Source organism: Vibrio sp. 2130-1, from assembly GCF_033339515.1.
Genome location: NZ_JAWOUT010000001.1, coordinates 302803 through 418145, shown reverse-complemented (window position 1 = coordinate 418145; position 115343 = coordinate 302803). Strand labels below are relative to the sequence as shown.

At 44.7% G+C, this 115343-nt stretch carries 96 protein-coding genes, 4 tRNA genes and 1 other annotated feature (1 of these 101 running past the window's edge); of the genes, 44 read left to right on the top strand and 56 right to left on the bottom strand.

The window, feature by feature from the left end:
- Window positions 1-1188, top strand: the 3' portion of a protein-coding gene (asnS, locus tag R7Q09_RS01955) for an asparagine--tRNA ligase (RefSeq protein ID WP_017636101.1). Its footprint begins 213 nt before the window's first position; the window shows 1188 of its 1401 coding nt (coding positions 214-1401); its start codon lies beyond the left edge, outside the window; its stop codon occupies window positions 1186-1188.
- Between the two features lie 91 nt (window positions 1189-1279).
- On the opposite strand, the gene R7Q09_RS01950 is transcribed toward asnS, so the two are convergent.
- Together R7Q09_RS01950 and R7Q09_RS01945 are read right to left on the bottom strand one after the other, a co-directional pair.
- On the bottom strand, window positions 1280-1504 hold the full coding sequence (locus R7Q09_RS01950) for a hypothetical protein (RefSeq protein WP_017636102.1): 225 nt from the start codon (window positions 1502-1504) through the stop codon (window positions 1280-1282).
- 98 nt (window positions 1505-1602) lie between these two features.
- Window positions 1603-2994 carry a PLP-dependent aminotransferase family protein gene (locus R7Q09_RS01945; RefSeq protein ID WP_318071038.1) on the bottom strand — a complete coding sequence of 464 codons (1392 nt, stop codon included), beginning with the start codon at window positions 2992-2994 and terminating at the stop codon, window positions 1603-1605.
- Between the two features lie 258 nt (window positions 2995-3252).
- On the opposite strand from R7Q09_RS01945, the gene R7Q09_RS01940 reads away from it, so the two are divergent.
- The 3 genes from R7Q09_RS01940 to R7Q09_RS01930 all read left to right on the top strand — a co-directional run bounded on the left by R7Q09_RS01940 (window position 3253) and on the right by R7Q09_RS01930 (window position 5551).
- A complete protein-coding gene (locus R7Q09_RS01940; protein ID WP_318071039.1) occupies window positions 3253-3480 on the top strand; it encodes a hypothetical protein in 228 nt (75 codons plus the stop codon).
- Between the two features lie 248 nt (window positions 3481-3728).
- Window positions 3729-4028, top strand: a complete 300-nt coding sequence (locus tag R7Q09_RS01935) for a hypothetical protein (protein WP_005376885.1) — start codon at window positions 3729-3731, stop codon at window positions 4026-4028.
- 332 nt (window positions 4029-4360) lie between these two features.
- On the top strand, window positions 4361-5551 hold the full coding sequence (locus R7Q09_RS01930; protein WP_042522780.1) for an amino acid aminotransferase: 1191 nt from the start codon (window positions 4361-4363) through the stop codon (window positions 5549-5551).
- Window positions 5552-5640: 89 nt separating this feature from the next.
- Here the strand turns inward: R7Q09_RS01930 and R7Q09_RS01925 are convergent, their stop codons facing one another.
- Complete coding sequence (locus tag R7Q09_RS01925) at window positions 5641-6282, bottom strand: outer membrane beta-barrel protein (protein ID WP_253657375.1); 642 nt, start codon at window positions 6280-6282, stop codon at window positions 5641-5643.
- Window positions 6283-6596: 314 nt separating this feature from the next.
- Between R7Q09_RS01925 and R7Q09_RS01920 the strand changes: the two genes are divergently transcribed.
- Entirely contained in the window at window positions 6597-8486 is a 1890-nt protein-coding gene (locus R7Q09_RS01920; RefSeq protein WP_033905640.1) for a DUF294 nucleotidyltransferase-like domain-containing protein, read from the top strand.
- An 8-nt stretch (window positions 8487-8494) separates the two neighbouring features.
- Entirely contained in the window at window positions 8495-9214 is a 720-nt protein-coding gene (locus R7Q09_RS01915) for a 3'-5' exonuclease (protein ID WP_318071040.1), read from the top strand.
- Window positions 9215-9283: 69 nt separating this feature from the next.
- Here the strand turns inward: R7Q09_RS01915 and R7Q09_RS01910 are convergent, their stop codons facing one another.
- Both R7Q09_RS01910 and R7Q09_RS01905 read right to left on the bottom strand, forming a co-directional pair.
- Window positions 9284-11167 carry a methyl-accepting chemotaxis protein gene (locus tag R7Q09_RS01910; protein WP_005376880.1) on the bottom strand — a complete coding sequence of 628 codons (1884 nt, stop codon included), beginning with the start codon at window positions 11165-11167 and terminating at the stop codon, window positions 9284-9286.
- Window positions 11168-11398: 231 nt separating this feature from the next.
- Window positions 11399-12970: a BCCT family transporter gene (locus R7Q09_RS01905; RefSeq protein WP_005394723.1), complete on the bottom strand. Its 1572-nt coding sequence runs from the start codon at window positions 12968-12970 to the stop codon at window positions 11399-11401.
- Between the two features lie 387 nt (window positions 12971-13357).
- Between R7Q09_RS01905 and R7Q09_RS01900 the strand changes: the two genes are divergently transcribed.
- Window positions 13358-13834 carry a MarR family winged helix-turn-helix transcriptional regulator gene (locus R7Q09_RS01900; protein WP_005376877.1) on the top strand — a complete coding sequence of 159 codons (477 nt, stop codon included), beginning with the start codon at window positions 13358-13360 and terminating at the stop codon, window positions 13832-13834.
- Between the two features lie 40 nt (window positions 13835-13874).
- On the opposite strand, the gene R7Q09_RS01895 is transcribed toward R7Q09_RS01900, so the two are convergent.
- The 6 genes from R7Q09_RS01895 to R7Q09_RS01870 form a co-directional block, all read right to left on the bottom strand.
- Window positions 13875-14513: a response regulator gene (locus tag R7Q09_RS01895; protein ID WP_005376875.1), complete on the bottom strand. Its 639-nt coding sequence runs from the start codon at window positions 14511-14513 to the stop codon at window positions 13875-13877.
- The gene (locus R7Q09_RS01890) at window positions 14506-15861 is read right to left on the bottom strand and encodes a cache domain-containing protein (RefSeq protein WP_005376873.1); all 1356 of its coding nucleotides are present in this window, start codon (window positions 15859-15861) and stop codon (window positions 14506-14508) included. Before R7Q09_RS01890 ends, R7Q09_RS01895 begins: the two co-directional genes overlap by 8 nt.
- 151 nt (window positions 15862-16012) lie before the next feature.
- Window positions 16013-17299, bottom strand: a complete 1287-nt coding sequence (locus tag R7Q09_RS01885) for a TRAP transporter large permease subunit (protein ID WP_005376871.1) — start codon at window positions 17297-17299, stop codon at window positions 16013-16015.
- A gap of 12 nt (window positions 17300-17311) precedes the next feature.
- Window positions 17312-17851, bottom strand: coding sequence for a TRAP transporter small permease subunit (locus tag R7Q09_RS01880; protein ID WP_053306570.1), 540 nt, complete (start codon window positions 17849-17851; stop codon window positions 17312-17314).
- 115 nt (window positions 17852-17966) lie between these two features.
- Window positions 17967-19058 carry a TRAP transporter substrate-binding protein gene (locus R7Q09_RS01875; RefSeq protein ID WP_017636112.1) on the bottom strand — a complete coding sequence of 364 codons (1092 nt, stop codon included), beginning with the start codon at window positions 19056-19058 and terminating at the stop codon, window positions 17967-17969.
- A 414-nt stretch (window positions 19059-19472) separates the two neighbouring features.
- Window positions 19473-19877: a hypothetical protein gene (locus R7Q09_RS01870; RefSeq protein WP_005376863.1), complete on the bottom strand. Its 405-nt coding sequence runs from the start codon at window positions 19875-19877 to the stop codon at window positions 19473-19475.
- 273 nt (window positions 19878-20150) lie between these two features.
- Between R7Q09_RS01870 and R7Q09_RS01865 the strand changes: the two genes are divergently transcribed.
- Entirely contained in the window at window positions 20151-20816 is a 666-nt protein-coding gene (locus R7Q09_RS01865) for a DUF2982 domain-containing protein (RefSeq protein ID WP_005376857.1), read from the top strand.
- A gap of 18 nt (window positions 20817-20834) precedes the next feature.
- Here the strand turns inward: R7Q09_RS01865 and R7Q09_RS01860 are convergent, their stop codons facing one another.
- The 15 genes from R7Q09_RS01860 to nrfB all read right to left on the bottom strand — a co-directional run bounded on the left by R7Q09_RS01860 (window position 20835) and on the right by nrfB (window position 35327).
- Window positions 20835-21491: an MBL fold metallo-hydrolase gene (locus tag R7Q09_RS01860; protein ID WP_167415309.1), complete on the bottom strand. Its 657-nt coding sequence runs from the start codon at window positions 21489-21491 to the stop codon at window positions 20835-20837.
- Window positions 21492-21620: 129 nt separating this feature from the next.
- A complete protein-coding gene (locus tag R7Q09_RS01855; RefSeq protein WP_031778936.1) occupies window positions 21621-22169 on the bottom strand; it encodes a DUF882 domain-containing protein in 549 nt (182 codons plus the stop codon).
- A 166-nt stretch (window positions 22170-22335) separates the two neighbouring features.
- Window positions 22336-23877 carry a murein L,D-transpeptidase gene (locus tag R7Q09_RS01850; RefSeq protein WP_005376852.1) on the bottom strand — a complete coding sequence of 514 codons (1542 nt, stop codon included), beginning with the start codon at window positions 23875-23877 and terminating at the stop codon, window positions 22336-22338.
- Between the two features lie 153 nt (window positions 23878-24030).
- Window positions 24031-25113 carry a DUF1513 domain-containing protein gene (locus R7Q09_RS01845; protein ID WP_318071042.1) on the bottom strand — a complete coding sequence of 361 codons (1083 nt, stop codon included), beginning with the start codon at window positions 25111-25113 and terminating at the stop codon, window positions 24031-24033.
- Entirely contained in the window at window positions 25094-26131 is a 1038-nt protein-coding gene (locus R7Q09_RS01840; protein ID WP_318071043.1) for an imelysin family protein, read from the bottom strand. Before R7Q09_RS01840 ends, R7Q09_RS01845 begins: the two co-directional genes overlap by 20 nt.
- A 10-nt stretch (window positions 26132-26141) precedes the next feature.
- The gene (locus R7Q09_RS01835; RefSeq protein ID WP_213911109.1) at window positions 26142-27524 is read right to left on the bottom strand and encodes a di-heme oxidoredictase family protein; all 1383 of its coding nucleotides are present in this window, start codon (window positions 27522-27524) and stop codon (window positions 26142-26144) included.
- Window positions 27525-27616: 92 nt separating this feature from the next.
- The gene (locus tag R7Q09_RS01830) at window positions 27617-28879 is read right to left on the bottom strand and encodes an imelysin family protein (protein ID WP_318071044.1); all 1263 of its coding nucleotides are present in this window, start codon (window positions 28877-28879) and stop codon (window positions 27617-27619) included.
- A gap of 174 nt (window positions 28880-29053) precedes the next feature.
- Window positions 29054-29650, bottom strand: a complete 597-nt coding sequence (locus R7Q09_RS01825; RefSeq protein ID WP_025767283.1) for a GTP cyclohydrolase II — start codon at window positions 29648-29650, stop codon at window positions 29054-29056.
- Between the two features lie 271 nt (window positions 29651-29921).
- Window positions 29922-30098, bottom strand: a complete 177-nt coding sequence (locus R7Q09_RS01820) for a hypothetical protein (protein ID WP_020480909.1) — start codon at window positions 30096-30098, stop codon at window positions 29922-29924.
- A 145-nt stretch (window positions 30099-30243) separates the two neighbouring features.
- Complete coding sequence (locus R7Q09_RS01815) at window positions 30244-30654, bottom strand: cytochrome c-type biogenesis protein CcmH (RefSeq protein ID WP_318071045.1); 411 nt, start codon at window positions 30652-30654, stop codon at window positions 30244-30246.
- A complete protein-coding gene (locus tag R7Q09_RS01810; RefSeq protein WP_318071046.1) occupies window positions 30641-31174 on the bottom strand; it encodes a DsbE family thiol:disulfide interchange protein in 534 nt (177 codons plus the stop codon). The genes R7Q09_RS01815 and R7Q09_RS01810 overlap by 14 nt, the downstream gene beginning before the upstream one ends.
- Complete coding sequence (locus R7Q09_RS01805; RefSeq protein ID WP_318071047.1) at window positions 31152-33059, bottom strand: heme lyase NrfEFG subunit NrfE; 1908 nt, start codon at window positions 33057-33059, stop codon at window positions 31152-31154. The genes R7Q09_RS01810 and R7Q09_RS01805 overlap by 23 nt, the downstream gene beginning before the upstream one ends.
- A 9-nt stretch (window positions 33060-33068) precedes the next feature.
- Window positions 33069-34040 (bottom strand): cytochrome c nitrite reductase subunit NrfD, encoded by a 972-nt coding sequence (gene nrfD, locus R7Q09_RS01800; RefSeq protein ID WP_005443386.1) that lies wholly within the window; start codon window positions 34038-34040, stop codon window positions 33069-33071.
- A complete protein-coding gene (gene nrfC, locus R7Q09_RS01795) occupies window positions 34037-34723 on the bottom strand; it encodes a cytochrome c nitrite reductase Fe-S protein (RefSeq protein WP_318071048.1) in 687 nt (228 codons plus the stop codon). Before nrfC ends, nrfD begins: the two co-directional genes overlap by 4 nt.
- Window position 34724: 1 nt before the next feature.
- Window positions 34725-35327 carry a cytochrome c nitrite reductase pentaheme subunit gene (nrfB, locus tag R7Q09_RS01790; protein WP_009706898.1) on the bottom strand — a complete coding sequence of 201 codons (603 nt, stop codon included), beginning with the start codon at window positions 35325-35327 and terminating at the stop codon, window positions 34725-34727.
- A 450-nt stretch (window positions 35328-35777) separates the two neighbouring features.
- Between nrfB and nrfA the strand changes: the two genes are divergently transcribed.
- A complete protein-coding gene (nrfA, locus tag R7Q09_RS01785; RefSeq protein WP_213874770.1) occupies window positions 35778-37205 on the top strand; it encodes an ammonia-forming nitrite reductase cytochrome c552 subunit in 1428 nt (475 codons plus the stop codon).
- Window positions 37206-37323: 118 nt separating this feature from the next.
- Here nrfA and R7Q09_RS01780 read toward each other — a convergent pair whose 3' ends face one another.
- The 3 genes from R7Q09_RS01780 to gyrA all read right to left on the bottom strand — a co-directional run bounded on the left by R7Q09_RS01780 (window position 37324) and on the right by gyrA (window position 41388).
- On the bottom strand, window positions 37324-37878 hold the full coding sequence (locus tag R7Q09_RS01780) for a hypothetical protein (protein WP_005376825.1): 555 nt from the start codon (window positions 37876-37878) through the stop codon (window positions 37324-37326).
- A gap of 42 nt (window positions 37879-37920) precedes the next feature.
- Window positions 37921-38544 carry a tetratricopeptide repeat protein gene (locus R7Q09_RS01775; RefSeq protein ID WP_213872837.1) on the bottom strand — a complete coding sequence of 208 codons (624 nt, stop codon included), beginning with the start codon at window positions 38542-38544 and terminating at the stop codon, window positions 37921-37923.
- Window positions 38545-38667: 123 nt separating this feature from the next.
- Complete coding sequence (gene gyrA, locus R7Q09_RS01770; protein WP_213868126.1) at window positions 38668-41388, bottom strand: DNA topoisomerase (ATP-hydrolyzing) subunit A; 2721 nt, start codon at window positions 41386-41388, stop codon at window positions 38668-38670.
- A gap of 475 nt (window positions 41389-41863) precedes the next feature.
- Between gyrA and ubiG the strand changes: the two genes are divergently transcribed.
- The 4 genes from ubiG (at window position 41864) to yfaE (ending at window position 46853) form a co-directional block, all read left to right on the top strand.
- Window positions 41864-42571 (top strand): bifunctional 2-polyprenyl-6-hydroxyphenol methylase/3-demethylubiquinol 3-O-methyltransferase UbiG, encoded by a 708-nt coding sequence (gene ubiG, locus R7Q09_RS01765; RefSeq protein ID WP_005376820.1) that lies wholly within the window; start codon window positions 41864-41866, stop codon window positions 42569-42571.
- A 501-nt stretch (window positions 42572-43072) separates the two neighbouring features.
- Window positions 43073-45355: a class 1a ribonucleoside-diphosphate reductase subunit alpha gene (gene nrdA, locus R7Q09_RS01760; RefSeq protein ID WP_005376819.1), complete on the top strand. Its 2283-nt coding sequence runs from the start codon at window positions 43073-43075 to the stop codon at window positions 45353-45355.
- An 83-nt stretch (window positions 45356-45438) separates the two neighbouring features.
- Entirely contained in the window at window positions 45439-46572 is a 1134-nt protein-coding gene (gene nrdB, locus R7Q09_RS01755) for a class Ia ribonucleoside-diphosphate reductase subunit beta (RefSeq protein ID WP_005376818.1), read from the top strand.
- Entirely contained in the window at window positions 46572-46853 is a 282-nt protein-coding gene (gene yfaE / locus R7Q09_RS01750) for a class I ribonucleotide reductase maintenance protein YfaE (RefSeq protein WP_005376817.1), read from the top strand. The genes nrdB and yfaE overlap by 1 nt, the downstream gene beginning before the upstream one ends.
- Before the next feature lie 96 nt (window positions 46854-46949).
- Here yfaE and R7Q09_RS01745 read toward each other — a convergent pair whose 3' ends face one another.
- On the bottom strand, window positions 46950-48182 hold the full coding sequence (locus R7Q09_RS01745) for a CinA family nicotinamide mononucleotide deamidase-related protein (RefSeq protein ID WP_318071049.1): 1233 nt from the start codon (window positions 48180-48182) through the stop codon (window positions 46950-46952).
- Between the two features lie 191 nt (window positions 48183-48373).
- Here R7Q09_RS01745 and R7Q09_RS01740 point away from each other — a divergent pair, with 191 nt between their 5' ends.
- Entirely contained in the window at window positions 48374-49279 is a 906-nt protein-coding gene (locus R7Q09_RS01740; protein WP_213880397.1) for a DUF3943 domain-containing protein, read from the top strand.
- 221 nt (window positions 49280-49500) lie between these two features.
- Window positions 49501-50013 carry a glycine cleavage system protein R gene (locus R7Q09_RS01735; RefSeq protein WP_005376814.1) on the top strand — a complete coding sequence of 171 codons (513 nt, stop codon included), beginning with the start codon at window positions 49501-49503 and terminating at the stop codon, window positions 50011-50013.
- Between the two features lie 77 nt (window positions 50014-50090).
- On the opposite strand, the gene nspC is transcribed toward R7Q09_RS01735, so the two are convergent.
- The 10 genes from nspC to uvrY form a co-directional block, all read right to left on the bottom strand.
- Complete coding sequence (gene nspC, locus R7Q09_RS01730; protein WP_213871696.1) at window positions 50091-51224, bottom strand: carboxynorspermidine decarboxylase; 1134 nt, start codon at window positions 51222-51224, stop codon at window positions 50091-50093.
- A gap of 103 nt (window positions 51225-51327) precedes the next feature.
- Entirely contained in the window at window positions 51328-52572 is a 1245-nt protein-coding gene (locus tag R7Q09_RS01725; protein WP_012841628.1) for a carboxynorspermidine synthase, read from the bottom strand.
- A gap of 18 nt (window positions 52573-52590) precedes the next feature.
- A complete protein-coding gene (locus R7Q09_RS01720; protein WP_213897773.1) occupies window positions 52591-55467 on the bottom strand; it encodes a pyridoxal phosphate-dependent class III aminotransferase in 2877 nt (958 codons plus the stop codon).
- A gap of 897 nt (window positions 55468-56364) precedes the next feature.
- A tRNA-Gly gene (locus tag R7Q09_RS01715) sits at window positions 56365-56440 on the bottom strand.
- Between the two features lie 13 nt (window positions 56441-56453).
- Window positions 56454-56540: transfer RNA gene (locus R7Q09_RS01710), tRNA-Leu, on the bottom strand.
- Window positions 56541-56617: 77 nt separating this feature from the next.
- Window positions 56618-56693: transfer RNA gene (locus tag R7Q09_RS01705), tRNA-Gly, on the bottom strand.
- Between the two features lie 36 nt (window positions 56694-56729).
- Window positions 56730-56803: transfer RNA gene (locus R7Q09_RS01700), tRNA-Cys, on the bottom strand.
- Window positions 56804-57266: 463 nt separating this feature from the next.
- Window positions 57267-57824, bottom strand: a complete 558-nt coding sequence (gene pgsA, locus R7Q09_RS01695) for a CDP-diacylglycerol--glycerol-3-phosphate 3-phosphatidyltransferase (RefSeq protein WP_005394805.1) — start codon at window positions 57822-57824, stop codon at window positions 57267-57269.
- 46 nt (window positions 57825-57870) lie between these two features.
- Complete coding sequence (gene uvrC, locus R7Q09_RS01690; RefSeq protein ID WP_213897772.1) at window positions 57871-59703, bottom strand: excinuclease ABC subunit UvrC; 1833 nt, start codon at window positions 59701-59703, stop codon at window positions 57871-57873.
- A gap of 1 nt (window position 59704) precedes the next feature.
- Window positions 59705-60349, bottom strand: coding sequence for a UvrY/SirA/GacA family response regulator transcription factor (uvrY, locus tag R7Q09_RS01685; RefSeq protein ID WP_005386783.1), 645 nt, complete (start codon window positions 60347-60349; stop codon window positions 59705-59707).
- Window positions 60350-60776: 427 nt separating this feature from the next.
- On the opposite strand from uvrY, the gene R7Q09_RS01680 reads away from it, so the two are divergent.
- Complete coding sequence (locus R7Q09_RS01680; protein WP_318070836.1) at window positions 60777-63140, top strand: DNA polymerase II; 2364 nt, start codon at window positions 60777-60779, stop codon at window positions 63138-63140.
- On the opposite strand, the gene R7Q09_RS01675 is transcribed toward R7Q09_RS01680, so the two are convergent.
- The gene (locus tag R7Q09_RS01675; protein ID WP_318070835.1) at window positions 63137-63904 is read right to left on the bottom strand and encodes a nucleotidyltransferase domain-containing protein; all 768 of its coding nucleotides are present in this window, start codon (window positions 63902-63904) and stop codon (window positions 63137-63139) included. The two genes, R7Q09_RS01680 and R7Q09_RS01675, sit on opposite strands and share 4 nt — an antisense overlap.
- A 194-nt stretch (window positions 63905-64098) precedes the next feature.
- Here R7Q09_RS01675 and yeiP point away from each other — a divergent pair, with 194 nt between their 5' ends.
- Window positions 64099-64665 carry an elongation factor P-like protein YeiP gene (gene yeiP / locus R7Q09_RS01670; protein WP_005376801.1) on the top strand — a complete coding sequence of 189 codons (567 nt, stop codon included), beginning with the start codon at window positions 64099-64101 and terminating at the stop codon, window positions 64663-64665.
- Between the two features lie 2 nt (window positions 64666-64667).
- The gene (locus tag R7Q09_RS01665; RefSeq protein WP_005376800.1) at window positions 64668-64988 is read left to right on the top strand and encodes an HI1450 family dsDNA-mimic protein; all 321 of its coding nucleotides are present in this window, start codon (window positions 64668-64670) and stop codon (window positions 64986-64988) included.
- 187 nt (window positions 64989-65175) lie between these two features.
- On the opposite strand, the gene rluB is transcribed toward R7Q09_RS01665, so the two are convergent.
- Window positions 65176-66114 (bottom strand): 23S rRNA pseudouridine(2605) synthase RluB, encoded by a 939-nt coding sequence (gene rluB / locus R7Q09_RS01660; RefSeq protein ID WP_054701249.1) that lies wholly within the window; start codon window positions 66112-66114, stop codon window positions 65176-65178.
- Between the two features lie 565 nt (window positions 66115-66679).
- On the opposite strand from rluB, the gene R7Q09_RS01655 reads away from it, so the two are divergent.
- Window positions 66680-67390 carry a calcium-binding protein gene (locus R7Q09_RS01655; protein WP_005376796.1) on the top strand — a complete coding sequence of 237 codons (711 nt, stop codon included), beginning with the start codon at window positions 66680-66682 and terminating at the stop codon, window positions 67388-67390.
- Between the two features lie 93 nt (window positions 67391-67483).
- On the opposite strand, the gene R7Q09_RS01650 is transcribed toward R7Q09_RS01655, so the two are convergent.
- Together R7Q09_RS01650 and rnm are read right to left on the bottom strand one after the other, a co-directional pair.
- Window positions 67484-68104, bottom strand: coding sequence for an L-threonylcarbamoyladenylate synthase (locus R7Q09_RS01650; protein WP_005376791.1), 621 nt, complete (start codon window positions 68102-68104; stop codon window positions 67484-67486).
- A gap of 59 nt (window positions 68105-68163) precedes the next feature.
- Entirely contained in the window at window positions 68164-69021 is an 858-nt protein-coding gene (rnm, locus tag R7Q09_RS01645; RefSeq protein WP_005386777.1) for an RNase RNM, read from the bottom strand.
- A 95-nt stretch (window positions 69022-69116) separates the two neighbouring features.
- On the opposite strand from rnm, the gene R7Q09_RS01640 reads away from it, so the two are divergent.
- From R7Q09_RS01640 to R7Q09_RS01605, 8 genes are all read left to right on the top strand, one after another.
- Entirely contained in the window at window positions 69117-69242 is a 126-nt protein-coding gene (locus tag R7Q09_RS01640; protein WP_005376787.1) for a trp operon leader peptide, read from the top strand.
- Window positions 69189-69292, top strand: a sequence feature (Trp leader region). It overlaps the preceding gene by 54 nt.
- 126 nt (window positions 69293-69418) lie before the next feature.
- Window positions 69419-70984, top strand: coding sequence for an anthranilate synthase component 1 (locus R7Q09_RS01635; protein WP_025767265.1), 1566 nt, complete (start codon window positions 69419-69421; stop codon window positions 70982-70984).
- A 16-nt stretch (window positions 70985-71000) separates the two neighbouring features.
- A complete protein-coding gene (locus R7Q09_RS01630; RefSeq protein WP_054577683.1) occupies window positions 71001-71609 on the top strand; it encodes an aminodeoxychorismate/anthranilate synthase component II in 609 nt (202 codons plus the stop codon).
- A gap of 37 nt (window positions 71610-71646) precedes the next feature.
- Complete coding sequence (gene trpD, locus R7Q09_RS01625; RefSeq protein ID WP_005376784.1) at window positions 71647-72657, top strand: anthranilate phosphoribosyltransferase; 1011 nt, start codon at window positions 71647-71649, stop codon at window positions 72655-72657.
- A gap of 13 nt (window positions 72658-72670) precedes the next feature.
- A complete protein-coding gene (gene trpCF / locus R7Q09_RS01620) occupies window positions 72671-74110 on the top strand; it encodes a bifunctional indole-3-glycerol-phosphate synthase TrpC/phosphoribosylanthranilate isomerase TrpF (protein WP_318070834.1) in 1440 nt (479 codons plus the stop codon).
- 64 nt (window positions 74111-74174) lie between these two features.
- Window positions 74175-75365, top strand: coding sequence for a tryptophan synthase subunit beta (gene trpB / locus R7Q09_RS01615; RefSeq protein WP_005376781.1), 1191 nt, complete (start codon window positions 74175-74177; stop codon window positions 75363-75365).
- Window positions 75365-76171 (top strand): tryptophan synthase subunit alpha, encoded by an 807-nt coding sequence (gene trpA / locus R7Q09_RS01610; RefSeq protein WP_258480346.1) that lies wholly within the window; start codon window positions 75365-75367, stop codon window positions 76169-76171. The genes trpB and trpA overlap by 1 nt, the downstream gene beginning before the upstream one ends.
- Before the next feature lie 196 nt (window positions 76172-76367).
- Entirely contained in the window at window positions 76368-77063 is a 696-nt protein-coding gene (locus tag R7Q09_RS01605) for a Crp/Fnr family transcriptional regulator (RefSeq protein WP_005376777.1), read from the top strand.
- 126 nt (window positions 77064-77189) lie between these two features.
- Here the strand turns inward: R7Q09_RS01605 and R7Q09_RS01600 are convergent, their stop codons facing one another.
- The gene (locus R7Q09_RS01600) at window positions 77190-78731 is read right to left on the bottom strand and encodes a long-chain-fatty-acid--CoA ligase (protein WP_262643584.1); all 1542 of its coding nucleotides are present in this window, start codon (window positions 78729-78731) and stop codon (window positions 77190-77192) included.
- 543 nt (window positions 78732-79274) lie between these two features.
- Here R7Q09_RS01600 and R7Q09_RS01595 point away from each other — a divergent pair.
- The 8 genes from R7Q09_RS01595 to R7Q09_RS01560 all read left to right on the top strand — a co-directional run bounded on the left by R7Q09_RS01595 (window position 79275) and on the right by R7Q09_RS01560 (window position 86952).
- Window positions 79275-80534, top strand: a complete 1260-nt coding sequence (locus tag R7Q09_RS01595) for a dicarboxylate/amino acid:cation symporter (protein WP_285335030.1) — start codon at window positions 79275-79277, stop codon at window positions 80532-80534.
- Between the two features lie 155 nt (window positions 80535-80689).
- Window positions 80690-81874 (top strand): acyl-homoserine-lactone synthase, encoded by a 1185-nt coding sequence (locus R7Q09_RS01590; RefSeq protein ID WP_318070833.1) that lies wholly within the window; start codon window positions 80690-80692, stop codon window positions 81872-81874.
- Complete coding sequence (locus R7Q09_RS01585) at window positions 81867-84407, top strand: hybrid sensor histidine kinase/response regulator (RefSeq protein ID WP_167415321.1); 2541 nt, start codon at window positions 81867-81869, stop codon at window positions 84405-84407. Before R7Q09_RS01590 ends, R7Q09_RS01585 begins: the two co-directional genes overlap by 8 nt.
- A gap of 111 nt (window positions 84408-84518) precedes the next feature.
- Window positions 84519-84761, top strand: a complete 243-nt coding sequence (locus R7Q09_RS01580) for a hypothetical protein (protein WP_017634694.1) — start codon at window positions 84519-84521, stop codon at window positions 84759-84761.
- 198 nt (window positions 84762-84959) lie between these two features.
- Window positions 84960-85523, top strand: a complete 564-nt coding sequence (locus R7Q09_RS01575) for a septation protein A (protein ID WP_005376769.1) — start codon at window positions 84960-84962, stop codon at window positions 85521-85523.
- Window positions 85524-85748: 225 nt separating this feature from the next.
- The gene (yciA, locus tag R7Q09_RS01570) at window positions 85749-86144 is read left to right on the top strand and encodes an acyl-CoA thioester hydrolase YciA (RefSeq protein ID WP_005376768.1); all 396 of its coding nucleotides are present in this window, start codon (window positions 85749-85751) and stop codon (window positions 86142-86144) included.
- Window positions 86145-86259: 115 nt separating this feature from the next.
- Window positions 86260-86556 (top strand): YciI family protein, encoded by a 297-nt coding sequence (locus tag R7Q09_RS01565; protein WP_005386727.1) that lies wholly within the window; start codon window positions 86260-86262, stop codon window positions 86554-86556.
- A gap of 3 nt (window positions 86557-86559) precedes the next feature.
- Entirely contained in the window at window positions 86560-86952 is a 393-nt protein-coding gene (locus R7Q09_RS01560; protein WP_005386726.1) for a GspS/AspS pilotin family protein, read from the top strand.
- 133 nt (window positions 86953-87085) lie between these two features.
- Here R7Q09_RS01560 and metE read toward each other — a convergent pair whose 3' ends face one another.
- Window positions 87086-89368 (bottom strand): 5-methyltetrahydropteroyltriglutamate--homocysteine S-methyltransferase, encoded by a 2283-nt coding sequence (gene metE, locus R7Q09_RS01555; RefSeq protein ID WP_318070832.1) that lies wholly within the window; start codon window positions 89366-89368, stop codon window positions 87086-87088.
- Window positions 89369-89649: 281 nt separating this feature from the next.
- Here metE and metR point away from each other — a divergent pair, with 281 nt between their 5' ends.
- On the top strand, window positions 89650-90561 hold the full coding sequence (metR, locus tag R7Q09_RS01550; protein WP_054730490.1) for an HTH-type transcriptional regulator MetR: 912 nt from the start codon (window positions 89650-89652) through the stop codon (window positions 90559-90561).
- A gap of 21 nt (window positions 90562-90582) precedes the next feature.
- On the opposite strand, the gene R7Q09_RS01545 is transcribed toward metR, so the two are convergent.
- The 3 genes from R7Q09_RS01545 to R7Q09_RS01535 all read right to left on the bottom strand — a co-directional run bounded on the left by R7Q09_RS01545 (window position 90583) and on the right by R7Q09_RS01535 (window position 94189).
- Window positions 90583-90783 (bottom strand): DUF4250 domain-containing protein, encoded by a 201-nt coding sequence (locus tag R7Q09_RS01545; protein ID WP_005376762.1) that lies wholly within the window; start codon window positions 90781-90783, stop codon window positions 90583-90585.
- A gap of 152 nt (window positions 90784-90935) precedes the next feature.
- Window positions 90936-91646 carry a hypothetical protein gene (locus tag R7Q09_RS01540; RefSeq protein WP_195723078.1) on the bottom strand — a complete coding sequence of 237 codons (711 nt, stop codon included), beginning with the start codon at window positions 91644-91646 and terminating at the stop codon, window positions 90936-90938.
- An 86-nt stretch (window positions 91647-91732) separates the two neighbouring features.
- Complete coding sequence (locus R7Q09_RS01535; RefSeq protein WP_318070831.1) at window positions 91733-94189, bottom strand: EAL domain-containing protein; 2457 nt, start codon at window positions 94187-94189, stop codon at window positions 91733-91735.
- Between the two features lie 424 nt (window positions 94190-94613).
- Between R7Q09_RS01535 and R7Q09_RS01530 the strand changes: the two genes are divergently transcribed.
- From R7Q09_RS01530 to R7Q09_RS01520, 3 genes are all read left to right on the top strand, one after another.
- A complete protein-coding gene (locus R7Q09_RS01530) occupies window positions 94614-96947 on the top strand; it encodes a YgiQ family radical SAM protein (protein ID WP_318070830.1) in 2334 nt (777 codons plus the stop codon).
- Between the two features lie 262 nt (window positions 96948-97209).
- On the top strand, window positions 97210-100719 hold the full coding sequence (locus R7Q09_RS01525; protein ID WP_318070829.1) for a T6SS effector BTH_I2691 family protein: 3510 nt from the start codon (window positions 97210-97212) through the stop codon (window positions 100717-100719).
- Between the two features lie 3 nt (window positions 100720-100722).
- On the top strand, window positions 100723-101667 hold the full coding sequence (locus R7Q09_RS01520) for a hypothetical protein (RefSeq protein ID WP_318070828.1): 945 nt from the start codon (window positions 100723-100725) through the stop codon (window positions 101665-101667).
- A 135-nt stretch (window positions 101668-101802) separates the two neighbouring features.
- Here the strand turns inward: R7Q09_RS01520 and R7Q09_RS01515 are convergent, their stop codons facing one another.
- From R7Q09_RS01515 to R7Q09_RS01505, 3 genes are read right to left on the bottom strand one after another with little or no spacing between them, the layout of a single operon-like run.
- Window positions 101803-102219, bottom strand: a complete 417-nt coding sequence (locus R7Q09_RS01515) for a GtrA family protein (RefSeq protein WP_318070826.1) — start codon at window positions 102217-102219, stop codon at window positions 101803-101805.
- 4 nt (window positions 102220-102223) lie between these two features.
- Window positions 102224-103630: a glycosyltransferase family 39 protein gene (locus R7Q09_RS01510; RefSeq protein WP_318070825.1), complete on the bottom strand. Its 1407-nt coding sequence runs from the start codon at window positions 103628-103630 to the stop codon at window positions 102224-102226.
- A gap of 2 nt (window positions 103631-103632) precedes the next feature.
- Window positions 103633-104673 (bottom strand): glycosyltransferase family 2 protein, encoded by a 1041-nt coding sequence (locus tag R7Q09_RS01505; RefSeq protein ID WP_017820495.1) that lies wholly within the window; start codon window positions 104671-104673, stop codon window positions 103633-103635.
- Window positions 104674-104825: 152 nt separating this feature from the next.
- On the opposite strand from R7Q09_RS01505, the gene R7Q09_RS01500 reads away from it, so the two are divergent.
- From R7Q09_RS01500 to R7Q09_RS01490, 3 genes are all read left to right on the top strand, one after another.
- Window positions 104826-105503 carry a response regulator transcription factor gene (locus tag R7Q09_RS01500; protein ID WP_005389368.1) on the top strand — a complete coding sequence of 226 codons (678 nt, stop codon included), beginning with the start codon at window positions 104826-104828 and terminating at the stop codon, window positions 105501-105503.
- Window positions 105500-106786, top strand: coding sequence for a HAMP domain-containing sensor histidine kinase (locus R7Q09_RS01495; protein WP_318070823.1), 1287 nt, complete (start codon window positions 105500-105502; stop codon window positions 106784-106786). Before R7Q09_RS01500 ends, R7Q09_RS01495 begins: the two co-directional genes overlap by 4 nt.
- Before the next feature lie 107 nt (window positions 106787-106893).
- Entirely contained in the window at window positions 106894-107790 is an 897-nt protein-coding gene (locus R7Q09_RS01490; protein WP_213973243.1) for a 1-aminocyclopropane-1-carboxylate deaminase/D-cysteine desulfhydrase, read from the top strand.
- Window positions 107791-107829: 39 nt separating this feature from the next.
- Here R7Q09_RS01490 and R7Q09_RS01485 read toward each other — a convergent pair whose 3' ends face one another.
- Window positions 107830-108372: an isochorismatase family protein gene (locus tag R7Q09_RS01485; protein ID WP_064354153.1), complete on the bottom strand. Its 543-nt coding sequence runs from the start codon at window positions 108370-108372 to the stop codon at window positions 107830-107832.
- Between the two features lie 150 nt (window positions 108373-108522).
- Window positions 108523-109383 (bottom strand): LysR family transcriptional regulator, encoded by an 861-nt coding sequence (locus tag R7Q09_RS01480; protein ID WP_017634710.1) that lies wholly within the window; start codon window positions 109381-109383, stop codon window positions 108523-108525.
- A gap of 99 nt (window positions 109384-109482) precedes the next feature.
- On the opposite strand from R7Q09_RS01480, the gene R7Q09_RS01475 reads away from it, so the two are divergent.
- Both R7Q09_RS01475 and R7Q09_RS01470 read left to right on the top strand, forming a co-directional pair.
- Window positions 109483-110547, top strand: coding sequence for an HlyD family secretion protein (locus R7Q09_RS01475; RefSeq protein ID WP_025625303.1), 1065 nt, complete (start codon window positions 109483-109485; stop codon window positions 110545-110547).
- A gap of 9 nt (window positions 110548-110556) precedes the next feature.
- On the top strand, window positions 110557-111576 hold the full coding sequence (locus R7Q09_RS01470) for a DUF2955 domain-containing protein (RefSeq protein ID WP_318070821.1): 1020 nt from the start codon (window positions 110557-110559) through the stop codon (window positions 111574-111576).
- 1007 nt (window positions 111577-112583) lie between these two features.
- Here the strand turns inward: R7Q09_RS01470 and R7Q09_RS01465 are convergent.
- Both R7Q09_RS01465 and R7Q09_RS01460 read right to left on the bottom strand, forming a co-directional pair.
- Entirely contained in the window at window positions 112584-113612 is a 1029-nt protein-coding gene (locus R7Q09_RS01465; protein ID WP_031780992.1) for a methionine synthase, read from the bottom strand.
- A gap of 30 nt (window positions 113613-113642) precedes the next feature.
- The gene (locus tag R7Q09_RS01460) at window positions 113643-114617 is read right to left on the bottom strand and encodes a DUF1852 domain-containing protein (RefSeq protein WP_017636059.1); all 975 of its coding nucleotides are present in this window, start codon (window positions 114615-114617) and stop codon (window positions 113643-113645) included.
- Between the last annotated feature and the right edge of the window lie 726 nt (window positions 114618-115343).

Sequence of the window (115343 nt, the reverse complement as noted above, 5' to 3'; positions counted from 1 at the left end):
TGCTCTGTTGAAGTAACTGGTAAGATTGTTGAATCTCCTGCAAAGGGTCAAGACTTCGAACTTGCTGCCACTGACGTTAAAGTGGTTGGTTGGGTTGAAGATGCTGAAACTTACCCAATGGCAAAAACTCGTCACTCAATCGAGTACCTACGTGAAGTTGCGCACCTACGTCCGCGCACAAACGTAATCGGTGCAGTAGCACGTGTACGTAACTGCCTATCTCAAGCAATCCACCGCTTCTACCACGAGCAAGGTTACTTCTGGGTATCTGCGCCGTTGATCACGGCTTCAGATGCTGAAGGCGCTGGTGAAATGTTCCGCGTATCTACGCTAGACATGGAAAACCTTCCTCGCACTGACGCTGGTAAAGTGGACTACAACGAAGACTTCTTCGGTAAAGAGACGTTCCTAACCGTATCTGGTCAGCTAAACGCAGAAGCTTACGCTTGTGCGCTAAGCAAAGTTTACACTTTCGGCCCTACTTTCCGTGCTGAAAACTCAAACACAAGCCGCCACCTAGCAGAATTCTGGATGGTTGAGCCTGAAGTTGCGTTCGCAGAACTGGATGATGTAGCGAAACTGGCTGAAGACATGCTCAAGTACGTGTTTAAAGCAGTGCTTGCAGAGTGTCGCGATGACCTTGAGTTCTTCGCTCAACGCATCGACAAAGAAGCAATCACTCGTCTAGAGCAGTTCGTTTCTTCTGACTTCGCGCAAGTTGACTACACTGACGCAATCCAGATCCTTCTTGATTCAGGTCGTGAGTTCGAATTCCCAGTTGAATGGGGTATCGATATGTCTTCTGAGCACGAGCGTTTCCTTGCTGAAGAACACTTCAAAGCACCTGTAATCGTTAAGAACTACCCGAAAGACATTAAAGCATTCTACATGCGTGCTAACGATGACGGTAAAACAGTTGCAGCGATGGACGTTCTAGCACCGGGCATCGGCGAAATCATCGGTGGTTCTCAGCGTGAAGAGCGCCTAGACATTCTAGATGCACGTATGCGTGAAGTGGGTATCGATCCTGAACATATGAGCTGGTACCGCGACCTACGTAAATACGGTACAGTGCCACACGCAGGCTTCGGTCTAGGCTTTGAGCGCCTAGTATCTTACGTCACTGGTATGGGCAACGTTCGTGACGTGATCCCATTCCCACGTACTCCTCGCTCTGCGAACTTCTAATCACTTTTTAGTGATATCGAATTAAAAAGACCTCCCATGTGGAGGTCTTTTATTTTGTACGAATGATTTTCTAGCAACCGATGTATGCACTCTAGTTGTTATTTTCGTCGTCATCCTCATCTGCTCGCGCTGCGTATTTTACTCCAACCACACACAAGCCAAACATCACAAATGGGATAACGGCAGCAGTGTATTCCGTCCAAACCATATGAGAAAAAGATTTCGCCAATATCAAGTGTGCAAACACCAACAAAAATGCGCTAAAAATAGCAACACCCATCAACCTAAGTTCATGCTTTACCAACTGCTTTTTCATTACGGCTCCTAACCTAAATGGTTGTCTGCCCATGATTGAAACACAGCTTCGGTATCGTCCACTGATACAGTTTGAGCAAAAAACAGGTAAACAGTTGGCTAATGAAGTAATTCTCCGACCGTCTTCACGGCTTGTCCTAATTCATCATTTACAGGTAACGATGTATTAAGCCTCAGGTAGTTCTCATAATTTGGAGCGACAGAAAACAACTGACCAAATGCTACAGTGATGTTCGCTTCCAATAACTTTTGATAAATCGCTTTTCCGCACTTTGTTTTCGGCAGTTCTATCCAAAGAAAATAGCCGCCTTCCGGTTGCGTGTAACGAATCGATTGGGGAAAGTACTTATCAACCAGTTCAATAAACGCCAATTGCCGCTGCTCAAGATTCTTTCGCAGTTTTCTAAGATGGCTATCATAACTATCGTTTTGCAAGTAATGCGCGATACCCTGCTGGATTGGTGCACTGCCTGACAACGTCGAGATAAGTTGCAGCTTTTGAAGTTGCTCATTGAAGCGTTTGTTTACCACCCAGCCCAGCCTATAGCCAGGGCAAAGGCTTTTTGAAAATGATCCACAATGCAACACGCGCTCTTGTGTATCAAAAGCTTTAAGTGAGCTTGGCTTTTTTTCAGAAAAATAAAGCTCTGAATACACATCATCTTCGATCAAGTACACATCGTATTTATCAGCCAGTTCGACGATACGTTGCTTCTGCCCGTCACTTAATAAGGTTCCTGTTGGATTGTGAAAGTTAGTCATTAACCAACATGCGCGAACATCATTGTCGGCAAAAGTCGCTTCAATTTGATCCACTGAATGTCCAGTTAACGGATCCACCGTTATTTCTATCGCCTTTAGACCTAAACGTTCAATCGCTTGAAGTGCGCCATAAAACGTCGGTGATTCAACTACAACAGTATCTCCAGGCTGGGTCACGGCCTGAAGGCTTAAATTCAACGCTTCTAATGCGCCAGAAGTAACGACAATATCATCATGGGTAAACACCATACCTTGTTGGATGTACCGTTGAGCAATCAAACGGCGTAGAGACTCACAGCCCGGCGGCAAGTTATCCAATAACGTCTCTGCCCCCATCTTCCTGCCTGAGCTGGCTAGGTTGCGGTTTAGCGCTTCTAATGGGAACAATGCTGGGTCTGGAAACGCGGAGCCAAACTTCACCGCATTCGATGAGGCCTGATTTTTGAGGTAGTCGTAAAGTTCATCGTTGATGCTGGAGCGATAAACGGAAGTGGCTGGAGAACTCGGTTCGAAGCGGTCCAACTCCGCAGTCACAAAGTATCCAGACTGAGGTTTCGCTGCGACCCAACCTTGTGCTTCGAGCAGCTGATAAGCTTGTAATACCGTACCTGCGCTGACAGAATGGTTTCGGCTTGTTACACGCACTGATGGCAGCTTTTCCCCTGCTCTCCAAGTATTTTGCTGAATCTGCGTTTTGAACAGCTCAGCCAGTTGACGGTATCGGTTCATGTTTCCCTCATTTCACTTACAGCCGCACCATAGCATACTTCGCGCCAGCATTCTGATATGGGAGTATTCAATTTAGCAACGTAATTTATCAAGCTTATAATAGATATTTCAGCCACGAAGTGAGCGTTTATATCCCATACTTTGACCGTTACACACATATTGCCTCACATCTTTGCAATACCTAAAAGCCAAGGTTTTACGTTGGACTGAGTGCGTTAAACTCACTTCGAACTACGGTCTTTAAATCAGGAGGAAGCAATGAAAGTTTTTACAATGGACGATCTCTCGTATCGCGGAAAACATAAAGGTGTACATAGTTGGGACCATCCTGACAGTACCACCCCTTATTATTGGCATCCTGATTGGCTGCATATCGCTGAAGATGCTTTGGGTGAGCACAAAAAGGCTGACCTTGAAGTCCCTGATGGAGAAACAGCTACAGAAGAGCATGCAAAAGCGGCGATTCTCAAACACTTGAATGACTAGTAGTTTAGGCTCTATCACCGTTCAAGAATAGCATTAGGTAGGCGAATCCATCGTCGTATGCTTTAAACACAAATAAAGCTAAAACCTGCCAAATAGTAAACTCTTCTGAATGAGAAGTACGCATCTTCTATCGCGTTCAAAGGGCAAAATAAGTCGATTGTTATCACATTAATTTTCATTACATCTGTTACATTTAAATAGTAATGGTGATGCACACCTCAACTCATGGATTATGAGAGAAAACAATAATGGCGAAATACAACGAAGAAGATATTAAATACAAAGGTGAATCCAACGGCGTACATTCTTGGAGCTCTCCTTCCGGCCAACCTTATTACTGGCATCCAGATTGGTTACACGTTGCAGAAGATGCGACGGGTACGCATCCGAAGCAAAAACTTGAAGTTGAAAAGACAGAAGTACCAACCGAAAAGCACGCATTAAAAGCGATCTTAAAGCATATGAACGACTGGGCGACTGAAAAACTTTCTTCTAACCCTGACATCGAAACCAATGCGGTTGAGTCGGAAATCAATCTGAAGAAATAACTCCAACCGATATCCATACTTCTAACAGTAAACGCTCCACCTTTGGTGGGGCGTTTTTGTCTCAACAAATCCTCACTAGACAATTATAAACGCGTTAACGCAAAGCACTGAATTGAAACGATTGGGATGTGTGCAAAACTTCTCCAACCATGGCATAAATGCCCTTCAAACTCTGTGCCTACCAAACGTTTTCATGGCAAAAACTTTAGTTATGTTAGAATTCTGTTTCAAATCGCAACTTTTTTAGGTTTTCTTTTCAGTAACGGTTGTAACCAATATTGCTGAAAGGTATAAATGTTAGCACACCCCTTCGATTAACATGGATGAAGATTATGTTTGAAAAAGTAGTTGCCGCTCCGGCTGACCCTATTCTTGGCCTTACTGAAGAGTTTAAAAAAGATGCTCGCGCAGACAAAATTAACCTTGGCGTAGGTATTTACAAAAACGAGCAAGGCGAAACTCCCGTTCTTGCGACAGTAAAGAAAGCTGAAGCAGCACTTGTTGAAACTGAAAAAACCAAATCTTACCTAACCATCGAAGGCACTGCAGAGTACGGCATTGCAGTGCAAAAACTGCTTTTCGGCTCTGATGCAGAAATTGTAAACGAAAAACGCGCTAAAACAGCGCAAGCTCCGGGTGGTACTGGTGCACTACGTGTTGCCGGCGAGTTCATTAAACGTCAACTAGGCGATGTAAAGATCTGGATCAGCAACCCAACATGGGCGAACCACAACGGCGTATTTACTGCTGCTGGTATCGAAACGGCACAATACAGCTACTACAATGCTGAAACAAAAGACAAAGACTTTGATGCGATGCTAAATGATCTGCAATCTGCATCTGAAGGCGACATCGTGCTTCTACACGGCTGCTGTCACAACCCTACAGGGATCGATCCTACGGCTGAAGAGTGGGAAACATTGGCGAAACTTATCGCAGAGAAGAAATTGCTTCCTCTGTTCGACTTCGCCTACCAAGGCTTTGCTAAAGGTGTGGAAGAAGATGCTGCAGGTCTTCGTACTTTTGCTAAATACAACAAAGAAATCCTAGTCGCGAGCTCTTTCTCGAAAAACTTTGGCCTATACAATGAACGCGTAGGTGCCTTCACGTTAGTAGCTGAGTCAGAAGAAGTCGCAACAACCGCATTTTCTCAAGTTAAAGCCATTATTCGCTCTATCTACTCTAACCCACCTGCACACGGCAGCGCTGTCGTGACTCACATTCTTGGCAACGCCGAAATGCGTGCGGAATGGGAAGCTGAAGTAGCAGAAATGCGTGACCGTATTCAAGAAATGCGTGAACTGTTTGTAGCGACACTAAAAGCAGAGGGTGTGGACGCAGACTTTAGTTTCATCGAACGTCAAAATGGTATGTTCTCTTTCTCTGGTCTTTCTAAAGAGCAAGTTAACCGCCTTAAAGAAGAGTTCGGTATTTACATTGTCGGTTCTGGCCGAATCAGTGTTGCTGGTATGACGAAGTCAAATATGGGCCCTCTATGTAAAGGCATTGCAGCGGTTTTATAATCGACTGTCGCATACTTTATTAAAAGGAAAGGTCAGCATAAGCTGACCTTTTTTGTTTTAACTTAACGCCAAAAACGAACCCGTCCGATCTAGTAGACAAACTTCAAACTCAGCCCTACTTCATTGACGTAATCTGAGCTTTCACCGCTGTAATCAGTATCTCTAAACTGATAAAAAAGACCAGTGCCGATGACTTTATGCCATTGGTAGTTAAAACCGATCTTAAAATTGTTCTCATCAACGATATCACTACGGTTCAACTCCACTTCAGCTGTCGCAATAAGCTTTTCACTGAGCAAGTAATTCACCCCAACAGTTACAGCTTGAATCAATTCGCTATCGGAAGACAACGTATTATCCGTTTTGTCGTCCGTCGCTTTCGCTTTGATTGCGCCTATTCCATATAGCCCGTAGATATCGAATTGCTCTGTAACTCCATAACGGTAACCACCACCAAACAAAAGGCGGTCAATGCGAAGAGTAAAATCATCCGGATGGAAAAACTGCGCTGAGTAATCAACATTAAACAACCAGTTCTCAGTAAACAAATAGTTACCACCGAGTCCAACTGTGGTCGCATTAGAGTTATCTAACCATTCTTCGTTTGTCGTTCCGGCACCAACATCCAAATGAATGTGTTCGTACCCAAATTTTTCTGCTTGGTCCATGACCGCTGCGCTTGATATCGCCGGCAAAGCAGCTAAAGAAACAAGCAATAAATTTCTCACCATTCGACTTCCTTTCATGAGAATTATCTAAACACTGTATTCCATCGCCTGAGCTACTTGGCTCAAGAAGAATAGCTTAATCTAAAGACGTGATAACGATCTGAAACAGCCAAAGATCTAATCAGTCATCACGAAGAAAACATATCGACGACGTCTTTTTCAATTGAGGTGACCATATAGTAGTAAAAATGAAGCTCCCTTATCGTGCGATATGTCAGAATCTTATGACTGAGCACGAAAATCGCGGTTCAGATAAGACTCTGTTTTAAAACTAAGTTAAGATTACTTTATTATTTGCGAACTAAAAGGCGCCTTCGATGGATGCAGAACTTCTCGAGATTTACAACTTTCTCGCCAAGTATCCCCCGTTCAATGAACTCCCTGAAGAAACACTAAACAAGGTGACAGAGAGTGTCGAAATCTCGTACTACCGAGAAGATACCCCCATCATCCATTTTGGAGACTATATCCAAGATTTATACGTGGTGCGAAGCGGTGTTGTTGAAGTTTATCGACGCAAAGGTGAGCTGTATAATCGCCTTGACGAAGGTGACCTATTTGGCCAGATGGGCATGCTCACCAATAACAAAGTCCGCTTTCCGGTAAAAGCCATTGAGGATACCCTGCTCTACTGTATTCCTGGTGACATTTTCCAAGAAATTTACGATAACTTTGATTCCTTTGCGGATTTTGTTGAAGTTGAAAATAGCGCTCGTTTACGCCAAGCCATTTCAGAAAACAAAGACGCCAATGACCTGACGACGTCGAAAGTGAAAACCTTGCTGACTGGCGATGCTCATACGATTGATCGTGGTCAGACAATCCAGCAAGCCGCGCAGCAAATGGCGAATGACAACGTATCGGCTTTACTTATCGTCGACCCAGATTTCGTTCGTGACGAAGACGATCCACAGTCCCCAGTACTTGGTATCATTACTGACCGTGACTTGTGTACCCGTGTGTTAGCTGAAGGTTTGTCCCCACAGGACGATGTGTCCAGTGTGATGACCACGGAGGTCATGTCTCTTGACCACAACGCTTACATCTATGAAGCAATGTTAACGATGCTGCGTTACAACGTACATCACCTACCAGTGGTAAAAAACCAATTACCAATCGGTATTATCGAAACAACCGACATTGTTCGTTATGAATCTCAGAATTCGTTGTTGTTGGTGAGTAGTATTTTCCAACAACAGACTATCGAAGATTTAGCCGTTGTTGCCGAAGAAGTGAAAAGCAGCTTCGTGCGTCTGGTCAATGAAGATGCCAACTCTCACATGGTGGGTAGCGCGATGTCGGTCATTGGCCGAAGCTTCAAACAGCGTCTGCTAGAAATGGCAGAAGAAGAGCTTGGTCCACCGCCAATTCCTTATTGTTTCCTTGCACTTGGCTCAATGGGGCGAGATGAGCAACTGTTGGTGACTGACCAAGATAACGCCATCATTCTAGATGAGACTTATCAAGAAGAGAAACATGGTAAATACTTCGAAGCCCTAGCAAAATACGTCAGCGATGGGTTAGATGCCTGTGGCTACAAATATTGCACAGGTGATATTATGGCAACCAACCCACTATGGCGCATGACTCGTTCAGAGTGGGAAGAGTGTTTTGCTGACTGGATTGATAACCCGAACCCGAAAGCACTACTCAACGCCTCCATCTTTTTCGACTTGGATGGCGTCTATGGCCGCTTAAAATGGGCAGAACAGTTAACTAGCTTTATTGTTCGTCGCGCTCGAAAGAACAACCGCTTCTTAGCGTGTTTGGCTCGTAACGCACTAAACAGAACACCACCTCTGGGCTTCTTTAAAGACTTCGTGATGGAAAAAGATGGCAGACACAACAACTCCATCAACCTCAAACGTCGCGGTACTGCTCCTCTGGTCGACTTAATTCGTGTTCACTCTCTGGCGGTTGGTTCACGTGCACAGAACTCGTTTGAGCGTCTTGACGACATTATTGATGCTGGCATTTTGCCAAAAGGTCGAGCACAAGACTTAAAAGACGCGTTAGAATTTATTTCCATGGTACGTATTCGTCACCAAGCGACGGATGTGGAACTAGGCATTGAGCCTGATAACAATATCGAACCGGAAAACCTCTCTGAGTTTGAACGTCGCAACCTAAAGGATGCATTCCAGATCCTAAGCAATGGTCAAAATTTCCTTAAGTTCCGCTACCAAGCGAACAAGAGCTTTAAGTGAGGTTTAGCATGATTAAAAAGCTCTTTCAGAAGCCAACCATTCAGTGGCCAACGAAGTTTGAACAAAAGCTGGAGATGGCGAAGGATGAGAATTTAATTGCGTTCTATAGCAACAAGCCGCCTGCTCCAGAAACACCGTTATCTGAGGTGGAGTTCGTGGCGTTAGATTTCGAAACGACGGGTTTGAATCCTGAAAAACATGACATCATTACTATTGGTTTGGTGCCGTTTAACCTGAAGCGAATTTTCCTACGTAACTCGCGTCATTGGAAGGTACGTCCACAGCGTGCACTCGATGAAGATTCAGTCATTATACACGGTATTACTCACAGCGAATTGATCGATGCACCTGACTTAGGCGATATCTTAAGCGAGCTGCTACCATGCTTAAGCGGGAAAATCATTGTTGTTCATTACCGTCGTATCGAGAGAGAGTTTCTGGATAAAGCGCTCAAAAGCCGTTTAGGGGAAGGTATTGAGTTTCCTGTTTTAGATACTCTGCACCTTGAAGAAACCATTCAACAGAAACGTTCCGGCTCTCTCTGGGAGCGTTTAAAAGGGAAAAAGCCAGAATCGGTTAGGCTAGCGCAATCTCGACGCCGTTATGGGCTGCCAGACTATACGCCTCACCATGCATTAACCGATGCAATTGCTACCGCAGAGCTACTGCAAGCGCAAATCGCCCATCATTACAGTGAAGAGCAACCCATCCGTGAGTTCTGGCTGTAGTATACTTCACGCTTAATAGCGATCAAAAAAGGAGCCAGATGGCTCCTTTTTACTTAGGTTGAGACAAGATTACAGCTTAAAGCGTTGAATCTCTTGTTCAAGTTCGTGTGATAGCTCAGACAGGTGAGCAGCTTGTTCTGCTGCTTGATGAGCTTCGACTGACAACTCGTTAGACACGTCACGAATACCTTCAGTATTACGAGTGATCTCAGTGGTTACCGATGCTTGCTCTTCTGCTGCTGAAGCAATCTGCGTTGCCATATCACTGATACGCTCAACAGCAGTGTGGATTTGCGTCAAGCTCGCTGCAGCCGCATTGGCATCATCAACACTGGTATCAGCTAGACGACGACTGTCACCCATAATACCGACCGCCTTGGCTGTTGTGCCTTGTAGCATCTCGATAGTTTCTTGAATCTCTTGCGTTGAAGCATGAGTACGCTGGCTCAATACGCGGACTTCATCTGCAACCACAGCAAAACCACGGCCTTGCTCACCTGCACGTGCCGCTTCGATCGCCGCGTTCAGTGCAAGTAAGTTCGTTTGCTCTGCAATGCCTTGAATCGTTGAGAGAATCGTATTGATGCTATTTCCGTGTGCTTCTAGCTCTTGAATCACATCAGTAGCAACTTGAACTTCTTGCGCTAAGTTCTGAATAGAGCCTTGCGTTTGAGTTACTTGGCTAGAACCATGTGAACAAGCTTGAACCGCTTCTTCTGAATTACTTGCCGTGCTATCAGCATTACCTGCAATTTCTTGTGTCGCTGCTGCCATTTCGTTCACAGCCGTCGCCACCATGTTGATTTCATCTTGCTGGTAAGAGATACGCTGACTACGCTCCTCAGCTTGCTGTGCTGTCGTGCGTGCTTGCTCTGAAAGCGCAGAAGATACGTGGCTAAGCTTAGTAACCATTGTGTGCATGTTGCCAACAAAACGGTTGAAGTTTTCCGCCAGTTTACCTACTTCATCATCACTGCGTGGTTCTAGGCGTTGCGTTAAGTCACCTTCGCCAGATGCAATTTCTTCCAGTGCATTTGATACGCGGTTCAAGTCACGGAACAAGAAACCAACTAGCCAAGAAACTGCAAGAATAACCACAATCGTGATCGCCACAGCAGTAAACAATAGATCTCGTAGCAATACCGCATGACCAGCTTCTTCTGTTGCACGATCCATTTCAATCGCAAACATCCAATGCGTACCAGGAACTTTATTGAAGTAGTAAAGCTTCTCTTTTCCTTTGATTACCGTATCTTCGATACGACCTTCATCGGCGGCGCGCTCAATTGCCTCTTCTGAAAAATCTTTTAGAACACTGGTGATAGGCTTAAGCGTCAAGCTTTTATCTGGATGCGCTAAAAAGGTGCCTTCATTCATGTCGATTAGCATCGCATGCGCGTTTTCACCTGCATCTAAGTTAATCACATCGCTGATAAGCTGATCGATCAGTACGTCTGCACCAACAACACCAACAAACTGACCATTTTTCATTACTGGCTCAGCAATGGTCACAAGTAGTGCATTCGTGATTGCGTCTTGATATGCGGCTGTGATGATTTGCTTACCCGCTGCATCAGCATCCTTGTACCAAGGACGTGTGCGTGGGTCATAATCAGCACGGTTACGCTCCGGATGAGAGCGGTACATGTCACCGTTTGGTGTACCAAGGAAGATGTCATCGAAGCCACCAGCCTTGCGAGCTTGTTGTAGGAAAGGAACAACGTCTTGCTCGGTCGAGTAGTCGTTGAACGCAGTGGCAATATCTTTACGGATATTGACCCAATCAGAAATTCCCTCTGACGCAGTAGTACTAAGACTTTGCGCACGTGAATAGACACCTGAACGAGTCTGATCAAATAATTGACCAGCCGACAACCAAGTAAGTGCTGTTGCCATCACAACAACAGCAGAAAGGCTTGCGCCTATAAGCTTTTGTTTTAATGATAATTTCATATTTATAGTTTTTTGAGTTGGGAGAACAGTTAAGGTGCATGAATATTACACACTTTTTTACGACTATTCACTAATTTTTAAAAAACAAAATAGCACATTAACTCTTTGTAAAATATGAACTTTCATGTGTCATTTTTTTGTCTCGAGCGTCATAAAAACCGCACAAAAAAAGCCAGCAAATTGCTGGCCTTTTGATTAATTGTTAGTCAGGCGGTTTTATAAAATGCCGAATTACTGACGCTCTGTTCTCATACCCATCAATAAGCTCACACACATTGCAAGCAGAATGAAGGTAAATGGCAGTGCTGTAGAAATGGCACCTGCCTGAAGAGCTTGAACCGCCTCGGAGCCACCAATCCACAGTAGAGCAACCGCAATTGCACCTTCCATAAATGCCCAGAAAACACGTTGAAGTACAGGAGCGTCGACTTTACCGCCCGCTGTGATGCTGTCGATAACAAGTGAACCAGAGTCAGAAGACGTAATGAAGAACACAAGTACCAGCACAACAGCGATGATAGAAAGCATGCTACCAAATGGAAGAACATCAAACATTTGGAACATAGCAAGTGATACGTCAGTCAAGCCATTTGTGCCCAGCTCACCTACTTTATCAACAACTTGCTCGATCGCCAGGCCACCAAATACAGACATCCAAACAACGGTAACCGCCGTTGGAACCAGTAGAACTGCTGTGATGAACTCGCGAACGGTACGACCACGAGAAACACGCGCGATGAACATGCCTACGAATGGTGACCATGAAATCCACCAAGCCCAGTAGAATACTGTCCAGCCTTGGAACCATGCCTCATCTGTACGACCAAACGGGTTACTTAGTGGAATAATATTCTCTACGTATGCCATAAGTGTGGTTGGAATCGAGCCTAAACTCGCCGCCCAACCGATAAGACCAACAAGAATCAGTAGCAAGAACGCCACAACCATGTTGATGTTACTAATGACTTTAACGCCACCATCAATACCACGTACCACTGAAACAACAGCAAGTAAAGTCACCACGGTAATGACGACGATTTGTAGGCCAAGGCCTGGCTCAACACCAAATACGTGATGAATACCACTTGCTGCTTGCTGCGCACCTAGACCTAGGGATGTAGCAAGACCAAATAAAGTCGCAAGCACAGCCAGAATGTCCACAATGTGGCCAGCCCAACCCCATGCACGATCACCCAGAAGTGGGTAGAAGATCGAACGCATAGATAGCGGTAAACCTTTGTTGTAGGCAAAGAATGCTAAAGAAAGTGCTACAACACCGTAAATTGCCCATGGGTGAAGGCCCCAGTGGAACATCGTTGCACCCAGTGCCAATCTCGCGGCTTCTGGTGTATTTGCCTCAACACCAAGTGGCGTTTCATACCAACCGGTGAAGTAAGCGACAGGTTCTGCAACACTCCAGAACATTAAACCGATACCCATACCAGCTGCAAATAGCATTGCAAGCCATGACATAAACGAGTAATCGGCAACAGCGTCTTTACCACCTAGTCGGATCTTACCCATTGGTGAGACGATAAGCGCCAAACAGAAAATAACGAAAATGTTACCTGCAATAATGAACAACCAATCGAATGAACCAATAATTTTCCACTTCAGCCCATCAAGTGCCGTCTTTGCGGTATGTGCATCTAGAACTAATGCAGCGACAAGAAACAGCGCAATTAAACCTGCACTAATACCAAAAACTGGGTTATGAACATCAAAACCCCATTTTTGAACGTTGTCCTGACCTACCGTATAGTCGGTACTATCGATACTGTACTTATCTATACCCTTTGTCATCGTTCCTCTCTATTTTTGTAGTGTTTTTACGTACCAAACAAAAAAATCTTTCGAACACGATACGTTTTGCATTCCGTGAAGGCGCAAGATCCTATCATTTGACACGTTTTTGTCTATCTTTTTGCTATTAAAAAATCCAATAACTTACTTTTCACTGTGTGGTTACGGCCTCTGATAGAACAAATCACTACTACAATAGTTAGACCACAAACATTTATTGCTATAATAATTTTAGCTCTTCTTATTTTGTCGAAAAGGCGCGACAAAATGGTATTGAGGACACGGCGTAAAATTGTAGAGGTAATTTTTGATTTCCCCCCTTTAAATAAGGGCGCATTTAAGTTAGTGTCGCCTCGATAAATGTTCCCTACAGACTGGATGAATAAATTGGAAAAGTACGAAGAAGTATTGGTCTCGATTCGTCAGATCATCCGCGCTATTGATTTACATTCTAAAAAGCTGAGCAAAGAGTCTGGATTGACTGCTCCACAGTTGATTTTGATGCGCGCTATCAATGACTTAGATAACGTGACGATTAAACAGTTGTCTAGCCACACTAACATGAGCCAAGCGACCGCAACGACCATTCTAGATAGACTAGAACGAGGCCAGTTTGTTGAGCGTCAGCGCAGTGTTCAAGACAAGCGTAAAGTGCATGCTGTACTTACGAGCAAGGGCCAAGAAGCCTTAAAACAAGCACCAACGCCGCTGCAAGAGCACTTCATTAATCGATTCCAAAAATTGGAAGAATGGGAGCAATCCCTTCTACTATCTTCCGTTCAACGCATCTCGACGATGATGAATGCAGAGGACATCGATGTTGCTCCAATGCTAGAGCTTGGTAGCATTACCAAAGCCGATTAGTTTCGCTCCCACGTGCTCGCTTTTTGCGGGCACTACTCTCCTACTCAGTCAACCCAGTTTCAAACGCATATTTTGCTAACTCTGCCGTCGAATGTAAGTCCAACTTGTGCTTAATGTTATGGCGATGCGTCTCTACCGTTCGATAACTAATATTGAGTAAAGTGGCGATTTTCTTGCTGCTGTTTCCTTGAGCAACTAATTTAAGTACCGCTTCTTCCCTGCGGCTGAGAGGATTCGTTTTTTGCGTGGCAGGCACCACTTCTTGGGTAAAGAGTGTTTGTGTGACGGATTCACAGAAATACGTCGAGCCTTGGTTAACCGTTTTTATTGCTTGCACCATTTTCTCGGCCGAGATTTCCTTGAGCATATATCCTACGGCACCAGCTTGCATGACCTTCATGATGTACTCGCGATTATCGTGCATGGTCAACATAAGTATTTTGCTCTCTGGACGCGCTTCTTTAATTACACCTGTCGCTTCAATACCGTTCATTATTGGCATGCTGATATCCATCAATATGACGTCCGGTTGCAAGTGCTTTGCGACCTCTATCGCTTCCAAGCCATTACTTGCTGTACCCACCACTTCGATGTCAGGCTCTAACTCCAAACGAGCCATGAAGCCATCCAATACTACTTGATGATCATCGACAATCACTACACTAATCGGTTTATCCATAAACTATTTCATCCAAATTAAGCAGCACAGTAATCTCTGTTCCCAAGCCAAGCTCACTCATTAGCTCAAATTCACCACCGATGAACTCTACACGCTCTTGCATGTTCCTTAACCCAATCCCTTGTTGGTGCACTGCATGGTTAACCACAAATCCAACCCCATCGTCACGTATGAGTAATTGCAGCATATTGCCCATTTTTTGCAAAGTAACCGTTACTTTTTTCGCTCGCGCATGTTTTTCAATGTTATTCAAAGACTCCTGAGCGACGCGATATAGTGTCGTTGCGACTTCCGAAGTCAGTTTGTGCTGCTGAGTATCGAAATTGCTCTCGATATCAATCCCAGAATGGGAATGAAAATCCTGTAGCAAGGTCGTCAGTGCTGCTTCTAAACCGATATCATCGAGGGCGCTTGGACGGAGCTGATGAGAAATATGCCGCACCTCATTTATCGCGGTGACGAGCGATCGTTGTGATTTATCTAAGTGGGATTTGAGTTTTTCGTCTTCAAGTCTATGACTCATTAAGTCTAAATGACATTTACTGGAGACTAACAACTGATTGATTCCATCGTGCAGTTCTCGCGCTAAATGCTTTTTCTCATCTTCTTGGAACATCACGGTTTTATGTGCCAATTCTTTCAGGTTCTTATCAGCGAGGCGATGCTCGTGCAGATTGATCGCCAAAGTGAGAACAATGATTACAGCAACGGTCACCGCTAAGATCACGACGACTGAGAAAAATGTCGTTTCGATATTTTTGTTCACTGCCGCGCGCATATTGGCGACTTCTCGGCTGACATCCTCAATATACAGCCCAGTCCCTATCATCCATTCCCACTTATCGAGCCATGCAGCGTAACTAAGCTTAGGGACAACTTCACCTGTAGATGGCTTTTGCCACAGGTACTGATGAAATCCACCACCTGATTGCGCTTGATACAATAAAGCTTCGATTAAGCGATCGCCATTTTCGTCTTCAAGATAGAGTAAGTTTTCCCCGACAAGCTCCGGAAGAACTGGGTGTACAAGGTTGGTACCATATTTATCATAAGCAAAAAAATAGCCGTCCGACCCATAACTCAAACGATTTAAAATCGCTTTCACACGCGTTTTGGCAACACTCTCTTCTAAAGTCGGATCGTTGTAGATGTAAGAAATGGAGTCAAAAGCGACGTCGACCGTGTCTTTCAGCGCCGCTTCTTTTGATTGGATCAGGTTTTGATGAAAGATCTCCACCTCCCTTTTGCCAAGGGTCTTGGTTTGATAGATAGAGATCCAGCTGATACTCGCTGACACCAATACCACGGGTATCAGTGTCAGCAGAATTAACTTTGCTTTGAGAGGCATCCCTTCCCTCCATGAAACGCTGCCTTTACAGCTTACTATCTTAGCAGTACAAACGAATCGATTGTGTCTGCATAGACATAATTAACAGCTTAACAACTTGTCTCAAAAGGTAAAAACTCTCAGTTCACAAAATCTCTTTATTATCGAGTGATTAACTCATACCGTAAAAACCTGGGAAAAACAGCAAAGACGCCAACACAACAATCTGAATCGCGATGAATGGCATCACACCTTTGTAGATATCTCGCGTAGTAACCCCTGCTGGAGCGACACCTTTTAGATAGAACAAACTAAAGCCAAATGGCGGTGTGAGGAACGACGTCTGTAAGTTCATCGCAATAAGAATCGCAAACCACGTCATATTAATGCCCATCAATTCAGCGACTGGCGCAATAATTGGCACGATGATAAAACAGATTTCAACGAAGTCGATAAAGAAACCTAAAATCAGAATCACCACCATGGTAATAATAAGGAATCCCCACTTTTCACCCGGCAGTTCTAACATCCACTCTTCAACTAAATAATCACCACCAGTGTAGGTAAATGCCATTGAAAAGGCGGTCGCACCAAGTAAGATCGCAAAGACCATTGCGGTTACTTTAACTGTCTCTTTTGATGCATCATAAATCATCGACCAACTAAACTGTTTATACAATAGTGATAAAATTATCGCACCTGCACCGCCCAGTGCCGCTGACTCTGTTGGTGTTGCAATCCCTGCAAAGATGGAGCCCAATACCACGATGATCAATGCTAAAGGTGGCAATACAGCTTTCAGTGCGGTGAGCACTTCTTGTTTACGACTGATCGACTCATCGCGCTCTATCGCCTGTGCGGCTTGAGGGTTCAACTTCGCGTAGATGAGAATATAGATCACATAGGCGCCAACAAGTGTAATACCGGGCCAGATCGCAGCTTGAAATAGGTCCCCTACCGGTACGCCAAGTACATCACCCAACAAGATCAACACTATAGAAGGTGGGATAATTTGGCCCAACGTGCCAGACGCACAAATAGTCCCACACGCTAAACCTTTGTCGTAATTGTACTTGAGCATCACAGGAAGAGATATTAAGCCCATCGCAACAACTGATGCGCCTACCACACCCGTTGAAGCTGCAAGCAATGCGCCAACTAACACGGTAGAAATAGCGATACCACCGCGAACGCCACCGAACAAACGCCCCATTGATTCTAGTAGCTGTTCAGCAAGCTTCGTTTTCTGTAGCACTAGCCCCATAAAAACGAACAGCGGTACGGCCATTAGCACCGTATTTTCCATAATGGACTGAATTCGATATGGCATAAAAGCAAACATCTCGATGCCTTCAGCCCAAACACCAAAAATCAGCGCGATACCACCAAAAGTAAAGGCAACGGGAAATCCCAATAGAAGCGCAAAGAGCGCAACAAAAAACATCACTATACCGATCATAATGACTTCCTTTTACGACTTACCGTTATTACCGGCATAGATGAGATGAGGGTTGACAATTTTGTTGATTGAATGAAGTAACAATCCAATACCACTCACCGCCATAAAGAAAAATGACAGCGGAATCATCGCTTTGATAATCCAACGATATGGTAAGCCACCTGGGTCACCAGACGTCTCGCCTAACGCGTAACTTTCCTTAGCGAAATCAACACCAAACCAAGCCACCAGTAGGCAAAAAGGGAATAAGAAAAATAGTGTGCCTATGATGTCGATGATGGATTGTGCTTTGTAAGATAAGCGTTCATAAAAAATGTCGACGCGAACATGCCCACCGGACTTAATTGCGTAAGGCACACCAAGCAAGAACACGGCAGAGAATAGATGCCATTCCATTTCTTGGAATGCGATAGACACATCATTAAACACGTAACGCATGACAACGTCGTACACAACGTTTGCTAACAACAAAATAAACAGGATGCTGGATAACCATCCGAGAAAATCGCTAAAGCGGTTAAATAATCGCTCAATATAAATAAGACTTCTCATTCCGAACTCCGTGGAACGTTTAGATGCGCTCCGCTATGGTGCGGAGCATTCATTATGAAGTTTTCTTGGGCTTCGATAGCAGGCTAAACCTCTCGGCATCGCCTGCTTCATAACGTTATTGTTGAGCTTGACTGTTTAAGTACGCTCGGTGCGAAATATCTGACCATGGTCGAACTTGATTCATATAGTTCGCTTGCGACTCTTGAATCTCTTTCGCCAAAGCATCTTTTTCTGCATGTTCTTTCAACAAACGATCGTTTGCTTCTCGCAACGCAGCTACTACTTCAGGTGGGAAATCTTTTACTTCAACATTTGGGTATTCAGACTTAATAGATGCCCAGTTTTTGCCGCTTTCGTGTTTCGATTGCGTGTACATATCGTAAGCGGCCGTTTTCATGGCTACTTGCAAAATCGCTTTTAGATCATCAGGTAGACGGTTCCAGGTACGCTTGTTAACGAGGAACTGAAGCTCAGTCGCTGGTTCATGCCAACCTGTGTAGTAGTAAGGCGCGATTTTGTGGAAGCCCATACGTAGATCCAGCGATGGACCAACCCATTCCAAGGCATCAATTGTGCGACGCTCTAGAGAAGTATATAGCTCACCAGGGGCGATATTCGTTGGCTTGGCACCTAACTCGGCCAAAATCTCACCAGCAAACCCTGGGATACGCATTTTCAAACCCTGTAAGTCCTCGACGGACTTGATCTCTTTTTGGAACCACCCGCCCATCTGAGTATCGGTATTACCGCCAGGGAAAGACATCAAGTTATGTGGAGAGTACACTTTTTCCATCAGCTCCATACCACCGCCGTAGTAAAACCATGCATACTGCTCAGTTGGCAACATACCGAAGGGCATAGAAGTGAAGTAAAGTGTGTTTGGAACCTTACCCTTCCAGTAATAAGACGCTGAGTGCCCCATGTCATACTGACCCGACTTAACCATATCAAACACCCCAAAAGGCGCTTTATGCTTGTTTGCGGAATCAATGCGGATTTGCAAACGTCCGTTGGACATCTCTTCCGCCATTTTGGCCATGTTTTTTGTGGTATCACCAAAAATTGGGAAATTAGGCCCCCAAGTTTCAGCAAGCTTTAAACGATAGACTTTTTCAGCAGCGTTTACAGAAGTCGCTGCGAGTGCCATCGCGGCAGCGACAGCGGTTGTTTTGAGCACTCGTTTTAAAGATTTTTGGATTAGACTCATCGTTCACGTCCTTTATCACCAAGGTTATTGTTGTCATCCATTTCATTAGGATTGGCTGTATTCGGTATAAAAGATGTAACAATGTTGTCTAATGCGAAATGGGCATGAACACGGAAGCGAGTAATTCATCAATAAGGCATTAGCCTAAGGTATTACGTACAAGTACGTAGGACAACCGTCATGACAAAAGACTGTTAATAGCAAAATCAATAAATTATATTTTTATCTATGAATAAAAATAAAAGACAATACGTACGTATTTTTCTGCCAAAAAATTTACATAGTATTTAAGAAAATGTGACAAACCACTTATTGGTAGTGTTAAAGTCAGTACTTAATGCATTATTTCCAATACCAAGATAAAAAAATACCTCGGCATCGGCCGAGGTATTCAATCCAGAACGGTAGCGGTAATTAAACTGCTTTGTAGATAACTTTGTTACCTGCTAACTGCTCTTTTTGAACTAGGTTTTCTTCAAGAAGCTTCTTTAGTGCGCCAGTAGCCCATGATGCCGCTTTAGTATCTTCTTGACCTGCAGCTAGACCGATGCCTTTAGGGTTAATACCTTCAGCATTCGCCATAACGATGTCTAATACTTGTTGTTGCTTAGGAGTAAGGGCAACATCAACTGTTTTCACTGCAGCTACTTTTTTATCAGCTACTACTTTCTCCGCAACAGCTTTTTCAGCAACAGAAGGTGCTACTGCTTTTTCCGCAACAGGCTTCACTGCTTTAGGTGCTGCAGCTAAGTTTGCTACTGTCGCTTTAATGCGTTTTTGCAGTTTCATCTGCACTTTACGCTTATGAGCAAGTCTCATTGAATATTTCTCCAGTTCACTGCATCTCAGCAGGGATGAAAATTTGAAGCGCGTTTTATACCAAAATTCACAAGCAATTTGTAGGTTTTAGCGGCGAAACGCGATGAAAAATGCGCTCAAAGCATAGAACGTCTACTATTTAATCAGATATTTTATGAACGGATTTATTGAATACTGGGTATAAAAACAGAGGTTTGTTTTATTTTAAATGCAAATCAATGCACATAAGGCTACCCACTTATTTTTGGACAAGTATTCGATGAGGTTATAAGCATGGAAACGCTGCACCTAACAAATTCACATTTCAAACCCGACTCCCCTATCAACAGAATACTTTTGTTGCTCGTTGCACTCATCACTTTGTTTTTGGTTGCCATTTCTCCGGGATGGAAGCAAGCCATGTTGTCGGTCATTTTGATGTCTGCAATCGTTGGTTTCGCCATCTTGATGATTAAGAAAAGCCAAGTCACTTTTACGCTGACAGCTTCTCACTTTCAGCAACACCTTTTTAAAGGAGGTTGGGTCGTCCGATGGCGAAATATTGAGTCAATCGGTATTTGTAGCTACCAACAGGAAGGGTGGCACCAACCGCTACCTTGGATCGGTATTCGTCTAAAACACTACTCACCCTACTTAAATTCAATCTGCCCTCGTATAGCGACAGAAATTCTCCTCAGCCAGCGAGCACTGCTTTACTTAGGCGCGAAACAAAATCAGTGTGAAGATAAGTTTGAGGATATGGTGCTTGACCCTAAACCGTATATAAACAGAGATGGGATTGAGTACAAAGGTTTGTTAGCGATGCTCGCCAACCGGATGAAGTATCAGAGAGGTTTCTACGGCTACGATCTATTTATATCAGCAAGTGATCTAGATCGTGAGGCTGAGGATTTTGTGGGACTGACTCGGCGATACTTAGCTGCCGCCGAGCCAGAATAATGCTTAGTACACGCACTTTTAGTAAAGCGGCATCTCGTCAGCAACGAACGGGTTAGTTTTACGCTCGTGACCGAAAGTCGATTGAGGGCCGTGACCAGGGACAAACGTGACATCATTGCCTAAAGGCCACAATTTCTCTTTGATAGAGCTAATCAACGTATTGAAATCACCTTGTGGGAAGTCAGTTCGACCAATGCTACCGTTAAACAAAACGTCACCCACAAACGCTAAACGCGCTTCTTCACTGTAAAGCACAACGTGACCAGGTGTATGACCAGGTGTGTGGAATACGTTCAGCACTTGATTACCCAAAGTGACAGTGTCACCCTCATTTAGCCATTGGTGCGGTTCAAACGCTTCTGTCAGCGGGAAACCAAACATTTGGCTCTGACCTTCCAAACCTTGCAACCAGAAGTTATCTGCCTTGTGAGGACCAACAATCTCTGTACCGCCAAGCAGTGCAGACAGCGGTTCCGTGCCACCTACGTGGTCCAAGTGACCGTGTGTTAGCACTAGTTTTACCACGTCAACACCCAGCTCTTTGATAAGCATAGCGAGCTGCTTTTCATCGCCGCCTGGGTCAACCACAATGCCTTTCATGGTTTCGTCACACCAGACAATAGAACAGTTTTGAGAGAAAGATGTTACTGGAACAACTTGGTATTTCAGAGCCATAGATAACCTATACCGAATAAATTTGCGTGAAAACTGCCGCAACTATGACACTAAGGCCTAGCGACTTCAAGCTTTGAACTGTGGGTAATCGACGACGTTCTGAGACTAGAAACCTTGTCTCAACTGGCACTACCAGGAACGAACAGCACCCGTATCGATATGAACAAAGTTACTGCCTGGATAATAACCCACGCCACCGGCTTTTAGGCTTAATGCAGCATCACGAACCGTTGAAAGCTTCACGCCGTCTAAACGGAAATCAATGGCCTTTCCTTCCATGTGCATGCTCTTTTTCGCTACACGAGAAGACCCGTTGCGCAGCGAGGCGTTAGTGGCAGGAGAACGGTAACCTGAAATGACGATCACCTCTGCTTCTGTACCAATTAACTTTTGAATTTGACTTATTTGATCGAACAAGCGTCTATCCATGGGATGAACCTCATTTCGTCGATGGTCTCGACAAAACTCATTCAGCCTTTGCAGTTCATCATTAATGTATCGTTTTCCATCGAAATAGCATGTTTCGAGGATCTCTCCAGTATTAAGGTTGTTCATCGCCAGCGCACGTGGCTCGTCAGGGAGTGAAGCCCAAGAAAATGATGGCAGGGCAGACGCCAACACCACACCACCAGCGGTCATTTTAAGGAAATCTCGGCGGGAAAAGTTACGACTTACCATTTCAAAATACAGTGCTCAACAACTAGACAAGTCGTGGACATTAACCAAACACATTTGTCACGTCAAATGCATAAAATGCTCCATCTTGATTTTCAGATGCAGTAATTATTGATTAATTATTGAACGAAAAGAGAATTCTTCGTTTTGTAAATTTTCCTTAAAGATTTCAACTGCGGTGATCGTACTTATAGATATCATCACGGTAGTAAAGCGTTCCCTCTTCCAACCATGCTGTTTGATAAATGATGTGTACTTGAATGCGCTCTCCCAAAGGAACTGACGTGTTAGACCGACGAGAACTTTCTCGCTTTTTCGCTAAACGTTCTTCCAGCCCCTGAGTTTTGAACAGAAGTTCTGCTAACTGGTCTGCATGTTCTACACGAACACATCCTGAGCTGAATGCGCGTCTGTCCTGTTCAAACAAGTTCTTACTTGGCGTGTCATGCAAATAAATAGCTTGTGGGTTAGGCATATTGAACTTGTACAATCCCAGTGCATTTTGTAAGCCCGACGCCTGTCGCATACGATAAGGAAATGTTCTCGGATTCACCGTTGCCCAATTGATGGTTGTAGGGTCAATAATTTCGTTCGAAGTCCAAGACCGAATGATTTGAATGTTATGGTTAATCAAATACATCGGATTACGTTTTACTTTAGGAATAATGTCTTTAACCATGATAGTCCAAGGCACGTTCCAAGTTGGGTTGAGAATAACTGAATCCAATGCCACCGACATGATGGGTGTTTTTCTTGATGCTCTCCCTACCACAACTTTAGACTCAAACAAGGGTTGACCGTCATGCCAATACGTGACTTCGTATCCAGGCACGTTAACAAAGACAACATTATCCCTTTCTTTCGACCAAATTCTTGAACGCTCAGAATTCAACGCCAACAGATGCAATCGCTCTTGAGGAGAAAAGTTGATCCATCGAATGGTATTCGGGCCGATAACGCCATCTTCTTTCAAACCATGAATACGCTGGAACTCTTTTATCGCAAGCTCTAATTGTTCGTCATATTCTTCAGTGACTAAATCCAAGTAAGAAACATCTACGCCTACGATCTCCATTCGCTCAATCAATAGGGGTCTGTTTTCTAATATATCGCCAACACGTGCTAGCCCAGTTTGTTGATAGGCAGGATATTGGTACTGAGAATGTTCCGATAGCGAAGAATAGGCGGAGTAGAAAGCATCATCTGTTTGTAATGGAGACCGGAGACTTGCCAAAAACTGACCAAGTTTGCCAACCGTAATCTCATTACTCAGAACCGATAAAGTATCGATGCTAGGAGCGGGTAACGTAACATGGGCTTTGTCTGTAAATAGCCAATTAATCCCTTCTTCGGGGAGTTGCTCAAGATAACTAAGGTACATCAAGAGTGAATCTGTCATCACTAAATCGAAGTCGAGATTATCTCCCTGCCACCTTACTTGGTTTATCCGGTGAAGTTGATTTTCGAATTCATCGGTGACATCCGCAAGTGCAACCAGGTTTACTTGAAAAAGAAACTGCTCAATATCACTTTCATTTTCCCAGTTCAAACGGTAATTGGTGCTTTGATACAGTTGATCAATCACCTCTGGATAATGGATCATTTTTTCTACAGACAGCTTTTGTACCGCTCCCTCTTGCTCGACTTGCGCTGAAGCTTCGAGAGAAACGACGGTGGAAAAGCTGCAAAACGGCACCAGAAGTGCCGTCATGATTAAAACCCTAGCAAACACTGAAATGATCCTTGCGCTACTTGCCATAATAAAAAGTATGGCAAATATCTCACAGCTTGCAGGTTTAAAATTAAGAATCTGATGCCGAAAACGACAACAAAACTCTCTATAAGTAATTACTCAATGATCTTTCTAGATAATTCTCGACCAATGGTTGTCCCATTGCACTCCGCTTGCGAAGGTACTTTTTGACTCCTCTGGCCTTTGCTCTACCACTTTTCCCGCCCCAGAGCTGACTCGGAACTCATCGCCATAGACCACAACACCAGAGGCGTCTGGCAACGCACTTAGCTCTACCAATTTGCCCGTAGATTTAGACCATATACCATAACAACTGCCCGGAGGGGAAGTGGCTAAGATCCATTCATCGGTTGCTGCAATACTCGCAACGTAGTGATTGAAACGCGCCCACTCTTCAGGCTCAGCTTGAAGATCTTGCATTTCACCACCACGCGTGTGCATGGCGATCAAGGCTGGATACTCGTCCGGCTCACCACGATATTGCTGACCACAAAGCACGGTTTCCGCACCATCATGAGCTAAATGGCGAATACTCAACTTATGATCCGGTAAAGACACTTGATCCAATAGCTCCCCTTCCTGTGAAAGGTAACTCAGACTCGGTCTCATGCTATCAAGATTGAGAGGTTCACGGCCGTTGGTGTGTACGCCACCGACGCCAATCGATAATGCGCCATCAGGCATCATGATCACTTCATGCGGGCCAAGGCCAAAACCTGTTAACTCATCGATTTTTTGATATTGCTTCTGCACATCATAAACACCAATGATCCCGCGACTTGTCCCCCTCTCCCCTTCTGTGGCAAATAGCAATGTGCCGTCATGGGAGTAAACGCCATGCCCATAGAAATGGCGATTTGGCTTTGCTAGTTGCAGTTTGATCATCTGCCCTGAGCGATAATCAAATACCATGAAGAAAGTACCTGGTCGACGACCAAAAACTACGGCGTGGCCTTGTTGGTTGGTTGCTACACCGTGACCACGCTCAGGAATCGGCAATGAAGATAGCGGCATACCATGCTCATCCGCTACCACCGCTGCATATTTATCTCGGCCAATGATAGAGCAGCCGATCAACGCAGGCTCACGTGAGCTTGTTGAAGCACAACCAAATGGCATCATAGGTGTAGCCGCCCCGAATAGAGCGGCTTTCAGTAAGTTTCGGCGGGTTTGATCAGTCACCATCGGTTGCATTAAATCCTATAACCACGCCAAGCTCGATCGCCACTTCTTCGTGAATCAGGTACTTCAATTGCTCTAGCTTATTGTACTGAGCGAGCACCATGCGATAGCCTTCTTTTGTTTGTAGTGCAGCAAACAAGCTCTTATCTTCTGGCCAAGTTTCTAACGCCATTTCAAACTGATGAACAACACGGTCTGCGAGATCTTCATGGCCTTGCTCTCTTAGTAGCGCATCTAGACCATTCCCGTTAGCAAAGTACAACGCTTCCATCCCTTGAAGGTTGGCTTTTAAGTTTGAAAGCGAGGTCTCTGAACGCCACGATTCTGAGAAATACGGGCGAGGCTTGCCAATCTTCGCTAGCGGTCGACTCAACTTCTTCATGCTGTATTCAAGCTGATTAGAGAGCAGTGAAATGTACTCAGACTCCCATTCCGTCATCTCTAGCGATTTCCAAGGGTTTTCTGCCCAAGAATCCGCGATGATCTGCGCTTTGTTATCGAGGTTTTCTGCAATCGAAATGCCTGTCGCACAGGTATTGCTGTTGCTAGATAAGGTCGACGCTTTATCGTAAAGCAGCCATTCCAGAGCCCCTAAACCTTGCACGGTGACACTTTGGGTGGAAATATCTTCTGCACTCCAAGCTTGGTCAGATTTCGTCAATACAGACATTTTACGACCAGTAGTGTTCTTTTTATCTGGCCAAAACTGAACATTCCAGCTTTGCTCCAGCGCCGTAGCAGGGCCACGTTCTTGACCTTGTAATGCCATCCACGCAAGCATAGTTTGATGCCATTGCTGTTTTACTTGTGCATCATCTTTCGACTCTGATGCGCAGTAATCTGCGAAGCGTTGTTCAAGTTCTGTGGTTTGCGCTAAAAACGTCTGAGCTGATTGAAACTCGACCTCGTACACGCTTTGAGAAATATGACTTGTACTCTCAGGCTTGGCAGAGCTCGAACCGATGGTCGATTGGCAACCAACCAAACTTAACGTTGCGGCAATCGCACTCACTAACAGTGTCTTTTTCATGGTTAGGTCCTTATAGAGAGTTCAGAAACGCAATGAGAGCATCACGTTCTTTTTTGTTCAGAGCTAAAACATTTTGTTTCGCCGTTTCAGCTTCGCCGCCGTGCCACAACACCGCTTCCATCAGGTTACGAGCGCGGCCATCATGTAGAAAGTAAGTGTGTCCGTTTACTTCTTCGGTATAACCAATGCCCCATAGCGGTGCCGTTCGCCATTCACGGCCGTTTGCTAAGTATTCCGGACGGTTATCGGCTAAGCCTTTACCCATGTCATGCAAAAGCATGTCGGTGTATGGGTGGATAAGCTGCTCAGAAAGCGCTGGTAACTCTGGTCGTTTCGCCGTTTTAACACTGGTCTTGTGGCAGCTTTCACAGCCAGACGCAGCAAAGATTTGCTGACCAAGTTTCACGTTAGGATCATTGACGTTACGGCGAATAGGTACGGCTAAGTGTTGGCTGTAAAACTCTACGAAGTCGAGAATATTTTCACTCACTTCAGGTTTGCCGCCATTTGGCATGTCGTCACAAATGCTTTGTTTCGAGGTACAGTTTTCATTTGGGAATAAATGGCTCGTAAGACCCACATCACCATTAAATGCTGCTGCATTTTGCTGCATTAGCGTCGGTTGTCCTGCTTTCCAGCCAAAGCGACCAATCGAGAAGTCGTCCTTCTCAATATCCCACACCTTATTTACTTTGCCTGAGATACCGTCTTTGTCGGCATCTTGTTCATCAGCCCAAGCAAGTAGCGTTTCGTCGGGAATACTCTCTAACAAACCAAGGCCGATCATTGGCGGTGCCACGCGTGCTGAGAACTCGGTATCTGGGTGCATATCGCCGTAACCCAGTTCGGTAATGTTCAAATGAGGTTTTCTTAGTGTCACCGTCGTACCGTCTTTAAATTTCACTGGGACATCGGTGTAAGTGATTTCGATTTTGCCTTCTGGCGTTTGATCTTGCAGGGCGAAATCTTGAAGCTGGCCACCATAAGTCGGCTCAGGTATGCCGCCATCTTTGATGTAAGCTTTCTTTTGTTCTGGCGTCATCGCAGGAATGCTTAAGCGCACTAACATAGACACGGCATGTAAATCATCTTTCTCTGGCGGATGACCACGACCGTCTTTGATGTGACAATTCTGACAACCATTGGTGTTAAAAAGCGGGCCTAAGCCATCACGAGCGTCTGTTGACGCTGGCGCTTGTACCCAAGGGTTGCGGAAAAAGCTGTTACCAACGCTAAAATCGAGGCGTTTGCTCATTGGCAAGTTAGCAGCAGGAAGAGAATAGGCATTCGCGCCGTCTTTTTTAACACTGGTTTTGCCACCAGACTTAACATCATAAGCCATGGCAGAAGAAGAAAGGATCGCGGCTAGCGCAGAAATTAGGTATGGCTTCATATCATTGCTCTACATAGACAACAAGGGTGATAACAACGAGCTCAAACGTCAAAAGGGCTCACAAAGAGCCCTTATTTATTATGGTTTTCTTATTAAAACTCGTGGTCAGCAGTATCAGGGCTTAGGCTGTCGATGCCGACAATGCTTGCCGCGCGCTCAATCGCACCGGTTTGTGCTACCAACGACATGATGGTGTCGTTTACTAGCGCGTTGCCTTGTGCGTTACCCGCTGCAATAAGTTGGTCAAAGTGCTGGTTGTTCTTCTCTGCAGAAGTCACTAGCTCACCAACTTGGCTACGTGTTGTATCAAACTGCTTTTTAATGTCGGTCGCGGCTTTCTTATCTTTTTGAGCAACAAGATCAGCAATACTTGGACCAGATAGCTCTTTGCCGTTTACACCTTTGTATGTACCTGTGTAAACGTTGTAGATGCCTTGCTCATTGTAGTAGTGAGAGTTGTGCGTGTTGTCTGAGAAACAATCGTGTTCGTCTTCAGTCGAGTTTGCCTCTAGTGCCACCTTCATGCGCTCACCCGCTAGCTCACCTAGAGAAAGAGAACCCATGCCGAATAGCATCTTACGTAGACCATTCTCAGCAGATTCATTTAGTAGCTCTTCACGGTAGTTGCCTTTCACTTCTGCGGACCACTGCTTTTCCATCCACTCAAGGTCTTGAACCAGTAGATCAGCGGCCGCTTTTAGGTACTCACCACGACGATCACAATGACCATTCGTACACTCAGAACCGACAACGAAATCAGTGTAAGCACGTTGACCTGCACCCGCGTTAGTGCCGTTTAGGTCTTGACCCCAAAGCAAGAATTCAATCGCGTGGTAACCTGATGCAACGTTTGCCTCAGAACCGCCTACTTCGTTTAGATCCGCTAGCAATTCTGGAGTGATTTTTGAAACGTCCAGTTTAGAAGCACCGATCTGTAGGCTAGTGTTCGCGATGATGTTGGCAGCAGCGCCCTCGTTACCCAATTCGTATTGGTAATCAGCCGCTACGTAGTCAATCAAACCTTCATCAAGTGGCCATGCGTTCAGCTGACCTTCCCAATCATCAACAATCGCGTTACCAAAACGGAAAACTTCAGACTGTTGGTAAGGCACGCGAGAATCTAGCCAAGCTTGTTTTACTTCTTCAAGCTTTTTCGCTGATGGTGATTGTAGAAATTCGTCGATTTTCACATCAAGCGCTTTCGCTGTTGTTACTGAATCAGCAAATACAGCATGGGCAACGTCCGCGTAATGTTCGACTACTTGTTGTTTAGTTACTGTGGCAGCAACGGTAGAACCACTGGCAATGAGGAGTGATGCAGCAATAGATTGGACTAAAACTTTTTTTGCATTCATCTGAAGCATCCTTGTTGAGCTTTTCAATTATCGTATTGGTAGTGCTAATTATTCTTATTTGCACTTTAGTCTCGAGATAATACAAATTTACAATTTATTTGCAACTCCAGATACAAAAAAACCTCATAAAAATGAGGTTTTTCACAGACTTTATTGTCAGTTTTATCTTTAGGATTAAACCTTTAGGTCATGTTTTCCGTGAGAGACTTTTGCCTTCAGATAATTTTCGTTGCCATCTTTGATATGTGCAGAGGTATTGACAACCTCGCCAATTTCAATTCCGTACTCAGATAACTCACGAATTTTCTTAGGGTTGTTCGTCACGAGGCGGATCTTATTCACGCCTAAAGCTTCTAGCATTTGTGCTGCTTCCGTGAAATCACGCAGGTCATCATCAAAGCCCAAATGGTTGTTAGCTTCGTACGTGTTCATGCCCTGGCTTTGTAAGCGGTATGCATCGATCTTATTGTACAAGCCAATACCACGACCTTCCTGACGGAGATACAAGATGATACCACCGGACTCGCCCATGCGATTGATCGTCTCTTCTAGTTGCTCACCACAGTCACAGCGTGAAGAGTGGAACACATCGCCTGTCAAACACTCAGAGTGCATACGAACTAAAGGCATGTCCTGAGTTTGGTCCGCTTGTTTAAAGATAATAGCAACATGCTCTTTGTCTGTCTTCAGACCATGGAAAGACAGAATTTCGGCATCAATGTTACTTTTTGCCCCGACTTTAAAATCTACTCTGGCACGTACTTCCGCCATATCTATACTCACTCGATTTATTGCTTGATGCGCTTGATGCGTTTTCGTTATTGCATTCATGGGATTTACTCGTTGCTCTTCAACTATGGGGACTGATACCGCATTTTGCAATATAGAGATCACAATTGAGGGCAGTTATCCACTCAAGACAGCAAAAGAGAAACACTCTCCAACTGAACAATTGTTATATTATAACAATTTAAAAAAACTACAATAAAAAACCCCAGACAAATTTTGTCTGGGGTTTCAAGAAGGTCGTTTGGTCTATCTTTTAATGGGTCTGACTGCGCTTCCAAACGGCGAGTTCAATCCAAACTGCTTCGAGTTCTTGGATTTCCTCGTCGGTCAACACGGCGAGCGTTGAAGTAACTTGAGGCAGGTTCGGTGATTGCAATGCACGAATCTGCGAATAGAAGTCTTTTTTAAGTTGTAATATAACTGAATCCACTGCGTGCACCTATTCGTTCTTTTATTACTTATCCAGCTCAAAATTTTTATTTTCTTTATACTGGAAACTTCATAAATTCGGAAAAATGATAACATTCTGCTTGTTAAGTGCACAATTTATTTTTAATAGTGGAATAACGGTCACATTAATTACGCTTCACCATTCGGATCGAATATAAGACAAAAAAGATCAAAAATAGCACAGGAAAGATCCACAACAGCGCCGTGGAATAATTTAATGGTGGTTGATACAGAACAATATTCCCATAACGAGCAACTAGATAGTCCTTTATTTCTTGATCTGAGCTGCCTTCATTGGCCATCGTATACACTTTCAACCTCAGGTCTTTAGCCGCTTGTGCATTAGACTTGACAAGGTTTTGGTTTTGACACTGCGGGCAGCGCAATGTCTTGGCTAACGAGGTTGCACGCTGTTGCAGTTCAACAGAATGAAATTCAAACAGATCAACATTCTGTTCTATATCCGCACTTCTCGTGAAAGGAGAAAATAGTATAAATAGGATTAAAGTGAGGAGAAGATTATTAAATCGAAACATTCAAGTATCCTGAAAATATATCGTTCCATTTATCTGCCGTTAGCTCTCCACGATATTTGATCAATATACGACCATTTGGATCAATCAAGTAAGTTTCCGGCGTTCCGATAACACCTAGCTCCACAGCGAGCTTTCCATTAGGGTCACCAATTACTTCAATATATGGATTTCGTTTAGAGCTCAAATATTCACGAGCGGCTTGTTTTTGATCTCTATAATTCAGCCCAATAATAGGCACACCGAGTTCTGCTAACTGCAATAATTCTTCATGCTCTCGTTTGCATACTCCGCACCAAGATGCCCAAACATTCAATAATTTATATCCGTCGCTTTTGAACAACTGCTCAGAAACCATGTCATCAGAGATCAGAGAAGTAGAGCGAAAATTAGGTGTCTCTAAATTTCGTTGTGGGGACAATTCAACATGTGGTCGCTCAGACAAAGCCACCGCAGTTACTACAGCAAACACGGCAACAGCCACAAACAGACCTGCGAGTTTAAGCGTATTTCTCGATCGCATTGATAGCCTCTCTCCTTTTCTTTAGGCCGGTTAATAGCGCACCAAACACAGCTAGTAGCCCGCCAGACCATATCCACCAAATACCTGCGCGGTACTGAACTTTAATCGCATAAGCATGAGTATCGACTTTGTCACCCAATGTCACGTAATAATCGCCATGCCATAGTGAACGAATCGCAGGCTCGGTCATATTCATCACTCGCACAGGGTAATGACGCTTTTGCGGGTTGAAATTGAGCATGCGGCCATCTTCCAAGTGCAAGGTGATCTGTCCTTGTTCCGCGGTGTAGTTTGGCCCCACCAGCCATTCGATACCATGATAATCGATAGTGATCCCCGCCCTTTGTTGAGAACTGCCGGGTTCGACACGTAAATTGTGTTCATATGAGTAGTGACTGTTGAATACAGCTCCACTCACCGCCAGCGCAAAACCGATATGTGCCATCACGATTGGCATGAGTTTGCGCTTATTGGAACAACGAAACAGCATAACGAGATGCGCCGCAATCACCCAAGTAGCCAACGTTATGGTTAGCAATACTTCGAAATGCAGTGCGTGCACTAAGAAGATAAACCCGATCCCAGAGACAAGAGATAACGCAATACTGATCGCGATATCAGTGCTTCCACTCGGCACTGCGCCTTTTGTCCATTTCAGCACTGGCATGAATGCTAAGGCAATCAGAGCCAGTATGCTTAATGGAAAGGTCAGACTATTAAAGTAAGGTGCGCCAACCGAAATGTTCCCTAAACCGAGCAGTTGATAAACCATCGGATAAAAAGTGCCAAGAAAAACGATGGCAGTCGCAATAACCAGCAGCCCTTTGGCGATATAAGCAGTGTAAGCTCGGCTCGCTAGAGATTGAAGTTTGAAACGAGGGAGTTGCTCTCCTCGCAAAATCAGTACGCCAAAAGTGATAATGACAAGCAAGCTCAATACACCAATCAGCACCAAACCTTTAGTTGGGTCCACCGCAAAAGCGTGCACTGAAGTCAGCACGCCAGAGCGCACCACGAATGTCCCTAAAATGCTTAGGCTGAACGTAGCAAACGCCAGTGCATAGGAGCTCCAAATTGCGCCTCTGTTACGTGTTGCGACAACACCGCTGTGCAACAAAGCAGTACCAGTAAGCCAAGGGAGTAGAGAAGCGTTCTCCACAGGGTCCCAAAACCACCAGCCGCCCCACCCTAGTTCATTGTACGCCCACCATGATCCCACCAAGATACCCAACGTGAGCGTTCCCCATGCAAAAAACGCTGCGCTTCGAGCGACCACATACCAATCGCTCATCGGTTGTTTACCCAATAGCGCCGCTAATGCAAAAGCTAATATTGCTGCGTAACCGACATAACCGAGATAAAGCAATGGTGGATGAATGATAAGCCCAACATCTTGCAGCATAGGGTTTAGATCTCGCCCTTCCGACGCCAATACTTGGGCATACTCGAACGGGTTAGAGGTCATTAACGTGAACCATGCAAACGTCCCAATCAGAACGTTCATGATTCCTAAACAGTCACAAGTATATTGGGCATTGAGCGGTGACTTAAATGCAATAAACGACGCCCATAAACTCAGGGTGACGACCCAAAACAACATGGAGCCTTGGTGCCCACCCCAAGCGGCAGCAATTTTGAACGCCACGGGAAGTTGACTGTTGGAATGCGTAACAACATATTCCAACGCGAAGTTGTCTTGCACGAAGCAGACGATCAGAAGTGCTAAACAAATGATGGAAGCTAAGCTAATGATGTGGGACATAGCGACTTGATGCGGCAATGTCGCCTTCTTACCCATAGCACGACGTAGCCAATGCAGAAGCGATGCACAAGTCGATGTTACAGCCACCAATATCAGTAAGAAGAACCCTAGCTCAGCCTCCATTTTTCCCCCTTACACTATGGTCATTTGACCGGCATAGAGAATGAAAGTACGCAGCATAAGTACGCCAACCAAGCTCAACGTCGTGACCACAAAAACGTAACTGCCTTTGTGGCGCACTTCTGAAGGCGTTAACCAATTGAGAGTCAAAGGCGTAATCATGCCGATGAACACTACTCCAACCCAGAACCATTGAGCCCAGAACCCACTCGAAATTGCATTCCAAGCCGCGACTTCGTTCTGACCACCGCTGAAGATCAATCCAGTAAAGAAGGTCACTAAGACAAACAGCTCAAACAATACTACTGGGCGTTCAAATCCGTGTACCCAAGACACACTTGGGCTGCTGGTCGACTCTTTAAACACCAAGATACCGAACATCAAGCATGCTGCTGCACCCGAGGACAAACTAGAGAACAAGAACAAGATTGGCAGTACTGGATTGTTTAGCATCGGGTAAGTCTTCAACGCAGACAATAGAAAGCCGGTGTATGCCGCAAGCACGATAGCTAAGAAGCCCAAGAACAATTCAATGGCGTTGTTGGCTTTCCCCGCCTTAATTAAAATGCCGTCAGCAAAATCCAACAGTTTGCTTGGTAACTTCCCTTCACAGAAGCTGATGATTTGATGGCGGAAGATAACGCCGATCCAAACAAACAGCACTAGCATGTAAACTTGGAACAAGATCACGCCCATCGACATTACCGACGTTGGGTTGTAGTAGATCATGATCTTCCAAAACTCTAAAGGCTTGGTTAAATGGAAAATCAAAATTACCAACCCAGCAATGATGCCAAATGGTGCGAGCCAAGCCATCGCTTTCATGATGCCGTTGTTTGCGGGATCACCTTCAATCACTTTGCGTTTTAAATAGATAGAAATCATCACCGCACCTGCTGACATCCCAGCAAGGAATAAGTAAATCGCGATGATCCAATCCCAGACTAACGAGTCAAAGTGGAATGCACTTTCGAAGCCGTTCATGATGACACCTCCCCTTTGCTATGCGGAATTTTGTACAGTTTAGGTTGCGTACCTAAATGCGATTTATCGCGATAGACAACATGGCTTTCGATAGCTTTGCTCACCTCGCTAGTTGGGTCATTCAAATCACCAAAGATGAGTGCTTTTGTTGGGCAAGATTCCACGCAAGCTGGCTGCTTACCTTGCGCTAGGTTGGTATCACGGCAGAAGCTACATTTATCCGCAGAGTGATCGACTGGATTAAAGAAGCGCACTTGGTAAGGGCAAGCGGCAAGGCAATAACCACATCCGACACATTTCTCTTTGTGCACATCCACGATGCCGGTCGCTTCATCTTTGTATGCAGCGCCTGTTGGACAAACGTACACACATGGTGGGTTATCACAGTGCTGACAGGATTCGCGAGTAAACTGGTATTCCACATCTGGAAATTCGCCAATCGGTTCACTGCGATGAATTTTAAGTCGCGTTACGCCTTCAGGGACTTTATTTACTTCGCGACAAGCATCGGTACAAGCGGTACAGCCAATACAGGCATTTTCATCATGAACCATACCCATGCGTTTCGCTTGTTCACGGTTGCTGGCATAGAGAGAGGAGCTAACAACGGAAGTGCCTGCAACGCCTGTAGTTAAAATCAACGCGCCGCTGCCGGCTAAAAAGTTTCTTCTCGAACATTTCATGCTATCTCTCCTCTTCTTTGGCAAGTTCAGGTTCGACGGCAAATTCAGAGTGACAATCCACACACTGCTTGATCAGTTGTTTTCTGTCGTACGACAACGCTTTGGTTTTCGCTGCGTGTACATCGTGGCAATTTGAACAAGTGAGGTTTTTGGCGTGCACATCGTGCGTCCAGTGGCTTTCTCTCAGCTGTGTCGGTGCGTGGCAATCCACACATTGGCTGTTGGCTTTAAGAATCATGCTTGGATCAAGGAACACTTTGTCGTGTACCTCTTTCGATTGCGCGGCAGAAAACTTAATCACATCAGGCGCGCCCTCACGATGGTCGGGACCAATGTTGCTATGGCAATTGGTGCAATTAAGTTGCTTCCCTTGGCTGAGTAGAGCTTGCGGGTCATGCGAAAGGTTCAGAGTCTCTTTTGCATCCTTATGACATTGCAGACACTTGTAGTCACGGTCACGGATCAACTCGACTTGATGACGCTCAGCTTGAGCACCTTCAATCGGCTCTGAAGAAGTCGCATGGGCGGCGATGGAGAAACCATAGATGGCAAAGACGAAGAGAAGTTTCAGCATTGTCTCTATGGTCAATTTTATATTGCCCATATTGTTCTTTCCTTAGCTCGATAATAATTGATAACTATTCTCAATTATTTATTTGAGCGACAATTAATTTCCTCTGAAGATATTTTTTAGATCTTCAAATGACATCAATTCTTATTTCGGAAAGCCACAACGCTAAACCTATATTTATAATACCTCTATTATTCATAAGGGGTAGAAACACCTGCTCAAAAAGCGAACTAAGTCACCCTATTTTTAAAAAGGTTAAAACCCCAAAGCATTGCAGAACAATGACTTAACAACTACCACTTTAGAGGTATATAAATTCAAACATGACTGAGATCACTGGTGTAAATTGATCTAAAACAAGACAAGATTCACTCACTATTTCATCTATCCAATTAAGCAATATTATTAATCGTAGATCTCCAGTTCTTATTTGGAATAGCTTCTCACAACGCTGCTAATAAAAACGAATATGGAGATAACACCGTGAGCATAAAACACTGGATGAGCGCACCTATCGCGGTTGCGACCTTATTCGCCAGCCAATTATTTTTGGTCGGCGCTCCGTTGGCGGCAGAAGAAAAAGGCCTCATCGATCCTCGAAATGACGCCTTTGAACAGAACCATCCCGACCAATACCACTCTTGGAAAGCAACATCCGAAAGTGAGCACATTGAAGATGCTCTAAGTGAAGACCCAAACATGGTGATCTTATGGGCTGGCTACGGCTTCGCAAAAGACTACAACAAAGCGCGCGGTCACTTTTACGCACTTGATGATGTTCGTCAAACCTTACGTACCGGCGCACCAACCGACGAGAAGTCCGGGCCTATGCCAATGGCCTGTTGGAGCTGTAAAAGCCCAGACGTTGCTCGCGTGATTGATGAACGTGGTGAAGACGGTTATTTCGAAGGTAAATGGGCACGCTTAGGCTCAGAAATCGTCAACCCTATCGGTTGTTCCGATTGCCACAACACAGGCTCTGAAGCCTTCAAGAAAGGCGAACCTGCGCTAGCACTGACTCGCCCATACGTCGAGCGTGCTTTTGATACTATTGGTAAAAACTTTGATGAACAGTCTCGCCTAGATAAGCAAGCATCGGTCTGCGCTCAATGTCACGTTGAATACTACTTCACCGGCCCAACTAAAGCGGTTAAATTCCCATGGGATATGGGCACCACCGTTAATGACATGGAGAAATACTACGACGCGTTGAATTTCAAAGATTGGACGCATGCCGTATCTAAAGCGCCGATGCTAAAAGCGCAACATCCAGGTTTCGAAACTTGGAGAGCGGGTATTCATGGTAAAAACAAAGTGGTGTGTGTGGACTGCCACATGCCTAAAGTGACCAAAGAAGACGGTACGGTGTACACAGACCACAAAGTGGGTAACCCATTTGATCGTTTTGAAGACACCTGTGCGCAATGCCATACCCAAACTAAAGAGCAGCTACAAGGCATCGTCTCGACTCGCAAAGCGCAAGTACTGAACATGAAGCTAACCGCCGAGAAGCAAATCGTAGCGGCACACTTTGAAGCAGGCGCAGCGTGGAAAGCAGGTGCAACAGAAGCAGAGATGGAACCTATCCTACAAGATATTCGCCATGCACAATGGCGTTGGGACTACGCGATTGCTTCTCACGGTGTTCACATGCATGCTCCTGAGGTAGCACTTGAAGTACTAGGTACTGCAGTTGACCGCGCTGCTGACGCCCGTACCAAATTGGTTCGTTTACTGGCAACCAAAGGCATTACTGACCCTGTTCAAATTCCAGATATCTCGACCAAAGCGAAAGCACAACAAGCACTGGGCATGGATATGGATAAGATGAACGCAGACAAGAAACACTTCCTAGAAACAGTAGCGCCAGAGTGGGATAAAGCAGCAGCTGAACGCGAAGCCACGTATTAGTCTAACTGGCAACGGTTAACTTATAGATACAACAAGGGGCGTACTGAACGCCCCTTTTCTTTCTTTATTATCTTTATCTCTTCATCCTGATTCTATCGAGAGACAAAAATCGAATGTACTAGCGACGAGGAAGCCTAGGTCTAGGTTGAATATTTGGACGTGCTTTAGGTATCTGCACATTTGGACGAGCAACTGGACGCTGGATCTTCGTTTCCGGTAATGCTTTTCTTTGTTGAACCTTTTCTTTCACCGCCTTGCCTTGTAAAGTCGCTGGTTCAATATGCTCCGGACGATTCTCCCATTGGGTTCGAATCTCTTGCTTTTGCTCGTCAGGCAATGATTGCCAATGATCATCAAGCTGGCGTTTCATGTTATCGATATTGGCGGACATATCGTCGTCTTTCCAATCTTCGACTTTGTCTTTGATGGATTGCTGTTGGTCTTCATCTAAACCATTCCACCACTCTTCCAGTTTCTCTTTGTATTCATCGTCGTTATCGCAACAGCCCGGATAGTAATAAATCCAGTAGTCGTCATGATCGTACCACCACGGGTCGTAGTAACCCGATGAATAATAAACCGTAGAGGAAGAGCCAGAATGATCGGAAGAGCTACAACCCGCCAGTACAGAGCCGCACAGCAAAACCAATATGCTTAGTGCTTTATTTTTCATTCGTTGCCCACCTTTCCCTCTATTGCTTGTTAAATTGTACGCTTACAACAGCTCTTTTGCTTTGTTAATAGAGTTAATGATTTGCACCCTATCTAAATTTGGATCATCAGAATCTAATAATAGTACCCAGGCATCAATCGCTTCCTGAAATCGGAATGACAGAAAATGATCATTTGCGATCAAAGACAAAGCGGCTTCATTGTGCGGCTCTACCTGCAAAGCTTGCTCCAAAAGCAAGCTAACTTCTTGCGTCATTGATTGCTGGTGAATGTAGTACAAGGTCGTCGCTTTTGCGGCAAGTTGCGTGGCACTGACTGGCTCAGTCAGTTGGATCGCGTAATCAAAACAAATCAGCGCGCCATCAAATTCCCCCTCTAGCAGGTAGCCCTGCCCGAGTTGGAACCACAATTCAGCGTTGTTCGGGTCTTCACGCAACTGGTCTTGAATCTCTTTCATGATGTCACGAGCAGTCATCATTCGTGACATTTCCGCTTGTATTGGTTTAGGCGGAGTTTGATGCAGCAATAAGAAACTGGCACTCGTCACGACAAGTACTAACAGGCAAAAGCCAAACCATTGAGCAGGTTTAACTTTTGATGCACTCAGTGATAAGAGTACGATAAACAGCCCCATCAGAGTGATGGCAGCGAAAAACCAAACAGACATAACACGTCCTGTAAACAAAGATAACGTCAGTGTACGCATTTCTTACTTTAAATGCGTTGATACAGATACAAAAAAGCCGAGCAACTAAGGCTCGGCTTTTCATATCAGGATAACGATGTAAGATTACTCTTCGTTACCTTCCTCTGCATCATCAGCAGCTGGAGCTTCTGAAGCGTCTTGCTGCGTATTTTCGTCTGTTGACTCTAACGCTTCTGCATCTTCATCAGCAGGTAGCTCTTCATCATCAACTTCTTCAATACGTTGCAAACCAACAACTGATTCATCTTCCGCAGTACGGATAAGCGTTACACCTTGTGTGTTACGACCAACCTGGCTAACTTCACCCACACGAGTACGTACTAACGTGCCAGCGTCGGTGATCATCATCATTTCATCACCTTCAACAACCTGGATAGCACCAACTACCGGGCCATTTCGCTCAGAAACTTTGATAGAAACTACACCTTGAGTGCCACGACCTTTTGTCGGGTACTCGCTAAGTGCTGTACGTTTACCATAACCGTTTTCTGTAACCGTTAGGATGTCGCCTTCGTGCGAAGGAACAATAAGTGATACAACTTGGTCATTTTCAGCCAGTTTCATACCACGAACACCAGAGGCGGTACGACCCATAGGACGAACACCTTTAAACTTGATCTCTGGCTGACCATTCTCATCAAGAACTGGTTTACCATTTTCATCAAGTACTGGAATTTCTTCTGCTTCTTTAAAGCGAACCACTTTACCCGCTTTAGAGAACAGCATGATTTCGTTTTCGCCGTTAGTGATATCTACACCGATTAACGAATCGTCTTCACGTAGGTTCACAGCGATTAGGCCGTTTGAACGTACGTTTGCAAACTGGTTCAACGGCGTTTTCTTAACCGTACCGTCACCTGTTGCCATGAAGATGAATTTGTCTTCAGAGAATTCATCAACACGTAGAATCGCGGTAATGCGCTCACCTTCTTCGAGTGGAAGGATGTTTACGATTGGCTTACCACGCGCAGTACGGCTCGCTAGAGGCAATTGGTAAACTTTCAGGCGGTATGTTTTACCACGAGTAGAGAAACACAAGATGTTATCGTGGGTATTCGCCACTAGAAGACGCTCGATATGGTCTTCATCTTTCATCTTAGTCGCACTCTTACCTTTACCACCACGGCGCTGTGACTCGTAGTCGCTCAGTACTTGGTACTTAACGTAACCACCGTGAGATAGAGTAACCACAACGTCTTCACGTGCGATCAGCTCTTCCATGTCAATATCATGGCTCGCAGCTGTGATTTCTGTACGACGAGCGTCACCAAAGCCGTCACGAACCGCTTCAAGTTCTTCACGGATCACTTCCATCAAACGCTCAGTGCTCGCAAGGATATGCATGAGTTCAGCGATTTCTTCTAGAAGTGTTTTGTATTCGCCAAGAATCTTCTCGTGTTCTAGACCTGTTAGTTTATGTAAACGTAGATCTAGGATAGCTTGTGCTTGTTGCTCAGTCAGGAAGTACTGACCATCACGAATACCGTATTCAGGCTCTAGCCATTCAGGGCGCGCAGCATCTGTACCAGCACGCTCTAGCATTGCTGAAACGTTGCCTAAATCCCAACCACGAGCGATAAGACCCGCTTTTGCTTCAGCCGGTGTAGGTGCCTTACGGATAAGCTCAATGATTTCATCAATGTTAGCAAGCGCTAGAGCTAAACCTTCAAGGATATGAGCACGTTCACGAGCTTTACGCAGTTCGAAGATAGTACGACGTGTCACAACTTCACGACGGTGATCAACGAAGCACTTCAACATATCTTTTAGGTTGAATAGCTGTGGCTGGCCATTGTTTAGAGCCACCATATTGATACCGAAAGTGGTTTGCAGCTGAGTCTGAGCGTAAAGATTGTTTAGAACTACTTCGCCCACAGCATCGCGCTTACACTCAATAACAATGCGCATACCGTCTTTATCTGACTCGTCGCGCAGTGCACTGATACCTTCTACTTTCTTATCTTTAACTAGCTCAGCGATCTTTTCGATCAAGCGAGCTTTGTTCACCTGGTAAGGAATTTCAGTGACGATAATGGTCTCTTTACCATTCTTCTCCACTTCGATGTCCGCTTTCGAACGCATGTAGATTTTGCCACGACCTGTTTTGTACGCGTCTACAATGCCTTTACGACCGCTGATAAGCGCCGCCGTTGGGAAATCAGGACCAGGAATGTAATCCATTAGTTCATCAATAGTGATTTCTTCATTATTGATGTATGCAAGACAGCCATCAATCACTTCGCCAAGGTTATGAGGCGGGATGTTGGTTGCCATACCTACTGCGATACCAGAAGCACCGTTAACCAATAGGTTTGGAATTTTAGTTGGAAGAACCGCTGGGATCTGCTCAGTACCGTCGTAGTTTGGTACGTAGTCTACGGTTTCTTTGTCTAGGTCAGCCAATAGTTCATGGGCAATTTTTGCCATTCGAACTTCGGTGTAACGCATTGCCGCAGCAGAGTCGCCATCGATCGAGCCAAAGTTACCTTGACCATCGACCAGCATGTAACGAAGCGAGAACGGCTGAGCCATACGTACGATTGTGTCGTACACAGCACTATCACCGTGTGGGTGATATTTACCGATTACGTCGCCGACAACACGGGCTGATTTTTTATATGGTTTGTTCCAATCGTTGCCTAGTACGTTCATCGCGAATAAAACGCGGCGGTGTACTGGTTTTAGGCCATCACGCACATCTGGAAGAGCACGACCCACGATGACTGACATCGCATAGTCTAGGTATGAACCTCTAAGCTCATCTTCAATGTTTACGGGCGTGATCTCTTTAGCTAAATCGCTCATAGAGCCATTATCCCTCTATTATCTGATCGTAATTACGATACGTGTAAGGTGCAAAAATATAACACACAATTCATCACTTCGGCATCACTTTCCCTCTCCTTTTATCAGGTTGTGAGCTTGGTTATGAATCAAATGTCGAGAATTTGCACACTAATCCCATATCTTTCTGATTAGTGGTTATATTTCGGTCAACATTGAGCAAAATAGGACTCTTTACGCGGAAAAGCGAGGTAAATTCCTTTAACTACACAACGCGAAAATGCAGGTTTTAGAGTTATTGTCACTGGCACCAGTTCAAGGATGAACCAAAAACAATAGCGAGCGCTTTCAAAAATACAGGAACCTGTCGCTATTGCCGCGCCAGTGAACTCTGTCATTGTCCCTTAACTAAGCACATCGAGGTTGTTTGGGTATAAAACGTTGGAGTATACTGGCGCCCTCTAAAGGACTCAGATTGAATGCAATAAAACCAATTATGACTAAAGCACAAAACGTCGACCCAAGTGAAATTAAGAAATTCGAGGACATGGCTTCTCGATGGTGGGATTTAGAAGGCGAGTTTAAGCCACTTCATCAAATTAACCCACTTCGTTTGAACTATGTACTTGAAAAAGCAAATGGCTTGTTTGGCAAGCGCGCACTTGATGTCGGCTGTGGTGGTGGCATTCTTGCTGAAAGCATGGCAAAAGAAGGCGCTATTGTGACTGGACTTGATATGGGTAAAGAACCATTAGAAGTCGCGCGACTACATGCATTAGAAACAGGTACTCAACTGACCTACATTCAGAGCACAATAGAAGACCACGCTATAGAAAACGCAGGAACTTACGATGTCGTGACTTGTATGGAGATGCTTGAACACGTTCCAGATCCTCTCTCCGTTATCCGCTCTTGTGCTGCGCTAGTCAAACCCGGTGGTCACGTGTTTTTCTCAACTTTGAACCGAAACATTAAGTCGTACTTATTTGCTATTGTCGGTGCTGAGAAGCTTCTTAAGATTGTTCCTGAAGGCACTCATGAGCACGATAAGTTTATCAAGCCAGCCGAAATGATGAAGATGATAGACCAAACTGACCTGACGGAAATGGGCATTACTGGGCTTCATTACAACCCTCTAAATGACAGCTACAAACTCGGTCGTAATGTAGATGTAAACTACATCGTTCATACTAAAAAATACTGAACGCTGTTGCGTTAAAAAATGTGTTTTGTGATTGACATTTTTTAAAGAAAATGAATCGGAAGCGGTAGCACAAAGTTGCCGCTTTTTTTGTCTTTTTATGGCTAAAATTCGTGCTCTAGATTCCATTTTGACCAAGCCATTTTTCGTAGATAAAAACGGCCAAAGATCAAGGAAAATATTTTTGCATGCGGTTATTTCTAAACCGATCTCGAAACCGTACTTTTAACCATTCAAGTCTGCCCTTTTCTCATCGGTTAGTGTTCACTTACTGATTTTTTTCATTTTGTCAGTTATCCACAAGTCATCCCCGATCTGTACCTTGATAAATCAGTGTAATAGCACTATCTTGTAACCCGCAAACAAATGAACCCCTATATGTTGTGTTTAAGCGACAATATATAGATAGACTTTGATCACAAAGCCGCCGCAAGCTTTACTCATATTGCACATAAACAAACAAAAATACGGCTTTTATCAGTTTTCTTAGGGAAATAAAGCAGAATGAACCAACAACTTACCGTCACCAAGCGTGATGGCCGTAAAGAAAGTATCGATCTGGATAAAATCCACCGCGTTATCACTTGGGCTGCAGAAGGTCTAGATAATGTTTCGGTTTCTCAAGTAGAACTTCGCGCTCACATCCAGTTTTACGACGGCATCACAACGACAGATATTCACGAGACAATCATCAAGTCTGCGGCAGACCTGATCTCTGAAGAGACTCCGGATTACCAATACCTAGCTGCTCGCCTAGCGGTATTCCATCTGCGTAAAAAAGCGTATGGCCAATACGAGCCACCAACGCTTTATGATCACGTGTCTCGCCTCGTCGATATGGGTAAGTACGATCAACATATTCTAGAAGACTACACAAAAGCAGAACTCGACGAACTTGATGCGTACCTCGACCATAAACGCGACCTAAACTTCTCATACGCGGCAGTTAAGCAGCTAGAGGGTAAGTACTTCGTACAGAACCGTGTTACGGGCCAAATTTACGAAAGTGCTCAGTTCTTATACATCCTTGTAGCAGCGTGCTTATTTGCGAAATATCCAAAAGCGACACGTCTTGATTACATCAAACGTTTCTACGATGCGACATCGACATTTAAGATTTCTCTACCTACGCCAATTATGTCTGGCGTGCGTACCCCTACTCGCCAGTTCAGCTCATGTGTTCTGATCGAGTGTGGCGACAGTCTTGATTCTATTAACGCAACAGCAAGCTCAATTGTTCGTTACGTATCTCAGCGCGCTGGTATTGGTATCAACGCAGGTCGTATCCGTGCATTAGGCTCAGAGATTCGCGGTGGTGAAGCATTCCACACTGGTTGTATTCCGTTCTACAAGTACTTCCAAACAGCAGTAAAATGTTGTTCACAAGGTGGTGTACGTGGTGGCGCAGCTACTGTGTTCTACCCAATGTGGCACGGTGAAGCACGCTCACTCATGGTACTTAAGAACAACCGTGGTGTTGAAGAAAACCGTGTTCGTCACATGGACTACGGTGTTCAGTTAAACAAACTGATGTACCAACGTTTAGTTGAAGGCGGCAATATTACGCTATTCTCACCATCTGATGTACCTGGTCTGTACGACGCATTCTTCGAAAACCAAGAAGAGTTTGAGCGTCTATACGTGAAGTACGAGAACGATCCTTCAATCAAGAAAGAAACGGTTAAAGCGATTGAAATGTTCACTCTGCTAATGCAAGAGCGTGCATCAACGGGTCGTATCTACATCCAGAACGTGGACCACTGTAATACTCACAGCCCATTTGATTCTGAAGTTGCTCCAGTTCGTCAGTCGAACCTATGTTTAGAAATCGCACTACCAACGAAACCATTAACTAACGTTGAAGATGACTCAGGCGAGATCGCACTGTGTACGCTTTCTGCATTCAACTTAGGTGCTATCAAGTCTCTAGATGATTTCGAAGAGCTATCCGATCTTGTTGTTCGTGCGTTAGATGCACTGCTTGATTACCAAGATTACCCTCTACCAGCGGCATACAAATCGACTATGAACCGTCGTACGCTAGGTGTTGGTGTGATTAACTTTGCTTACTACTTAGCGAAGAATGGCGTGAAATACTCTGACGGTAGCGCGAACGGCCTAACTCACCGTACGTTCGAAGCAATGCAGTACTACCTATTGAAAGCATCTGTAGCACTGGCGAAAGAACAAGGTAAGTGTCCTTCATTCGACGAGACGAACTACGCGAAAGGCTTACTGCCGATTGACACGTATAAGAAAGATATCGACCTAATTTGTGACGAAGCGCTGCACTACGACTGGGACAGCCTACGTAAAGAAATTATGGAGCACGGCCTACGTAACTCAACACTGACTGCGCTAATGCCTTCTGAGACTTCTTCTCAGATTTCAAACGCAACTAACGGTATTGAGCCACCACGTGGTTACGTTTCAGTAAAAGCTTCGAAAGACGGAATCCTGAAGCAAGTTGTACCAGAGTTCACAGAACTTAAAGACAGCTATGAACTGCTTTGGAATATCGGTTCGAACGACGGTTATCTGCACCTTGTGGGTATTATGCAGAAGTTTGTTGACCAAGCTATCTCTGCTAATACTAACTACGACCCGTCACGTTACGAGACTGGCAAGGTTCCAATGAAGAAACTACTTCAAGACCTGCTAACAGCGTATAAGTTTGGTGTGAAAACGCTTTACTACCACAACACTCGTGATGGCGCGAAAGATGAACAGAAAGACGCTGTTCAACCACAAGATGACGATTGTGCTGGCGGCGGTTGTAAGATTTAATCTTCCCGTACCTAGCGAACCCGTAAAGACAGACTATCGATAACCTCCCCCTTACGGGGAGGTTTAAAAGGAATTGAGGCATTATGGCTTACAGTACTTTTAACCAAAAAAAGAATGACCAATTGAAGGAACCAATGTTCCTAGGTCAATCAGTAAACGTTGCACGTTACGACCAACAAAAGTTTGAGATTTTCGAAAAACTTATCGAGAAACAACTTTCTTTCTTCTGGCGTCCAGAAGAAGTAGACGTATCTAGCGACCGTATCGATTACAACAAACTGCCAGATCACGAGAAGCACATCTTCATCTCTAACTTGAAGTACCAAACGCTTCTTGACTCTATCCAAGGCCGCAGCCCTAACGTAGCACTGCTGCCGCTTGTGTCTCTGCCAGAACTAGAGACTTGGATTGAGACTTGGTCTTTCTCTGAAACGATTCACTCTCGTTCTTACACACACATTATTCGTAACATCGTGAACGACCCTGCGGTGGTGTTTGATGATATCGTTGAGAACGAGCACATTCTGAAGCGTGCAAAAGACATCGCGCACTACTACGACGATTTGATTCAAGCGACGAATGATTACCATCGCTACGGTGAAGGTGAGCATGTCCTTAACGGTGAAACGGTTAAGGTTAGTCTGTACGATCTTAAGAAGAAGCTGTACATCTGTCTGATGTCTGTTAACGCATTAGAAGCTATTCGTTTTTACGTAAGTTTCGCATGTTCTTTCGCTTTCGCAGAACGCGAACTAATGGAAGGTAACGCGAAAATCATCAAGCTGATCGCTCGTGACGAAGCACTTCACTTAAACGGCACGCAGCACATGATCAACCTGCTACGTAACGGTCAAGATGACTTCACTTTCATGCAAATCGCAGAAGAGGCAAAACAGGACTGTTTTGACCTATTCAAAGAAGCAGCTGAGCAAGAAAAAGAGTGGGCAGAGTATCTATTCAAAGATGGCTCTATGATCGGTCTAAACAAAGACATCCTAAGCCAATACGTTGAATACATCACAAATATTCGTATGCAAGCGGTAGGTCTACCAGCAGCGTATCCAGAAGCAACAACCAACCCAATTCCATGGATTAACGCTTGGTTGTCTTCAGATAACGTTCAAGTTGCGCCTCAAGAAGCAGAAATCTCTTCTTACCTTGTGGGTCAAATTGACAATGAAGTTCGCGCAGATGACTTCGAAGGATTCGAGCTGTAATGGCAACACTCAAAATCAACAAACTGATCAGCATTGAATCCAACCCTTCCAATACGATTTTGGAAACAATGGAGCAAGCTGGCCTATTACCAGAATACAACTGCCGTGATGGGCACTGCGGCGCCTGTCGCTGCAAATTGGAGTCTGGTGAAGTGGAGTATGTTGGTTTTGCGATGGCTTACACACAAAGTGATGAAATATTACCTTGTATCTGTAAAGCAAAATCAGATTTGTCACTTAGCGGCGTTAACTACGCGATGAAAGAAAAGCAGCGCGCATAACGTTGACTCGACGGTATAAAATGCAAAAGCCAAGGTAATCACCTTGGCTTTTTTGTCTCTGTTTTTTGTCTCTCAGACTACTGTAAAGAGCTTTGGTTATAAAGCACTGCTCGGGAGGTGCATCTCTTTAACTTTCTCTAAAAATGCATAATGCGCAAACATCGGTTTACGTTCTAGGTAGCGACGCAACAAGTCTAGTGCTGCCGTGCTGATCACTTTAACTTGATCATTGCGCTGATACTTTTTCGAGAGTTTATATAATGCTCCCCACTCGCCTGACGGTGTCGATAAAGCGACGGAAAAAACACCCTCTTCAATATGGCCAGTAACGAGTGATAAATCCGTCCCACACTTCTCTCGCGTAGCACCAGCCAGAGCAAACGTTTCTGCTAATGGATCTCCGCCGTTGGCCATCGCTTGAGTCAGGATCGGTAGTATCCAACCATGCCCTAGTTGCTTTTCAGCGTTTTCATCGCCGTTTAGCCAGTACGTTAAGTATCCTCCGCTACTTTTTTCGGAGGTCGACACCGTTAGTCCTTTATCGACCAACAACTGGCCGACATTTTCAACCATAGGTAAGTCAATACTAACGGTATTACTCTCAAGGTGTTTATTAATTATCTGTACTAGTTTCAAACGCTGTTCAATCTGATCTGAAGGACCAAAAAGTTTCACTTCAATAAAAGGCAAGTAAGAGCGATACCCTAGCTCATAGCCTTGAGGAAGTTTTAGCTGATCTAGCTTATCTGAAATACCGGATTCAGACAGACCAAACGTGTAGATTCGACTACAACATGAGCCTTGAACATCGGGAAACACTCTTCTCAGATCGGGAAGAATTTGCGTCTCTGCCATGAGCTTAAATTCACTTGGTACACCCGGTGTGAAATAAAAAATGGCATCATTAATCAGCATTTTGAAACCGCAAGCAGTGCCTATCGGGTTGTCCAATATCTCTGCCGTTTCTGGCAGCATTGCTTGCTTTAAATTACTGTCCGGCATAGGGATGCCACGTCGAGCATACAAACTTTCTAGATGCTGCAACCACTCTTTGAATAGCACCAGTTTACAATCGGCGGCTCTCGCGGCGGCAGCAGCACTCATGTCATCCGTTGTAGGGCCTAAACCACCATTAACAATAACCACATCGTTGTTAAAGCTGAGCATTAAAAACTCTTCAACCAAACTCGATAGGCTATCACCAACCGTTGAGCGCTTTGTTAAGCCAAATCCATGTTGATAAAACAGGCTAGACAACCATGCCGCATTAGTATCAACAATATCACCGTGGAGGACTTCCTCACCAGTACTAAGCATTGCTATTTTCACAACTGACTCCTGAACGTAAGCACAATCCTATTTTCGTTATAGCGCTTATTTTTCTTTTTATTTGGACAAATCTCGCCGAGGTTTGTTGGGACTAAATAAGGGTCAAGTGTTTAAATGATTGATGTTTTGAGGGATAATTACGAGCCCGAACATACACCATTAACTCGGAGACCTTTGTGTCAAAATCATCCATGTTCAAGACGACTCTAACAGGCCTTTGCTTGGCTTCGTCAGCGCTTGCGCACGCAAGTCACTATGACCTAAGCCGTCATACAGAGTTTTCTTACACACCTGATTGTTTGTCAGGTTACTGCGAAACGACGACTCTGTACACCTTCGAGGCTCAAAATCGCGGTGTTATGTATGAACAGAATAATAATGATGATTCGCTAAACCTTGACGCAGGGCTTCAGCCTAAACATCTCATCATCCCTCAAGATAAAGACTGGGATTACCTGATGGGTCAAACCTACACCATTCTAGGTCTCAGTATCGCGACCGTAGGCATGATGACTTTTCTTCCAGAAAGTATCACCAAATGGGACGAAGAAGACCGAGACATGAGTAAGTTGGGGCAAAAGTGGAAAGATAATGTCTCTGACGGCCCCGTTTGGGATCGCGATGAACATGTCCTCAACTACATCATGCACCCATATTTTGGCGGCGTTTACTACACGGCAGCACGTCACGCTGGCTATAATGAATTTCAGTCGTTTTTGTACTCCGCAACTATGTCGACGTTCTTTTGGGAGTATGGCGTGGAGGCGTTCGCAGAAGTACCATCTTGGCAGGATATTTTTATCACACCATTCTTTGGTGCTGTTGTCGGTGAAATGATGTTAACGGCTGAGCAAGACATTATTGCCAACGGCGGCGAAGTTATGGGCTCTGAAACCGCAGGTGATGTTTCACTCTTCTTCTTAAACCCTGTTGGACATATTCATTATTGGGTAACTGATGCATGGGGCGGTAGTGCAGAACTACAATTCAATTCATCACCTTGGTTTGGAAATCAAGATGTTGCAAAATTCGCCATGGACGCAGGCGCAAACTACGACAGTCAATTTTATGGTGTCGAGTTAAAAGTAACGTTCTAATCCTAAGTTGATACTCGGTAAAAAGCAGCTTTACGATGGCTGCTTTTTTGTGCTCTGAACATTGTTTTAATTATTTGCATCACGAATTAGTGTTAAAAATTGACTTTCATCAAACATTACCTGCCCTTAGCACCTACACTAAATAAAAGGATTTATTCCAATAACTTAAGTAGCACGTTTATTCGTACTGCGTCCAAACCTTGATTCCAGGAGGGGACATTATGAACACCGTATTTATTGTTAATTTTGTCGGACAAGCGTCACCCGCCACGATTAAAGAGCTCGCTGCAATCACACACGAAAACGGCGGGAAATGGCTGATCAGCAAAGTAAACTTTATCGAAGACCAAGTTGCAGGTGTCATCAAAGTAGAGCTTCCAAGAGAAAATGCCGACATCGTTAAACAAGCGTTCTCTTCTTGTCAGACTCTTGTTGTTAGGTTCGTCGACTCTGAGCCTCACTCATATCGTGAAGACACTATCTTCCAACTTCGTTTAGATGCCAACGATAGAGCGGGTATTGTGAATGAAATTACTCACGTTCTCGATAATCAAGGTATCTCAATTTTAGATATGGATTGTCAGCGTGTATTCATTGCAGGAGGCGGAGGGGTAAGCTCTAGCTTATTCAGCGCTAAAATGGCGATAAAACTGCCTAGCGAGCTAGAAATTGAAGACATAGCCAATGAGTTAGAGTCTCTGAGTGAAGATACTCGTGTGATTGTGGAGAGTTAATCACGTACTGTTATCGTTTCCCCAATAAAAAGAGCAGCAATTCAGCTGCTCTTTGTCGTTCTAATACTCAATACGTTTTATTTCACTGACCACTGAGACAGTGAACGTTTGAAATCAGAGTAGTCAAATTCATTCAGTTTTTGAATGTCACCATTCGAGCGTTCACAGTAGACCGACGGCATACGTAGACCGTTAAACCAGTTCAGTTTCACCATGGTGTAACCGGCACTATCTAGAATATGCAGACGCTGTCCTATCTCTAGAGGCTGTTCGAAGTTCGCCACGCAGAACTGGTCTCCAGCCAAACAAGAGCACGAGCCGATCACATACTCGTGTTCACCATTTTCAGATGCTTCAAGAATTGACGCTGGCTCATTGTAGATCAACGTATCTAAGCGGTGAGCTTCTGTGGCTGAATCGACAATCGCCGTCTTCTTTACGTTCTCAACGATATCAACCACAGTGACCACTAGGTCAGTCGTCTTGGTAATGATCGCTTCGCCCGGTTCTAGGTACATTTGCACGCCGTGTTTTTCAGCAAACGCTTTCAGCGCTAGGCCAAGCTTTTCGATGTCATAACCCGGCCATGTGAAGAACACGCCGCCACCCATGCTTACCCAGTCCAGCTTATCTAGGTACTCGCCAAACTGAGCTGAAATAGCATCGAGTAAACCGATAAACGCATCCACGTCTTTGTTCTCACAGTTCATGTGGAACATTACGCCATCAATACCATCAAAAATTTCCGGTTTGATGTGATCAGCCTGAACACCAAGACGAGAGAATTGACGCGCTGGGTTTGCTAAGTCTTGCCCTGCATAGCTCACACCAGGGTTCAGGCGCAAGCCAATCGATGCTTTACCTTCGACAATATGACGATAAGCCGCTAGCTGTGACTGAGAGTTAAAGATCATCTTGTCACAGATGTCCGCCACATCGCGAACGTCATCTTCGCTGTAACCCACACTGTATGCGTGTGTCTCACCACCGAACGTTTCGTAGCCAAGCTTCACTTCAAACGGGCCAGAACTTGTTGTTCCGTCTAGGTAAGGCTTGATGATGTCGAATACACCCCATGTTGAGAAGCACTTCAGTGCTAATACAAGCTTCACACCAGAGATGTCTTTTAGCTGTTTTGCTTTCTCTAGATTCTCAATCAGCTTGTCTTCATTGATCATGAAGTATGGCGTTTTTAGTTCGTTTTGTTGCATTTTGATACCTTACGTCCCTTCGCCTTAGCAAAGACACTATAAAATCGAACAAAGCCGACGCAAGTGCATCGGCTTAAACGTACAAATAAGAGTCGCTAAATTCTTACTTCAATTTATGGATAACAGGTTGTCCTGGCTCCAGTTCTTGAACATGCCAATCTAGACCAATAGATGGCATGGTTTCTAGGAATGGGTCAGGATCTAGCTGCTCCATGTTGAACACGCCTTTGTCTGCCCATTTGCCACGGAAGAACTGCAAAGCAGCAGTGATCGCAGGTACGCCAGTGGTGTATGAGATAGCTTGGTGTTCAACATCTTCGTATGCGACTTCGTGATCAGCGTTGTTGTAAATAAATACACTGCGCTCTTTTCCATCTTTCTTACCTTGAACCCAAGTACCGATACACGTTAGGCCAGTGTAGCCTGGTGCGAGAGATGTTGGATCTGGTAGTAGTGCTTTTAGCACGTGCAAAGGTTGAACAACCGTACCGTCATGAAGCGTTAGTGGATCTGGGCTGAGTAGACCGATGTCGCGCATCACATTGAAGTAGTTTAGGTAACGGTCACCAAAGCCCATCCAGAATTCGATGCGTTTCGCAGGGATGAACTCTTGCATAGATCGAACTTCGTCGTGCGCCATTGAGTACACTTTGTGTGAACCACAATTCGGGAATTCAAACTCAAGCATACGTGAGTGACAAGGTACTTGTTTCCACTCGCCGTTTTCCCAGTAGAACGAATCGCCTTGAATCTCAAGCATGTTCGTTTCTGGATCAAAGTTAGTTGCGAACTTCTTACCGTGGTCGCCTGCGTTTACATCCATTACGTCGATAGTATCGATTTCATCGAACAGATGTTTCACTGCGTATGCGGCAAACACCGATACTACGCCTGGATCGAAACCAGCACCAAGAATACCTGTAATGCCCGCTTCTTCAAACTTCTCACGGTAGCCCCACTGCCAATCGTAAGCTTGAGGTACTTGTTGGCCTTCAGAGCACAAATCAACCGCAACAGATGTATCAAGGTATGACACTTTAGCTTGGTAACATGCTTCCATAATAGACATGTTCACCCAAGGAGGACCTGCGTTGATCACTAAGTCAGGTTGTACTTCTTTAATTAAAGCAACTAAAGAATCTACGTCGTCCGCGTTTACCGCTCGCGCTTCTAATTTCTTAGTTGAATCTTTCAGATTGTTTTTCTTCTGAATCGATTCGATGATTTTCTCACACTTACCTACGGTACGTGATGCGATTGTGATATCACCCAGAACGTCGTTGTTTTGTGCTGCTTTATGTGCAACTACCCAGCCAACGCCGCCTGCACCAATCTGTAGAATTGCCATAGTTTTCCGTTACCTTTGTTAAACTAGCTCTGCCGCTAGCGTATTGATTTTTGAGAGCAAAGATTCAAAGTCCGCCGTCGTCAGACACGGGTTCAAAATCGTAAATTTCAATGCAGTTTTATCGTCGACAATGGTTTCACCCAATACCGCGATACCGCGTGTTAACGCTTCTAAGCGCAACGTTTTGTTCAGTTCATCAAGATCCGCTGATTCATGTGTCGCGCGGAACAGAACCGTAGACAGTGATGGTTCAGCCAACAACTCAAAGTGTTTGTTATCTCGAATCATGTCTGCCACTTCAAGCGTCTGTTCAAGCAAATGATCATACATATCGCCTAGGGCTTTTGGCCCTACGCTTTGCATCGTCATAAACACTTTGAGCGCATCAAAACGCTTAGTTGTCGCAATAGACTTATCCACCAAGTTCGGTAGTTCGTCGTGTTCGCGGTTCAAATAGTCTGCATGGTGAAGCAGGAATTTAAAGTTAGACTTGTCATTTACCAATAGCGCACCACAACTGATGGTTTGGTAAAACAGCTTATGGAAGTCTACGCTGATGGAATGTGCACGCTCACAACCTTTCAGACGCGCTTTTTGGCTACTTAGAATCAGAGCTCCACCGTATGCACCGTCGACATGCATCCACATGTCATGTTTCGCTGCCATATCGGCGATAAAGTCTAAGTCATCAATAGCACCGTGGTCCGTTGTGCCCGCTGTGCCAACAATGGCAAATGGGATCAAACCTTCTGCTTTGGCCTGATTGAGAACTTCGTCTAATTTAGTGACATCCATCGTTCCATCGGCATTAGCATCGACAGTCATGACCGCTTTTTCACCCAACCCCATCCAAGACGCTGATTTTTGAACCGTGAAGTGGGATTTTTTCGAACATACAATACGTAGCTTGTCTGCGTATTCAGGAAGGCCAAGCTTTTGAATTGAGTGTGCACTGAGTTTGTCAGCAATCCAGTCACGCGCTAACATCAAGCCCATTTGGTTACTTTGCGTGCCGCCGCTCGTGAAGATACCGTCCGCTTTTTCACCTAACTCATATTTATCACATAGCCAGTTCACAACTTTCTGTTCAACATAAGTCGCTGATGAAGCTTGATCCCATGAGTCCATAGACTGGTTCAAAGCCGCAATCATTGCCTCTGCCGCAATCGCTGGCATCAAAGGTGGAGTATGCAGGTGAGCAATACAATCTGGATGTTGAGTAAAAATTGCGTTTTTCGCGACCAGCTCAGCAGCATCGTCGATAACGGTTTTAAGAGGCGCATTTCCATTATCAAGATCAACGTCGTGAATCGCTGCTTCCAATGCTTTTGGATCCATACCTGAATACGGTGCAGTCACTTGTTCAAACACTGACTTCATTGCCGTAGTAGTGTGATTCATCACCGAAGCAAATTCATTGCTGCCCATCTCTCCAGTGTGGATGAAATGCTTCTTCCATTCATCTTGTGGCTGAGTTTCGATGTGACTGCCGCCAGCGGCTAAAATCGCGTCTTCAAATACACGTAAAGCAAAGTCGATTTGCTCAAACGAGATGATAAGAGGAGGAAGGAAACGAATTACTGCGCCTTCGCGTCCACCTTTTTCAACGATCAAGCCACGCTCGAGTGCTGCGCGTTGAATAGAAAGTGTAAGTTCACTATCCGCTTGAGGTTCACCAAATTTATTGAGCTCACCGTCTGGATTTTTAATCTCCACGCCTAGCATCAAACCTTTGCCACGAACCTCTGCGATACAGTTCACACGCTTTTGAATACTCTCAAGGCCGTAGCGCAAGTACTGACCCGCAATATTGGCATGCTCAACAAGATTATCACGCTGGATAATTTCTAATGCTTTCGCACCAGAGACCATAGCTAGCTGGTTACCACGAAATGTACCTGTGTGCTCGCCCGGCTTCCATGTATCATGTTGCTTGTTGATAACCAATAGCGACATTGGTAAGCCACCACCAATTGCTTTTGATAAACACAGAATATCTGGAACAATGCCCGACTCTTCGAACGCGAAATTGTAGCCAGTTTTACCAACACCACACTGGATCTCATCGAAGATCAGTAAGATACCGTGTTCATCACAAATACGACGTAACTCTCGTAGCCAGAATGCTGGCGCAGGAACAACACCACCCTCACCTTGCACTGGCTCCACGATAATCGCGGCAGGCTTCATAATGCCTGACTCATCATCGTTTAAAAGACGATCGATATAGCGAATACTTGCTTTCGCACCTTCATCACCGCCAAGCCCAAAAGGACAACGCAGGTTGTATGGGAAAGGCATAAAGTGAACATCCGACATCAAACCAGTTCGACGCGCTTTCGTGCCTAAGTTACCCATCATCCCCATCGTACCATTAGTCATACCATGGTATGCGCCACGGAAGGCAAACATAGTGTTGCGACCGGTAGTCTGTTTCGCGAGCTTGATAGCAGCTTCAACCGCATCAGCTCCAGACGGGCCACAAAATTGGATAACGCTGTTCTCGCTTAACTCTTGAGGAAGAAAAGATTTAACAGATTGAATAAACGTCGTTTTTGCTGATGTTGCAATATCTAGCGTCTGATATGGCAGTCCTGAATCTAATTGCTCTTTCAGAGCTTGGTTTATTTCAGGATGGTTATACCCCAAAGCTAGAGTGCCTGCCCCCGCAAGGCAGTCTAGAAAGATCTGTCCACGCGTATCTTCAACCAAGCACCCAAAGGCTTGTTTAATTGCGATCGGCAAACGACGTGGATAAGAACGTACTTCAGATTCATGCTCAGCCTGATCAATCAATACTTGATCTGGCGTTAAGTCATACGTTCCCTCAACGATAGGAACCTGAGACGAAAAAATGTTTGCGATATTACTATCGACTTCAAAGGCAGTGCTCATACTACATAATCCCTTGAATTATAATAATTCTGTATCCTGTATTAATAATCATTAGAATGAAATTACAGGAGGTGTGAATACCCCTCCGCATTTGTCAGTGCATAAATGACAAATACAGATCATCCGCCACGATACTCGCGACTTTATATGTAAAAGGGATTAATCAAGGTTCTGTAATGCACCCGTTTTGTAAAACAGGACATTTCGGCAGTATGAAGCTGATTAGTGTGTGTTTATTCAAAGGTTTCAATGTTGGGTTTCCCATTAATATGCCGCGTTTACAGCATTAGTATCCCGTCTATCGACAAAAGGCTTTGCCGATACCTACCCTACGCAGTGTCACAATCAGCTTGAATGGTCACTACGCGTATCCCCCAGAGATCAAACGTTGTTAATTACGCTCCGAGATTGCGCGCGAATTTATCACAAAATAAAATCTTCTGGCAACGATTTTTCATATTAGTAACAGTGATGTAAATCACAACAAAACATACCCCATCGTAACTCGCATGTTCATATTCATGAGCTATGCTTTTCTGCTTCTCTCAAACAGCTGTTATTTAAACAAATATTCTTGAGATATCATCACCTCATCCAACAGAGGTTTAAGGTTGTGCTGCTTAATCGTAAAACATTCCTTTCTATATCCGGAACATTTAAAAAGATAGCATTCTCGTCACAGCTTTGCCTGGAGCAAGAGTGGTTATTCTCCACAAGTGATGGTTTAAACATAGACTAGTAGGAATGGCTAAGATGCTTTGCAATGGCAGAATGAACAATCACTTGAGTCAATGAGACAAAGGGTTCGTTACTTAACGAAGTCTGTGACAGAAAAGAAGTTTGAGATTTTCAAAAAATACGAAAAAGGCATAACATTTTCATGTTAGGCCTTAAATCTGGAGCGACACACGAGGTTCGAACTCGTGACCTCAACCTTGGCAAGGTTGCGCTCTACCAACTGAGCTAGTGTCGCATTTAATATGAGATGGTGCCCCGGGCCGGACTTGAACCGGCACAACGCGAACGTCGAGGGATTTTAAATCCCTTGTGTCTACCAATTCCACCACCAGGGCACACAAATATTCTTTGTGATGCCTTTACAGAAAAGTAAAACACCATCTGATACCGCTAATGCCATATCAATAAAACTTGGAGCGACACACGAGGTTCGAACTCGTGACCTCAACCTTGGCAAGGTTGCGCTCTACCAACTGAGCTAGTGTCGCATTTTTCTCGAAAGCCATTCGCTCTCAAAAGAATAATGGAGGCGCCTCCCGGAGTCGAACCGAGGTCCACGGATTTGCAATCCGCTGCATAGCCACTCTGCCAAGGCGCCTCATTTGTGAATAAAGCTAAGCTTTTTCACCACCCTTTCGAGCCGTGCTCTCTTGGGTACGGGATGCATTCTACGGATTCGAGCGATCGAGTCAACACTATTTTTATTTTTTTAAATCGTTTGACTAGAATTTGTGCGAAAGACGATGGATTGCTTAGTTTTAATACTAAAAATCGCTTAAATACACTTGTTTATCATAAAACTTTGGCTACGCCTTACACTGCTGGCCGTGCGTTGCGTGCATTGAAGTATTAATAATCAGAAGACTCGCCTCTCTAAGACTCTCCAAGGACAAAAACAAGACTTAGATCACAAATGGAACTCTATCGAAGCAAAAGCCCCAGATACAAATTGCAAACATGGCCGTTAGCAAGCATTGAAAAGCGAGAGAAGCCAAAAAATGCTGTAGATTGTCTTAGATACAAAAAAGCAGGCTATTAAGCCTGCTTTCTAACATCAGAATTTAATGGTGCTCTTCATTCAACAGATCGTCTTTCGCAGCAGCTAAATATTGAATCATTGACCAATATGTCAAGAAAGTTGCCACATACAAGGCCGCAAAGCCTAGCCAAACCATCCATTCATCGTAACGCCATATCAACACCCATAAGGCGAACATTTGCGAAACAGTTTTTACTTTGCCAACCCAAGATACCGCAACACTTGCTCGCTTACCGATTTCAGCCATCCATTCTCGCAATGCTGAGATAATGATTTCTCGCGCAATCATCGTTACCGCAGGAATGGTCACCCAAATTGAATGATAATGTTCCGTGATTAGAATCAATGCCGTTGCCACTAGCACTTTATCAGCGACAGGATCAATAAACGCGCCAAAACGAGAAGTTTGGCCAAGTTTACGGGCCAACATGCCGTCAAGCCAGTCAGTAAAACCCGCTACCCAAAACACCATTGCTGCTGCAAACGGTGCCCATGAATAAGGTAGATAAAAGACAACCACAAAAACAGGGATTAGGAACAGTCTAAGAAGAGACAGAATGTTCGGGATATTCAAACGCATTTTATTATTCTCTTACACATTGCGGCTTAATGTTGCGCGATTTTCCTTATTGTTTCAATGCTTGGAAAATAATTTCTGCTAAAGAGTGACTTATTCCCGGTACTTTGGCGATTTCTTCGACACTTGCACGTTTAAGTTCTTGTAACCCACCCATGTACTTGAGCAACGCCTGACGTCGTTTAGGGCCGATTCCCTCAATCCCTTCGAGTGCACTCGTACGTCTGGTTTTACCTCGCTTAGCACGGTGCCCCGCTATAGCATGGTTATGGCTTTCATCACGAATATGTTGAATAAGATGCAGCGCAGGAGCATCGCTTGGTAAATGAAACTCGTCCCCATCGACTGTAATCAGCGTTTCTAAACCTGGTTTGCGAGTAACGCCTTTTGCAATACCAATCATGATAGGACGCTTTGGCCAATCCCCCCAGTACTGCGAAATGATGTCATGCGCACGATTTAACTGACCTTTACCGCCATCGATAAAGATGATGTCGGGAATTTTCTCTACGTCCAATTGCTTCGAATAACGGCGCTCCAACGCTTGTCCCATTGCTGCGTAATCATCACCACCGGTAATCCCAGTAATGTTGTAGCGACGATACTCTTGCTTTACGGGGCCTTCGTTGTTGAACACAACACATGACGCAATCGTGCTTTCCCCCATCGTATGGGAGATATCAAAACATTCCATTCGAGCTATAGACTCCAACTTCAATGTTTCGCGAAGCGCATGAAAACGCTGATTAATCGTCATCTTGTGATTGATTTTGGTGGTAATCGCCGTTAGTGCATTCGTGTTCGAAAGCTTGAGATACCTTGCTCGAGAGCCAGTTGGCGACGTATGAAAATGAACCTTACGGCCTGCCACTTCACTTAACGCTTTCTGTATTGGCGCAATATCTTCTGCCAACTCTTGATTCAAAATAATACGAGAAGGAATTGTACGTGCTTCGTTATGGCTCAAATAGTATTGAGTCAGAAAACTATCGAACACTTCCTGCTGGCTTGTATTTTGTGGGATTTTCGGAAAATGGCTACGGCTACCAAGCACTTTGCCTTGGCGTATCATCAGGATATGGATACACGCGATACCATTCTCCTGAGCAAACCCGAGTACATCCATATCATCCATGCTGTCTTCTGAGACGTACTGCTGCTCTTGAACACGCCTAATCGCTTGGATTTGATCGCGAAATTTAGCGGCATCTTCAAAGCGCAATTGCTGACTGGCAACTTCCATTTTCTCAATCAACTGTTTGAGTACTTGCTGGTCTTTGCCTTGCAAAAACATGCGCACAAAGCCAACCAACTCTGCATATTCTTCATCAGAAATGATGGTATCAACGCATGGCCCTGCACAACGACCAATTTGGTACATCAAGCATGGGCGCGTTCGGTTGGAATAGACAGTGTCTTCACACTGGCGCACAGGAAATATCTTTTGCAGCAAATGCAATGTTTCTCTTACTGAACCAGAATCTGGGTAGGGGCCAAAATATTCACCTTTGCGCTTCTTGGCGCCACGGTGGATAGAAAGCCGTGGGTGCTTATGACCGCTAATAAAGATATAAGGGTAAGACTTATCATCTCGCAGCAACACATTGTATTTCGGCAAATACTGCTTGATGTAGTTATGCTCTAAGATCAGCGCTTCTGTCTCAGTGTGAGTCACCGTGACGTCTATTTTGGCGATATTACTGACAAGCGCGCGAGTTTTCTCACTGTCTACTTTTTTCCGAAAGTAGCTTGAAAGGCGCTTTTTAAGGTCTTTGGCTTTACCTACGTAGATTACAACAGCTTCGGCGTTGTACATTCTGTAAACGCCGGGCTGATTAGTTACTGTCTTGAGAAAGGAAGCCGAATCGAAGGGAGGATTCACGCTAAAGGGTCTCGGTGTCCAGCATTCCGTGGCGAATCGCTAAGTGAGTTAACTCAACGTCACCATTAATGTCCAATTTACTAAAGAGTCGGTAGCGATAGCTGTTGACTGTCTTTGGACTTAAATTAAGTTGCTCAGAAATATCCGTTACCTTTTGGCCTTTGGTGATCATAAGCATGATCTGCAATTCACGCTCGGATAAGTCTTTAAAAGGGTTCTCAGAGGCTGGAGAAAATTGACTCAATGCCATCTGCTGCGCAATCTCTGGCGAGATGTAACGCTGCCCACTATTAACTACACGAATCGCATTCACCATTTCGTCAGGGCCAGCACCTTTGGTTAAATAACCAGACGCACCTGCCTGCATCACCTTGGTTGGAAACGGGTTTTCTGTATGAACGGTAAGTACGATGATTTTCACATCAGGATTCACGCGAAGAATTTTTTTAGTGGCTTCCAAGCCGCCAATTCCTGGCATGTTCATGTCCATTAAAACGACGTCAGCATGATTACTGCGACACCATTTTACTGCATCTTCACCGCTGTCAGCTTCTCCTGCTACGTTCATTCCACGGACGTCTTCAATAATACGTCGTATCCCTGTGCGAACCAGCTCGTGATCATCTACAAGGAAAACATTTATCAAACTTGTATCTCCACACTTTGTATTGGTTCTGCACCCACATAACCATTATTTGTTAAATGTGGATATCAGTATGACTGCCTATATACTAACGTAATCGACAAAAAATTGCTTTCTATGAATATGTGCTGAAACGCAAACTTTAGCAAGAACTTATTCATAAACCACTCTATTATTTTAGAGCGTGATGAGCAGAACCGAAATCTAAGAAAAGACAATTAACAACATTAAGTACAATAAATCAAGTAACTAGGTTTCATATTGCCCAGAGAAACACGCTATAACTTAAAATGACACTGTCCCTCTTGCACCAAAGACTAACTTGTAATCACTAATTCCAGCAAAAATTTGAGACGCTTTCTTTACTGGTTATTTTCACAGTTCTTAGTGTTAGACTAACGTTCTTCAAGTTTTCTAAGGTTTCTCACATTTGAATATTCAACAAGGCTTCCTGCTAACTCGACAGGCACGAGACATCAAAGGTCAAACTCAAATCGAGCTGTGGCTTTCGACAGAAGCAGGTCCTACTCAGTTACTTATTAATGGTGAGAAGCCAGTCTTTTTCATCGCTCAGAAACACTCAGAGCAAGCAAAGACACTCGCACGAGAAAAAAACATATTCGTCGACATCCGCCTTTTGGATCTCAAAACGTTTGAACATACGCCTCTTGCTGCCTGCTATACCAATGTAACCAAAGACGCTCTCGCACTCAAAGACACATTCGCTCAAAAAGATATCACTACGTATGAAAGTGATATTCGCCTCGCCGATCGCTACCTAATGGAGCGTTTTATCAAAGGCAGTATCGAGTTTACAGGCAATGTGACTCGCACCAATGGCTACCAACGCGTCCAGAGCGCAAAATGCCGTGCGGGGCAATATGAGCCGAAGTTAAACGTTGTCTCGCTAGATCTAGAATGCTCTGAGAAAGGCATTCTTTACTCAATCGGATTAGACAGCGTCATGGATTCCCGCGTTATCATGATCGGAGAACCAGAACCTTCGGAGACACCGATACAATGGGTTAAGGATGAAAAAGCGCTTCTAGAAGCACTCATCGTTTGGTTTAAACAATTCGACCCCGATGTCATTGTCGGTTGGAACGTCATTGATTTTGACTTTCGTCTGCTACACAAACGAGCAGAATGGCACAACATGAAGCTAATGCTTGGTAGAGCAGACCAAGCCAGCTTTTTCAGAAGTTCATCTCAAAGCCAACAAGGGTTTATCTCCATTCCAGGGCGAGTTGTAATGGACGGTATCGATACGTTAAAAACGGCGACTTATCACTTTCGGTCTTGGTCATTAGAGTCTGTATCTCAAGAACTCTTAGGGGAAGGGAAAGAAACCCACAACGTTCATGACCGCATGGATGAGATCAATCGTATGTACCGCTCCGACAAACCATCGCTGGCTAAATATAATTTACAAGACTGCATGTTAGTGAATAAGATTTTCAATCACACTCACCTGCTCGACTTTGCAATAGAGCGCTCTCGTCTCACTGGTGTCGAACTGGATCGTGTCGGCGGTTCGGTTGCAGCATTCACAAACCTATACATGCCTCAGATACACCGAGCTGGCTACGTTGCTCCGAACCTACACCCTGAAAATTGGATTGCCAGCCCCGGCGGTTACGTGATGGACTCCATCCCTAACCTATATGATTCTGTTTTAGTATTGGATTTTAAGAGTCTATATCCATCGATTATTCGCTCTTTCTTGATTGATCCTATGGGTTTAGTTGAGGGGTTATTGCTCGATATTGGAAAAGAAGAAAATCAGGCTGTACCTGGCTTTCGCGGTGGGCAGTTCCATCGTACGAAACACTTTTTACCAGAAATGATTGAAAAGCTTTGGGCAGCACGTGATGTGGCAAAGAAGAACAATGAAAAAGCTTTTTCTCAGGCAATCAAAATCATCATGAACTCCTTTTATGGCGTACTGGGCTCATCGGGATGTCGTTTCTTTGATACTCGGTTAGCTTCTAGTATTACCATGCGCGGACATGAAATCATGAAGCAAACTAAGGTGCTGATTGAGGAGCAAGGATATCAAGTGATTTACGGCGATACGGATTCCACATTCGTGTCGTTGAATCGACCATACAGTCAAGTAGAGGCTGACGCTGTTGGAAATCAATTAGTTGATTACATCAACTCTTGGTGGCAAGAACACCTGCGTTCTGAGTACAACCTAACATCTATGTTGGAAATCGAGTATGAAACCCATTATCGCAGATTCCTTATGCCAACGATTCGTGGCGCAGAAACTGGCTCGAAAAAGCGCTATGCGGGTTTAATCGGTGAAGGAGAGCAAGAACGGATTGTATTTAAAGGGTTAGAAAGTGCCCGTACTGACTGGACCTCGTTAGCACAGAAATTTCAAAATACACTCTATAGCATGATTTTCCATGGTGAAGATCCAAGCGACTATGTCCGAGAGATGGTTGAGAAAACTAACAACGGTGAATTTGATGAACAGTTGGTGTATCAAAAGCGACTGCGAAGAAAACTGCATGAGTATCAGAAGAACGTCCCGCCACAAGTGCGTGCAGCTCGTTTAGCCGATGAGATAAATGCCAAGCTTGGCCGCCCATTACAGTATCAAAACAAAGGGCGAATTGAATACATTATTACCGTGAACGGCCCTGAACCTTATGAGTACCTCAATAGCCCGATTGATTATCAACATTACATTGATAAACAACTCAAACCCGTTGCGGATGCGATTCTCCCTTTCATTGGGACGGACTTTGACAGGCTTTCAGCGCCACAAATGGGGTTGTTTTAGCCGATACGAAACTCTGTTTTCTGGTACTGTTTGACTAACCAATCACCAAACGCATCAATTAGCCCGATAACAGAACGCTTGGGAATACCCCGGCCAGAAAGTAAAATTTCTAGCCGCTCGATCTCAAGCTGCTTTTCAGGATGATAAGTTAAGAATACCTTGCCACATTGTATAGGGTCATCAAACCAACGTTTATCTCGATACATCACCAAAGAGTATGACGCTCTTAGTAACTTTTTTGCAATCACGCGCTGGGCGGGCACCTGCTCTTCTATCGTCTTCGCTTGTACGATTTTTTTGCGATACACCGTAATCCAATCTTCCACATCCATATTCCAGTGCTTAGCAATTTCCCAACTTGGGACGTAATCACCGAAGCAGTCTGCTAGATCATCACCATAAACACAGACACAGCAATGCTTAAGCATAAAGCCCCAAGTAAAAATACTATCTAAATTAGCCACTTCGCTCACTAAGGCTGTACGGACCGATACACCATTAACGTGAGGGTAACTCTGCTGCGCACGCCACTTAATTGTGTTGAGCAAAGTCGCGCGATTGTGCTCAAAGGATGATTGAGTAACGACAACCAAGTCTAAGTTCGACTTCCCAACGATCGCTGTTTTGCGAGCAACACTACCGTATACATAAACGCTGTGTAAGTTTTGCCCCAGTCCACCTTTGAGACAAGCGGTGACTTCCCTAATTAAAGGCGCAAACTCTGGTTGAAATGGTTGTTTAGGATCGATAACAGGCAGAGACATGACTTAAAACGTGTTCTCAGATGGTTCAAGAAGTTGGACTATATGTTCTCTTAGCCGACTCACTGAATCAAGTCCATTCAGGTGTTTAGTCATGGGAGTAACAACAAATTTCTGCAATGAATTTTAATGCTAGGCGGCTAACTTAGCGCTATAATCACCGAGTTTTGCTTAATAAGTATGAATAGGAATATACAATGCCAAAGGCAAGTGAAATCAAAAAAGGCTTCGCAATCGAGTCTAATGGTAAAACTCTTCTAGTTAAAGACATCGAAGTAACGACTCCTGGCGGTCGTGGCGGCGCTAAAATCTACAAAATGCGTTGTACAGATCTAAACACGGGCGCACGTGTAGATGAGCGTTACAAGTCTGATGACGTTGTTGAAACGGTAGAAATGAACAAACGTGCAGTTGTGTACTCATACGCTGACGGCGATGAGCACATCTTCATGGATAACGAAGACTACTCACAATACACATTCAAGCACAATGAAGTTGAAGACGACATGCTGTTCATCAACGAAGATACACAAGGTATCCACATTATCCTTGTTAACGGTGCTGCAGTGGGTATTGAACTACCATCTTCTGTTGAGCTAGTGATTGAAGAAACTGACCCTTCAATCAAAGGTGCTTCTGCATCTGCTCGTACTAAACCAGCACGCTTCGCTTCAGGTCTTGTCATCCAGGTTCCTGAGTACATTGCAACTGGTGACCGTGTTATCATTAACACAGCTGAACGTAAATACATGAGCCGAGCATAAGCATGTCTGATTTGATTTCTTACGACGACGTCATCGACGCAGCGTACGACATTTTCCTTGAGATGGCTCCGGATAACCTAGAGCCTGCTGACGTGATTCTGTTTACTGCGCAATTTGAAGATCGTGGTGCCGCAGAACTTGTTGAAACCGGTGATGACTGGGTTGAACATGTTGGCTTCGAGATCGACAAAGAAGTATATGCAGAGGTTCGTATCGGCCTAGTAAATGAGGAAAATGACGTTCTTGATGACGTATTTGCTCGTATGCTAATCAGCCGAGACCCTGAACATAAGTTCTGCCATATGCTTTGGAAACGCGATTAACGTTTCTTCATCATGAACAAAAATACCAGCCTAGTGCTGGTATTTTTTTATCTGTTGTTTTTGTTTAGCTGAGATATTTGTTTATCCAAAGCACCCTGCTCTATATCGGCTTTAGATCCTTTTGTTATGTAACAGATAAGAAAAAGGCTTGCCGAATTGGCAAGCCTTTCTGATGTTTTGCTATCGATTAACGATGCTTGTTACGTGCGCCTTGGTCACCAGCAGCCTTCTTCGGCTTACGACGAGAAGGGTTGTTGCTGCGGCCTTTTGGCGTGTTAACACGCTCTTCATGGCGCTTAACTGCGCGACGAATTTTTTGGCTGCGTGCACGCTCACGTTTGCGTGACGTGTTGTCTTTGTTCAGATCAAGCATGGTTTCTTTCTCTGGACGAAGCTCTACAAGCTCACGCAAATAGTTTACTTCTTTCAGGTCAAGCTCCATCCAACCTCCACGAGGCAGTTTCTTGTCTAAGAAGATGTCGCCGTAACGAACACGTTTCAGACGGCTAACGGTACACTCTTGCGATTCCCATAGTCGACGAACTTCGCGGTTACGACCTTCGTTGATAACAACGTAAAACGTGTGGTTCATGCCTTCACCACCCGCGTAAACAACATCTTCAAAGCGAGCTAAACCGTCTTCCAGTTCAACACCTTTGACTAGATTACGAACTTTCTGTTCAGTTACTTCACCGAACACGCGTACTAGGTATTCACGTTCAACTTGGCGGCTTGGGTGCATTAAGCGGTTCGCCAGTTCACCATCCGTTGTGAAAAGTAGAAGACCAGAAGTGTTCGCATCCAGACGACCAACTGAAATCCAACGAGAGCCACGAATTTTTGGCAGACGATCAAAAACAGTACGACGACCTTCTGGATCGTGACGAGTACACAGTTCACCCTCAGGTTTGTAGTACGCAAGTACACGACAAATCACTTCTTCTTGAATCTTTGCAGAGACAATGTGACCATCGATACGAACTACGCTGCTCTCGTCTTCAAGTCTTTCACCAAGCTTAGCGACTACACCGTTCACGCTAACGCGACCAGATTTAATTAACGATTCAATCTCACGACGAGAACCGTGACCAGCACGTGCTAATACTTTTTGTAACTTTTCGCTCATTTATCTACCTATGTGTCGTCTTCACAGACGTCTAGACCAGGATTGGTCTGCATTTTGCTATTTACCCATTTCAGTGGGATTTTTCGGTCGGACATTATACGTAACTTTCTTAGTTAATGTAAGCTAAATCGGCGCCATTCTCCACACCAAAATTCACATCAAAAATGACCGAAATATTTGTCCTATTCTGCAACTTTTTTACTACTTAATGCAGGCATTGCTCAACGAGAATCCCACTAATATCGGTCTTCCTGAACCACTTTAACCACGCGGTACCTGATAAAATTGTCAGGGTTACAACAATAACCACTTGGGATGTGTTTACTGTTCGTATTGCTAGAAAGCAACGAAAAATAAGCCGTCCCTGTTTGCTGCTAAGTAATACCAATCACCGCAGACAATGAGCGCTCATAGCAAAGCAAGGTCGTGGGTAACAAGACAAAAATTGTCTTTAAGTCATTAGTTCACATCAAAAATAACACTAATGCTATCGTGTACTCTGACTCTCTAGGTTCGCTCTGCACTCTCGGCGATTGGCATAAATCAGACAAAAAGGAATAGAACAATGTCTATGCTAAATCTCGACCTAAATTGGATTTTTGGGACATCTCAAGATGACGATATGACAGGCACAAAAGGCTCTGAAACAACCGATATTTTCTTCGGCTTCTGTGGTGATGATAAGTTTGTAGGATACGGAGGTAATGATATTGTCTTCGGTGGCTGGGGAGATGATACCTTGCTTGGTGGCCGAGGTAACGACTTTGTTTCTGGCGGCTTTGGAAACGATTTCCTATCCGGCGGATTAGGAAACGACAAACTCTTTGGTGGCTGCGGCGACGACACAATTTTTGATTATTCAGGCAACAACTACTTGAGTGGTGGCTGGGGTAACGACACGCTCGTTGTTGGTGATGGTGAATCAGTACTGAGCGGTGGCTGTGGAGACGACACCTTCGTGCTTACAAACCGCCTGGCTATTGGTGTACCTGATCAGCCAGTGTCTTCCAACGATATTGATGTTAAAGCCGACATTGTCGATTTTAATATTTTCCATGACAAACTTGTCTTTGATATGGGCCGAGACACTGATAACGATGGCATTCGAGATACGTTCTTGGATTCAGCGGATGATCTGACTTTATCTTACAATGAATGTGGCTGGGCAGTATTCTCAAGTGATGAATACAATGTTGAAGTGACACTAAACGGTGTGAGCTCTGCATACATCAACTATGCAGAACAAAATGGTATCGACATTTTCGATTTCGCTTAACCTCAATCAGTTAAGTTCAATGAGATATTCGATATGACAACTAAAATAGGAGGCGCGATGCCTCCTATTTTGTTTGACGGTGGTGTGCGTCTACTATTCGAATGGTGCAGGGTCACCAGATCCCAAACGAACCACAACAGGTTCACCTTCGCTAAAGTCAATTACAGTCGTAGGTTGTTCACCTAAGTAACCGCCATTAAGAATCACATCAACCGCATGTTCTAGTTTATCGCGAATATCCTCTGGATCAGATTCTGTTACGTCACTGCCAGGTAGAATCAACGACGTAGACATCATCGGCTCACCTAATGCTTCCAACAAGTCCAAGGCAATTTGATTGTCTGGAACACGGATACCGATGGTCTTACGTTTTGCATTCATCAAACGACGCGGCACCTCTTTTGTGCCTTTGAAGATGAAGGTGTAAGGACCTGGTGTGTTATTTTTCAGCAGTCGGAATGCAGAGTTATCCACTCGGGCATAGAGAGAAAGCTCCGACAAATCACGACACAGCAAAGTAAAGTTATGCTTATCATCCAGACGACGAATCTGACAGATTCGTTCCAGTGCCTGTTTGTTCTCCAACTGACAGCCAAGTGCATACCCTGAATCAGTAGGGTAAACCACAACGCCGCCGTTACGAATGATTGCTACTGCTTGATTAATCAAGCGAGCCTGTGGGTTTTCTGGGTGAACGTAAAAAAACTGGCTCATTGTAATTCCTCATTATCGAGCCTCTCGGCTCTATATTTTTATGGGTTCTCGACTTCGTATTACTGAGTATTATTCAACGAAGGATCTATTCCCCAATCTTTCCAAACTGGTTCGACGCCAGCAGGCAACCATAGGTTCCTTCCTAGCTCCATCCACGGTGATGGGTAGTGAAAATCACTGCCTTGAGAGGCTAATAGTTTGTATTGTATAGCATAATCAGCCAAGTTGCGCCTTTCTTGTTGCGCTTGCTGTGGCTGTGCAACTTCCATCGCATCACCACCTGCTTCGACAAACGCTGCTAGAAGACGCTTAATCCACTTCGCTGTCAACTTATATCTGCCAGGATGCGCTAATACCGCCATTCCACCAGCCGCATGGATAGCATCAACCGCATCCTTCATCGAACACCAATTCGGTGGTACATAACCTGGGTTATTACGCGTTAGGTATTTTTTAAACACCATTTGCATGGTTTTTGCGTAACCATTATCTACCAACCATTTCGCGAAATGCGCTCTTGTCACTGGAGCATCACCGGCGATTTGCCTTACCTCTTCAAGCACACCTACTCGAGTAGCTTTTTGTAGTCGCTCTGCAATTAACTCAGATCGTGTTATGCGATGCTGCTTCTGCTGTTCTATGAGGGCAGATAATTGTTCATTTTCCGGATCAATATTCAGGCCGACAATATGAATGTCTTTGTTTTGCCAGACGGTCGATATCTCAATGCCATTGATGATTTTTATCGGCAAATTATTATCTTGAACGTATTGCTTAGCTAACGCCAAACCGTCAACCGTATCGTGATCAGTGATCGCCAAAACCTCGATATCAAAACTCAGCGCCCTTTCCACTAAATCTTTAGGTTCTAACCGACCGTCCGATGCAGTGGTGTGACTATGTAAATCAATTCTCATATTTTTATCGTTTTAATGCCGTTTTGGGGTTGACTTTTTACTCTCGCACTAGTTAACTAGTACACAAATACAAAGTACGTAATTTAAGGTTCACCATGTTACAAGAATTTAACCAAAACCAAAAAGCGAAAGTTGCGGTTTGTCTTAATAAGGCAAACTCATCAGATCTTGCTTGGTGGCGCACTTGGACTAGTTCTTGGTGGGCAAACGTATACTTCTAGTTTATAGAACCAAACGTTGTAAAGCCCGCTACTTAAGCGGGCTTTTTTGTTTTGTTGCTCATTTCACATTCAACTGCCTAAACATTAATCGAATATAGCCAACTCTAGATTGGGAGAACGTTTGCTTTATGCGACTATGTACGGCAGGAAGATTTAAACAGCTACAAGGAGGTCTTGTGAACAAGGCCATTGAAATTAAGAAACTTGGACAGCTTGAAGTGCTAACGGCTTCCGTCCCTTATACTCAAGACCCGACTCGCTTGTTCCACACACTATGTGAGAACAAAACTGACAGCCTATTGCTGGAATCTGCTGAGATCGATTCAAAGCAAAATTTAAAATCCCTGCTGATCGTAGATTCAGCGGTTCGCATTGTTTGCTTCGGCCATACCGTTAGCATGCACGCCTTGACCAATAACGGTAAAAACCTACTGTCTCACCTAAACCAGAACATCCGTGGTGACGTTGAGAGCAAGTTCGATGGCGAAACGCTAACTTTGGAGTTTAACCAGCCATGCGACACGTTAGATGAAGACTCTCGACTACGTGAAGCCTCTTCTTTCGATGCGCTGCGTTTGGTTCAGCATAGTTTTGATATTTCACAGCAAGACAAACACGCGATTTTCCTTGGTGGTCTGTTTGCCTACGACTTAGTCGCAAACTTCGAGCCGCTTGGTAATGCCGAAGCAACAAATCAGTGTCCAGATTACGTTTTCTACGTAGCGGAAACACTACTTGTTGTCGACCATCAAACGGAATCTTGCCAGCTTCAAGCGACGTTGTTTGTTGATGGTTCAGAGAAAACAGCGTTAGAGACTCGTATTGCAGAAATTAGCGCCCAGTGTGCAGCGCCAAAACTGTTGCCGAGTGCAGAGCAAATAACAGATGTAACGGTAGAACCTAGCGTGTCTGATGCAGACTTCTGCCAAACCGTTCGCGACTTAAAAGAGTTCGTAGTGAAAGGCGATGTATTCCAAGTTGTACCGTCTCGTAGATTCACTCTACCTTGTCCTTCTCCACTGGCGGCTTACAAAGAACTGAAACAAAGTAACCCAAGCCCTTACATGTTCTACATGCAAGATGAGCTGTTCACTCTGTTTGGCGCATCACCTGAAAGCGCGCTTAAGTATGAAACCGATACCAACCAAATTGAAATCTACCCAATTGCAGGCACACGTCGCCGCGGTAAGCGCCCGAATGGAGAGATCGATTTCGACCTAGATAGCCGCATCGAACTTGAACTACGCACCGACATGAAAGAAAACGCAGAACACATGATGTTGGTTGACTTAGCACGTAACGACGTCGCTCGTATTGCTCAAGCTGGCACTCGCCACGTAGCAGACCTTCTAAAAGTCGACCGTTACAGCCACGTGATGCACTTGGTATCACGCGTGGTTGGTCAACTGCGTGAAGACCTAGACGCACTGCACGCATACCAAGCTTGTATGAACATGGGCACGCTCACTGGTGCACCAAAGATTCGCGCAATGCAGTTGATTCGCGATGTGGAAGGCGCACGTCGCGGTAGCTACGGCGGTGCGGTTGGTTACCTAACTGGTGAAGGCACACTCGACACGTGTATCGTCATTCGCTCAGCTTACGTAGAAAACGGCATTGCTCAAGTTCAAGCTGGTGCAGGCGTGGTGTTCGACTCTGATCCGCAAGCGGAAGCAGACGAAACGCGCGGCAAAGCACAAGCGGTAATCTCTGCTATCCAAGCAGCGCATAAGTCACAATAAGGAATAGGGTTCAGAGATGGCTAATATCATTTTTATCGACAACTTTGACTCGTTCACCTACAACCTTGTGGATCAATTCCGCTCGCTAGGTCACTCAGTCAAGATTTACCGAAACAACATTCCAGCAGAAACCATTGAACAAGCGATAAACGAGCTTGAAAACCCGGTGGTTCTGCTATCGCCAGGTCCTGGCGCACCGTCAGAGGCAGGCTCAATGCCGGAGCTTATCCAACGCATGAAGGGCAAAGTGCCGATGATCGGCATTTGTCTTGGTCACCAAGCGATTGTTGAAGCGTACGGTGGCACCGTTGCTGGCGCGGGCGAAATCATTCACGGTAAGGTCTCTATGATGGAGCACCAAAACCATGCGATTTACCAAAACCTACCATCACCACTTGCAATTGCACGTTACCACTCGCTAGTTGCGACCAAGGTTCCTGAGAGCCTAACCATCACAGCAGAAGTGGATGACTTGGTAATGTCTGTTGTACATGAAGAAGATAAAGTTTGCGGGTTCCAATTCCACCCGGAATCTATTATGACGACCTACGGAGCAACACTGTTGGCCAATGCCATTGAATGGGCACTTGAAGAACAAACTTCAGCGAACCCACTCACTGCTTAAAAAGCACTTGGCACATAAGAAATTTATGAGAGGAAATATGGAAGCAATCATCAACCCTATTATTACCAAACTGTACGAGCAAGAATCGCTTACTCAGGAAGAGAGCCAACAGCTATTCGACATCATTATCCGTGGTGAACTAGATCCAATTTTGATGGCGTCAGCGCTGACTGCACTAAAAATCAAAGGCGAAACGCCAGACGAAATTGCAGGTGCGGCAAAAGCACTGCTGGCAAATGCAAACCCATTCCCTCGCCCAGATTACGATTTCGCAGATATCGTAGGTACTGGCGGCGACGGTCACAACACCATCAACATTTCAACCACTGCGGCGTTTGTTGCTGCAGCATGTGGTCTAAAAGTAGCGAAACACGGTAACCGCAGCGTTTCAAGCAAATCTGGTTCTTCTGACCTTCTTGATTCATTTGGTATCAACCTAGCTATGAGCGCAGAAGATACGCGCAAAGCGGTAGACGATATTGGTGTTGCTTTCCTATTTGCACCTCAGTACCACGGTGGTGTACGCCATGCGATGCCAGTGCGTCAAACCATGAAAACACGCACCATCTTTAACATTCTTGGCCCACTGATTAACCCTGCTCGTCCTAACATCGAATTGATGGGCGTTTACAGTAAAGAACTGGTTCGTCCTATCGCAGAAACCATGCTACAAATGGGTATGAAGCGCGCCGCTGTAGTACACGGCAGTGGCTTGGACGAAGTAGCAATTCACGGTGAAACAACCGTTGCCGAAATCAAAGACGGTGAGATCACAGAATACAAATTAACGCCTGCAGACTTCGGTCTAGACGCGCACCCACTAGAAGCAATCAAAGGTGGCGATCCTGAAGAAAACAAAGCGATCATTACCAACATTCTGACGGGTAAAGGTACAGACGCACAATTGGGCGCAGTGGCAGTGAACGTTGCTCTGCTAATGCGTCTATTCGGCCACGAAGATTTAAAAGCCAACACGCAACAAGCGATTGAGGCAATGAATTCAGGCAAGGCGTACCAATTGGTACAACAACTTGCCGCACACGCTTAAGGAATTGCAGAAGATGACTGACTTCAACACTCAGCAAGCTGACAACCTGTCTGAACACGTTTCTAAGAAAGAAGCAGAAATGGCAGAAGTACTGGCGAAAATTGTCCGCGACAAATATCAGTGGGTAGCAGACCGTAAGATGTCTCAACCGCTAAGCACATTTCAGTCTGATTTGCTGCCATCGGACCGCAGCTTCTACGATGCTCTGAGTGGCGAAAATACGGCCTTCATCACCGAATGTAAGAAGGCATCTCCTTCTAAAGGTTTGATTCGTGATCACTTCGACTTGGATTACATTGCGTCGGTTTACAACAACCACGCAGATGCAATTTCAGTCCTAACAGACGAAAAGTACTTCCAAGGTAACTTTGACTTTCTTCCTCAAGTGCGCGGTCAAGTCAAACAACCGGTTCTGTGCAAAGACTTCATGGTAGATACCTACCAAGTTTACCTAGCACGTCATTACAGTGCTGATGCCGTGCTACTGATGCTTTCTGTCCTTAATGACGAAGAGTACAAAGCGCTAGAGGAAGCGGCGCACAGCCTGAACATGGGTATCTTGACCGAAGTCAGCAACGAAGAAGAGCTTCATCGTGCAGTTAAGCTAGGCGCACGCGTTATCGGCATTAATAACCGTAACCTTCGCGACCTAAGTACTGATTTGAATCGTACGAAAGAACTGGCACCGACCATTCGTGAACTGGCTCCTAACGCAACAGTAATCTCAGAATCTGGCATTTATACACATCAACAAGTTCGTGATTTAGTGGAATACGCAGACGGCTTCTTGATTGGTAGTTCACTGATGGCGGAAGACAACCTTGAACTTGCAGTACGTAAAGTGACGTTAGGCGAAAACAAAGTCTGTGGCTTAACGCACCCAGATGACGCAGCGAAAGCGTACCAAGCTGGTGCGGTATTTGGTGGTCTGATTTTTGTCGAGAATTCGAAGCGTGCGGTCGACCTTGAAGGTGCGCGCTTAACCATGAGCGGTGCTCCACTTAACTACGTAGGCGTGTTCCAAAATCACGATATCGATTTTGTTGCTTCTGTCGTGACCTCTTTGGGTTTAAAAGCGGTGCAACTGCACGGTCAAGAAGACCAAGCTTACGTTAATCAGCTAAAAGCAGAGCTACCAGCATGTGTTGAAATCTGGAAAGCTTACGGTGTGACAGATGCGAAGCCAGAACTGCTTTCGGACAACATTGACCGTCACCTATTAGATGCACAAGTTGGCACTCAAACAGGTGGAACCGGACAAGTGTTCGACTGGTCACTGATCGGCGACCCAAGTCAAATTATGCTAGCGGGCGGACTGTCGCCAGAAAATGCTCAACAAGCAGCGACACTAGGTTGCTTGGGATTAGATTTAAACTCTGGTGTAGAAAGCGCACCAGGCAAAAAAGATTCACAGAAGTTGCTCGCGGCATTCACTGCTATTCGCAACTACTAAAGCTGGATATCAGCTAAAAAATTTAAAGCTATTCGTAGCGAAAAATACGAGAAGGAATATAACGATGGCAAAACTGAATGCCTACTTTGGCGAATACGGCGGTCAGTACGTTCCGCAAATTCTAGTTCCAGCACTGGAGCAACTAGAGCAAGCGTTTATCGACGCGCAAGAAGATCCAGAATTCCGCAGCGAATTCATGACGCTTCTTCAAGAGTATGCGGGCCGTCCAACGGCTTTGACTCTAACTCGTAACCTAACCAAAGGTACGAAAACCAAACTGTACCTAAAACGTGAAGACCTACTTCACGGTGGCGCGCACAAGACCAACCAAGTGTTGGGTCAAGCGCTGCTTGCAAAACGCATGGGTAAAAACGAAATCATCGCAGAAACAGGCGCAGGCCAACACGGTGTAGCAACTGCACTAGCGTGTGCGCTGCTTGGCCTTAAGTGTCGCGTTTACATGGGTGCAAAAGACGTTGAGCGTCAAAGCCCGAACGTATTCCGTATGAAGCTAATGGGCGCAGAAGTCATTCCTGTCCACTCGGGTTCAGCGACACTTAAAGATGCATGTAACGAAGCGCTGCGTGACTGGTCTGCAACTTATGAAGACGCGCACTACCTACTAGGTACAGCGGCAGGTCCTCACCCATTCCCAACCATCGTGCGCGATTTCCAACGCATGATTGGTGAAGAAACGAAGAATCAGATTTTGGCACGTGAAGGCCGTCTTCCTGATGCGGTTATCGCATGTGTGGGCGGTGGTTCAAACGCTATCGGCATGTTTGCTGACTTCATCGAAGAAGAAAGCGTTCGCCTAATTGGTGTTGAGCCAGCAGGTAAAGGTATCGATACTGACCAGCACGGTGCGCCACTTAAGCATGGTAAAACTGGCATCTTCTTTGGTATGAAAGCGCCATTGATGCAAGATCCTAACGGCCAAGTTGAAGAGTCTTACTCAGTATCTGCTGGCCTTGATTTCCCTTCAGTTGGTCCACAACACGCACACCTAAACGCAATTGGCCGTGCTGAATACGACAACGTGACAGACGATGAAGCGCTAGAAGCATTCCAAGAGATTGCTCGCCATGAAGGCATCATCCCTGCACTTGAATCTTCTCACGCCGTGGCACACGCACTGCGTATGGCTCGTGAGAACCCAGAAAAAGAACAATTGCTGGTTGTTAACCTATCAGGTCGTGGTGATAAAGATATCTTCACTGTACATGCCATCCTAGAAGAAAAAGGAGCGATCTAATGAGCCGTTATGAGAAGATGTTTGCGCGCCTAAACGAAAAGAACCAAGGCGCATTTGTACCGTTCGTAACGGTTTGCGATCCAAACGCAGAGCAGTCTTACAAAATCATGGAAACACTGGTTGAGTCTGGCGCAGATGCCCTTGAACTCGGTATTCCATTTTCAGATCCTCTTGCGGATGGCCCGACTATCCAAGGTGCGAACATTCGTGCTCTAGATTCAGGCGCAACACCGGATATCTGCTTCGAACAAATTGGCAAGATCCGAGCTAAGTACCCAGAGCTACCTATTGGCCTTCTGATGTACGCGAACCTTGTTTACTCTCGTGGTATCGAGAACTTCTATGAGCGTTGTGCAAAAGCAGGCATCGATTCTGTTTTGATTGCAGACGTACCAACTAATGAAAGTACTGAGTTCGTTGCGGCTGCAGAGAAGTTTGATATTCACCCAATCTTCATCGCACCACCAACAGCAAGTGATGAAACACTGAAGCAAGTATCAGAGTTAGGTGGCGGCTACACTTACCTACTCTCTCGTGCAGGTGTTACTGGCGCAGAAACCAAAGCAAACATGCCTGTAGGTCATATGCTCGATAGACTGAACCAATTTGATGCACCACCAGCGCTACTTGGTTTTGGCATCTCTGAGCCTGCACAGGTGAAACAAGCACTAGAATCTGGTGCGGCTGGTGCAATTTCTGGTTCAGCCGTGGTCAAAATCATTGAAGCGAACGTTGAGCAGCCACAAATTATGCTCGACAAGCTAGGTGAATTCGTTTCTGCAATGAAAGCTGCCACTCAAAAATAATTTCAGTTTGATATGACACAACAACGCCCGCTTAACATTATGTTTAGTGGGCGTTTTCTTACTATCGCGTTTATACCACGTCATTTTTTGTTCAACGCCCGCACTTTCCAAATCTATCTCAAGCAGAGCACTCAAAGAGTGTTAAGCTTGGGTCACTTAACTAACTCAATAAAGCAATGTGCAGTAAGGTTGCTACATGGAAGAAGTCAAAACACTGCTAGCCAAATGTCCTGTACTATCAGGGCTGCCAGATAAAGGGCTCAGTGAAGCAGCGCAAATGACTAAGGTTCGCTGCTTCGACGAAAAAGCACTGATTTGCAATAAAGGTGCACTTCAATCTTCTCTTATGGTCATAGCTCAAGGTGCAGTGAGAGTGAACTCAATTAGTTCAAAAGGCAAAGAAGTCACACTGATGATTTTCGAAGCTGGTGGCTGGTTTGGAGACAATGTTTTTTCTCCCGGTATGCCTCGTATTTTTGGTGCGACCGCGCATTCGGACGTGACTGTAATGGAGCTTCCTGGAGATAAATTTCGCCAGTTACTCGCCAAATACCCTCAAAGTTACCCCACTATACTCGACTTACTTAGCCGCCGTTTATGGTCTGCTATTTCTGTTATCGAAGATGACGCGATTAGAGGAATTGAAGAACGAGTCGCCAAAAGGTTGCTGCTGCTTGCTGAATACCAACTTAATCAAGCGATCGATACTCGACCATGCGTTGTCAGGGTAACAAGAGAACATATCGCTAACATGATGGGGCTAACTCGTCAGAGTGTACACAAGATACTAAAACGATTAGAAAGTATCGGGATGCTAGAGCTAAACTATGGCTCAGTAACCATTACCAATCCGAAGCGCTTAGAAGAATACTTTAAAGAACTCGAGCAATAGATCCATTCAACAAACGGCAAGTATTGTCTAACGATAGCTAAAAAACTTATGCATCTAGTTGGTTAATAGCACAACACCATTTGCGCTTAGGCAAGTGGCGCTGTGACACAAAAACCATTGAATTGACTAAGCTATATTCAATTCAGATTTCAACTCACGTTTCAAAATCTTTCCTGTCGCACTCATCGGGAGGTGTTCACGAATTTCGACATAACGAGGATACTTAAACGAGGCTAATTGCTCTTTACCCCACTTATGTAATGAATCGGCGTCAATGTATTCTTTTGGTTTAAGTACAACGTAGGCTTTTATCTCTTCGCCATACTCTTCATTTGGAATCCCTATCACCGCTACCATTGAAACTGCAGGATGAGTCATGAAAACTTCTTCAATTTCTCTGGGATAAACATTAAATCCACCTCGAATGATCAGATCTTTCATTCTATCGACAATAAATAAATTACCTGAACTGTCAAAGCGGCCCACATCACCAGTATGGAACCAACCATTTTGTAGCGCAGATTCAGTAACTTCTGGGCGGTCAAGATATCCCTTCATAACATTATGACCACGCACAACAATCTCACCTTCTTCGCCTATCGGTAGTGCATTACCTTCAATATCGATAACTTTTACTTCGACACCTTGAACCGGTTGACCTACCGAGCCTGGTATGCGCTCCTGATCCAAATGATTAAAACATGCAATAGGACTTGTCTCCGATAACCCGTATCCTTCTAAGATCGGCACATTAAATGTTTCTTCAAAGGTTCGAAAGATTTCGGTTGGCAATGGCGCACCACCGCTTACTGCAACACGCAATGACGAGGTATCAAATTGATGCTGCACATGAAGCAGACCGATGTACATCGTTGGCACACCAGCAAATATCGTCACCCTATGTTTTTCCACCAGCTCAAGAACATGTTTAGGCTCAAACCTAGGCACTAACACCAATGTTGCCCCGCCCAAAACACTAGCATTTAAGTGGACGGTTTGACCAAATGTATGAAATAAAGGCAAAGTTACTAAGTGAATATCATCGGCCTGGCTGCCCATAATGTTTTGTGCCACCAGAGCGTTCATTATGATGTTCTGCTGAGTCAGTTCAGCGCCTTTTGGTAAGCCTGTCGTCCCTGATGTATACAAAATCACACATGTATCATCCGCATTACGCGGTATATAATCCGGCAACGGTTGGACATCGGCTATAAACGCATTGAGAGTTATTACACCATTCCAATAGCTTTCATCTTGAGATTGAGTCAGTACGACTATGCCTTCGCATGTATCGACTTGTTCAAAGGCTTTGACACCCTCTTTTGCCATTGGCAGTTCTTTCGTCCCTTCAAAGCAGAAATAAAACTTCGCTTTTGAATCTTCTAAGTGATACTTAATTTCTCGCGCTTTCAAAAGCACATTTAATGGGACTGCAACCGCGCCGGCTTTTTGTATTGCATAATAAACAAACGCGAAAAAAGGAATGTTTGGGCATGAAATCGCAACGCGGTCACCTGGCTTTACGCCTTTATTGATTAAAGACGCTGCGATCTTGCCAGCGATCGCATCAAATTGCGCATAATTTATCTTTTCAGCGCCACATATCAACGCCGTTTTATCTGGTTTACTCGCAGCATTTCTTTGTAACGCAGCAGCAAGATTCATCATAGTCTCTTCACCTCTTACTTGTCTTTCTCGTCTAATCAGCTCAGGAGCATTAACTAAGCAAGTTACCCCTAACACTGGATCGTCAGCATTTGAGTCTCACCAGTCATTATCATTTAACATTATGTTTACAACGCAATCAGGACTAAGAATGTAAAGCAATTAACATTTCAGAAGGTAAATTAATAAAAGTGTGAGCTTGAAAGAAATGAATTGTTATAAATATCAACCCAAGTCACTAAAAACTCTGACTGCAATATCAAATACAAAAGCGGTTAAAATTAACAAAAAGAAAACAAATAAAGAAAAATAAACTTGGACAATCCTAAGCGCGACCCTTATAAGAAAAATCAATAGCAAACGTTTGCCATTGAACAAAACTTTATCGTTCGTCAATAAAATATCGATTAATCCATCAATAATACCTTGCTGCATATTGCCAATTGTAAACGATAAGTGTAAAAAGCAAGGCGAGATAATTATCCGTAAATCCATTTATGGTTAGTGGGTAATTTTAGGATTTTACATTTTATTAGCACAGAGGTTATGGAAGTGTTAAAAGAAAAGAGTTTGCTAAACAACATTGGCGTACAAGTCGTAATCGCCATGATCGTGGGCACAGCCGTTGGTGCCATGATGGGTCATGATGCGACAGTGTTCGCTCCTTTAGGTGCTATCTTTATCAACTTAATCAAAATGTTGGTTATTCCTTTGGTCGCTGTAGCCTTGATTTCTGGCGCCGCTGGTCTTGGGAACAGCCAGTCAGCAGGTAAAGTTGGCATCGTCACTCTAGGTTATTTTGGTTTAACATCCGCCCTAGCCGTTGCGCTTGCACTATTTATGGGTGAAGTATTCCAACCAGGCATGGGTATCGACGTCTCTGGCGTTGAAGGCATGTTCTCAGCAGAATACGCTTCAAAAGGTGAACTACCTACTTTCTGGGCAACCATCACTGGTATGATCCCAACCAACGTTTTCCAATCACTAAATGAAGCAAACATCCTACAGATCCTCGTTTTCTGTATGTTCTTTGGTATTGCGATTTCTAAGCAAGCAAAAGAACGTCGTGAACCAATCATCAATGGTGTTAACTGCATCGTTGACGCAATGGTTTGGATGATCAACAAAGTAATGATCATTGCACCTATCGGTGTATTTGGTCTGATGGCAGAAGCCGTCGGTACGTTCGGTTTTGGTGCGCTAATGGTGGTATTCAAACTGTTCGTTGTTTACGTTGCTGCCATCCTAATCTTCGGTTTCGTTGTTTACCCAGCAATGGTGCATGTTTTCACGAAGACATCTGCGAAGAAATTCCTGTCTTCAATGAAGAAACCGCAAGCAGTTGCGCTTTCAACAGCGTCTTCTATGGCAACACTGCCTGTCACAATGGACACCTGTGAAAAAGAGCTGGGCGTAAAAAATTCAACTGCATCATTTGTTCTGCCTCTAGGCGCAACGATCAACATGTCAGGTAATGCGATTTACTATGGCTTGGTTGCTATCTTCTTTGCTCAACTGTTCAATATCGATCTAGGCATGGGCGCTTACATTGCAATTATCGTAACGTCTACATTGGGTGCGGTTGGTCAAGCGGGTGTTCCTGGCCCTTCTTTCCTAGTGGTTGCCGTGCTTCTTGCCGCTGGTATTCCAATTGAAGGTCTACCGCTACTATTCGCTCTTGACCGTATTTTCGATATGATTCGTACAGCACTGAACATCACAGGTGATGCTGCATGTGCAGTTATCGTTGATTCGCTAATTGAAGAAGAAACGGCAGAAGCTGAGCTAAAAAAGCAAGAAGCCTAACCCTTTCTTGAATAGACCAAAGACCGCTCATAATGAGCGGTTTTTTGTCTTTTCTTGCATTACGTAACTATACAAATAGAAACCGATGGCATAAATTTTTCAAAATGATATAAACCATTACAAAATATAACAAAACGTTAGAGCTAGGTTATATCATGAGTCTTGAGCAATCTTTGGAATATCTCACCAAAACAAATTTGCCGATCGAATCAAAGCAGCAGGCACTGGTTGACTCAGTTATTCTTACCCTAACGAAACAAAAACGAGATGCTCTTTTTCAACAGGTTGCTCTGTATCGAATAAAACTGCTTAAATCTCTCTTTCCTAAACACGCATCAAAAAGTCTTTCTGCACTATTTGAGTTAATGGATTATCGAGATTTAGTGCAACAGTATCCGACAGGTTTCTCCAAAGAGATTCGTTTACTTGAACAACTTGCCGCAGATTGTTACCCGCATTGGATGGTTTTCTGGTGTCAATGCGAGATCGAAGCAATCAAGCAAAAATATCCTTCAAACGAAGCTGCGATTCCTACTCCGCTTCCGTTTGACGACCACAGCTATACTAGCGTGTTAATTGAAGATATCGCAGATTGCGATCTTGAGGTAATGCTGCCAAATCATGCAGCGTTAATGCCGATTTCCGAAGCGATCACACTGAGTAATCTTGAGCTTTTCGTCCAAACTGAACAATGGTTTGAAATCTTGCCTCTTTTATCACTCTCGCAAAAAGGGCAGCACTTTGCGCTCTTGCTCAAATCGTCATCTTCACCAATCTTGGTCTCCTCCGCTTTAGTGCAAAGCTGGCATCAACGAAATAACTGGCTCAGTTACTCACCACAGTTTAGTAACGAACAATGGCAGTTTTGCTTTCCTAATCATGGGTACAGTGTTCTCAGTCAACTGGGTATTTTGGAGTGTCGTGCTCTAACTCATGAGCACACTCTTATTGGGTTTGATGCTCAGTTTCAATCTCATGTAAAAAACACTGAAGCGGTTTGCGAAGTACTGCGTCTTACGGTGGGAGGCAACATTCAACAAAAGCTGTATTTTTTGTATCTGGCGCAAAAAACTATGATGAGCGAGCTCTATAAAGCAGGCTATAAGCTCGGCTTTACCATTATTGAGCAAGTATTTATGTTAAATTTCTATCAATCTATTGATTTAAGTGCCTACTTTCACTCAGGATACCGCGACATTAACGGTGACGGTACCAAGACATACCGCGGTTTCTGGAATTTAGGTATGATGGTTGAAGCATTTCAAGACATACAATTTCGCGACTACAAACATTGCGTACGAACAAAAAGAATGGATAAAAAGGTGAATGAGCATGCTTGATGTTCATTTGCACGGTCTCTTTTACCCAAAAGCAATGGCATTGTACGCGACTGTACTAATAGTATTCGCTTGGCTACTGTATTACTGCTATCGCCTAAAACAGAAGAGTGAATCAATCTTAGGCTCGCATCACGCGCCTTACATCGCTTATTCCAGCTGTATCATTGTTTGGATAAGCAGCAACGCCTATTTCCATACCGATTTATTGCCAGAATTAGGCTCTGTTGGTGGCATTTTTATGGCTAAGTTAGCGAACTTAGCGTCTTTTTTCGCCTTTGCGTTTGCATTCTATTTTTCTTGCCAGTTAACCGCAGATGTTAAAAAAACAGCGGTCAAAGTCTGGCAAAAAGTCGTCTTTGTCGCACTAGCAACGTATTCACTGTACATCAACTTAGTGCCGAATCTTACTGTCGAAAATGTCACCATTAGTGGTCCAAGCCAGTTCGTCATTGAATTTGGCCCACATACCTCATATTTTTTCATTAGTTTGCTAGCTTTCGTGGTACTAACGCTGCTTAACTTGATTGCCATGCGCGCTAACAGCAGCAAGCTCACGCTAGCAAAAAGCAACTATATGATCGCTGGCATTTTGGTATTCATGTTATCTACGGCAGTGATACACCTTGGAATGACGTATTTCCTTGGCGACTTCTCCCTAACTTGGTTACCACCAGCACTTTCAATCAGCGAAATGTTGTTTGTCGGCTATGCTCTACTTACCTCTCGCTTCTACAGCGCTAAATATCTCACGTACTTAACGGTAAGCGCGCTCTTAGTTTGCGCCATTTTTGTTCTGCCGCTAGGGGCGATATTTATTCCTATCTCTGAAGATAACCAATGGCTTGTTGCGGTACCTTTATGCGCGCTTATCGGTATCACTTGGCACTTGCTTTTTAAGCGAGTCAGTCGTTTCGCTTCGTATTTTATTTATGGGAAACGACACACTCCCGTTCAGCAAATCCTTGGGTTAGAGGAAGAGTTTAAACGCTCAATAGATGATGCTATGCGTCAGTTGGCATCGTTACTTAACATACCAAACAACAAGCTACAGCTAGTCACTAGCAATTACACAGAAACGTTTTACGAAGAGTACCTGCCGTCAAGCAAGTCAGTTCTCGTGCTAGATGAGTTGTCTGAAGAAATTGATTATGCCTCCTCTTCTAAAGGGTCGATGAGAAAGCTCTACGAGCGCATGCGCTCAAGCAATACTGCGCTCGTTATGCCTCTCTTCGGTCGTGGAAAGTCTGTTACTCACTTACTAATTTCTTCACATAAAATAGATAATAAGCTGTTTTCTAATGAAGAAATCTCAGCTCTGCAAACGTTATTAGTTCGCATCCAGAGCACCATTGAAGCCGATAGAAAGGTACGCCAAAGCCGTGCGCTGGCTAACTCCATTGCACATGAAATGCGTAACCCTCTCGCTCAAGTACAATTACAATTTGAAGCTTTAAAACAGCATATAGAGTCAAACGCCTCACTGGATACGCTAAAAAGAGAAATTGATAAAGGTGAAGCCGCTATACAACGCGGTCGACAACTTATCGATATTATTTTACGAGAAGTTAGCGACAGTTCACCAGAGCATGAGCCTTTAGCTCTCACTTCCATACATAAAGCCATCGACCAAGCAGTAAGCCGTTATGGTTTTGAAAACGATCAAATAATAGAGAGAATTAACCTGCCACAGGCACACGATTTTGTCGCGAAGTTAAATGAGACCCTGTTTAACTTTGTCATTTTCAATTTGATTCGTAACGCTATCTACTATTTTGATTCTTATCCCGACAGTCAAATTGAGATTCGTACCCAGACGGGGGCTTACGAAAACATTCTGATCTTCCGAGATAGTGGGCCAGGTATAGATAGCAGTATCTTACACAAGATATTTGATGACTTTTTCTCGTATCAAAAAAGCGGAGGCAGTGGCTTAGGTTTGGGCTATTGCCAACGTGTTATGCGCTCCTTCGGAGGACGAATAGAGTGCCAGTCTGAATTGAACGAGTTCACAGAATTCTACTTGTATTTCCCAGTCGTACCAAACGCACCAAAACCAGAGACATTAAGAGCACCGGACTTTGATAGCTGGAAAGCAACTGCATCACATTCTGAAAATCATTCAGCTCAACACGTACAAGTATGTAAAGATGCACCAACAGTGCTCATTGTAGATGACAAAGAGGTGCAACGCACCTTGGTACAGATGTATTTAAAAAGATTGGGAGTCAACAGCTTACAAGCAAATAATGGAGCCTCTGCGGTAGAACTATTCCACTCTCACAAGATTGATCTCGTTCTTATGGATGTCCAAATGCCGGTAATGAATGGATTTGACGCCAGCCAGCGGATTAAGCAAATCACATCCTCCGTTCCAATCATTGCCTTATCTGGTGAGTCTGGAGCTAGAGAGTTGGAGCTAATTTCGAAACTCATGGATGACAGGCTCGAAAAGCCCACCACGTTAAATGCACTTCAAGTCGTCATCCAAAGATGGTTACAGAACGAGAATTTTGCACCTTCCAGCACTTTTTAATTTGCAAATATAGAATTGGCACTAGATGTGCATTATTGGAGTAAATCGAATTATCCAGAAGGTCAAGCAGGCTGCAAATGAGTAGCGTATGAGCTTGATAAGGAGATCGCCATGTTACTTCATCGACATACATACTACGGCTTGATTCATCATGGAATCAAAACACTGTTACTTGATCGCTTAGGCCACTATACAGAAGAAGAGTATCATCAATATCTGACCCTGATGACTGGTAAATCCACTTGCTTCACGATGTCTCTCGAAGAGCTAGAAGCAACGGTCGATAACTTACTGCGGGAAGGCTATTTAGAAGATGTAAAAACGCTTATTTCCCAATATCAACGTGTGGCTTAAGGTTTAAAACTCTCAACTCTATTGCCGCTTCACGCGGCAATTTTTATTCCTTCCATTTGCTGTTTCGACATGGAAGAAGCTTGCGGGCTGTAAGATATACTAAGCGTTACTATTCTTACCTTAACTTCCTCAGTATTCACATCTTGTCAGATTCCGTTAGACTGTCTTCAATTCAATAATTAGGTAGATTTTGCCATCATGAAGCAGATCCTAGACTTTATACCACTCATCGTTTTCTTCGCTTTATACAAGCTGTACGACATCTACGTGGCGACAGGTGCACTGATCGTAGCAACAGCCATTCAACTTGTCGTCACCTACGCGCTGTATAAGAAAGTCGAAAAGATGCAGCTAATAACATTTGTTATCGTCACTATCTTCGGCGGCATGACCCTTTTCTTCCACGACGACAATTTTATAAAGTGGAAAGTCACCATCATTTACGCGATTCTGGCGATTGGCTTAGCAGTGAGCCACGCATTGGGAAAATCAGCCATCAAAGGTATGCTAGGCAAGGAAATTACGTTACCTGACGCTGTTTGGGCAAAGATTAACTGGGCTTGGGTTGGCTTCTTCTCATTCTTCGCTGGCTTAAACATTTATATTGCTTACGAATTGCCGTTGGATGTTTGGGTTAACTTCAAAGTATTTGGAATGTTGATCGCGACATTTGCCTACATGATTGCGACTGGCTTTTACATTTATAAACACATGCCAAAAGAACAAAAAAATAACTCATCCGATGTGTCCACTGATGATTAAAAACTCAGTTTTGCTATAATCCGCGACTTCACAGCGACCTTAGGGTCGCTGTTTTGCTCCATGTATCAGTAAACCGCTCAAACAACGTACCGTTTTCAGACCATTCTTGCTGCTGTAAACCAACTTTCTCTGGTCCGGTATCTGCGGTTTTTTAAGGACCTTTGGTTCTAGGTATTTACTATGTTGGCGCTTAGTTTGAGCGCCTTTAAGATTTAGGATGTCACAATGAGTCAAGAAATTAGCTCTCCGAAAGGTCAAATGCTGCTTCGTACCCTTGCAATGCCTGCAGATACAAACGCCAATGGCGATATTTTTGGCGGTTGGATAATGTCTCAGCTCGACTTAGCGGGCGCGATTCTGGCAAAAGAGATCTCTTGTGGTCGCGTTGTCACCGTTTCGGTATCAAGCATTACGTTCAAAAAACCTGTTGGTGTGGGCGATGTCGTATGCTGCTACGGCGAATGCACTAAGATCGGCCGCACATCCATGAGTGTCGATTTGGAAGTATGGGTCAAACCCGTCAAAGCTCACGGTGTTGGCGAACGCTTCATGGTTTGTGATGCGACCTTCAACTACGTAGCCATTGACAGTGAAGGTAAACCACGTCCGGTTCAGAATTAGTCAACCTACAACGCTAACAGTTAGAAAGGATCTCACATTTTCTGTTGTTCACTTGTGAGAGACACAAAAAAGGCGTTAAATTAACACTTTACCCTACCAATTAAGGAACTATGCTATGTGGTATGTCATCTTTTCACAGGACGTTGAGAACTCGTTGGAAAAACGCATGAGCGTTCGCCCACAACACTTGGATCGCTTACAAAAGCTACAAGACGAAGGTCGCCTTCTTACAGCTGGTCCGATGCCTGCGATAGATTCTGACAATCCTGGTGAAGCTGGATTTACGGGCTCAACTGTCATCGCTGAATTCGCCTCGCTAGAGGATGCTAAAGCGTGGGCAGAAGCCGATCCTTATGTAGCGGCTGGTGTTTACGATCATGTAATCGTGAAACCGTTCAAAAAAGTGTTTTAATTTATGAAAAAATTACTGTGTCTTTTCTTGGTATTTGGTGCTCTGGCTGGCTGTTCATCAACCGATGATAATCAGCGCCAACTTGAGCTTATGGCATCAAACCGAGCAGGAGTCTTGTCTGCGGGCCTCCCTTTAGAGTACGGTCCACTGCAAATAATGCGTGTCTCATCCAACAAAAATGTTGTAGAGATGATGATGATTTATAACGATGGCGCACTCGGTGCAAAGCCGTTAAATCAAGTACTGAATACCAGTATCTATACCTACTGCAGCAACCCAGAAGTTCGCAAGCAAATTGATATGGGCTTGATGTATCGTATTAAGGTACGTAATTCTCGCGGTCAGTTGATGGCAGATGAGTTGGTTTCCGCACAGACTTGTACTCAGGTGAAGTAGCTACAGTAATTTTTGTTGCTTTCGGCATGAGACGATGATTCGCTATTATTGGATAATCTGAAAACGAAAGTTAACTGTCAAGAATAGAAAAACGGAGACCACAGTCTCCGTTTTTATTTGCTGCAACGATGTGTTACGCCAGCTCAGCACGGAGCTTCTTCGCCGCTGAAACCAGATTTGCCAATGCGGCTTCTGTCTCCTTCCAGTTTCGTGTTTTCAGCCCACAATCAGGATTTACCCACAAGCGTTGAGCCGGAATTTTTTCTGCCGCTTTCTTGATTAAACCTTCAATCCATTCTTCCGTAGGAATGTTTGGTGAGTGAATGTCATAAACACCAGGGCCAATTTCGTTCGGGTAATTGAACTCTTCAAATGCTTTCAGCAACTCCATATTCGAGCGAGATGTTTCAATGGTAATGACGTCCGCATCGAGTGCCGCAACCGAATCAATGATTTCATTGAACTCGCTGTAACACATATGAGTGTGAATCTGAGTTTCTGGTTTTGCACTTGCCGCAGAGACCTTAAACGCATTTACGGCCCATTCTAAGTATGCTTTGTGATCGCGTTTTTTTAGTGGTAAACCTTCTCGAATGGCTGGCTCATCAATTTGAATGATATTGATGCCTGCATCTTGCAGGTCAGACACCTCATCACGCAGTGCCAAAGCAATTTGCTGCGCAATTTCTTGACGTGTGATGTCTTCACGTGGGAACGTCCAACATAAAATCGTTACTGGTCCAGTCAACATGCCTTTCATCTGTTTGCGGGTTAGCGACTGGGCGTACGTCGACCATTCAACCGTGATCGGTTTTTCACGTTCAATGTCAGCAACTACAATGGCAGGTTTCACACAGCGAGAGCCATAACTCTGTACCCAACCAAATTTGGTCGTTTGAAAACCCGCCAAGTTCTCAGCGAAGTATTCCACCATGTCGTTACGCTCTGCTTCACCGTGAACAAGCACATCTAGGTCGAGCGCCTCTTGACGTTTCACTGCGTCAGCAATATGTCCTTTAAGTGCTTGGATATATTCAGACTCAGATAATTGACCTGTACGATAAGCGCTGCGCTGCACCCGGATTTCACCCGTTTGAGGAAAAGAGCCGATTGTCGTTGTTGGCAACAAAGGCAAGCCCAATACTTCAGCTTGATGCGCAGCACGCTCTGCATAAGGTGCGCTGCGCTCGGCAAGTGACGCGGTAATGTTGTTTAAACGCGCTTGTACTTGAGGTTTATTCACATGTGTTGCTGTCTTGCGCGCTTTGATTGGCTGGCTATAGGTATCACAAGCGCGAATCGCATTTTGATCACCATCGAGCGCTCGGCCAAGCAAGGCGACTTCTGCCACTTTTTGTTTTGCAAAGGCAAACCAACTTTTTACTTCTTCGCTCAGTTCTGTTTCCAGTGCTAAATCAACAGGGCTATGTAGCAGAGAACATGAACTGGCAACCCAAAGTTTGTCGCCCAGTTTCTCTTTGACTGGCTGTAGACGCTCGAGTTGGGTACTTAAATCTGAACGCCACACATTACGACCATTCACAACACCAGCAGAAAGCACCCAATCCTCCGGTAACTTGGTAACTACATCGTCAAGCTGCTTAGGGACGGTAGATAAATCGATATGCAAACCATCCACCGGTAGCTCTACAATTTTGTCTAGCGTATCGCTTACGGAGTCAAAGTACGTCGTTAGCAGCACTTTTACATCGCTTCGAATCACTTGGTAGGCCAGCTTAAACGAATCAGCCCATTTGCTTTCTAGCTCCAGTGACAAAATTGGCTCATCAATCTGAACCCACTCAACACCTTGACTTGCTAGCTTTGCCAAAATAGCTTGGTAAGCAGTAAGTAAGCGTGGTAGCAGGGTTAAGCGGTCAAACCCTTCTTCGACCTCTTTGCCCAAGTAAAGGTAACTGACTGGGCCAAGCAAAACAGGCTTCACTTGGTGGCCAGCTTGAAGCGCTTCATTGACTTCTTCAAACAGTTGGGGCCAGCTCACTTCAAACGTATCGTCCTTACTGAATTCAGGGACGATGTAATGGTAGTTTGTGTTGAACCATTTGGTCATATCCGATGCCGCAGCGCCCGCACAGCTGCAACCCGCCTGAGATTGACCGCGACCCACTTTAAACAACGTATCCAGGTTAGGGAAACCACCAGCGTGACGCTTTGGCACATGACCCAATAGCAACGTGGTCGTCAGTACATGATCGTACCAAGCGAAGTCGCCAGCTGTGGCAAAACTCAGACCAGCATCCGTTTGTGTTTGCCAGTTTTTGGCGCGTAGATCTGCCCCAACCTTTTTAAGCTCAGCTTGATCAATTTCTCCTCGCCAGTATTTCTCCTGAGCGAATTTTAATTCTCTTTTTTCACCAATGCGTGGATAACCTAGTATGTGAGTCGTTGTCGCCATGTCCCTATTCCTTTCTCAATTTTGTTCAATTTGTTTGGATCAGAGCATCTTTCGGTAAAGAATGAGATGTCTGGATGGCTAAACTATCGCTCTCATCTGATATTAGAACAACGTCCATTTATTCAACTTGTTTATTAAAAAAATTCATCATGAAGCGACATGATTCGCAGATAAAAACAACAAATAGACGTCTAGACGTTTACATATCCATTTTTTGTCGTTAAGTTATTTACACGATTGCTATTCTGTTCATAGCGAGCAACAAAGGATGAAAGGAATTCATGATAGAGCTAAAACATTTGCGGACACTCACTTCGCTTCGAGACACTGGCTCTCTAACGGCGACAGCGACCGCTTTACATCTCACTCAGTCGGCACTGTCTCATCAGATCAAAGATTTGGAGGCGCGAATTGGAGGGCAACTGTTCCTGAGAAAGACTCGTCCGGTGAAGTTCACTTCAGAGGGAGAAATCCTATTGCGTCTTGCAGAAGATATCCTTCCGAAACTCGCAAGAGCAGAAAATGATTTAGCGAGCTTGAAAGAAGACGTCAATGGCCGATTACATATGGCCATTGAATGTCACTCTTGCTTCCAATGGCTAATGCCTGCACTTAGGGAGTACCAACTTGCTTGGCCTAGCGTAACATTGGACTTTTCCTCTGGTTTTGGCTTTGAACCACTCCCAGCTTTATTGGCAGGCGAACTCGATCTTGTTATTACTTCCGATATCCAACCTCGATCTGAAGTCCACTACGAGCCTCTATTCGACTTTGAAATGCGTTTAATTACCGCAACCAACCACCCATTGGCGGAAAAAGAAATTATTGATCCGCAAGATCTCGCAGATCAAACCATGCTCTCTTATCCTGTTCAAAAACAGAGGCTAGACGTCGTAAAACACTTTCTTCAGCCAGCAGGAATAGAACCTGCGAAATGGAAGCAAGCCGACAATACTCTCATGTTAGTTCAGATGGTCTCTGCTGGATTAGGGGTGGCGGCACTACCCAATTGGGCGATTTCTGAATTTTCTCGCCAAGGTCTTATTACCAGTAAACCTTTCGGCCAAGGCTTATGGCGTCGCTTGTTTGCAGCAACGCGTCACTCAGAGAGAGAGAAGCGTTACTTACAAGCTTTTTTCGCAACCGCGAGGCTACAATGTAAAAGCCACCTTGACGGAATCAAGGTGGCTTAAAATATTTGGGTTATGAAAGGCTTAGCGTTGATATGCTTTAAATTGGTTAGTCAATGGATCGTACTGATAACCGAGCATATCAAGCTTGCCGACTACAGACTCTACATCCATCTCATACACTGATACTAACTCGTCAAAACTGTCGCACTCTAAACGTAGCTTTTCGTTGACGATACCTAGCAAAATAGTGCTGTCCAGATTACCTACATTGCTTAAATCCATCGCGACTCTCCTCTTCGACAAGGTATATAAACAAGCGTAGTAGTAATCACGCGAATTTAAAGTGAGTGCGATCTAAAACGTGATCACCTTATACCCAAGCACCAAGAAAGCACTTGGATATAAGCCGTCTAGCTTTGTCTTTAGAATAGAGGTTAAGCCGCGAGAGAGAATAAATCTTGCAGGCTCGTCATCGACGCGAGTGCTAGAAACAAGGCAACGCTCAGTTGCACCTTTTCTGGTTTCTTATGCGTAAAAATATGCCAACACCACACAATAATTGAAGAAATTAGCATAGCTAAAGACAGCAAGATTGGCTGTGTTGCAGCGTTCAGTGCAGCTTCATTTAACTGGTAAGAAGCAAACAACGTTGCGATGACTAATAGCATTCCAGACACAATGCCCGTAACTGGTAAAATACGGTGAAATGCCTGTAATCTGCTGCGAGCTATCGTAAGCAGCAATTGAGAAAATGACGCCCCAAGGAAAAATATCATTAGCGCCATCGCTATCGATGCTGGCCAGCTTGATTGCTCAAATACTTGAATACTCACATACGCAAAGGCCAAACCATTCGCTAAATGCATCGCCCATAGTGGCCCTTTTTCACGCGTTTTCTTGGTTTGAACCTGAGAATAGAAGTAGAAAATAGCAAACACGATCATAAATGCTTCAATGCGAAGTGACGCAACAGCGAGCCACAATACAGCTACTGCTGGCAACATTTTATGAAGACGTCCTCGCTGACCAGGACAAATATCGCCCTTGATTAGAAGCAAAGTCAGTAGCGCTTGTGCGCCAAATAGCATCGGAGGGAAAGTAACCAGCAATTGTTGAATCATGTTGAATGCACGCTCAAAAGTCATTTTGGGGGGCGATAATATCAAATCAACTATCGCCAAACCACCGAAAGTCGGCCCCCAAATGAGCTAAAACGGTAAGACAATTTTATTCACAGAGAAGCAAGATACTTCAACGCGTCTTCCTGCGTTAAAACTCCACGGTACTCTTCTTTGGTATTACACAATACCCAAGGGAAACGAATGCCGGTTTTCACCAACTCTCGAATAACAGAGACAGGTAAATCCTCATCAACCAACACAAATTCGGTGCTCATTATCTGATTAACAGGACGTTTCCAAATTCTGCTTTCTCGTTCAGTTTCTCGCTCTGTGCCCATCGAGGGCGTTAGGTGTAAATTCACCGTCTCTTTCGTAATTAACCCAACACAACGATTTTCATTGAGAACAACTAAAGGCAAGCTTGGATTCAAATTCATGTACTCAACTGCCAAGGAGAGCGGTTCTCCAGGGTCCATAGACCTGACTTGTTCATGGCTCAAAGATTGCAACACATCACTTTGCTTGGACTCAATCGCGATGTCAGAGAACAGATGCTCATAACTGTCCGCTTTATCCATCAAATCGACAGGCACGGCAGCAGAAAATAAAAAGCCCTGCATGTAATCGACACCGATTTCTGCCAATACTTGAAGTTCTTGCTTAGATTCCACGCCTTCAGCAACCACTTTTACATTCATTTGCTGTGCAAGCTCGGTGACCATTTTCACAATGTTATAGCTGGTGCTCCCTTTATGAATGTTCTTGATGAATTTTCGGTCTATTTTCAGTAAATCAAACTGCCCTTTTTCTAGATAAGAAAAAGAAGAATACCCAGTACCGAAGTCATCAATCGCGATCTCAACGCCCTCTTTCCGCACTTCCTCTAGAGCTCGAGTATGCTCCTCATCTTGTTCAAAATACGCGGTTTCTGTTAGCTCGATAGTTACTCGCTTAGGGTCTACACCACTGGCTTTAATCAAATCATGCGACCGCTGAAGGATCTGAAGAGAATCCAATTTCGTGTTGAGGGAGCGATTGATGGTCACGCCCACTTCCTCGCCATAAATTTCTTGTAAGCGCGGAAAGTGCTTCAACGCAGCTTGGCAGACCACATCATCAAGTGCCGCTATGAGTTCTAGATCTTCAATAATAGCGATCATCTTTTGCGTACAATACGCATCATTTTCATCATAGAAGCGTGCGAGAGCCTCGAACTTAACCACTCTTCCGGTTTGAACGTCGATAATCGGTTGAAAGTAAACGTCCACTAGCCCACTCTCTATTTGCGCCTCCAAAAACGCCTCGAGATGTTGGCGCTTCACTAATTCAGAGTGAAGTTCACTGTCGTAAAAGTTGAAATAGCTGCCTTCACCGGAAATAGAGGACAACATCGCTTGCGCTGCATGTGCTAGCGCTTGTCTTGGTCGGTTCGTATCATAGCCAAGGATTGACACACCAGTTTGGCCTTTAACGATAGTGGCATGCATTTTTGTGCCCATTTCATTTCTAAGCTCATTAAAGAACCCTTTCATGGCAATTTGGATCAAACGAACCGGGCTCAACCATTGACAATGAGGGGTCTGCAAGCATACGACAAACACATCCCGAGATAACTGCCCCGCAATACTGGTGTAGCGACTTCGCATAATAAAATCTGCAAAACCTAATTGCTGTTCAAGCAAGTATCTCTCCGAAAACTTGGGTCTGAGTGTCATAACAATGTTGAGTTCTTTATTTCTGCTTTCATTCGCTAAGTTAGCTAATTGGAGTTCAAATTCTTTCCTCGTTGGTAAAAAGGCAGCCCAATCATGCTGTTGTTCACAACGATTTTTCATCCACAACAACGAAGCAGAAATATCCGTAGAAAATCCGAGATAAAGAATTCGTCCAGAGTGAAACGTAAGTCGGTAAATACAAAGATGATGAGCTTGGTTGCTACCATTTGCTGTTTTGCTCAGCAAGTTACCACACCAACATCCTTCATCATTAATTTGCTGCCACAGCTGCTCATAAAACGCTTGGCTATGGTGAGAGGTACTGAATATATGAGTTTTAAGCCCAACCAGATCTCGGTTTTGATAGCCCATTTGTAACTCAAAGGCACGGTTACAACCTAAGATGCGCGTATCTTCATCGGCAACTAAAACGCCTACATTTGGCAAATCAAAAATCGTTTCGAGGATTTTCGCTAACTCCTCGCAACCAGTGATTGTTAATTGTGGAATGATAGTGCCTTGGATAATGCGCTTATTGAGCCTTTCAAAACTAATAGTAACGTGCACTAAGTTAACGTTTTTTAGCATCATGCAACAAGAAAACCGCCCCCGTCCGCCAAAGAGTTCCACTTCTAGAATTCGTTGTTTTAGAGTTTCTTGTTGCCCCATCAGCATATGATCAAACAAGTTATTTAGGCTGGTTACTGGCGTACTTATCCCAAATGCCTTTGCCATTCCTTGCTGATCACATTCGAACTCGCGAGTATCAATATCGTAAGACCACTCTATAACAGGAGTTAGACTGGAAGTCGTTTGCATTTTTGGATGCACTGTTGTCGTAGATTCACTCATACCCTAGCCCCTTTTTTGTAATTAGCCCAAGGCTCAAAATTCACAGTCAATTCGCGACATTCCAGTTGGGACCTGCCGATCCTCTTTATAGATGGATTGTGTCAACGATAAGCCTATCGACTTAGAACTATTTCCAGAGCAGCTCAGCCTTTTGCATTCAATATGCACTAATTTGATTATAGGCTTTACCCCACATAAGCACACCATTGCTTATGTTTTGTATTAAGATTGCGACATTTTTCATGAACCGATCTATAACCATGAGGCTTTCAAGGTGAAATTAGACAGAAAATCGCCGATAGAGCATTGATATTTTTACAAACCAAATAAAACTCGATGAACTAAGCTGGAATAGATGAGTTTGTTATAGATACCTGATAATCAAATCGCTATAATTCGCGCTCCCTGGAACAGAGAGCAAAATATGACCAATAACATCACTCCTATTCATGAGTACAAAAAATACTGGGCAGAGTGTTTTGGTACGGCACCTTTCTTGCCGACCAGTCGCAAAGAAATGGATGCCCTAGGATGGGATAGCTGTGACATTATCATTGTAACCGGTGACGCTTATGTGGATCACCCAAGCTTTGGTATGGCTATCATTGGCCGCCTGCTAGAAGCACAAGGTTTCCGTGTCGGTATCATTGCTCAACCAGAATGGCAAAATAAAGATGCGTTCATGCAACTTGGTAAGCCAAATCTGTTCTTCGGGATCACTGCGGGTAACATGGACTCCATGATCAACCGTTACACCGCGGATAAAAAGCTTCGTCACGATGACGCGTACACACCGAATAACGAAGGTGGTAAACGCCCAGACCGCGCGACTTTGGTTTACTCTCAGCGTTGTCGTGAGGCATACAAAGAAGTACCTATTGTTTTAGGTGGTATCGAAGCTAGCCTACGCCGTGTGGCGCACTACGATTACTGGTCAGATAAAGTTCGCCGTTCTGTACTGTTTGATGCAAAAGCAGACATCCTACTTTTTGGTAACGCAGAGCGCGCACTTGTCGAAGTAGCACATCGCATCGCAAACGGCGAAGACATCAGCACCATGACCAATATTCGTGGTACTGCCGTGAACTTGCCAGCGGCGCCAGAAGGCTACACGGTTATTGATTCTTCTCGCATTGAAAAACCTCGTAAAGAAGCGTTCGTACCAAAGAACCCATACGAAGTAGAAACTCAGTGTGAAACTAAAAAAGACGAGCCAGTTGCACAACCAATCACGATTCGCCCATCACGCCACGATGCTGCGACGACTGCGGTCCGTTTACCTTCGTTTGAAAAGCTAAGAAACGATCGCATTCTTTATGCGCATGCAAGCCGTGTATTGCATCTAGAAACGAACCCGTACTCTGGTCGAGCGTTACTTCAAAGCCATGGTGATCGTGAACTTTGGGTAAACCAAGCTCCAATTCCATTGACGACCGAAGAGATGGACTTTGTGTTTGGCCTGCCTTACGCGCGTGTCCCTCACCCTATGTACGGGAAAGCAAAAATTCCTGCGTACGACATGATCAAGACGTCTGTGAACATCATGCGTGGTTGCTTTGGTGGCTGTTCTTTCTGTTCGATTACCGAGCATGAAGGTCGAATCATTCAAAACCGTTCGAAAGAGTCTATCATCAACGAGATTGAAGAAATTCGCGACAAAGTTCCGGGCTTTACCGGCACAATTTCCGATCTTGGTGGCCCGACTGCAAACATGTACCGCCTGGGCTGTAAAGATCCAAAAGCGGAAGCGAACTGTCGTCGTCCTTCTTGTGTATTCCCGGGCATCTGTAACAAGCTAAACACAGACCACAAACACACGATCGATTTATACCGCGAAGCGCGTAAAGTTGAAGGCGTGAAGAAAGTGATGGTTGCATCTGGCGTACGTTACGACCTTGCGATTGAATCACCAGAATACGTGAAAGAGCTCGTGACTCACCACGTAGGCGGTTACTTGAAGATTGCACCGGAACATACAGAGAAAGGTCCTCTTGATCTAATGATGAAGCCAGGCATGGGTACGTACGATCGCTTTAAAGAGATGTTCGAGAAATACAGTGCAGAAGCAGGCAAGAAGCAGTACTTAATCCCTTATTTTATCTCTGCGCACCCAGGCACAGAAGACGAAGACATGCTGAACCTTGCTCTGTGGCTGAAAAAGAACAACTTCGAATGTGACCAAGTACAAAACTTCTACCCTTCGCCAATGTGTAACGCAACGTCGATGTACTACTCAGAGACAAACCCTCTGAAACGCGTGAAGTACAAAAAACGTGAAGATGTACCTGTAGCAAAAGGTGAACGTCAACGTCGCCTACATAAAGCGCTGTTGCGTTACCACGATCCAGCAAACTGGCCAATGATCCGTGAAGCCCTAGTCAGTATGGGTAAAAAACATTTGATTGGTGACAAACAAGGCTGTCTCGTTCCTGCAGAAGACATTGAAGCACAAACACCTGCGCAACGTCGTAAATCTGGTCGTCACGGGGCAAACCGCTTTGCAACCAAACATACCAAAAATCAACCAGGCTTCGGTGGTCATTTGAACAAACGCTCTGAAAGCGGTTCAAAAGATGGTAAGCCATCTGGTAACCGTAACGGTTATGGCAAAGCTACAGGTGGTCAACGCCCTGCAAGCAACGGCCAACGTCCTAGCGGCAACGGTGCAAACCGCCCGGCAGGTAGCAAGCCGCAAGGCCAAGGTCGCCCGCAAGGACAAGGCAAACCAGCTGGTCAACGTAAACCAAAGCGTCGCTAATTATTTAGAGCTTAAATACTAGAAAGGGCTCCAGAGTTAACTCTGGAGCCCTTTTGTTTTGTCGGCTCATTGAGGCATCACTCACAACTCAAACTTTGATTCAATCAATACAAAAAATGGTAAACACCAACCAACTTATTGGAAAAACAAACAATTATTTGATTGAAGCAAAACCATAAAAATCTAACTCATTGATTTTTAATTGCTTTATTTTGGTGCGATATTTGCGTAATAGAATAAAACTCTTAAACATGGGCTAACGATGAATAATCCACTTCCCCCAAAAACTTCTATGTTCTGGTATGACAACAGCTATACCTATGAGGAGGCCGTTCAGGCATTTGAAAGCGATGGTACACTGAAATCGCTGAATATCGTTCCAACCACGGAATCCGATGATCTTGCTGGCTCACCCCCAGAGCGCAGTATGTTTTGGGAGGGAGAAACAAAAAAAATCGATCCGCCACCGCCGTCTGAACCAGAGCCTCTCAATTTAAAAACTGAGAAGGAAGCAACGGAAGCATCACCTGCGCACTTTATCCCAGTCCGCTATGCCATCGATCAGCTAGAAACAGAAGAGACACAACCTTTTGGTTTGCCTGAAGAATGGAAAGGCCAAGGCCCAGCCAAACTCAATACCGTTGGTTACACCCTGCGTCAACTGCGCGACGGTTGGCTGTATGTCTATGATGCAATCAACAAAAGCTTAGACGAATACGAAATCAAAGGAACGCAATTCACGCTCTATAAGTTGGGAGAATCAGAAAGCCCAAAATCAGAGCAGCGTGGGACACCACAAGATGCAAAGGCCTTCCTTACTTACGTCAACGGAAGCGTACTATCGATTTGCTTCTCTGAGCACCGCTGGACATGGCACACGTTCATGCGCGTACTTAACAATCCGAGTAATCATATCGATCGCATGCAAACCATTGTTCTGTCCTCAAACGAGAATCAGCACAACATTGCACCAATAGATAAGTTAACCCAAGTCGCTGATATTGAATCTTCTGCCGTCGATGATGGTCGCTTTGCGGATTCTGGCATCGCCACCAAAGCAGATGAAGATGGTTCTGTCTTTAAACCTGTCGCAGTCGAAAGCGATTTAACCTCTGCGATTCCAGAAGAAGAATCAGGCTACTTCGTCGCGATAAAAGATTACGCCGCAGACATTCAAGATATGTCACTGCATTTTGTTGGTGCCGCAAGCCCTTACCGCCTTTTCACTGACCAGTTTTCAAACCAGTGGAACTTGATGCAGACCGCCATGCAACTGTGTATGTTTGGTGCAAGTGACGAGATAGACATGCCAGCTAGCGTTAAGCGTAACGGCGAAGAGCTGTCGTTTTATACCGACATGGCTGACTATTATGACTCCTCTCACCAACTTGATTTGGCAGAGCAGAACAAAAGCTCAGTTCAGTCCGGCTATCCTGCTAAATTTTCCGCTGGAGCGATTGAATCACACCAACATACCCAAAGTGACATTGCTAAAGCGATACAGGACAAATATCGAATTTCTGCGAGCCGTTTTGGTAAATACGAACAATGGATAGCGACTGAACGCTGGCGTCAGCAGCTCAACTGGAAGCAAATGCTGAGCGAGATGCAAGAGCTGTCAGAACAAAAAGAAACCATGCTAGCCCAAGTGGTTTCGGTCAAACGCGACTTTATTGCTGTAATGGAATCTTTGACACCTCATCATCTTGAGAGAACCTTCGACCTATACAGCGAAGACACGCAGTACAGCTTGTATCAACTGCACAAGCAAGCCGTTGAGTCATTTACTCTGGTGATGCAAGAAGAAGACCGACAGTGGGCTGAAAGCCAATGGGAAAAACCAACCAGTTTACTTGCTCTCTATGCCTCAGGGTTTAGTCGTAGTTTATTTAAAGTGATGGAGAAGAATATTACAGAGGCGCTTGATGAACAGTCGATCGTCTCAGACAATCCTGAACCTGATAATCAGTTGATGGACCAGATATCTGATACAAGCAACCGCGTGAATATGTACTCTAAGATCATGGACTTTGTTTCCAACCCAAACACTGCGGAAACAGCCTTTCTCAAAGATATCGCCAAAGGTTTCCAAGAGCTGGATATTATTTTTAAATCTGCAATAGGTGCGCTTGCAAAAGGCGTTGTAGAGTTTGGTGTTAGCATGACCTCACAAGTATCAATTTCGCTGATGCCTGTTTTCGCTAAACCTCTGAACCGTCATAGCTATTATTTATTTGCCGTTATTGCAGAACATATGGCACACAATATGCCCGTAACAATAAAAGAAGGTTACGCTCACGATTTTAAAAAATGGAAAACACGCGTAAATGATTATCTGATTAAGCTCGAAAAAAACGATGCAATCATTGCTGACTTCCAGAAAAATAACCGCAAAGCTGACTCTAAATACACAACAGCTTTAAAAAATAAAAAGACTATTAAGAAGGCTCTCGCTGTAGCTACATTGGAGTACCCGCAGTACATTGAGTTACCTGATGATCTACCTCAAAGAACCATCGAGCTTAGAACGCGGATCGTGATGAATAAGCTCAATGATTTGAATAAACTGTTCGAGAATGCCGGTGGTCTAGGCTTTCTGGCATTAATATTTAACTGCATCGCGCTTGGTGATGCCATGAGCAGTATTCAAGACACGGGGTTAATGTCCTCAGATGAATTTTTGGATATCCAGCAAAAGTTATTTTACACAGTCAACGCTTGGACAGGTGTTCGTACAGGTAAGTTATGGGAGAAAGTGAAGGGTGAACCTAGGTTAAGGTCACATTCATATAAAGCATTAAAAGAGTTAGTAAATAATAATGCCCGTGGTTTTGATAACTTGATCCTTGATGACTTAAAGGTATTCAATAAATGGCTAGCTGTGACCGGAGTTATTGGAGCTCTTGCTTCGGGTATAGAGGCCTATCGTTCATGGAAGAACATAGACGGTTTACATGGGAGCGCAAGAGTTGTCGAATACTTCAACTTTGCATCTTTAGTTGGATTGACAATTGTAGGTGGGTTTCAAGCTATCGGTGGATTAACTGGGATTTGGTCTGCAAATATTCTGTTTGGAGGTCCGATCATGTTTGTCATTATGGGCCTTACTGCAGTTTACCTTCTTAGTAATCATATAATGAGTAAACTTAAACAAGATGATTATCAAAAGTGGTTAGATAAACTTCCTTGGGGCTATCACCCAGATAAAGCCCTGTGGAGTCAATCCTCAAGCTTGGTAGAGAGAGAAAAGCATAATTCTTCTTTAGTGCAAGAGGCTCTTTTTGAGTTAAAAACCATAATGGATAAACCTTTGATCTGCCAAATACCATTGATGCGTACCGTTCCGAATTCAACAACACAGTATCCGGCAGCAAAACAAGAATTGTTTGGTATTGAGCTACATATCCAAGTTCCCACCAATACAGCAAGAGATGGAATAAAACTTCGGACAAATACTTCTGTAACAGAGGGAGGACTGGGGTCGGGAGCTTGGCACACTGGAGTAGATCTAGAAACGTTGGATAGTTCAACAGATTCCTCAGATTCTCAAAGTGTCTATAAATTGACTTTACCAATGAAAGACTCGGCTAAATATTTAGCATTTGAGATAGAATACATTCTTGATGAGAAGAGCGAATTTAACCGTAAGTACTGGTTCCAAAATAATGCAAAACAGCGTGCAACTTATACAGCAATTTCAGACAATACCAAACAAGCAACGATCAGAAGTTCATTATCTTCGATTAATAGTGAACTTAGCTTACAGGAGTAACCTTTGGCTTATTTACCTTTCTATATTACCCCAGAAGAATTTTCAGCATACCAAGAAGAGCAGGAGCAAAAAATTCTTAACGGGATGAATCTGACAGTCTGGCATAAGCACGATATTGAAGAGCCTTTTCGATACTTATACCTATCAATTGCTATAGCTGCTGTCAGTCCATTATTTTTCCTTACCTATTTCCTACATGATAGTAGTGAAATGATCTTAACTTACATTTTATCGGGGCTGACGATAATCATGTCTGGTGTGTCTTATCTGACATTTGGTTTGGACAATCGGTATGATTACACCTTCTCCGATCGCGGGTTAGTCATAAAAAAACGACGTAATTTACCGAATTGGGTAAACTCCGCGGCTCAAGTCATGGGCTGGATTGGAGCAATAGTTTGTGTCGTGATGGTTGGAGTTGCTGGACCGATGGTTCTTGTCGGAGCCGGTGGCTTTATATTGGTTTCATTTGGTATGCTTAAACGCAAGCCTGATGAACCAACAGAAGTAAGAATCGGAGAACGTGAAGACTGGCTCTTTGCTGATTACAATAAGAAAAGAAAAGTAATTAAGTTCTTTTTTAAGCATGACACATGCGAATATATTAATATAGAACATACTAAGATTTCACGCTTACACAACCGATTCCACTATTACGTATTTTTCAAAACCGTGTCTGACTTAGAGTCTATGGTCAATCAGCTAGCCACGGAATATAAGCTTGACTGTACAGAAGTCGCCGACCACAAAAAGCTATTTGAAGCTAAGCCAGAGGCTAGAATGTTTGGTACGCCAGTTTGTTATAAAGAATATCAAACCGATGAGGTATTTGATTTAAGGGCGTCAAATGCCCCGCTCCCAGAGCGAGAGTACCTATATAACGGCAAGTGGCAAACCGAGTCTGAAATCGAACAATCAAAATCTGAACTAACGGCAGCCAAGGTATAAACCTTGGCTTGTTTACCTTTTTACATCCCCCCCATGAAAAGCTTTAGGTTTACTCTGATGTACAAAAAGAAAAATTGGTTCAGATAACGAATTTTTAACTCGAGGATAGGATAGTAAGCCCGAACCTTTCTATCCTCAACTAAACACCCATTTTGCACTGAGTAAATAGTTACTCACCATGCCTGCCAATATACCTAAGATCAAAGCCAAATAGACCATCAACCCTTGCGTTCCTAGCGCGAGCGTTACGCCTTTGAACACAATAAAGTTCGGCAAAGCACTGATACAAGCACTCGCCATAAATTTTTGCCATTGAGCGAAAGGGTTGGTTTTTTCTGCTTGAGAGAAAGTCAGCCAGCGATTGCCAAGCCAAGTCGTGGTTGCCGCAAACAAAAATGCAATCCCACGAGCCAGCATCAGCTCCAGACCAAACCAATGGAACAACACAGAAAAGATAAGGGTGTCGACCATAAAGCCGACACCACCTACTAGAGCAAACCTTGTTAACGAAGCAAACCTTTCCAGCGAAGCAAATTTTGGTAATTTGCCCATTCCGCTATCCAACCACACAGGTGTAGAGTGAGCGTTTCGATTTTGCTGTGAACTCGTTGGTACAACTCAACGCATTTTCATGAATCATGCTATCCACTTGCTGCGATTTACCAATCAGGTGGAATTTCTTCAGATTGTTTAAGTCATTCTTGTCTTCAAGCTTTTTCGCCTGACCATGACTATAGAACTGACCTGAGAACGGACGCTTACCAATATAAAAGACCGGAGCGTTGTCATCAATTTGCGCGAAGATTATGCGGTCGCTGCGGCTATCCGCTTTGCCCATATTCAAAACCAACATCGCAATCATAAGCAGGGCTGGCAACACCGCTGCCGTTCCGGTCAACCATTTGAAATCGTGTTTATCCACCAGCATCGCAATCAAGATACCCAATGCAGGCACACCCGGTAGCACGTAAGCAGGCAAGATATTCCCAGCCATGGTGAACAAGATCATTGGGGAAATCAGCCAACACATCAGGAAGCTAAATAGGCCTTGATGATCAGTTTCAATGGCTTTGAGTACTTTACGACGTTTCCACGCCAAGATAGGCAATACGATTGACCAAGGCGCAGCCGATTGTAGCCAGAATACCCAGATCATCCCACGTGGTTGATCATGAGCAGAGCCATACAGGTCCCCTTCCCAACCGCTGACAACAAAACGCTTAAAGTGCTCGCCAACAATGAAGTAATCAATAAATCCAGGCGTCGCCATTTCAGCCATTATGTACCAAGGTAGAGCAATCGCCAGCATGAGCGCCAACCCCGATACAATTGGAAAACGCTGCCACAAGGCTTTGAAGGCACCAAAGAAACCATGCTGAATCACGAGCCAAGGAAATACTGCGATGCCCATGATCACGATCGCCACTGGACCTTTCGCTAACAGCCCGCAAGCCAAGCCAAAGAAACCGAGGTAACCCCACAGTCGGCTGTGTTTGTCTTTGCCGAGCCAGCAATAGTAAAAACCAACCATCGCCATCGTCATTGCCAACGTCAGTGCCATGTCTGTCATCACCGCACCCGCCGCAATTGAAAAGATGCCACACGTCGCCAGTACCAACGCTGCGATGACTGCATTAAAGCCAGCGCGATGCGCCATGAAAGCAACAAAAACAATCGTCGCAACACCCGCTAACCAATGAGGCGCGCGCACTGCAAATTCATTCAATCCAAACAGCTCAATGCCGTAAGCACTCATCCAAGTGAACAGGGGGGGCTTCCCCCAGAAAGGCACGCCGTAATCAAACTGTGGGGTAAGCCAATTGCCGGTTTCCACCATTAAGCGCGCCATTTCGCCGTAGCGGGCTTCCGTGGTGTCCATCAAAGGGTAAGCGGCAAGTGAAATAAGACGGAGTAAAAGAGCAAACGCCAACAACAACCACAGATGGGTTTTATTAATACTCATGATTACGCGGTTTCTCCCAATTTAAACTTCATGGTTTGGATGGATTGATGTTTTGCAGGCTGCTCGTAAACAGACTGAACAAGATAAAGAGGACGTTGCTTGGTCTCGACAAAAATGCGGCCAATGTATTCGCCCAAAAGGCCAATCGACAGCAGTTGCACACCGCCCAAGGCAAGTTGGACGACCATCATGGATGGGTAGCCAGTGACAGGCTCACCAAACACAACAGTTTTCATCACTATGAATGCGCCATAGATAAAGGCACTGAACGCCACCAATGCACCGGCAAGTGTCGCTAAACGCAAAGGACGAATGGAAAACGAGGTAATGCCGTCCATTGCAAGGCCAATCAGCTTGAGGTAGTTCCATTTGGTTTCACCACAGAAACGAGCGTCACGCTCAAACTGAACCGTCACTTGCTTGAAACCCGGCCAAGAAAAGATGCCTTTCATGTACCGGTTACGCTCTGGCAACGCATTGATGTGTTTAACCACTTTTGCGCTCAGTAGACGGAAATCGCCCACGTTCTCCGGCACATCCAATTTCGCCATGCTATTAAGCACTTTGTAAAAGCAAGCGGCCGAGAAGCGTTTGAACCAAGTTTCACCGTGGCGTTCACTGCGCTGCATGTTCACCACGTCATAACCTTCACGCCATTTTGATACCATTTGCGGGATCAACTCCGGTGGGTCTTGCAAGTCGGCATCAATCACAATCACCGCTTCACCTTGGCAGTGTTCCAGACCCGCACTCATGGCGGACTCTTTGCCAAAGTTACGGCTTAATGCAATACAACGAACGTCGCTAGAAGATTGAGAAAAGTTTTGCGCGATCATTAGGCTGTCATCTTTGCTGCCGTCGTCGACATAGACGATTTCGCAATGTTCTGGCATTTCATCCAAAACGGCGGCTAAACGACGATGAAATTCAGTCAAGACTTCTTGCTCGTTAAAGAATGGCACCACAACAGACAAAACTGTTTTAGGCTCAGTGTGTTGGCTCACCTTTGAAAAGGTTGCAGCGTGAATGTTGAAGGTTGACATGCTACTCTTCCACTAAATCCGATGAATGAATCCAGTCTACAAACATCAACGTGAAAGAGATGTTATTGACATCTTTTTCACGTCCTTAGTGAATAATGTTCGGTTAAGACGAAATCTTATTTTCGAGCACCTGCCCACTTGGAGAGAAATACATGAAACGCGTACTTTTAGTCGAAGATAATCGAGAAATCGCAGGCATGCTGTTCGATTATTTTGAGTGTGCAGGTATGGAACTCGATTATGCAGACAACGGCGAGCTCGGCTTGAAACTGGCGATGGAAAACACCTTCGACATCATCTTGCTCGACCTCATGCTGCCACGCATGGATGGCCTGACCATGTGTAATAAACTTCGCGACGCGGGCAACAACACACCAGTGCTTATGCTGACTGCACTTGATAGCCGTGACGATATGCTCAAAGGCTTCCAACACGGTGCGGATGACTATCTGACCAAACCTTTCGACTTGGATATTCTAGAAGCGCGTATGATGGCGCTGATCCGACGTTACCGTGGTACTGTCGCGTCGAGTAAGTTGGAATACGGCGAAGTCTCTATCGACCAAAAAACGCGTAAAGCTTACCGCCAAGATAAACTGCTGGCGCTAAACCCCACCACTTACACCATTCTGGAAATGCTTGTGAAAAGCGCGCCAGACGTAGTAACACGTGAAGAAATCGCCTTCCAACTTTGGCAAGAGAACGAGCCGAACAACGACGTTCTGCGCAGCCACATTTACCAACTTCGCAACCAACTTGATAAGCCATTTGAACAGCATGTGCTTATCACCGTACCGAAAGTTGGCTTCCGCTTGGAGACTGGTGCATGATCAATCGCTTACTGGCTAGCACGCAAAGCACACAAAGTATGACAGGGCGACTCGCTCTGTTTTTCTCTTTTGTGTCGGTCGTGATTGGCATCTTCTGCTTTTTGTTGATTACCGGCTCCCTGCTTTGGTCTGAAGACCGCGTGGGCGAGCGTCGTATTATGGTCGACAAAAAAGAAGCGATTGAACATTTCCAGTCCCACCCAGAGCAAGGCAGTATTCAGCTTGATCTGCTCACCACCGCTTACAACGACATCTCACTGGTTGCCGAGCGCTACCAAAAATACCTGATTGGTCAAAAGCACTTTCTTGATGAAGTAGAAGACGGTGAATACTCGCGCATGGTTTACATGAGTACTTACACCTATAAAGGCGTTGAACATCCCGTTATTCTGGTTTCCTTGATTGATGAAATCGAGATCACCTCAGAGGAATTCATTCTCGTCGTCGCTATGGTGCTGTCCATTGTCGCCGTGCTGGTGTTCCTGTTTGGTAGCCTCCTGCTGCGCTTATCACAACGCTTGATTGAACCCGTCAATGCGCTTAAAACTCAACTCGACCATCATCAAGGCGATGCTACGCAAACTTTTAGCGTGCCAGAGGGATCAGCCAAAGAGTTCCAAACCCTCGCGGATGAGTTGAATGAGTATCGCCACAAAATCAACCAAGTCATCAAGCGTGAGCAAGCCTTTGCACGATACGCAAGCCATGAACTGCGTACACCGTTAACCGTAATGAAAGGCTCAAGCAGCCTACTGGCGAGAAGTGCGAACACGGATTTCCAGACTCGCCAAGTGAACCGAATTCAAGATGCAACGCAGCAGATGTCGACCATGGTAGATGCCCTACTCGGCTTAGTGCGTTACGAGCGTAATGCAGATGATTCACCAGTGCGCAGCATCACCGAAGAAGAACTCAACCAAATCATCTTCCAAAGCCAAGCTCAGGCGGATGAGAAAGCACTCAGCTTTGATGTACAGATCGACGGCAACCCTAGAACGCGCGCGACCAATGCCGTGTTGACCATTATTCTTGGCAACCTGATTCGCAACGGCATCGCTGCGACACCTTCGGGATCAATTCATATCAATATGGATGAAAACACCATCTCGGTGCGCGATGAAGGTGAAGGCTTTTCGACCATTCCACATTCTGATGGGCACGGATTAGGTTTGATGATTGTGGACGATTTGTGCCAACGCTATGGCTGGCAATTTAAGATTGGTACACATCCAGAAGGTGGTTGTGAGGCAGTAATTGATCTTGCGTCAGAGCATAAGGAATAACCGAAATGGTTGTACTGAAACACAGACTTTTTATCTGGGTTTAATGGCGTTACACTACGCGCCCTTTTTAACGGCAAGGTCGCGTGGTTGGACACGTCAGCAGTCACATGAAACTCTCTGAAAGCCCGATAACTCAACACAACTTCAACGGTCATACGTTTTTTCTTAAGCGTGATGACATGCTGCATTCTCACTTTTCTGGGAACAAAGCACGTAAGTTTATGGCGTTGATGGAAACGCAAAACAGCGACATCAAAACCCTCATCAGTTACGGCTCTGCTCAATCCAACGCGATGTATTCGCTAGCGGCTCTCGCCCAGATTAAAGGTTGGGCATTTGAGTTTTATGTTCATCACATTCCATCTTGGCTAAAAAGCTCCCCCATCGGAAACTATCGCGGCGCTCTCGATTTGGGTATGAAAATCACCGCCATGCAAGACATCGGTAGCGAACTCCACCCTAGTGAATACATCCACCAGGTACGAAGATTAGATGAGTCGACATTGCTTATTCCAGAGGGTGGACGTTCCCACCTCGCTGAAGCTGGCATCAAACAGTTAGCACGAGAAATTCTTGATTGGACGCGATTGAGAGGTAAAGAACAGTTTACCGTCGCCCTGCCATCAGGCACTGGCACGACCGCTTTATATCTTCATAAACATTTAAGTCCACACGGCATTGAAGTGCTAACTTGCCCTTGCGTAGGCGATGCAGATTACTTAACTGAGCAGTTCAACCAGCTCGGTGAAAACAGCCACCCAACCATTTTAACCATCCGCAACAAACACCATTTTGGTCGCTTGTACGAAGAAGATTACATCACATGGAAAGCACTCTTTGAGCAAACCGACCTCGAATTTGACCTGTTATACGACCCGTATATGTGGCAATGCCTAACACCTTGGTTCGAAGAGAACACAGATAAAACGGTGATTTACATTCACCAAGGCGGGTTACTTGGCAACGAGTCGATGTTGCCAAGATATCAACGAGAATTTGAATAGCGTGTTCAAATAAAGTTGTTGCTGATTACAGTGATTCCACTATTTGATGAGCGCCAGAATTTCTTTGAATTCAGGTGCTCGGCAATCTTCAACCATTTCATACAAACACATTTCTAGCCCAGTGAGCACCACACCGTTAGCGGTTAACTTCGCAAGAGCGAGCGCTTTATTGGCAGCGGTTCGGGAAGATACACAATCCGTGACTAATTCAACGCGATAACCGGACTGGCGCAGAGAAACCGCGGTTTGATAGACGCAAATGTGGGATTCAATACCGCAAACCAACCAAGTATCAACTTTCGCGTTCTCCACCGCGACCTTAAACGTCGCCTCTTTGCAACCATCAAACGTGTACTTGGTAATAGGTAAATGCGTGCTTTCAAGCACTTCACGAATCGGCTCCGCGGTTGGGCCCAACCTTTCTCGATTCTGTTCTAGCCACAGAATAGGCAAATCTAGTGCTTTGGCACCCTTTACCAGTTTCGTGATATTTTCAATCAGTGCGTCGCTTTCATGCATTAATGTAGCGAGTTTGCCCTGAACATCCACCACAATCAGGCCCGTATTTCCTTTCGATAACATTTCCATCTCCTATCTTGTGCGACCACAAACCATACTCAACAAGTTGAACAACAGTTAATGTATCAGAACCCTTTCATGTTAGAGCAATAAAACCTAGAAAGATGACCTTCGCTCACACATTTGCCCTTAGGTAAGTGTGGTTTGAACTGACTATTTAAATTTCTCTCGAATTAGCTCAATCAAGGCTTTGACTTTATTGGGCAGAAATAAGGCCGAGGGATAAATCAGAGTAAGATGCTGCTTCGGATGCGCGAATTGAGGCAGCACCTCGACCAACAAACCGTCTCTCAGTGCAGGCTTGGAATGAATTTGTGGAATAAACGCGATGCCGTTTCCTGCTATCGCCATCGAGCGCAGCAAGTTGAGATCGTCCGATCGCAACGCGACATGCAAATCTGAATCGAGCAAATCGGCATTGTAACGATTAGTTAAAAGGCGATGCTGCTTAAGATCTTCCACCGTTTTTACTGGAGGATGCGATTCTAGATAAGCTTTTGACGCAACAAAGTGACTACGATAAGGCAAAAGACTGAACTGCACATAGCTGTCATCGGTGACTTTGACCACGCTCGGAAGAAGCTGTAAATCAAACGATTGACGCTTGAGATCGACACTCTCTTGATGGTTTTCAATCTCGACCGAAATCTCCGGATACCGCGTTGTGTACTCGGTGATGATCGCGTTAAACGCGGCAGAGCTCATCAATGCGGAAGGAATGGCTAAACGCACCTTGCCCGTCAGCTCTTGTTGATATTCGTGCATGGCATTTAAACCTTGCTGAATATGGTCAATAGGCTGCCCCACCAACTCAAACAAGCGTTTCCCGTGCTCCGTCAACTCAATGCTGCGTGTTGTGCGAATCAAAAGCTGTACCCCGAGCGATTTCTCTAATTCTTGCAGACGACGACTCACTTTTGAGCGTTGTAGTTGATTCGCCTCTGCCGCTGCACTTATACCGCCGTGAACCACCGTCTGAGTGAATAGGTAAATATCATCAAAATTAACGTTCATTGTCCTATTTTTAGGTCATTTATGTTCGTATTATCATTCTACTGAATTGTGAGTGACTTCTCTATAATCCGCTATCCAATATGTTTAACGGAACTTGTAATGACGGCTGACCAAAAATTCAAACACTGGATGCGAACTTTGATTGTCCTGTTCATCGTACTATTTTTGTACATTATCATTGCTGACCGCCACGCCCCCTTAACGACCGAAGGACGAGTGCAAGGATACGTTGTCCAAGTCGCACCCGAGGTATCTGGTAAAGTGACCGACGTTCTCATCGAGAATAACCAGTCCGTTCAAAAAGGCGATGTGTTGTTTACGATTGATGATCGTAAATACAAGATAGCGCTTGAACAGGCGGAGCTGTCTCTGCAATCCGCCTATGAAAAAGAAGCAACACTGTATTCTCAACGCGAAGCCGCTCTTGCCAATATTGCCCGCGCACGAGCGACATTTGATAATGCACACCGCGAGTACAACCGCTTACTGACACTATCGAAGCAGAAAGTCATCTCTCAATCGACACTCGATAATGCCTTTGCCCAAAATCAGGTATCACGTGCAGCGCTTAAAGCGGAACGACAAAACTTAAAAGTCATTGAGGCGCAATTAGGCGACCAAAAAGGTCAAAGCACCGCCGTTCGAATTGCCAAAAACGGCATCGAAAAGGCGCAACTTGATTTGGCAAATACCGCGGTACTCGCTCCCAGTGATGGTGTCGTGACCAACCTGCAACTAGAAGTTGGCACGATGGCAAACACCAACATGCCATTGCTGACGTTTGTACCAACAGGATCACTCTGGGTAGCCGCTGATTTTCGTGAAAAGTCCGTCGCGAACGTAGACAAGACTTTCCACGCCTTGGTCACATTTGATGCCAACCCAGGTTCGGTGTACGACTTTGATTTAGCTAGCCGCGATTACGGTGTAGCAGCCGCACAACAAACGCCTAATGGCGCACTGACCAAAGTGGAAGTGAACAACCGCTGGGTACGTGATGCGCAGCGTACACGAGTGAACCTAACCAGCAGCGAAGAGTTACCACCAGCACTGTTTGTCGGCTCTCGCGCTACCATTGTTTTGTACCCAGACAACAGCATTTTCTGGCAGTTGATGGCGCAAGCACAGATTCACCTCGCAAGCTGGTTCCACTTCATTTACTAGGCGGCGACAATGAAAACCTTACGAATTTGGTTCGGCTGCTCTTTAGGGCTCGCGCTAAGCATGATCTTCGGTTGGTCTTACGGATTTTTTGCCATCATGATGCCGCTGTTTATATTGGGCAGAATGGAGCATTTTAACCTAGCGGCTTTATTGATCGTGTTTTTCTCTGCGGTGTGGACAACCATACAAGCCACATTTTTACTGGAATACTTGCAGTTTCATCCAACATTAATGACCGTAGCCGTTGGAATTATGATGCTGTTTAAGTGCATTGCAATGATGAACCAGAAAACCTATTTGTTTGGTTACATGGGGTTGTTGGTGGGTTCAATTGTGTTGAATTTTGCCAGCTATAACTTCATGGATATTGAAGAGTTCAACGTCAACATGTGGGTGATGGCGTTCAGCAATATTTTTGTTTGCGCATTCGCGTATTGGTTGTTCCCTGAGCCAAAGTCCCCCACCGAGCACATTGAGATGTCGACCCCAGTGAAAAGCGATATTGACTACATCAGCCAAGTTGCCATGGGTTGGGTAGTGGCGATGGCGGCGTTTATCGTATTCCAAGTAGCGGACTTATATGACTCGTTATCCGCACAAGCTTCCATTTTGATCATCCTAACCCCAATGACTTTAGCGGGCTCGCTCGCCATGGCAAAAATTCGCATCATCGGCACCGCACTAGGCTGCATCGCAGGGATGGCTGTTCAGCTGATATTGGGCAGTTGGTATGGGCATGGGCTACTCTTTTGGCTCGCCTTTACCATTGCAATGGGGCCATTCTGCTTGTGGCTCACCAAGGGGCAAATTAAAGCGGCTATCGCGTTTTCTGCCATGTCTGCCCTATCGGTTCCGCTGACGACCTCGTTGGTGCCAGAACAAAAAGACGCGTTCTTTTCGATCTTGTACCGTTTCAGCTCGATTTTCGTTGCGGTTCTGCTCACCGCGATGGTGATGTGGGTGGTGCATCACTGGATTCGTGTGATGTTGCTAAAGCATCCTGAGATTAAGAACGTAGAGTTGAATTAAATCTGGCCGAGGCTGGAAACGGGAAATGTATGCCGCTCACTTTACTGTGAGCGGCATTTTTATTTAAAACGGTCACCCTGAACATCGAGGAACGAGCGTGGTTCAGGATCGACTCACCGAGTGCTGTGAAGTTCTGAGGTTATCGCCATTTTCCAGTGAGTTGTTAGTAGATTCCTAGTCTCGTCTAGACTCGCTGGAATGACCCAAATTTGAATACAAGCCAAATAGTTGGGTAGGTGAGTAACGTATCTCTTAACATCCGTCATCCTGAACAGCGAAGGACGAACGTGATTCAGGATCTACCCACCGAGTGCTTTGAAGTGCGAAAGTTATCGCTATTTCCTAGCGTGCTGTAATCAGATTCCTAGTCTCGTCTAGACTCGCTGGAATGACCCTACCTTAGAGCTGCTCTAATACCTGAGGGATGGCGAGCAATGTATCTTCCAACATCCGTCATCCTGAACAGCGAGGGACGAGCGTGATTCAGGATCTACCCACCGAGAGCTTTGAAGTGCGAAAGTTATCGCTATTTCCTAGCGAGCTGTAATCCGATTCCTATTCTCGTCTAGACTCGCTGGAATGACCCTATCTTGGAACTGCTCCAATACCTAGGGTTGTGGCGAGCAATGTAACTTCCAACATCCGTCATCCTGAACAACGAGGGACGAGCGTGATTCAGGATCTACCCACCGAGTGCTTTGAAGTGCGAAAGTTATCGTCATTTCCTAGCGAGCTGTAACCCGATTCCTAGTCTCGTTTTAACTCGCCGGAAAGACCCTATCTTGAAGCTGCTCCAATACCTAGGGTTGTGGCGAGCAATATATCTTCCAACATCCGTCATCCTGAACAGCGAGGGACGAGCGTGATTCAGGAGCTCCCCACCGAGAGCTTTGAAGTGCGGAAGTTATCGCTATTTCCTAGCGAGCAGTAAACCGATTCCTAGTCTCATTTAAACTCGCTAGAATGACTCTAACTTTAGTTCATGGTGCGGAGCCTAAGTATTAATATCAACCCACCAACTCTTTACGAATGATCTCCGCACCCGCACTTAACGCATTGAGCTTAGCGGTCGATACTTCACGAGACAAAGGCGCCATACCGCAGTTGGTACATGGGTAAAGCTTGTCGGCATCAACGTACTTCAACGCCTCTCGCAGTGTGTTCGCCACTTCTTCTGGCGTTTCAATTTCGTTGGTAGCGACGTCAATCGCACCAACCATCACCTTCTTACCGCGAATCAACTCAAGTAACTCAATAGGCACTCGTGAGTTATGACACTCAAGCGAGATAATATCGATATTTGACTGCTGCAATTTAGGGAATACTTCTTCGTATTGTCGCCATTCAGTGCCTAGCGTTTGCTTCCAATCCGTGTTCGCTTTGATGCCGTAGCCATAGCAGATGTGCACTGCAGTTTCACATTTCAGCCCTTCAATCGCACGCTCTAAACACGCAATGCCCCATTCGTTCACATCATCGAAAAACACATTGAACGCAGGTTCATCGAATTGAATAATGTCGACACCCGCCGCTTCAAGCTCTTTCGCTTCTTGGTTGAGGATCTTTGCAAATTCCCAAGCCAGCTTTTCACGGCTACCGTAATGATCATCATAAAGTGTGTCGATCATCGTCATAGGGCCTGGCAGCGCCCACTTGATAGGTTGCTTAGTTTGCTGACGCAAGAACTTGGCATCTTCAACAAACACGGGCTTTGTGCGGCTTACTGGGCCAACCACCGTCGGAACACTTGCTTCATAACGGTTGCGAATGGTCACCGTTTTACGGTTTTCAAAATCTACGCCGCTTAAATGCTCAATAAAGGTCGTCACAAAATGTTGCCGAGTTTGCTCTCCATCACTGACGATATCAACGCCTGCCAATTCTTGCTCTTGCAAAGCGACGCGTAGCGCATCACGTTTGCCATCAATCAGTTCTTCACCTTGCAGTTTCCACGGTGACCAAAGTTTTTCTGGTTCGGCCAGCCAAGAAGGTTTCGGTAAACTGCCAGCCGTTGAAGTCGGTAATAGTGTTTTCATCGTCATTCCTTTCTAGATTCTCGTTGTCGATTACGCGTAGTTTGCAGACCATTGTTCAAGCACAGATTGATAAGGTTTGATGAAATGCTCCTCGGCAAATTTTCCTTGTTCAATCGCCAGTTGGCTGCGCTCTTCTCGGTCGTAAACGATTTGAGTTAGCGAGTGGTCTAGGTTTTTTAGGTTTGGCTGGTAGCAATTACCGGCAACCGCGTTGGCATTGTAAATCTCAGGTCGGTAAATCTTCTGGAATGTCTCCATCGTGCTAATCGTGCTGATAAGCTCTAGGTTTGAATAATCGTTCAACAAGTCACCGAAGAAGTAGAATGCCAACGGTGCAACGCTGTTTGGCGGCATAAAGTAGCGCACCTGTAAGCCCATCTTCTTGAAGTACTGCTCCGTCAACGAAGATTCGTTCGGCTGATATTCAAAGCCCAAAACAGGATGTTGGTTTTCGGTGCGTCGGTATACCTTGTTGTCCGATACACTCAGACAAATCACCGGCAGCTTTTTGAAATGCTGTTTGTAAGACTCAGAATTAACGAAAGCTTTGAACAGTTTGCCATGCAAATCACCGAAGTTCGCTGGGATGCTGAACTGTGGCTGGTTTTTGTTGTGGTCCAACAGCAAAACGCTAAAGTCGTAATCACGCACGTATGAAGAGAAGTTGTTGCCCACTATGCCTTCAATGCGCTCGTTAGTGTTGTGGTCAACAATGTTGGTTTTGAGCACTTCAATCGATGGGAAGGCTTCTCCACTACCTTGGATATCCATATCAACGGAGATGATTTCAAGTTCAACGGAGTAGCGGTCACCTTGCGCGTTATCCCAATATGCCAACGCATTAAAACGATTGTCGATCATTCGGAGCGCATTGCGCAGATTCTCTCGGCGGTAGTTTCCGCGAGCCAGATTAGCAAAGTTGGTAGTGATTCGCGTGTTGTCTGATGGTTGGTAATTCTCATCAAAGCGAATGCTTTTGATAGCAAATGTGAAATCGTTATTCATCGTGAGTTGGTATCCTATTTCCTTAGATAAAGCAGACTTTTCCTAACTCTGTGCATGGGGACATTTTTTGTTTTTTGGTTTTCCCAATCGTTAGGTTGCACAGCACTTACGACGAACGGTTCGTACAAAAATGACCGTCGCAGTGCCTAACACCAGAGCAGTCCTTTTTTATACTTGCTTCACGAGTTGAGTAATATTGGTATTGTTTCACATTGAACATGAAGGAAATTCATAGTGGGAGTTCCAACCCTGAGAGAGCTATCGTAGATACTGTTTTTCATTGACACCAATACACGTAACTTGGCGAGCATATTGCCAATATGTGTAATTAAGAAACGGATAAGAGATTAGCAGTACGTAAACCAGTTTTAAGCCGAGAAAACGCATTGTATAAACAATACGCCAACTGGAATATAGGACAGCGTAACTTAAATAGCACTTTTCACACTCCATCGTTTATTTAAGCATTCGTTTAATTAGAAGTACGTTACATTTTATATTCTCGAAACATGATTATTTAATAATCTTATTTATTTCTTTTTCTATCTTTACCATCTTAAACGTAAAGTTTAATTTCCTGCTGTAAAAGCACATATAACTTCATACACGAACATGGCAACTTCATTGACGGACTTTATCACTCAACTATTACATTAAGCTCTAAAAAAATAATAACAAAAAACATAACCCACTGTTTTAATTTGAATTAAATCCATAAACCCGAGA

Excerpts from the sequence above, each read along its gene's own strand:
- R7Q09_RS01880 (WP_053306570.1), bottom strand. The coding sequence starts at position 17,851 with ATGAGAAGTCTTATTTATATTGAGCGATTATTTAACCGCTTTAGCGAT.
- R7Q09_RS01855 (WP_031778936.1), bottom strand. The coding sequence starts at position 22,169 with ATGGTAAGTCGTAACTTTTCCCGCCGAGATTTCCTTAAAATGACCGCT.
- R7Q09_RS01595 (WP_285335030.1), top strand. The coding sequence starts at position 79,275 with ATGGAAGTGTTAAAAGAAAAGAGTTTGCTAAACAACATTGGCGTACAA.
- R7Q09_RS01930 (WP_042522780.1), top strand. The coding sequence starts at position 4,361 with ATGTTTGAAAAAGTAGTTGCCGCTCCGGCTGACCCTATTCTTGGCCTT.
- R7Q09_RS01535 (WP_318070831.1), bottom strand. The coding sequence starts at position 94,189 with ATGAGTGAATCTACGACAACAGTGCATCCAAAAATGCAAACGACTTCC.
- R7Q09_RS01840 (WP_318071043.1), bottom strand. The coding sequence starts at position 26,131 with ATGAAAAAGACACTGTTAGTGAGTGCGATTGCCGCAACGTTAAGTTTG.
- R7Q09_RS01460 (WP_017636059.1), bottom strand. The coding sequence starts at position 114,617 with ATGAATAACGATTTCACATTTGCTATCAAAAGCATTCGCTTTGATGAG.
- metE (WP_318070832.1), bottom strand. The coding sequence starts at position 89,368 with ATGGCGACAACGACTCACATACTAGGTTATCCACGCATTGGTGAAAAA.
- R7Q09_RS01890 (WP_005376873.1), bottom strand. The coding sequence starts at position 15,861 with ATGCCTCTCAAAGCAAAGTTAATTCTGCTGACACTGATACCCGTGGTA.
- R7Q09_RS01545 (WP_005376762.1), bottom strand. The coding sequence starts at position 90,783 with ATGGATTTAAGCAATGTAGGTAATCTGGACAGCACTATTTTGCTAGGT.
- R7Q09_RS01590 (WP_318070833.1), top strand. The coding sequence starts at position 80,690 with ATGAGTCTTGAGCAATCTTTGGAATATCTCACCAAAACAAATTTGCCG.
- R7Q09_RS01585 (WP_167415321.1), top strand. The coding sequence starts at position 81,867 with ATGCTTGATGTTCATTTGCACGGTCTCTTTTACCCAAAAGCAATGGCA.
- R7Q09_RS01580 (WP_017634694.1), top strand. The coding sequence starts at position 84,519 with ATGTTACTTCATCGACATACATACTACGGCTTGATTCATCATGGAATC.
- R7Q09_RS01485 (WP_064354153.1), bottom strand. The coding sequence starts at position 108,372 with ATGTTATCGAAAGGAAATACGGGCCTGATTGTGGTGGATGTTCAGGGC.
- yeiP (WP_005376801.1), top strand. The coding sequence starts at position 64,099 with ATGCCAAAGGCAAGTGAAATCAAAAAAGGCTTCGCAATCGAGTCTAAT.
- metR (WP_054730490.1), top strand. The coding sequence starts at position 89,650 with ATGATAGAGCTAAAACATTTGCGGACACTCACTTCGCTTCGAGACACT.
- rnm (WP_005386777.1), bottom strand. The coding sequence starts at position 69,021 with ATGAGAATTGATTTACATAGTCACACCACTGCATCGGACGGTCGGTTA.
- R7Q09_RS01830 (WP_318071044.1), bottom strand. The coding sequence starts at position 28,879 with ATGAATGCAAAAAAAGTTTTAGTCCAATCTATTGCTGCATCACTCCTC.
- R7Q09_RS01935 (WP_005376885.1), top strand. The coding sequence starts at position 3,729 with ATGGCGAAATACAACGAAGAAGATATTAAATACAAAGGTGAATCCAAC.
- R7Q09_RS01525 (WP_318070829.1), top strand. The coding sequence starts at position 97,210 with ATGAATAATCCACTTCCCCCAAAAACTTCTATGTTCTGGTATGACAAC.
- R7Q09_RS01530 (WP_318070830.1), top strand. The coding sequence starts at position 94,614 with ATGACCAATAACATCACTCCTATTCATGAGTACAAAAAATACTGGGCA.
- nrfC (WP_318071048.1), bottom strand. The coding sequence starts at position 34,723 with ATGAAATGTTCGAGAAGAAACTTTTTAGCCGGCAGCGGCGCGTTGATT.
- trpCF (WP_318070834.1), top strand. The coding sequence starts at position 72,671 with ATGACTGACTTCAACACTCAGCAAGCTGACAACCTGTCTGAACACGTT.
- R7Q09_RS01815 (WP_318071045.1), bottom strand. The coding sequence starts at position 30,654 with ATGTTTCGATTTAATAATCTTCTCCTCACTTTAATCCTATTTATACTA.
- R7Q09_RS01885 (WP_005376871.1), bottom strand. The coding sequence starts at position 17,299 with ATGATCGGTATAGTGATGTTTTTTGTTGCGCTCTTTGCGCTTCTATTG.
- R7Q09_RS01650 (WP_005376791.1), bottom strand. The coding sequence starts at position 68,104 with ATGAGCCAGTTTTTTTACGTTCACCCAGAAAACCCACAGGCTCGCTTG.
- gyrA (WP_213868126.1), bottom strand. The coding sequence starts at position 41,388 with ATGAGCGATTTAGCTAAAGAGATCACGCCCGTAAACATTGAAGATGAG.
- R7Q09_RS01490 (WP_213973243.1), top strand. The coding sequence starts at position 106,894 with ATGAAACTCTCTGAAAGCCCGATAACTCAACACAACTTCAACGGTCAT.
- R7Q09_RS01720 (WP_213897773.1), bottom strand. The coding sequence starts at position 55,467 with ATGAGCACTGCCTTTGAAGTCGATAGTAATATCGCAAACATTTTTTCG.
- R7Q09_RS01495 (WP_318070823.1), top strand. The coding sequence starts at position 105,500 with ATGATCAATCGCTTACTGGCTAGCACGCAAAGCACACAAAGTATGACA.
- R7Q09_RS01925 (WP_253657375.1), bottom strand. The coding sequence starts at position 6,282 with ATGGTGAGAAATTTATTGCTTGTTTCTTTAGCTGCTTTGCCGGCGATA.
- R7Q09_RS01810 (WP_318071046.1), bottom strand. The coding sequence starts at position 31,174 with ATGCGATCGAGAAATACGCTTAAACTCGCAGGTCTGTTTGTGGCTGTT.
- R7Q09_RS01905 (WP_005394723.1), bottom strand. The coding sequence starts at position 12,970 with ATGACAAAGGGTATAGATAAGTACAGTATCGATAGTACCGACTATACG.
- R7Q09_RS01630 (WP_054577683.1), top strand. The coding sequence starts at position 71,001 with ATGGCTAATATCATTTTTATCGACAACTTTGACTCGTTCACCTACAAC.
- R7Q09_RS01500 (WP_005389368.1), top strand. The coding sequence starts at position 104,826 with ATGAAACGCGTACTTTTAGTCGAAGATAATCGAGAAATCGCAGGCATG.
- nrdB (WP_005376818.1), top strand. The coding sequence starts at position 45,439 with ATGGCTTACAGTACTTTTAACCAAAAAAAGAATGACCAATTGAAGGAA.
- R7Q09_RS01865 (WP_005376857.1), top strand. The coding sequence starts at position 20,151 with ATGGAAACGCTGCACCTAACAAATTCACATTTCAAACCCGACTCCCCT.
- R7Q09_RS01725 (WP_012841628.1), bottom strand. The coding sequence starts at position 52,572 with ATGGCAATTCTACAGATTGGTGCAGGCGGCGTTGGCTGGGTAGTTGCA.
- R7Q09_RS01825 (WP_025767283.1), bottom strand. The coding sequence starts at position 29,650 with ATGGCGGAAGTACGTGCCAGAGTAGATTTTAAAGTCGGGGCAAAAAGT.
- R7Q09_RS01565 (WP_005386727.1), top strand. The coding sequence starts at position 86,260 with ATGTGGTATGTCATCTTTTCACAGGACGTTGAGAACTCGTTGGAAAAA.
- R7Q09_RS01575 (WP_005376769.1), top strand. The coding sequence starts at position 84,960 with ATGAAGCAGATCCTAGACTTTATACCACTCATCGTTTTCTTCGCTTTA.
- R7Q09_RS01875 (WP_017636112.1), bottom strand. The coding sequence starts at position 19,058 with ATGAGTCTAATCCAAAAATCTTTAAAACGAGTGCTCAAAACAACCGCT.
- R7Q09_RS01505 (WP_017820495.1), bottom strand. The coding sequence starts at position 104,673 with ATGTCAACCTTCAACATTCACGCTGCAACCTTTTCAAAGGTGAGCCAA.
- ubiG (WP_005376820.1), top strand. The coding sequence starts at position 41,864 with ATGACTAAAGCACAAAACGTCGACCCAAGTGAAATTAAGAAATTCGAG.
- R7Q09_RS01850 (WP_005376852.1), bottom strand. The coding sequence starts at position 23,877 with ATGACGGCACTTCTGGTGCCGTTTTGCAGCTTTTCCACCGTCGTTTCT.
- R7Q09_RS01910 (WP_005376880.1), bottom strand. The coding sequence starts at position 11,167 with ATGAAATTATCATTAAAACAAAAGCTTATAGGCGCAAGCCTTTCTGCT.
- R7Q09_RS01775 (WP_213872837.1), bottom strand. The coding sequence starts at position 38,544 with ATGTCTGTTTGGTTTTTCGCTGCCATCACTCTGATGGGGCTGTTTATC.
- trpA (WP_258480346.1), top strand. The coding sequence starts at position 75,365 with ATGAGCCGTTATGAGAAGATGTTTGCGCGCCTAAACGAAAAGAACCAA.
- R7Q09_RS01665 (WP_005376800.1), top strand. The coding sequence starts at position 64,668 with ATGTCTGATTTGATTTCTTACGACGACGTCATCGACGCAGCGTACGAC.
- R7Q09_RS01675 (WP_318070835.1), bottom strand. The coding sequence starts at position 63,904 with ATGTCTCTGCCTGTTATCGATCCTAAACAACCATTTCAACCAGAGTTT.
- yciA (WP_005376768.1), top strand. The coding sequence starts at position 85,749 with ATGAGTCAAGAAATTAGCTCTCCGAAAGGTCAAATGCTGCTTCGTACC.
- R7Q09_RS01510 (WP_318070825.1), bottom strand. The coding sequence starts at position 103,630 with ATGAGTATTAATAAAACCCATCTGTGGTTGTTGTTGGCGTTTGCTCTT.
- rluB (WP_054701249.1), bottom strand. The coding sequence starts at position 66,114 with ATGAGCGAAAAGTTACAAAAAGTATTAGCACGTGCTGGTCACGGTTCT.
- yfaE (WP_005376817.1), top strand. The coding sequence starts at position 46,572 with ATGGCAACACTCAAAATCAACAAACTGATCAGCATTGAATCCAACCCT.
- R7Q09_RS01480 (WP_017634710.1), bottom strand. The coding sequence starts at position 109,383 with ATGAACGTTAATTTTGATGATATTTACCTATTCACTCAGACGGTGGTT.
- R7Q09_RS01805 (WP_318071047.1), bottom strand. The coding sequence starts at position 33,059 with ATGGAGGCTGAGCTAGGGTTCTTCTTACTGATATTGGTGGCTGTAACA.
- R7Q09_RS01845 (WP_318071042.1), bottom strand. The coding sequence starts at position 25,113 with ATGCAACCGATGGTGACTGATCAAACCCGCCGAAACTTACTGAAAGCC.
- R7Q09_RS01915 (WP_318071040.1), top strand. The coding sequence starts at position 8,495 with ATGATTAAAAAGCTCTTTCAGAAGCCAACCATTCAGTGGCCAACGAAG.
- R7Q09_RS01515 (WP_318070826.1), bottom strand. The coding sequence starts at position 102,219 with ATGGGCAAATTACCAAAATTTGCTTCGCTGGAAAGGTTTGCTTCGTTA.
- nrfD (WP_005443386.1), bottom strand. The coding sequence starts at position 34,040 with ATGAACGGCTTCGAAAGTGCATTCCACTTTGACTCGTTAGTCTGGGAT.
- nrfB (WP_009706898.1), bottom strand. The coding sequence starts at position 35,327 with ATGGGCAATATAAAATTGACCATAGAGACAATGCTGAAACTTCTCTTC.
- R7Q09_RS01655 (WP_005376796.1), top strand. The coding sequence starts at position 66,680 with ATGTCTATGCTAAATCTCGACCTAAATTGGATTTTTGGGACATCTCAA.
- R7Q09_RS01735 (WP_005376814.1), top strand. The coding sequence starts at position 49,501 with ATGAACACCGTATTTATTGTTAATTTTGTCGGACAAGCGTCACCCGCC.
- R7Q09_RS01940 (WP_318071039.1), top strand. The coding sequence starts at position 3,253 with ATGAAAGTTTTTACAATGGACGATCTCTCGTATCGCGGAAAACATAAA.
- R7Q09_RS01465 (WP_031780992.1), bottom strand. The coding sequence starts at position 113,612 with ATGAAAACACTATTACCGACTTCAACGGCTGGCAGTTTACCGAAACCT.
- R7Q09_RS01945 (WP_318071038.1), bottom strand. The coding sequence starts at position 2,994 with ATGAACCGATACCGTCAACTGGCTGAGCTGTTCAAAACGCAGATTCAG.
- R7Q09_RS01470 (WP_318070821.1), top strand. The coding sequence starts at position 110,557 with ATGAAAACCTTACGAATTTGGTTCGGCTGCTCTTTAGGGCTCGCGCTA.
- pgsA (WP_005394805.1), bottom strand. The coding sequence starts at position 57,824 with ATGCGTTTGAATATCCCGAACATTCTGTCTCTTCTTAGACTGTTCCTA.
- R7Q09_RS01560 (WP_005386726.1), top strand. The coding sequence starts at position 86,560 with ATGAAAAAATTACTGTGTCTTTTCTTGGTATTTGGTGCTCTGGCTGGC.
- R7Q09_RS01895 (WP_005376875.1), bottom strand. The coding sequence starts at position 14,513 with ATGGATAAACCGATTAGTGTAGTGATTGTCGATGATCATCAAGTAGTA.
- trpD (WP_005376784.1), top strand. The coding sequence starts at position 71,647 with ATGGAAGCAATCATCAACCCTATTATTACCAAACTGTACGAGCAAGAA.
- R7Q09_RS01860 (WP_167415309.1), bottom strand. The coding sequence starts at position 21,491 with ATGGCTCTGAAATACCAAGTTGTTCCAGTAACATCTTTCTCTCAAAAC.
- R7Q09_RS01605 (WP_005376777.1), top strand. The coding sequence starts at position 76,368 with ATGGAAGAAGTCAAAACACTGCTAGCCAAATGTCCTGTACTATCAGGG.
- R7Q09_RS01740 (WP_213880397.1), top strand. The coding sequence starts at position 48,374 with ATGTTCAAGACGACTCTAACAGGCCTTTGCTTGGCTTCGTCAGCGCTT.
- R7Q09_RS01780 (WP_005376825.1), bottom strand. The coding sequence starts at position 37,878 with ATGAAAAATAAAGCACTAAGCATATTGGTTTTGCTGTGCGGCTCTGTA.
- nspC (WP_213871696.1), bottom strand. The coding sequence starts at position 51,224 with ATGCAACAAAACGAACTAAAAACGCCATACTTCATGATCAATGAAGAC.
- trpB (WP_005376781.1), top strand. The coding sequence starts at position 74,175 with ATGGCAAAACTGAATGCCTACTTTGGCGAATACGGCGGTCAGTACGTT.
- R7Q09_RS01600 (WP_262643584.1), bottom strand. The coding sequence starts at position 78,731 with ATGATGAATCTTGCTGCTGCGTTACAAAGAAATGCTGCGAGTAAACCA.
- R7Q09_RS01920 (WP_033905640.1), top strand. The coding sequence starts at position 6,597 with ATGGATGCAGAACTTCTCGAGATTTACAACTTTCTCGCCAAGTATCCC.
- nrdA (WP_005376819.1), top strand. The coding sequence starts at position 43,073 with ATGAACCAACAACTTACCGTCACCAAGCGTGATGGCCGTAAAGAAAGT.
- R7Q09_RS01640 (WP_005376787.1), top strand. The coding sequence starts at position 69,117 with ATGTTACAAGAATTTAACCAAAACCAAAAAGCGAAAGTTGCGGTTTGT.
- R7Q09_RS01870 (WP_005376863.1), bottom strand. The coding sequence starts at position 19,877 with ATGAGACTTGCTCATAAGCGTAAAGTGCAGATGAAACTGCAAAAACGC.
- R7Q09_RS01950 (WP_017636102.1), bottom strand. The coding sequence starts at position 1,504 with ATGAAAAAGCAGTTGGTAAAGCATGAACTTAGGTTGATGGGTGTTGCT.
- R7Q09_RS01835 (WP_213911109.1), bottom strand. The coding sequence starts at position 27,524 with ATGAAGCCATACCTAATTTCTGCGCTAGCCGCGATCCTTTCTTCTTCT.
- R7Q09_RS01540 (WP_195723078.1), bottom strand. The coding sequence starts at position 91,646 with ATGACTTTTGAGCGTGCATTCAACATGATTCAACAATTGCTGGTTACT.
- R7Q09_RS01475 (WP_025625303.1), top strand. The coding sequence starts at position 109,483 with ATGACGGCTGACCAAAAATTCAAACACTGGATGCGAACTTTGATTGTC.